This window comes from Shewanella sp. AC34-MNA-CIBAN-0136, from assembly GCF_040309945.1.
Classification (GTDB): Bacteria; Pseudomonadota; Gammaproteobacteria; order Enterobacterales; family Shewanellaceae; genus Shewanella.
The window spans coordinates 1-109,697 of the sequence record NZ_JBEOPJ010000017.1 but is presented as its reverse complement, the minus strand read 5'-3'; the positions used below and the strand labels follow the sequence as shown (position 1 = coordinate 109,697).

88 protein-coding genes, 1 tRNA gene and 3 pseudogenes are annotated in these 109,697 nt (G+C 42.3%); 32 read left to right on the top strand and 60 right to left on the bottom strand.

The features are described 5' to 3' along the window. The first annotated feature begins 107 nt into the window (after positions 1 to 107). Positions 108 to 192 (top strand) — tRNA-Tyr (locus AAEY94_RS16355). Between the two features lie 221 nt (positions 193 to 413). Continuing rightward, positions 414 to 1,475, top strand: a complete 1,062-nt coding sequence (locus AAEY94_RS16350) for a PLP-dependent cysteine synthase family protein (protein ID WP_350979264.1) — start codon at positions 414 to 416, stop codon at positions 1,473 to 1,475. 90 nt (positions 1,476 to 1,565) lie between these two features. Here the strand turns inward: AAEY94_RS16350 and queE are convergent, their stop codons facing one another. Next, positions 1,566 to 2,234 carry a 7-carboxy-7-deazaguanine synthase QueE gene (queE, locus tag AAEY94_RS16345; protein WP_350979263.1) on the bottom strand — a complete coding sequence of 223 codons (669 nt, stop codon included), beginning with the start codon at positions 2,232 to 2,234 and terminating at the stop codon, positions 1,566 to 1,568. Positions 2,235 to 2,444: 210 nt separating this feature from the next. Between queE and queC the strand changes: the two genes are divergently transcribed. Then, entirely contained in the window at positions 2,445 to 3,152 is a 708-nt protein-coding gene (gene queC, locus AAEY94_RS16340) for a 7-cyano-7-deazaguanine synthase QueC (protein ID WP_162023023.1), read from the top strand. A gap of 183 nt (positions 3,153 to 3,335) precedes the next feature. Continuing rightward, positions 3,336 to 3,965 carry a rhombosortase gene (gene rrtA, locus AAEY94_RS16335; RefSeq protein ID WP_101088405.1) on the top strand — a complete coding sequence of 210 codons (630 nt, stop codon included), beginning with the start codon at positions 3,336 to 3,338 and terminating at the stop codon, positions 3,963 to 3,965. Between the two features lie 77 nt (positions 3,966 to 4,042). Here the strand turns inward: rrtA and AAEY94_RS16330 are convergent, their stop codons facing one another. Further along, complete coding sequence (locus AAEY94_RS16330) at positions 4,043 to 4,699, bottom strand: hypothetical protein (protein WP_350979262.1); 657 nt, start codon at positions 4,697 to 4,699, stop codon at positions 4,043 to 4,045. Positions 4,700 to 4,954: 255 nt separating this feature from the next. On the opposite strand from AAEY94_RS16330, the gene trhA reads away from it, so the two are divergent. From trhA to AAEY94_RS16315, 3 genes are all read left to right on the top strand, one after another. Beyond that, the gene (gene trhA / locus AAEY94_RS16325) at positions 4,955 to 5,638 is read left to right on the top strand and encodes a PAQR family membrane homeostasis protein TrhA (protein ID WP_101088407.1); all 684 of its coding nucleotides are present in this window, start codon (positions 4,955 to 4,957) and stop codon (positions 5,636 to 5,638) included. Positions 5,639 to 5,754: 116 nt separating this feature from the next. Continuing rightward, a complete protein-coding gene (locus AAEY94_RS16320) occupies positions 5,755 to 6,099 on the top strand; it encodes an MGMT family protein (protein ID WP_101088408.1) in 345 nt (114 codons plus the stop codon). Between the two features lie 75 nt (positions 6,100 to 6,174). Further along, positions 6,175 to 7,134: a DUF3108 domain-containing protein gene (locus AAEY94_RS16315; RefSeq protein WP_182744338.1), complete on the top strand. Its 960-nt coding sequence runs from the start codon at positions 6,175 to 6,177 to the stop codon at positions 7,132 to 7,134. On the opposite strand, the gene AAEY94_RS16310 is transcribed toward AAEY94_RS16315, so the two are convergent. Beyond that, positions 7,120 to 7,896 carry a class II glutamine amidotransferase gene (locus AAEY94_RS16310; RefSeq protein WP_101088409.1) on the bottom strand — a complete coding sequence of 259 codons (777 nt, stop codon included), beginning with the start codon at positions 7,894 to 7,896 and terminating at the stop codon, positions 7,120 to 7,122. The two genes, AAEY94_RS16315 and AAEY94_RS16310, sit on opposite strands and share 15 nt — an antisense overlap. 248 nt (positions 7,897 to 8,144) lie before the next feature. Here AAEY94_RS16310 and fadE point away from each other — a divergent pair, with 248 nt between their 5' ends. Further along, a complete protein-coding gene (fadE, locus tag AAEY94_RS16305; RefSeq protein ID WP_101088410.1) occupies positions 8,145 to 10,592 on the top strand; it encodes an acyl-CoA dehydrogenase FadE in 2,448 nt (815 codons plus the stop codon). Between the two features lie 85 nt (positions 10,593 to 10,677). Beyond that, positions 10,678 to 11,112: a PaaI family thioesterase gene (locus AAEY94_RS16300; protein ID WP_350979266.1), complete on the top strand. Its 435-nt coding sequence runs from the start codon at positions 10,678 to 10,680 to the stop codon at positions 11,110 to 11,112. Between the two features lie 261 nt (positions 11,113 to 11,373). Here the strand turns inward: AAEY94_RS16300 and AAEY94_RS16295 are convergent, their stop codons facing one another. From AAEY94_RS16295 to dapA, 4 genes are all read right to left on the bottom strand, one after another. Next, a complete protein-coding gene (locus tag AAEY94_RS16295; protein ID WP_162023019.1) occupies positions 11,374 to 14,469 on the bottom strand; it encodes an efflux RND transporter permease subunit in 3,096 nt (1,031 codons plus the stop codon). Then, on the bottom strand, positions 14,466 to 15,548 hold the full coding sequence (locus AAEY94_RS16290) for an efflux RND transporter periplasmic adaptor subunit (protein WP_101088413.1): 1,083 nt from the start codon (positions 15,546 to 15,548) through the stop codon (positions 14,466 to 14,468). The genes AAEY94_RS16295 and AAEY94_RS16290 overlap by 4 nt, the downstream gene beginning before the upstream one ends. Positions 15,549 to 16,068: 520 nt before the next feature. Then, the gene (gene bamC, locus AAEY94_RS16285; RefSeq protein ID WP_101088414.1) at positions 16,069 to 17,166 is read right to left on the bottom strand and encodes an NlpB/DapX family lipoprotein; all 1,098 of its coding nucleotides are present in this window, start codon (positions 17,164 to 17,166) and stop codon (positions 16,069 to 16,071) included. A gap of 4 nt (positions 17,167 to 17,170) precedes the next feature. Next, positions 17,171 to 18,055 (bottom strand): 4-hydroxy-tetrahydrodipicolinate synthase, encoded by an 885-nt coding sequence (gene dapA / locus AAEY94_RS16280; protein ID WP_101088415.1) that lies wholly within the window; start codon positions 18,053 to 18,055, stop codon positions 17,171 to 17,173. A 284-nt stretch (positions 18,056 to 18,339) separates the two neighbouring features. Between dapA and AAEY94_RS16275 the strand changes: the two genes are divergently transcribed. Together AAEY94_RS16275 and bcp are read left to right on the top strand one after the other, a co-directional pair. Next, a complete protein-coding gene (locus AAEY94_RS16275; RefSeq protein WP_101088416.1) occupies positions 18,340 to 18,876 on the top strand; it encodes a glycine cleavage system transcriptional repressor in 537 nt (178 codons plus the stop codon). Positions 18,877 to 18,958: 82 nt separating this feature from the next. Then, the gene (gene bcp / locus AAEY94_RS16270) at positions 18,959 to 19,426 is read left to right on the top strand and encodes a thioredoxin-dependent thiol peroxidase (RefSeq protein ID WP_162023017.1); all 468 of its coding nucleotides are present in this window, start codon (positions 18,959 to 18,961) and stop codon (positions 19,424 to 19,426) included. Between the two features lie 141 nt (positions 19,427 to 19,567). Here bcp and AAEY94_RS16265 read toward each other — a convergent pair whose 3' ends face one another. The 6 genes from AAEY94_RS16265 to AAEY94_RS16240 all read right to left on the bottom strand — a co-directional run bounded on the left by AAEY94_RS16265 (position 19,568) and on the right by AAEY94_RS16240 (position 28,995). Beyond that, positions 19,568 to 21,727, bottom strand: a complete 2,160-nt coding sequence (locus AAEY94_RS16265; protein WP_350979261.1) for a cation:proton antiporter domain-containing protein — start codon at positions 21,725 to 21,727, stop codon at positions 19,568 to 19,570. A 482-nt stretch (positions 21,728 to 22,209) separates the two neighbouring features. Continuing rightward, positions 22,210 to 23,379: a 2-methylaconitate cis-trans isomerase PrpF gene (prpF, locus tag AAEY94_RS16260; protein WP_101088419.1), complete on the bottom strand. Its 1,170-nt coding sequence runs from the start codon at positions 23,377 to 23,379 to the stop codon at positions 22,210 to 22,212. Positions 23,380 to 23,507: 128 nt separating this feature from the next. Then, a complete protein-coding gene (gene acnD, locus AAEY94_RS16255) occupies positions 23,508 to 26,099 on the bottom strand; it encodes a Fe/S-dependent 2-methylisocitrate dehydratase AcnD (RefSeq protein WP_192114829.1) in 2,592 nt (863 codons plus the stop codon). Positions 26,100 to 26,186: 87 nt separating this feature from the next. Beyond that, positions 26,187 to 27,311 carry a bifunctional 2-methylcitrate synthase/citrate synthase gene (prpC, locus tag AAEY94_RS16250; RefSeq protein WP_101088421.1) on the bottom strand — a complete coding sequence of 375 codons (1,125 nt, stop codon included), beginning with the start codon at positions 27,309 to 27,311 and terminating at the stop codon, positions 26,187 to 26,189. Positions 27,312 to 27,415: 104 nt separating this feature from the next. Further along, positions 27,416 to 28,294: a methylisocitrate lyase gene (prpB, locus tag AAEY94_RS16245; RefSeq protein WP_011637321.1), complete on the bottom strand. Its 879-nt coding sequence runs from the start codon at positions 28,292 to 28,294 to the stop codon at positions 27,416 to 27,418. Positions 28,295 to 28,350: 56 nt separating this feature from the next. Further along, positions 28,351 to 28,995: a GntR family transcriptional regulator gene (locus tag AAEY94_RS16240; RefSeq protein ID WP_392342035.1), complete on the bottom strand. Its 645-nt coding sequence runs from the start codon at positions 28,993 to 28,995 to the stop codon at positions 28,351 to 28,353. Positions 28,996 to 29,348: 353 nt separating this feature from the next. On the opposite strand from AAEY94_RS16240, the gene AAEY94_RS16235 reads away from it, so the two are divergent. Next, complete coding sequence (locus AAEY94_RS16235; protein ID WP_162023012.1) at positions 29,349 to 30,248, top strand: LysR family transcriptional regulator; 900 nt, start codon at positions 29,349 to 29,351, stop codon at positions 30,246 to 30,248. 257 nt (positions 30,249 to 30,505) lie between these two features. Here AAEY94_RS16235 and AAEY94_RS16230 read toward each other — a convergent pair whose 3' ends face one another. From AAEY94_RS16230 to AAEY94_RS16205, 6 genes are all read right to left on the bottom strand, one after another. Next, on the bottom strand, positions 30,506 to 31,069 hold the full coding sequence (locus tag AAEY94_RS16230; protein WP_350979260.1) for a LutC/YkgG family protein: 564 nt from the start codon (positions 31,067 to 31,069) through the stop codon (positions 30,506 to 30,508). A gap of 1 nt (position 31,070) precedes the next feature. Beyond that, positions 31,071 to 32,459, bottom strand: a complete 1,389-nt coding sequence (locus tag AAEY94_RS16225; RefSeq protein WP_011637317.1) for a lactate utilization protein B — start codon at positions 32,457 to 32,459, stop codon at positions 31,071 to 31,073. Between the two features lie 8 nt (positions 32,460 to 32,467). Continuing rightward, positions 32,468 to 33,214, bottom strand: coding sequence for a (Fe-S)-binding protein (locus tag AAEY94_RS16220; protein WP_350979259.1), 747 nt, complete (start codon positions 33,212 to 33,214; stop codon positions 32,468 to 32,470). Between the two features lie 643 nt (positions 33,215 to 33,857). Further along, on the bottom strand, positions 33,858 to 34,676 hold the full coding sequence (locus AAEY94_RS16215) for a DUF3307 domain-containing protein (protein ID WP_350979258.1): 819 nt from the start codon (positions 34,674 to 34,676) through the stop codon (positions 33,858 to 33,860). After that, positions 34,669 to 35,319, bottom strand: coding sequence for a hypothetical protein (locus AAEY94_RS16210; RefSeq protein WP_350979257.1), 651 nt, complete (start codon positions 35,317 to 35,319; stop codon positions 34,669 to 34,671). Before AAEY94_RS16210 ends, AAEY94_RS16215 begins: the two co-directional genes overlap by 8 nt. A 261-nt stretch (positions 35,320 to 35,580) precedes the next feature. Continuing rightward, positions 35,581 to 37,341, bottom strand: a complete 1,761-nt coding sequence (locus tag AAEY94_RS16205) for a protein adenylyltransferase SelO (RefSeq protein ID WP_350979256.1) — start codon at positions 37,339 to 37,341, stop codon at positions 35,581 to 35,583. 1,107 nt (positions 37,342 to 38,448) lie between these two features. Between AAEY94_RS16205 and AAEY94_RS16200 the strand changes: the two genes are divergently transcribed. Then, complete coding sequence (locus AAEY94_RS16200; protein WP_182770863.1) at positions 38,449 to 38,853, top strand: DUF6088 family protein; 405 nt, start codon at positions 38,449 to 38,451, stop codon at positions 38,851 to 38,853. Next, positions 38,850 to 39,791 carry a nucleotidyl transferase AbiEii/AbiGii toxin family protein gene (locus tag AAEY94_RS16195; protein ID WP_335692127.1) on the top strand — a complete coding sequence of 314 codons (942 nt, stop codon included), beginning with the start codon at positions 38,850 to 38,852 and terminating at the stop codon, positions 39,789 to 39,791. The genes AAEY94_RS16200 and AAEY94_RS16195 overlap by 4 nt, the downstream gene beginning before the upstream one ends. Positions 39,792 to 39,963: 172 nt before the next feature. Here the strand turns inward: AAEY94_RS16195 and AAEY94_RS16190 are convergent, their stop codons facing one another. From AAEY94_RS16190 to AAEY94_RS16175, 4 genes are all read right to left on the bottom strand, one after another. Further along, positions 39,964 to 40,554: a hypothetical protein gene (locus tag AAEY94_RS16190; protein ID WP_182750841.1), complete on the bottom strand. Its 591-nt coding sequence runs from the start codon at positions 40,552 to 40,554 to the stop codon at positions 39,964 to 39,966. 893 nt (positions 40,555 to 41,447) lie between these two features. Beyond that, a complete protein-coding gene (locus tag AAEY94_RS16185; protein WP_350979255.1) occupies positions 41,448 to 41,987 on the bottom strand; it encodes a response regulator transcription factor in 540 nt (179 codons plus the stop codon). Between the two features lie 106 nt (positions 41,988 to 42,093). After that, the gene (locus AAEY94_RS16180; protein WP_350979254.1) at positions 42,094 to 43,434 is read right to left on the bottom strand and encodes a sensor histidine kinase; all 1,341 of its coding nucleotides are present in this window, start codon (positions 43,432 to 43,434) and stop codon (positions 42,094 to 42,096) included. A 93-nt stretch (positions 43,435 to 43,527) separates the two neighbouring features. Continuing rightward, entirely contained in the window at positions 43,528 to 43,980 is a 453-nt protein-coding gene (locus AAEY94_RS16175) for an Lrp/AsnC family transcriptional regulator (RefSeq protein WP_101088433.1), read from the bottom strand. A gap of 189 nt (positions 43,981 to 44,169) precedes the next feature. Between AAEY94_RS16175 and ocd the strand changes: the two genes are divergently transcribed. From ocd to AAEY94_RS16155, 4 genes are all read left to right on the top strand, one after another. After that, complete coding sequence (gene ocd, locus AAEY94_RS16170) at positions 44,170 to 45,246, top strand: ornithine cyclodeaminase (protein WP_162023003.1); 1,077 nt, start codon at positions 44,170 to 44,172, stop codon at positions 45,244 to 45,246. Then, positions 45,246 to 46,169 carry a citrulline utilization hydrolase CtlX gene (gene ctlX / locus AAEY94_RS16165; protein ID WP_162023002.1) on the top strand — a complete coding sequence of 308 codons (924 nt, stop codon included), beginning with the start codon at positions 45,246 to 45,248 and terminating at the stop codon, positions 46,167 to 46,169. The genes ocd and ctlX overlap by 1 nt, the downstream gene beginning before the upstream one ends. A gap of 84 nt (positions 46,170 to 46,253) precedes the next feature. Continuing rightward, positions 46,254 to 47,660: an alanine/glycine:cation symporter family protein gene (locus AAEY94_RS16160; RefSeq protein ID WP_350979253.1), complete on the top strand. Its 1,407-nt coding sequence runs from the start codon at positions 46,254 to 46,256 to the stop codon at positions 47,658 to 47,660. 484 nt (positions 47,661 to 48,144) lie between these two features. Beyond that, the gene (locus tag AAEY94_RS16155) at positions 48,145 to 48,732 is read left to right on the top strand and encodes a TetR/AcrR family transcriptional regulator (protein ID WP_350979252.1); all 588 of its coding nucleotides are present in this window, start codon (positions 48,145 to 48,147) and stop codon (positions 48,730 to 48,732) included. Between the two features lie 184 nt (positions 48,733 to 48,916). On the opposite strand, the gene AAEY94_RS16150 is transcribed toward AAEY94_RS16155, so the two are convergent. From AAEY94_RS16150 to AAEY94_RS16125, 6 genes are all read right to left on the bottom strand, one after another. Beyond that, complete coding sequence (locus AAEY94_RS16150) at positions 48,917 to 49,387, bottom strand: Dps family protein (RefSeq protein WP_101088438.1); 471 nt, start codon at positions 49,385 to 49,387, stop codon at positions 48,917 to 48,919. 446 nt (positions 49,388 to 49,833) lie between these two features. Next, the gene (locus AAEY94_RS16145; RefSeq protein WP_350979251.1) at positions 49,834 to 50,292 is read right to left on the bottom strand and encodes a DUF2127 domain-containing protein; all 459 of its coding nucleotides are present in this window, start codon (positions 50,290 to 50,292) and stop codon (positions 49,834 to 49,836) included. 126 nt (positions 50,293 to 50,418) lie between these two features. After that, positions 50,419 to 51,474, bottom strand: a complete 1,056-nt coding sequence (locus AAEY94_RS16140; protein ID WP_101088440.1) for a fatty acid desaturase family protein — start codon at positions 51,472 to 51,474, stop codon at positions 50,419 to 50,421. Positions 51,475 to 51,478: 4 nt separating this feature from the next. Next, complete coding sequence (locus AAEY94_RS16135; protein WP_350979250.1) at positions 51,479 to 52,600, bottom strand: flavin reductase family protein; 1,122 nt, start codon at positions 52,598 to 52,600, stop codon at positions 51,479 to 51,481. A gap of 618 nt (positions 52,601 to 53,218) precedes the next feature. Further along, positions 53,219 to 53,653 (bottom strand): hypothetical protein, encoded by a 435-nt coding sequence (locus tag AAEY94_RS16130; RefSeq protein WP_502959407.1) that lies wholly within the window; start codon positions 53,651 to 53,653, stop codon positions 53,219 to 53,221. Positions 53,654 to 53,798: 145 nt separating this feature from the next. Then, the gene (locus AAEY94_RS16125; RefSeq protein ID WP_162022997.1) at positions 53,799 to 54,224 is read right to left on the bottom strand and encodes a PACE efflux transporter; all 426 of its coding nucleotides are present in this window, start codon (positions 54,222 to 54,224) and stop codon (positions 53,799 to 53,801) included. 86 nt (positions 54,225 to 54,310) lie between these two features. Here AAEY94_RS16125 and AAEY94_RS16120 point away from each other — a divergent pair, with 86 nt between their 5' ends. The 3 genes from AAEY94_RS16120 (at position 54,311) to AAEY94_RS16110 (ending at position 57,633) form a co-directional block, all read left to right on the top strand. Further along, positions 54,311 to 55,201, top strand: a complete 891-nt coding sequence (locus AAEY94_RS16120) for a LysR family transcriptional regulator (protein ID WP_350979249.1) — start codon at positions 54,311 to 54,313, stop codon at positions 55,199 to 55,201. 74 nt (positions 55,202 to 55,275) lie between these two features. Further along, positions 55,276 to 56,061, top strand: a complete 786-nt coding sequence (locus tag AAEY94_RS16115; RefSeq protein WP_101088444.1) for a DODA-type extradiol aromatic ring-opening family dioxygenase — start codon at positions 55,276 to 55,278, stop codon at positions 56,059 to 56,061. Between the two features lie 354 nt (positions 56,062 to 56,415). Then, a complete protein-coding gene (locus AAEY94_RS16110) occupies positions 56,416 to 57,633 on the top strand; it encodes a cyclic di-GMP phosphodiesterase (protein WP_101088445.1) in 1,218 nt (405 codons plus the stop codon). Positions 57,634 to 57,794: 161 nt separating this feature from the next. On the opposite strand, the gene AAEY94_RS16105 is transcribed toward AAEY94_RS16110, so the two are convergent. Next, a complete protein-coding gene (locus AAEY94_RS16105; protein ID WP_350979248.1) occupies positions 57,795 to 58,925 on the bottom strand; it encodes an acyltransferase family protein in 1,131 nt (376 codons plus the stop codon). A 131-nt stretch (positions 58,926 to 59,056) separates the two neighbouring features. Further along, on the bottom strand, positions 59,057 to 59,965 hold the full coding sequence (locus AAEY94_RS16100; RefSeq protein ID WP_350979247.1) for a LysR family transcriptional regulator: 909 nt from the start codon (positions 59,963 to 59,965) through the stop codon (positions 59,057 to 59,059). A gap of 159 nt (positions 59,966 to 60,124) precedes the next feature. Here AAEY94_RS16100 and AAEY94_RS16095 point away from each other — a divergent pair, with 159 nt between their 5' ends. Further along, positions 60,125 to 60,775 (top strand): peroxiredoxin-like family protein, encoded by a 651-nt coding sequence (locus AAEY94_RS16095; RefSeq protein WP_350979246.1) that lies wholly within the window; start codon positions 60,125 to 60,127, stop codon positions 60,773 to 60,775. A 95-nt stretch (positions 60,776 to 60,870) separates the two neighbouring features. Beyond that, positions 60,871 to 62,040: an MFS transporter gene (locus tag AAEY94_RS16090; RefSeq protein ID WP_350979245.1), complete on the top strand. Its 1,170-nt coding sequence runs from the start codon at positions 60,871 to 60,873 to the stop codon at positions 62,038 to 62,040. Between the two features lie 62 nt (positions 62,041 to 62,102). On the opposite strand, the gene AAEY94_RS16085 is transcribed toward AAEY94_RS16090, so the two are convergent. Continuing rightward, on the bottom strand, positions 62,103 to 63,059 hold the full coding sequence (locus tag AAEY94_RS16085; protein ID WP_335692135.1) for a Gfo/Idh/MocA family protein: 957 nt from the start codon (positions 63,057 to 63,059) through the stop codon (positions 62,103 to 62,105). Between the two features lie 179 nt (positions 63,060 to 63,238). Here AAEY94_RS16085 and AAEY94_RS16080 point away from each other — a divergent pair, with 179 nt between their 5' ends. Then, entirely contained in the window at positions 63,239 to 64,369 is a 1,131-nt protein-coding gene (locus AAEY94_RS16080; protein WP_350979244.1) for an NAD(P)H-hydrate dehydratase, read from the top strand. A gap of 243 nt (positions 64,370 to 64,612) precedes the next feature. Here AAEY94_RS16080 and proX (AAEY94_RS16075) read toward each other — a convergent pair whose 3' ends face one another. The 6 genes from proX (AAEY94_RS16075) to AAEY94_RS16050 all read right to left on the bottom strand — a co-directional run bounded on the left by proX (AAEY94_RS16075) (position 64,613) and on the right by AAEY94_RS16050 (position 71,854). Further along, a complete protein-coding gene (proX, locus tag AAEY94_RS16075) occupies positions 64,613 to 65,647 on the bottom strand; it encodes a glycine betaine/L-proline ABC transporter substrate-binding protein ProX (RefSeq protein WP_350979243.1) in 1,035 nt (344 codons plus the stop codon). A 345-nt stretch (positions 65,648 to 65,992) separates the two neighbouring features. Continuing rightward, positions 65,993 to 67,027, bottom strand: coding sequence for a glycine betaine/L-proline ABC transporter substrate-binding protein ProX (proX, locus tag AAEY94_RS16070; RefSeq protein ID WP_162022988.1), 1,035 nt, complete (start codon positions 67,025 to 67,027; stop codon positions 65,993 to 65,995). After that, positions 67,024 to 67,875 (bottom strand): ABC transporter permease, encoded by an 852-nt coding sequence (locus tag AAEY94_RS16065; protein ID WP_192114804.1) that lies wholly within the window; start codon positions 67,873 to 67,875, stop codon positions 67,024 to 67,026. The genes proX (AAEY94_RS16070) and AAEY94_RS16065 overlap by 4 nt, the downstream gene beginning before the upstream one ends. Positions 67,876 to 67,901: 26 nt before the next feature. Further along, on the bottom strand, positions 67,902 to 69,128 hold the full coding sequence (gene proV / locus AAEY94_RS16060; RefSeq protein WP_350979242.1) for a glycine betaine/L-proline ABC transporter ATP-binding protein ProV: 1,227 nt from the start codon (positions 69,126 to 69,128) through the stop codon (positions 67,902 to 67,904). A 1,434-nt stretch (positions 69,129 to 70,562) separates the two neighbouring features. Beyond that, complete coding sequence (locus AAEY94_RS16055) at positions 70,563 to 70,880, bottom strand: chaperone modulator CbpM (RefSeq protein WP_101088456.1); 318 nt, start codon at positions 70,878 to 70,880, stop codon at positions 70,563 to 70,565. Positions 70,881 to 70,882: 2 nt separating this feature from the next. Beyond that, positions 70,883 to 71,854 carry a DnaJ C-terminal domain-containing protein gene (locus AAEY94_RS16050; RefSeq protein ID WP_101088457.1) on the bottom strand — a complete coding sequence of 324 codons (972 nt, stop codon included), beginning with the start codon at positions 71,852 to 71,854 and terminating at the stop codon, positions 70,883 to 70,885. Positions 71,855 to 72,910: 1,056 nt separating this feature from the next. On the opposite strand from AAEY94_RS16050, the gene AAEY94_RS16045 reads away from it, so the two are divergent. Both AAEY94_RS16045 and AAEY94_RS16040 read left to right on the top strand, forming a co-directional pair. Next, positions 72,911 to 74,788: a DUF294 nucleotidyltransferase-like domain-containing protein gene (locus tag AAEY94_RS16045; RefSeq protein WP_350979241.1), complete on the top strand. Its 1,878-nt coding sequence runs from the start codon at positions 72,911 to 72,913 to the stop codon at positions 74,786 to 74,788. 10 nt (positions 74,789 to 74,798) lie between these two features. Beyond that, a complete protein-coding gene (locus AAEY94_RS16040; protein ID WP_101088459.1) occupies positions 74,799 to 75,515 on the top strand; it encodes a 3'-5' exonuclease in 717 nt (238 codons plus the stop codon). Between the two features lie 78 nt (positions 75,516 to 75,593). Here the strand turns inward: AAEY94_RS16040 and AAEY94_RS16035 are convergent, their stop codons facing one another. The 5 genes from AAEY94_RS16035 to AAEY94_RS16015 all read right to left on the bottom strand — a co-directional run bounded on the left by AAEY94_RS16035 (position 75,594) and on the right by AAEY94_RS16015 (position 83,775). Next, positions 75,594 to 77,174: a BCCT family transporter gene (locus AAEY94_RS16035; protein ID WP_182744383.1), complete on the bottom strand. Its 1,581-nt coding sequence runs from the start codon at positions 77,172 to 77,174 to the stop codon at positions 75,594 to 75,596. Between the two features lie 550 nt (positions 77,175 to 77,724). Beyond that, positions 77,725 to 79,272: a methyl-accepting chemotaxis protein gene (locus tag AAEY94_RS16030; RefSeq protein WP_335692142.1), complete on the bottom strand. Its 1,548-nt coding sequence runs from the start codon at positions 79,270 to 79,272 to the stop codon at positions 77,725 to 77,727. 695 nt (positions 79,273 to 79,967) lie between these two features. After that, positions 79,968 to 81,650: an ABC1 kinase family protein gene (locus AAEY94_RS16025; RefSeq protein ID WP_350979240.1), complete on the bottom strand. Its 1,683-nt coding sequence runs from the start codon at positions 81,648 to 81,650 to the stop codon at positions 79,968 to 79,970. A gap of 10 nt (positions 81,651 to 81,660) precedes the next feature. Beyond that, positions 81,661 to 82,347, bottom strand: a complete 687-nt coding sequence (locus AAEY94_RS16020) for a DUF6781 family protein (protein WP_350979239.1) — start codon at positions 82,345 to 82,347, stop codon at positions 81,661 to 81,663. A 546-nt stretch (positions 82,348 to 82,893) separates the two neighbouring features. Further along, complete coding sequence (locus AAEY94_RS16015) at positions 82,894 to 83,775, bottom strand: LysR family transcriptional regulator (RefSeq protein ID WP_101088464.1); 882 nt, start codon at positions 83,773 to 83,775, stop codon at positions 82,894 to 82,896. A 157-nt stretch (positions 83,776 to 83,932) separates the two neighbouring features. Between AAEY94_RS16015 and AAEY94_RS16010 the strand changes: the two genes are divergently transcribed. Both AAEY94_RS16010 and AAEY94_RS16005 read left to right on the top strand, forming a co-directional pair. Then, positions 83,933 to 84,553 (top strand): glutathione S-transferase family protein, encoded by a 621-nt coding sequence (locus AAEY94_RS16010; RefSeq protein WP_182744387.1) that lies wholly within the window; start codon positions 83,933 to 83,935, stop codon positions 84,551 to 84,553. 131 nt (positions 84,554 to 84,684) lie between these two features. After that, the gene (locus AAEY94_RS16005) at positions 84,685 to 86,820 is read left to right on the top strand and encodes a pyridoxamine 5'-phosphate oxidase family protein (RefSeq protein WP_350979238.1); all 2,136 of its coding nucleotides are present in this window, start codon (positions 84,685 to 84,687) and stop codon (positions 86,818 to 86,820) included. A 277-nt stretch (positions 86,821 to 87,097) separates the two neighbouring features. Here the strand turns inward: AAEY94_RS16005 and AAEY94_RS16000 are convergent, their stop codons facing one another. Then, the gene (locus tag AAEY94_RS16000; protein WP_162022977.1) at positions 87,098 to 87,634 is read right to left on the bottom strand and encodes a peroxiredoxin-like family protein; all 537 of its coding nucleotides are present in this window, start codon (positions 87,632 to 87,634) and stop codon (positions 87,098 to 87,100) included. A 216-nt stretch (positions 87,635 to 87,850) separates the two neighbouring features. Here AAEY94_RS16000 and AAEY94_RS15995 point away from each other — a divergent pair, with 216 nt between their 5' ends. Continuing rightward, positions 87,851 to 88,459, top strand: a complete 609-nt coding sequence (locus AAEY94_RS15995; RefSeq protein WP_192114794.1) for a TetR/AcrR family transcriptional regulator — start codon at positions 87,851 to 87,853, stop codon at positions 88,457 to 88,459. 510 nt (positions 88,460 to 88,969) lie between these two features. Here the strand turns inward: AAEY94_RS15995 and AAEY94_RS15990 are convergent. After that, positions 88,970 to 89,755, bottom strand: a complete 786-nt coding sequence (locus tag AAEY94_RS15990) for a PRC-barrel domain-containing protein (RefSeq protein ID WP_182744389.1) — start codon at positions 89,753 to 89,755, stop codon at positions 88,970 to 88,972. 173 nt (positions 89,756 to 89,928) lie between these two features. Between AAEY94_RS15990 and AAEY94_RS15985 the strand changes: the two genes are divergently transcribed. Then, positions 89,929 to 90,114 carry a hypothetical protein gene (locus AAEY94_RS15985; protein WP_162022975.1) on the top strand — a complete coding sequence of 62 codons (186 nt, stop codon included), beginning with the start codon at positions 89,929 to 89,931 and terminating at the stop codon, positions 90,112 to 90,114. Positions 90,115 to 90,709: 595 nt separating this feature from the next. Beyond that, positions 90,710 to 91,408: a Crp/Fnr family transcriptional regulator gene (locus AAEY94_RS15980; protein WP_101088470.1), complete on the top strand. Its 699-nt coding sequence runs from the start codon at positions 90,710 to 90,712 to the stop codon at positions 91,406 to 91,408. Positions 91,409 to 91,847: 439 nt separating this feature from the next. Here the strand turns inward: AAEY94_RS15980 and AAEY94_RS15975 are convergent, their stop codons facing one another. Together AAEY94_RS15975 and AAEY94_RS15970 are read right to left on the bottom strand one after the other, a co-directional pair. Further along, entirely contained in the window at positions 91,848 to 93,230 is a 1,383-nt protein-coding gene (locus AAEY94_RS15975) for an NAD-dependent succinate-semialdehyde dehydrogenase (protein ID WP_350979237.1), read from the bottom strand. 81 nt (positions 93,231 to 93,311) lie between these two features. Further along, positions 93,312 to 94,400, bottom strand: a complete 1,089-nt coding sequence (locus AAEY94_RS15970) for an alkene reductase (protein WP_350979236.1) — start codon at positions 94,398 to 94,400, stop codon at positions 93,312 to 93,314. Positions 94,401 to 94,752: 352 nt separating this feature from the next. Between AAEY94_RS15970 and AAEY94_RS15965 the strand changes: the two genes are divergently transcribed. Continuing rightward, positions 94,753 to 95,319, top strand: coding sequence for a peroxiredoxin family protein (locus AAEY94_RS15965; RefSeq protein ID WP_162022972.1), 567 nt, complete (start codon positions 94,753 to 94,755; stop codon positions 95,317 to 95,319). A gap of 517 nt (positions 95,320 to 95,836) precedes the next feature. Here AAEY94_RS15965 and AAEY94_RS15955 read toward each other — a convergent pair. From AAEY94_RS15955 to AAEY94_RS15895, 13 genes and pseudogenes are all read right to left on the bottom strand, one after another. Then, complete coding sequence (locus tag AAEY94_RS15955) at positions 95,837 to 97,189, bottom strand: DUF2254 domain-containing protein (protein ID WP_350979235.1); 1,353 nt, start codon at positions 97,187 to 97,189, stop codon at positions 95,837 to 95,839. A 50-nt stretch (positions 97,190 to 97,239) separates the two neighbouring features. Then, positions 97,240 to 97,494 carry a GlsB/YeaQ/YmgE family stress response membrane protein gene (locus tag AAEY94_RS15950; protein ID WP_123777473.1) on the bottom strand — a complete coding sequence of 85 codons (255 nt, stop codon included), beginning with the start codon at positions 97,492 to 97,494 and terminating at the stop codon, positions 97,240 to 97,242. 55 nt (positions 97,495 to 97,549) lie between these two features. Further along, the gene (locus AAEY94_RS15945) at positions 97,550 to 97,837 is read right to left on the bottom strand and encodes a sll1863 family stress response protein (RefSeq protein ID WP_192114790.1); all 288 of its coding nucleotides are present in this window, start codon (positions 97,835 to 97,837) and stop codon (positions 97,550 to 97,552) included. 109 nt (positions 97,838 to 97,946) lie between these two features. Continuing rightward, positions 97,947 to 99,590, bottom strand: coding sequence for an FAD-dependent oxidoreductase (locus AAEY94_RS15940; protein ID WP_350979234.1), 1,644 nt, complete (start codon positions 99,588 to 99,590; stop codon positions 97,947 to 97,949). Positions 99,591 to 99,694: 104 nt separating this feature from the next. Then, the gene (locus AAEY94_RS15935; protein ID WP_350979233.1) at positions 99,695 to 101,044 is read right to left on the bottom strand and encodes an APC family permease; all 1,350 of its coding nucleotides are present in this window, start codon (positions 101,042 to 101,044) and stop codon (positions 99,695 to 99,697) included. Between the two features lie 45 nt (positions 101,045 to 101,089). After that, positions 101,090 to 101,230, bottom strand: coding sequence for a PRC-barrel domain-containing protein (locus tag AAEY94_RS15930; RefSeq protein WP_242445210.1), 141 nt, complete (start codon positions 101,228 to 101,230; stop codon positions 101,090 to 101,092). A 389-nt stretch (positions 101,231 to 101,619) separates the two neighbouring features. Continuing rightward, positions 101,620 to 102,054, bottom strand: a complete 435-nt coding sequence (locus AAEY94_RS15925) for an OsmC family peroxiredoxin (RefSeq protein WP_123777477.1) — start codon at positions 102,052 to 102,054, stop codon at positions 101,620 to 101,622. Positions 102,055 to 102,408: 354 nt separating this feature from the next. Beyond that, on the bottom strand, positions 102,409 to 103,068 hold the full coding sequence (locus tag AAEY94_RS15920; RefSeq protein WP_101088479.1) for a DsbA family oxidoreductase: 660 nt from the start codon (positions 103,066 to 103,068) through the stop codon (positions 102,409 to 102,411). A 1,044-nt stretch (positions 103,069 to 104,112) separates the two neighbouring features. Further along, a complete protein-coding gene (locus AAEY94_RS15915) occupies positions 104,113 to 106,671 on the bottom strand; it encodes an excinuclease ABC subunit UvrA (RefSeq protein ID WP_350979232.1) in 2,559 nt (852 codons plus the stop codon). A gap of 460 nt (positions 106,672 to 107,131) precedes the next feature. Beyond that, a pseudogene (locus AAEY94_RS15910) lies at positions 107,132 to 107,357 on the bottom strand (transposase); the annotation flags it as partial. A gap of 378 nt (positions 107,358 to 107,735) precedes the next feature. After that, a complete protein-coding gene (locus AAEY94_RS15905) occupies positions 107,736 to 108,158 on the bottom strand; it encodes a hypothetical protein (RefSeq protein ID WP_350979231.1) in 423 nt (140 codons plus the stop codon). 359 nt (positions 108,159 to 108,517) lie between these two features. Beyond that, positions 108,518 to 108,742 (bottom strand): annotated as a pseudogene (locus AAEY94_RS15900) (transposase); the annotation flags it as partial. 478 nt (positions 108,743 to 109,220) lie between these two features. Further along, positions 109,221 to 109,697, bottom strand: a pseudogene (locus AAEY94_RS15895) (transposase); the annotation flags it as partial.

Genomic DNA, 109,697 nt, shown 5'->3' with positions numbered 1-109,697 from the left:
TCCCGAGTGGCCAAAGGGATCAGACTGTAAATCTGACGGCTCAGCCTTCGAAGGTTCGAATCCTTCTCCCTCCACCATCTTTCTTTTATTCCTATTTATCTTGCTGTGGAGGGGTTCCCGAGTGGCCAAAGGGATCAGACTGTAAATCTGACGGCTCAGCCTTCGAAGGTTCGAATCCTTCTCCCTCCACCATTTTACATTTTGTGATTGTTAATTTATTTTAATCCAGATAACAATAAAAACACCATCAGTTCAAGTGCTAGAATCATTCCTCCTGTCATCTGTTGATTCTCCGGTACTGTCTTTCGTCTGCTATTTTTAATTAAATATGTTTGCTTATGTCGATAAACACTACTCTTAACTTTATATTTTAGTTATTATTTATTCCTTTTTGGAATAACGAGTATCATTGCATGTCATCTACTTGGGTCAATCAGGCCATCGCAAAAATAGAAGCCGATTTTCAACGGTCTGCAGACACCCATCTAATAAAATTAGATCTTCCACAACTTGTTGGAATAGACATTTATTTAAAAGATGAAAGTACTCATCCAACAGGTAGCTTGAAACATCGCTTAGCTCGATCACTGTTTCTATATGCGTTATGTAATGGCTGGATAAAAAAAGACACGCCCATTATTGAATCATCATCTGGCAGTACCGCTGTTTCTGAAGCCTATTTTGCAAGATTACTTGGATTACCGTTTATCGCTGTCATGCCAAAAACGACCGCGAAAAAGAAGATTCAACAAATAGAGTTTTACGGTGCACGATGTCACTTTGTCGATAATGGCAGTCAAATGTATGCTGAATCAGAAAGATTAGCCTCTGAGTTGCAAGGCCATTATATGGACCAATTCACTTATGCTGAACGCGCCACCGATTGGCGGGGTAATAACAATATTGCTGATTCAATCTTTAACCAAATGGAAAAAGAGCCTCATCCTATTCCAAGTTGGATTGTCATGAGCCCAGGTACCGGTGGCACTAGCGCAACTATTGGTCGCTATATTCGTTATCAACAGCAACAAACGCAACTGTGCGTAGTCGATCCGGAAAACTCGGTATTCTACGATTACTTTCACAGTGGTGATGCGAGCATTATTAGCGATAAGAGCAGTAAAATTGAAGGAATTGGCCGGCCACGTGTTGAACCGTCATTTATTGCTGGTGTTGTTGACTGCATGATTAAGATCCCTGATGCCGCCTCTATCGCAACGATTCAGTGGTTAGAACAACTCATAGGGCGTAAAACGGGTGCATCTACTGGCACCAACTTATATGGGGCGATGTTGCTGGCAACACAAATGCGTAATGAAGATCAAACAGGCTCCATTGTGACCTTAATTTGTGATGCGGGTGAGCGCTATCTCGATACCTATTACAACCCGCAATGGATAGAAGACAATATAGGCTGTTTCGAACACTACCGAGAAAAACTCATTGCGTTTAATGAATCTGGTTTACTTGGTTAACCTGTTGAAAAGAAAAAGCCGTTGAATATTGATTCAACGGCTTTTTCGTTTCACCACTGGATATAGTCTTAATTTTCACTAAGAAACACTTTAGTCTATATTCAAATACTTATGGGTTTGAATCGATAAACGCCAGTTACGGCTAATACACACCTTCATGGCAAGTTCTGTTGCGCGCGCCTTTTGGCTAATAGGTTGTAAGCAAATAGTTTTATCAGTGACATCAATATTCAGCAATAATTCATCTAACTCTTCAATATGGTGTTCGGTGGCGATCGGATGCTTAATTTCATTAGCACGATTTAATGCTTGTTCGAGTACCTTGTAGCCACCTTTCATATTGATTTTAGGTGATACAGTCACCCAAACATCTGTATGACATTTCACCTCAAAAGTACCACTGGTTTCTATTTGTACCTGATAACCAGCCTCAATAAAAATCGAGGTTAATTCTGTTAAATCGTACAAACACGGCTCACCACCGGTTAGCACAATGTGCTTAGCAGTAAAGCCTTTATCTTGGAATGCTTGCACTAATGTGTGACCAGTATGATCAGCCCATCTGCCGATAGTGCCATCAACTTGAATCACTTGCTCGGCAGTCACTTTATTTTCGGGTAACACATCCCACGTTTGCTTAGTATCACACCATGCACAACCTACAGGACAACCCTGCAAGCGAACGAACAGTGCAGGAACACCAGTATATGTGCCCTCACCTTGTATTGTTTCAAATACTTCGTTTACGGGATATTTCATTGTTTACCTTACTTCTGCTGACAAGTATTGGCTACCTGGCTTATAACGGGGCGGCATTTATAGAGTATTTTAGCGTTAGCTGCAAGTATTTACACCTACAGCTTTGCAGTTGGGTCTGGCTTAGGTAACATATCAGTTCTATTTACCTGAACCACTAGGCGTTGATCACACCGATCTTACGAGTCAGTTCAGTACGTTAAGAGTATATCCATGTCAGATGCAAAGCAAAACACCCCAACTAAAGCCCTTGTTGTTTTCAGTGGAGGTCAAGATTCAACTACTTGCCTTATCCAGGCTTTATCTCAATATGATGAAGTGCATGGGATCACATTTGATTATGGTCAACGCCATCGTCAAGAAATCGAAGTGGCAAAATCTTTAGCAACAGAGTTGAAACTAGCTAGCCATAAAGTCATGGACACCACCTTATTAAACGAGTTAGCCATTTCAGCATTAACACGTGATGCTATACCGGTATCACATGAGTTGATGAATAATGGCTTGCCGAATACTTTTGTGCCTGGACGTAATATTTTATTTTTAACCTTAGCAGGCATCTACGCTTATCAATTGGGTTGCGATGCTATTATTACAGGCGTGTGTGAGACCGACTTTTCTGGCTATCCAGATTGTCGTAATGAATTTGTTCAATCAATGCAAAACTCATTAGCGCTAGGAATGGATAAACCCCTCAAGATAATTACTCCATTAATGTGGCTTAATAAAGCTGAAACCTGGGCGCTGGCTGATAAATATCAGCAATTAGCTTTAGTGCAACATCAAACGTTAACTTGCTATAACGGCATTATTGGTAAAGGTTGTGGTGATTGCCCCGCTTGTGTCTTACGTCAACGTGGCCTAGATGATTACTTGCAAAATAGTCAATCAGTGATGGACTCATTAAACAGTAAGCTATAATAGTATCGATAACTTGCTGTCACTAACCGCAACGGATTAATGCAACTCGGCGGCAGCGCAATTTTGAGGACGACACCTACAGGCACACAGGTTAACGCCATGCGTTAATTTTGCGCTACAGTTAATTTAGTATCTTTAGATAAATTAAATTGGCTTGTTTTGACGGTGCGAAAAGAGGATATTTTGCTAAATCATAAATCAAACACTGTTGGACTTTATCACTTTGTCGTTGCCATCAGCCTTATTTGTATTGGGCTTTTTGCGGCAGATATACCAACGCCTGCATTTTTGCCCATTGATCAGTATTTAAGTTATCAATATGACGCCATTACTGATGGACAAATATGGCGATTAATCACCGGTAACCTGTTACATACTAATTTATGGCATTTACTGATGAATTTGGCAGGATTATGGGTAATTGTGTTTTTACATGAAGTCCATTACAAGCGTCATCCAGGCAAATTTACATTGCTGTTTATCAGTTTGTGTATCTTGGAAGGTATTGGTTTATATTTGTTTTATCCTAGTTTAAAAGCCTATGTTGGGTTAAGTGGTTTGTTGCATGGATTATTTGCTTTTGGTGCGGTAATGGATATCCACAAGGGTTACCGTTCAGGTTATTTACTGTTGCTTGGTGTGATCATTAAGGTTGGATACGAGCAGATATTTGGCGCGACAAACAGTATCACCCAGTTAATTAATGCCAGAGTTGCCACTGAATCACATCTGGTGGGTCTCATTTGTGGCATCTTGTGTGCGTTATGCTGGTCAACGATTGCCCACCGCTTTAAATACCACAATTTACCTTAACGCTACACGCAAACGGTGTTTATTTTAACGCTGATTGCGCATACTGATTGCACATACTGGACAAACAGTATATGCAATTAATTTATTATAGGCTCTGCTGACTCAGACTCAATCTCTGGCCCATCCATTTCCTTAGACATCCCTGATTCAGGAACTTTTTCTGATTCAGATTCAGTATCTTGGATTACTGCATTTGATTGAGCTCGTTCAACTAACTTATCGTATTCAGCTTGAGTAATAAGATAACTTTTTAACGGAGGTAATGGTTTTGTTGTCTGTTCATCAGTCACCGGGACTTCTGTCATACCACTAATATCAACTCGACCAAATATCAACGCGATAGTGATAACGAACACATGTATTAAAATCACGACCAATGTGGTGTAACGACTGTTACTCACTGAAGCCACAAAACGTTGCCAAGCATTGCCACTAATGATTGGTTGATTGGGCTGCAATAAAAATTCACTATTATCTGATACGGATCCCATCGCGCCAGTTAACTGCAACTGAATTTCATCAGCGACTTGTTGTTGATGATGTTGTAATTGTTTTTCATCTACCACTTCATCTTCTGTCTCAACAAAAGGTGTCACGCCTTTATCAAATTCAATACTCGCACTGTCAATACTCGCACTATCAACTTGCTGTGATAGTTTGTTATCCCAACGTGGATCAGCGCTATTGGTTATCGCAGATTGAAGCGAACTGGACTGTGGTTTTTTTTCAGACATAAAGACTAATTCACCAAGAATGATGGGCTAAGTATAACGTCAACAACGTCATTGAGTAGCACCTTATTTGTGCTGTTAATGTTTGAATTGGATTAATAAACGTTTACCCAATCAAACGTTAAAATAAAATTATCAGTAACCCAAATGTGGACAATATTTTCAGCTTACACGTGTTCACCTAAATATAGCTATTTGGTTTTGAGGCTGATAGACTAACCTTGCTCAAAATCCAATCAGCGTGATTTACAGGATATTATGAATTCATTATCAAACACTTTGGCATCTCAGCAAACAGTTGCGGTATCGAGCGGATCAGATTACTGCCAAGCAGAAGAAAAAGCTAATGCCCTTTCACATGCATTAGGTGTTATTGCTGGCATCATCGGCTTAATGTTAATGCTGATAAAAGCCCCCGATCATTTAACCTTAGTGCAAATTACTGGTGTGGCAATTTATGGCATTAGCATAATCGCATTGTTTCTTGCCTCTACATTATATCACTCAAGTAAAAGTGCACTGTGGCGTAAACGCTATAAAATGGCAGATCACTGTGCTATTTACACGTTAATTGCCGGCACCTACACGCCAATGATGCTAATCAGTTTACAAAGCACACAAGCCACGGTGGTACTTACTGCTATTTGGTCTTTAGCTTTGGGCGGGGTTATCTTTAAAACATTGTTTATCGGTCGCTTTAAAGCATTTAGCGTAGTGCTTTATTTAGTAATGGGTTGGTTATGCGTCACTGTAATGGGCGATTTAAAAACTCACATGAGCGATTTAGGCTTAAGCTTACTGCTTGCTGGCGGTTTATTTTATAGTCTAGGGGTGATTTTTTATGTTGGAAAACGCATTCCGTTTAATCATGCCATTTGGCATTTTTTTGTACTTGGTGGCGCATTCAGCCATTTTTTATGTATTTATCTCACCGTTTTATAACTGTTAAACGTAAAATCATATCTCATAAAATTACGGTTGTACTATGGCCGCAATTTTTCTATTATCTGTTGCTAATACACCACTAAACTCTGCTTGAAGACGTTATATGGGAGCACATGACTAAACTGACGCCAATGGAGCGAATATGGTTTATTGTAAATATTATCCCTCAAGGCACTGTGCTACCTTATGGAATTGTTGCTGATTTAGCAGGGTTACCTGGTCGAGCACGTTATGTCTCTAGAGCATTGAAATTAGCGCCTGAAACACTTGGGCTCCCATGGCATAGGGTTATCAATAGTCAAGGTAAGATTTCCTTTGCAAAAAATACCGAACCTTTTCAAACACAGCAAGAATTATTAAGATTAGAAGGTATCACAGTGAACATAGGCAAGGTTTCGTTGTCTCAATATCAATGGAAACCCGATCTAGCCACCCTGGTAATGACATTACCATTTTAATCTTAGCTTATTCAGAATTCTAAACTTTAAGGTAATTATACATTGGTCAATAAATTAACTCGCTTATTCACTCTGATGTTGTCCACCTGTCCGGTGTTTTTCGCACAGGCAACTGACATTCAACAACTCACTGCAGATACTGAGTCTACGGCTAAATTGGCTGTGTCAGAAACGGCTGTGATTGCAGAAAAACTCGAGCAAATTAATGTCCCGGCTTCATTAGATGCAATCCAACAAGCTGCTATCTTATCGCCATTAACAGCCCACAGTGCTAAATATAATGTGTTTTATGGCAGCTTCGAACTAGGTGAAGCAAATTATCGTTTACCCGCTACCGACAGCGGTTTTTACAGCTATCATTTCGACAGCGATGTCAGTTTATTAATGCTGTCTGATCAACGTCATCTTACCAGCGAATTCACCCTTGAAAATGGTAAATTAGTCCCATTTCGATACATACAAGAACGCACTGGTACTGGCAGTGATTACACTGAACAGACTGCTTTTGCTAAAGCACAGAAATTTATTCATACCATTTATAAGCAAGAAGCATTAAAGCTACCATATGAAGAAAAGGTGTTTGATCCGTTAATGGTTCAATTACAATTCAGAATGGATCTAGCAGCCAACATACGACCATTAGATTATAAAATGGTTAAAGAAAAAGAAGTCGATGACTATCAATTTAGAGTCATAGGCAAAGAAAAAGTCACCATAAAAAGTGGTACTTACGATACCGTCAAAGTTGAAGTGGTGCGTGACAGTACCAAAAGACAAACATTTTTCTGGATGGCGCCTGATTTAGCTTATCTACCCGTTCGTTTAAGCCACTTTTCAAAAGGCAGCAAACAGCTCGATATTCAGCTAGCCAGCTACCAATTCGAAAAACCATTGCCTCCCATGACGCCCGTCGTCATCGACGGTCCTAAGCCTGAAGCTTCAACTACTGTGGATGAACTAGTCTCTGAAGCTGAAAATCAAGCTGGCATTAGTGAGTCTGAATTAGATGAAATAAAACAGCTAGCTGTTGATTAACTCGCCTTTACGGAATAACTTCCACTCACCTGGTTGTAAAACAACCCAATTTTCATTATTGGTTAATGGTCTAGTCGCAATCACAGTCACCACGTCATTTGGCGTGGTTTCTTGACTAAAATCGATAACTACATTGGTATCAATCAAGGTAGCTTGTCCAAATGGAGCACGGCGAGTGATGTGACATAGGTTGTTAGTGCAATAGGTCATTAAGTCTATGCCATTGCTCAACAACATATTAAACACACCTAATTGTCTTATTTCATCTGCGAGCAGGCTTATATACTGAAACACTTCATTCATGTTTTCAGGTTCATACTCGCCAAACTTATTAACCACTGATTCCAATATCCAGCAAAAAGCCAGTTCACTGTCAGTATCGCCAACAGGCTGAAAACGTGACACTGAAAAAGTGGATTGATAATCGGTTAATTGGCCATTGTGCGCATAAGTCCAATAACGGCCCCATAGCTCACGACTAAATGGGTGAGTATTGACTAAGGAAACACAACCTCGATTAGCTTGGCGAATATGACTTATCACGATTTCACTTTTAATCGGATATGACTTAATAAGTTCGGCAATATGTGACTTACTGCTAGGACAAGCATCTTTAAAAGTACGGTTACCTTTACCTTCATAGAAAGTAATTCCCCAGCCATCAACATGAGGACCAGTAACGCCACCGCGTTCAGCTAAGCCGGTAAAACTAAAAACAATATCCGTTGGCACATTGGCACTCATCGCCAGTAATTCACACATTAGCCTTGCCTTTTATGTTGCTATATTGAGCTAAACACTTTTGAAGAACGTATTGTAACTACTAAGCTAATTGAGTGGAACATTTCAGACACACAAATATTTAAACAATTGTTTGAAAAACACTTGTATTCGAGGCCCCATAAGGTTAACTTTTACGTGACACAGGTCTGACCACGTTCATTCTTGTGAATGAGATCAATAATAAATAAGCTATTTTGTCTACATAAATAGCTTTAAGGAGAAGTACATTGACCACCCTACTTTGGATCATCGCGATGATCTTTGTGCTCGGCGCCATGGCATACCTGCGGGTATCGTTATTATCTACAACAATTGCTGCGGCGATTGTGTTAGTTGTCGGTAGCACTTTGGACATTATTAGTGTAATAACATGGATTGTTTTCCTTGTCATTGCACTGCCACTAAACATCAAATCATTCAGACAGAATTTTATCAGTCGTCCACTGATAAAAGTGTATCGCGGTATCATGCCAGAGATGTCTTCTACTGAAAAAGAAGCCATTGAAGCAGGTACAACGTGGTGGGAAGCAGATTTATTTGCAGGTAACCCTAACTGGAGCAAATTACACAACTATCCTAAAGCGCGTTTAACTGCTGATGAGCAAGCATTCATAGACGGACCGGTTGAAGAAGTATGTAAAATGCTCAATCAACACGAAGTGTCGCATGTGCTAGGTGACTTGCCACAAGATGTATGGCAATTCTTAAAAGATAACGGTTTCTTCGCGATGATCATTAAGAAGAAGTATGGCGGTTTAGAATATTCTGCTTATGCTCAATCTTGTGTATTACAGAAACTTGCTGGTGTGAGTAGCGAACTTGCCTCAACAGTGGGTGTTCCTAACTCGTTAGGCCCTGGTGAGTTATTACAGCACTATGGTACTAAAGAGCAGCAAGATCATTATCTACCTCGTTTAGCTCAAGGTTTAGAAGTGCCATGTTTTGCACTTACTAGCCCTGAAGCAGGCAGTGATGCTGGCTCAATCCCAGATTTCGGCGTGGTATGTAGAGGTGAATTCCAAGGCGAAGAAGTTCTTGGTATGAAGCTAACGTGGAACAAGCGCTACATTACTTTAGCACCTGTTGCTACTGTACTTGGTCTAGCGTTTAAACTACGCGACCCTGATCACTTATTAGGTGATAAAGAAGAACTAGGCATTACTTGTGCACTTATCCCTACTGACATTCCAGGTGTTGAAACCGGACGTCGTCATTTCCCATTGAACTGTATGTTCCAAAATGGTCCAACACGCGGTAACGAAGTGTTCGTACCACTAAGCTTCATTATTGGTGGCCCAGAAATGGCCGGCCAAGGTTGGAGAATGTTGGTTGAGTGTCTATCTGTAGGTCGTGGTATTACCTTACCGTCAAACTCAGCTGGTGGCGTGAAAACGGCCGCTATTGCTACGGGTGCTTATGCACGTATTCGTCGTCAATTTAAATTACCTATCGGTAAGTTAGAAGGCATCGAAGAGCCTATGGCACGTATAGGCGGTAATGCTTACCTTATGGATGCGGTGGCGACGTTAACCACTACTGCTATCGATTTAGGCGAAAAGCCATCGGTTGTTTCAGCTATCGTTAAATTCCATTTAACCGATAGAATGCAAAAATGTATCATTGATGCAATGGACATACACGGTGGTAAAGGTGTGTGTCTAGGGCCGAATAACTACTTAGGCCGTGGCTATCAAGCTGCACCGATTGCGATTACTGTAGAAGGTGCAAATATTCTAACTCGCTCAATGATCATTTATGGACAAGGCGCAATTCGCTGTCATCCGTATGTATTGGCCGAAATGGAGTCAGCTTTTGATACTGATGCAAATCGTGGTTTAGCTAACTTCGACGCGGCTATCTTTGGTCATATTGGCTTTGCAACGTCTAACTTCATTCGTAGCTTCTGGATGGGCATAACCTCATCTCGTTTCTCGAATAGCCCTTACTCAGATAAAACCAAGCGTTACTATCAACAGATGAACCGTTTCAGTGCTAACTTAGCATTATTATCTGACTTAGCGATGGCTACACTGGGTGGAAACCTAAAACGTAAAGAACGTATTTCTGCTCGTTTAGGTGATTTATTGAGCCAGCTATACCTGACTTCTGCAACGCTAAAACGTTATGAAGATGATGGTCGTTTAACTGAAGATTTACCTTTAGTTCAATGGGCTGTTGAAGATTCGTTGTACAAGTTACAAGATTCGTTAGATGACTTACTGAACAACTTCCCAATGGGTTTAGGCATTGCACTTCGCGCCGTTATCTTCCCATTCGGTCGTCCAATTAAGCGCCCTAGTGATGTATTAGATCACAAAGTGGCTAAGATAATGCAAACTCCTTGTGCTAGTCGTGACCGTTTAGGTAAAGGCCAGTTCTGGACTGCATCTGAGTTCAATGCTGTAGGTATCCAAGAACAAACGTTTAAAGATATCCTTGCCGCAGAGCCACTGTACGACAAAGTCTGTAAAGCTGCGGGTAAGCGTCTGCCATTTATGTGGTTAGATAAAGTTGCTGCTGAAGGTAAAGCGCTTGGTGTGTTAAGCGACAGCGAAATCGCTTTACTTGAACGAGCTGAAATTGGTCGCTTAAAATCAATTAACGTTGATGATTTCGATACCGATGAGCTTCGTGCGCAACTAGCACCTAAAGCTAAGCAAGAAAAAGCAGCCTAGCTGCTAGGTTAAAACCTAAAATAAAAAGGGTAAAGCGAAAGCTTTACCCTTTTTTATCGCTAAAAATTGATGCTATCGCTCAAGGATAATAATGAAACAACTCACCGGATTACAACTGATGCAAGCCATGCTTAATGGCGACATACCTGCCCCGTCAATAACGCAAACCATACCGATGAAAGCTATCGAGGTCAGTGAAGGCGCAGTAACGTTTGAAGCCCATGCAGATGATCGTCATTTAAACCCGATGGGCGGCGTACACGGTGGCTTTGCAGCGACAATCATGGACACAGTAACAGCCTGCGCGGTTCATTCATCACTCCCTGCAGGTGTCAGTTATTCAACCATTGATTTGAACATTAAAATGGTTCGGCCTGTGCCACAAAACCAGCGACTAATCGCAAAGGGAAGCTTAATGAACTTATCAAAATCGTTAGGCATATCTGAAGGCACTTTAACCACTGAAGCCGGTAAGTTACTCGCTACCGCTACAGCGACCTGCCTTATTCTGCGCCCTTAGGTAGTTGGCTAAACGGTACTTTACACTTTGAACTTTGCACTGCTAGATGAAACGGCATAATAATACTTATTCCATTAGTAATTAACTCCAGCGCTGCCATTCCGTTTTCAGTTTAAATGCCTCGATAAAGCCAAGTTTGCTCCTCGTAAATAATTGAAACAAAAAAGCCAGTCACTTCAATGACTGGCTTTTTTATATATCCTGATTTCAGGTTGTATCAGTGATTACGAATCAAGGATTACGAATCAATGTTAAACGTGATTAGCCTTCTTTTAACTCTATCTCTAACTGCTTAGCGACCGCTTCTGGTGAGCTACTATTACGAGCAAACAAGCTATAAGCAACAGGAATAACGATTAAGGTAAAGAAGGTTGCCAGTAAAATGCCTGATAACACCACGACTCCAATAACAAAACGAGTTTCAGCCCCTGCACCACTGGATAACACTAATGGAATAGCCCCTGCCGCAGTCGTAATACCGGTCATTAGAATAGGTCGTAATCGTTGAGTCGAAGCCTGCAAAATCGCTTGTTGAAATTCAACACCACGGTCTCGTAATTGATTGGCAAACTCAACGATTAAAATACCGTTTTTAGCCGCCAAACCAACCAGCATGATAATGCCAATTTGACTGTAAATATTAATACTCTGGCCGGTAAACCATAACCCAATTAACGCCCCTAACGTTGCTAACGGAACGGTTAACATGATCACCATAGGATGAATATAGCTTTCAAACTGAGCTGCAAGCACTAAAAATACAATACCTAATGCGAGTAAAAAGACAAAGTTCATCGAGTTACCCGACTCTTGGTAATCTAACGATGGCCCTTTATAACTTATCACCGCTTCTGCAGGCAAATAAGTTGTAGCAAGATCATTGAGATAATCTAACGCTTCACCCAGAGTATAATCATCGGCCAAATTGGCCTCTAAGGTAATAGCACGCATACGATTGTAACGATTTAACGAGCTGGCATCGGCAAACTCTTCAATCGAGACTAAGTTCGATAACGGGATCAGTTCTTGCGAACGATCCGAACGAACGTAAAGATTCTGCATATCCGTAGCAGTACTTTGATTGTCACGATTACCTTCGACAATCACATCATACTCTTCACCATCGCGCATAAAGGTTGTCACCAAGCGCGATCCAAGCATCGACTCTAATGTTCGGCCAATATGCGCAATTGATACCCCTAAATCTGCTGCACGTTCACGGTCAATCACCACTCTTAACTGAGGCTTGGTTTCTTGATAATCGTGATCTAAACCAATGAGTTTATGATTTTCTTTGGCTTTCTCGAGCATAATGTCACGCCAATCAGCCAGTTCTTCGTAGCTTGGGCCACCAATCACAAACTGCACAGGTTTACCCACACCGCGACCAAAGGCTTGGCGCATTATCGGGAATGCACGAATACCGGCTAAATCTGATAGACGATTACGGATATCGACAATAATTTCATTGGCACTGCGACGTTCAGCCCAATCTTCCAAAACGATAATAGCCATACCGTTAGAAAAGTCTGATGCGGTGCCAAAGCCGCGAGGAGCGCGGATCAATAAGCGCTTAATATCGCCACTTTCAACCAGAGGCATTAAGCGGCCTTCAACTTCATCCATGTATTTTTCAATGTATTCAAAGCTGGCACCTTGAGGTCCATTGACCATTAAAAACATCGAGCCACGGTCTTCTTGTGGAGCAAATTCTTGAGGGATTTTATTCAATAAAAAACCACTTAATGCAAACGAGATTAATACGATTAATGACACTAATACAGGTCGCTTAACCCCTGCTTGCAAGCTTATCAAATACCAGCCCGATATCTTGCTCATCATTTTATCGATTTGTTTAACCAGCCAAGGATCTTGTGTTGCAGGCTTTAATAACTTTGAGCACATCATCGGGCTTAATGTTAACGCCACAATACTGGAAAAAATCACAGCCGCACTCATGGTGACCGCAAATTCTTTAAACAGCTTGCCTAAATCGCCCTCTAAGAAGGTAATAGGCATAAATACAGCTACCAGTACCAAAGTCGTTGCCACGATGGCAAAACCCACTTCACGCGCACCTAGAAAGGCTGCTTTAAGCGGAGAATCACCTTCTTCAATCCGTCGATGAATATTCTCTAACATCACAATGGCATCATCAACCACCATACCAATCGCCAGGATCATCGCTAATAGGGTCAGTAAGTTGATGGTATACCCTAGTGCATATAGCACTATAAACGTCCCCATTAAGGATACGGGCACAGTGATGGCTGGAATTAACATCGCCCTCACCGAGCCTAAAAACAAGTAAATAACAATAATCACTAACACCATGGCGATAAACAGTGTTTGATAAACCTCATCAATAGAAGCTTCAATAAACACCGAGCTGTCGTATGAGCGTTTAATCTCCATGCCTGCTGGCAATGTGGGGTTAAGTTTGTCTACCAACGCATTAGCAGCGCGTGCCACTTCAAGGGTGTTAGCGGTAGATTGCTTACTGACCCCTAAACCAATCATTGCCTCTTTGTTACCTCGGAAAATAATCCGCTCTTCCTCGGAGCCGATTTCTACCTTGGCAACATCGCTTAATTTAACTAAATAACCATCATCGCCCTGCATGATCACCAAGTTAGAAAAATCTTCCGCCGTTTTAAATACCCTGTCCAGACGCACGGTAAAATGACGTTCTTTGGATTCAATAGAACCCGCTGGTAACTCAACGTTTTCAGAACGTAATGCAGCTTCGACATCAGATACCGTTAGGTTGCGCGATGCTAATGCTTGGCGATCGATCCAAATTCGCAGCGCATACACTTTGCCGCCACCTAAACGTAACGTTGACACGCCATCGATAACTGAAAATCTATCCACTAAATAACGATTTGCGTAATCAGTCAGCTGCAAGATATCCATTTGGTCGGACACCAAATTGAGCCACATAATGACTTCATCACTGCCGTTAGCTTTGTAAATTGAGGGAGCATCAGCTTCTTCAGGAAGCTGTTCTAATAAACCTGAAATACGATCACGAACATCATTGGTCGCGGCTTCGATATCTCGATTAATATCAAATTCAATGGTAACGCTTGAACGGCCATCACTGCTTGACGAACTTATATGACGAATGCCTTCAACACCACTTATCCTATCTTCGATAAGTTGAGTGATTCGACTTTCAACCACAGAAGCACTGGCGCCACGGTAACTAGTCTCGACCGACACAATTGGCGGATCGATATTTGGATATTCCCGCAAGGGTAATTTATCGAATGATACCAAGCCTAAAACAATCAATAAGATACTAATAACAGATGCAAAAACAGGCCGTTTAACCGATAAGTCAGTTAATATCATGCTGACGTCTCCATGCCTTCTACTTGCGCAAACTTAAAGTTTTCTGCTTGCTCAACTTGAACTTTATCTCCTGGTCGAACTTTTAAAATACCGCGAATAATCACTTGTTGATCAACCTTAAGCCCGTCGGTTATTTCAACCCAGCCACGAGTCCGGCTGCCTAAAGTTACCTGCTGCTGTTCAACAACATTTTCAGCATTTACTACATAAACAAAATGCTTATTTTGAATAGGAATAATTGCGGCTTCAGGTAATAGTAATGCTTCACGACTTTGCTTAATAAGGCGCACTTTCATCAACATGCCGGGCAGTATCTTAAAATCATCATTAGGCATTACCGCGCGTACCACTACCGCTCGAGTATCTGGGTTAACGCGGCTATCAATCGAAGTAACAACGCCTTTAAATATCTGGTCGGGATACGCAACCGCTTTGGCTTCAACGAGTTTGCCTGGTTGTAATTCTTGAATAAAACGCTCTGGCACAGAAAAATCTAATTTAATTTTACTCACATCGTCTAGGGTACTAATTTGCTCACCTGGGGTCACTAAGCTACCCACACTCACTTGGCGTAAACCTAATTTACCTGAAAATGGTGCTTTAATTGCGCGGTCTTCTAGCGCAGCTTTAGCCTGCGCAACTTCTGCACGAGTGGTATCAATTAAACTTTGTAAGCGGTCACGCTCTAATTCAGCAATCGTTTTGCTGGTGACCAATGTACGAATACGATCTAATTCACGTAGATTTTCAACTAACTTAATTTCGGTTACGGCTACTTTTGCTTTATGTTCATCATTTCTCAGTTGTACTAATAACGCCCCTTTTTCAACTAAATCGCCATCGTTGAAATTAATACTAGTGACAATTTCAGTGATTTTGGATGTAACGATAATAGACTCATAGGCTTTACCCGTACCCAATGCTTCGACTTCATCACGAATAGGCATAATCGCCACCTTGGCAACCACAACATTAGGTATGGGTCTTGGACGTTGAACTATCGCTTCTTTAGGAGACAGTAAATAGTAAGCCGACAGTGCAGCTAGCACTATGGCGATCAGTACGATTATCTTTTTCATTTCGAGTCCGTAACCATCAAAGGTTGCATGAATTATATATATGATTTTCTATTTAATGTGATTGTACTTAGCAATAAATCCACATCAAGTTGTTTTACTTTTGCTTACAAATTACGAACAGATTAAACAAATAGTTCACCCTTGGTAAATATGCATTTTATTCACATTTTTAGCGTGATTTATGCATGTTTGGTTATTTATACGCATTATTTGAATATTTAAACAATGAAAATCCAAACTGTTCGACACATACTGTGACAAATCGAGTTTGGCTTCAGATTCAATCGGGGCATATGTTGCCAGGGATAACGGCTATAAATTTGTACTGCCTAATATTGTTATTGCTCAACAATAAAGCCTGTATGTTAGGGATACTACTTGAAATGGATAATTCAAACTGGGTTGATAGGTGCTGAATAGCGTCCTATTGAATCGAATAAAAATGGTAACTTACAAATGAACAAAATAAAAAGAGACGCTCGATGCGTCTCTTTCCTGCTTAATTACCAAACCATAAACCTTAACGGACTTTACGGTCTTCTTGCATTAGATCAGAGATAATTTTGTACACTTCGGTAATAGACTCATCCGATAACGGTTTGTCTTCTACATCATGCAGTAATATTTTAGTCTGATTAGCATCATCAGTTTCTTTAAGCAGTAAACGATAATTGCCTTTTTTCAATGACAATTTTTCTTCGCTCCACAAAGAGCTCCAGAAACCACCGCTTTCTTCTAAATTAATATAAAACAGGCCTTTGCTGTTATCAGTATCAACAACATCAAAACCCATTTCCGGTAATACTAGGCGTAAACGATCCCATACCGACTTATAGTTTGCTTCGGCTAACCAATAAGCAGATTCAGTAGCGTTAGTGACTAAATCAACTTTAATACCAAGGCTTTGCTCAATTCGTGCAGCACGGATAGATTGATCACGTTTAATGCTCATATAAGCAATAGCATTATTTAGCATATCAGTGGTATAACGACGTTTGTCTTCACCGCTTAATAAAATTTTCTGATCTTTATCATCGTAAAACTCTTGATGCTCAACCAAATCAATCGACACAGAACCAGAACGGCCATGTGGTTTCACATCAACTTGGTAACGATAACGCTGACGCAGTTGATAAACCTTGTCACTGCCCCACCAATTAGATTCAATGATTTCATCATTTTCAATCCAATCTGTTTCAATAAAACCAGCGCTAAGGTCTTCGCTACGAACAGCGATGTTATTTTTGCTTAGATAACCATCAATGACATCAAAAATTTCTTGTTTTAAATCAGTAGTACTTTCAATCGATTCAATCACCACACGAATACTATCACTGCTTTCTTCGATGTGTGTGCCTTCAGCCATTGGCAATACTTGCAATGGCGCACGGATATCAAGATTCTTGCCTACAAGCTGCTTGTTAACGTTATTACCAACAGCAGGTATGTCATATTCTTTGCTATAAGTAGGCGTATTCAAGCCCTGTGGGATCGTCAATAATGGCGTAGTTTCAGCATTAACGAAATCATCATTACCATTGGCCTGACGGCGATCTAATGGCGTACTGCAAGCTGATACAGCTGCAACAAGGAGTAACGGAGTGACTTTCTTTAACATGAATTTATTTTACCTCAATATGAGCTTGTTTCATTGTTTCTATTAACAGACCATGAAACTGCTCAGAAAGTTCAGTTAAAGGTAAACGAATATGACCATTAGCTATCAAACCCATTCGATGAACAGCCCATTTCACTGGAATTGGGTTGGCTTCACAAAATAACGAGCGATAAATACCCGTTAATGGTTGATCGATTGATTCAGCTAATTGTGCATTTTTGGCTAATGCAGCATCACACATGGCTTTAAACGCATGTGGAACAATATTATTTGCCACTGAAATCACGCCATTACCGCCCAGCAATAAAAACTCACGTGCTGTGGCATCATCGCCGCTATAAAGTAAAAAGTCTTCACCACAAAGTTCACGTAAACGCGCAACACGGCTTAAATCACCGGTGGCTTCTTTTACACCAATAATATTACTGACACTTGATAATTCAGCCACAGTTTCTGGTTTCATATCAACAGCAGTACGGCCTGGTACATTATAAAGAATTTGAGGAATATCAGTACTTGCAGCAACCGCCGTATAATGGGCAATTAATCCCTTAGGCGACGGTTTATTGTAATAAGGAGTCACGCCAAGCATGGCAACAACACCCGATTTTTGCATTGATTTGGTTAACTCAATCGCTTCTGCAGTGGCATTGGCGCCATTACCACCAATCACAGGAATACGACCTGATGCAAACTTAACAGTTTGGCTGACAACAGCCGCATGCTCTGTCATAGGCAGAGTTGCAGACTCGCCTGTAGTACCGACCGCGACAATGGCATCAGTACCTTGTTCAATATGGAACTCAACAAGTCTTTCAAGACTTGCATAATCTACTGTGCCATCACTATTCATTGGTGTGATTAAGGCTACGATGCTTCCGTTTATCATCTATCTTCCCCACGGTTTCAGGATTCGCTATGTTACTGATGCCAACCACTAATGACAAGCTCTACGGTAACCATAATCTGAAATAAGTCATTTATGCTATTTAATGCAGCGTAACCTAGCATCTTTGAAGCCATAGCGCTAAAAAATAATCACATTTATGTGAGTGATATAGGTTACTATATTGAGGTGTTTTAGTGAAAAATGATAGCATTAACACCCGCACCAAAACTGACATGCTTCGGCATAAGTTTTCGCTCTAAGATATCAAAAAGTGAGGAAAATCCATGACCAATTATCTGGTCGTTACGGCAATGGGCGCAGACCGCCCAGGATTAGTGAGTCGTTTAGCGCGTTTAGCAAGTGATTGTGATTGCGATATAGTCGACAGTCGTATGGCATTATTTGGTAATGAATTTACCCTAATTATGATGATATCTGGCTCCTGGTCAGCTATAACAAAAATTGAAAGCTTATTGCCTGTGCTGAGTGTAGAACTTGAACTCATGACGGTCATGAAGCGAACGTCCAAACATACCCCAAAAAACTTTGTGTCTCGTATTGAAGTGATATTCAATGGTGAAGACCAACGCGGAACCATGAAGAGCATTACCCAGTTTTTGGCCGAAAGAGGCCTCGACTTAGCAGCTGTGCGCTCCCATGCGGATGACAATGATAGTCTTAAAACTCAGTCTATTTTATTAGCAATCAATATCCCTGATAAAATCAACCTATTGAAGCTTGAACAAGGTATTCATGAACTGGCCGAGTCTATGTCTCTAGAGTGCAGCATCAAGCGCATGCAGGGTATTGCCGCGCCATAACTACTCAGTTCACCTCTCGTTGATGTGAACCTTGTACGTGCTGATAACGTAATATCTGTATTTATCTGATAAAGGATCAATGATGAACACATTAAACGTTGGTGATACTGCACCAAATTTTACTCTGCAAAATCAAGCAGGTGAAGCGGTATCACTGCAAGACACCTTGTCTAAAGGTCCTGTGCTAGTGTATTTCTACCCTAAAGCATCAACTCCTGGTTGCACAGTGCAAGCACAAGGCCTGCGCGATATCAAAACACAACTTGATGGTTTGAAGGTGACAGTATTCGGCATTAGCCCAGATCCTGTGGCTAAACTGGCCAAATTTGCCGACAAACAACAACTCAACTTCACGTTACTCAGTGATGAAGACCATGCGGTTGCTGATGGTTTTGGCGTATGGGGAGAGAAAAAATTTATGGGTAAAATTTACGATGGCATTCATCGCTTAAGTTTTATCGTCGGTACTGATGGCAAAATCAGCCATGTGTTGAATAAATTCAAAACTAAAGATCACCATGAAGTGGTTCTGGCCACGTTAGCTGAATAATTTACTAGAGGTTTCTTCCTCAGATAAGTTTTACGCTTCATGAAGTAATAAAAAAGGGCTTAGCAATAAATTGCTAAGCCCTTTTTTATTACTGCTATTTCAAATATCGACACCAAACCGTTAACGCCTAAGCGCTAACATTTACACCGTTTTAGCATCGCTCGATTGCGGTGGCTTTTCTTCGTCGGTTGCAGTCTCTGCATCACTCGGCTCGGTTGCAGCGCTTGCAGCTTGTTTAGCCTTCTCTTGTGCGGCTAACTCTTTGGCTAGAATAGCTGTTTCTTGCTTCACTAATGCAGCCTCTTCATCAGCTAATAAGCGGGCTTTTTCTTGTTGTTCAAATAGCGCTAGCTCTTCTTCTTTACGGCGTGCTTTTTCAATAGTGCGTTGCTCGGCTTCTTGTGCTTCGCGAACAGCTCTTGCTTCAGCGGCCACTTTTGCTTCTGCTTCGGCGGCTATTTTAGCTTGGCGGTCGGCTTCGTCATCTAATGCTCGCTGAATAACAGCTTGGTCTTGCGCTTCTTGTGGCAATAAGCTTATTAACTCTATACCCACTGGTAACACTATCGTTTCAACACCAGATATGACTTTAACCTTGCCTTCTTTAGTTAAATAAACCAATGGCATAGCTGTATCACCATAACGTTTTTTGAAATGGTCATAGGTAAAGTTTTCAGTAATATTGGTAATTTTCAATACTGCGCCTTTAGCCATTAAACTGGCAATTTTGGCGTAAGATATATTCTCACCAAATAAACATAAGCGCTTGAGATAAGATTCAGACAACTGATGACGAGCACTGGCGCTGTCAGCGTTGTTTAAACCATAGACTTTTTCGGTGCCCATTAAATCTTGAAAGTGAAACGTCACCAACGGATTTAATTGACGGTATGGCGACATCACAAGCACTCGACCAATACCACTTAAGTCCATGAAATTAGATGCATGCTCTGACGCTGGGTTACCAAAATACACCGGAATATTGTCCATGCGCGCTTGGCGAATGCTATCCCAGTTGTTATCCGCTAGAATCACCTTAATATTTTTCGAAATTAAAATAGAAGCTAATTCACGCGAGAATTTAGACGCACCAAAGATTAACACTCCTTGATTAGAGCCCTCTTTCACGCCTAAAAACTTAGCCCAACGACCGGCAGTTAAGCTTTGAATCACCACCGTACCAATAATAATTAAGAATACTAACGGTACAATTGAACTGGCACCTTCTAAGCCAACTGTTTCAAGTTTTATGGCAAATAATGATGAAATAGCCGCTGCAACAATACCGCGAGGCGCAACCCAACTTAAAAACCACTTGTCATTAGACGACAAATTGGTGCCTAAGCCTGAAATCCAAATACTGAGTGGACGAGCAATAAACATCGCTACTAAAAGCACCCCGACACCACCAAGTCCTAGATCCAGCATGGCGCCAGAATCCAGACGTGCCGCCAACAAAATAAACAACGCAGAAATCAGTAGTACAGTTAGGGTTTCTTTAAATTCTAAAATGTCAGCAATATCAACGCCGCGCATGTTTGCTAACCAAATACCCATTACCGTTACCGTTAACAGGCCAGACTCTTCTTGTAAAATGTTCGAACCAACAAAAATACCCAGCATAATGGTTAATACTGCGGTGTTGCGTAAGTAATGCGGGAACAAGTTTTTACGGATAGCTAAACCCGTTAAGTAACCGCCTGCTGCACCTAAGCCAAAACCAAGCACTAAGGTTAAGCCTAATGCATTCAATACGTGTGTGGTTGGGTCGGCTGTAACGGCGATATATTCAAATACCAATACAGCAAGTAACGCACCGATAGGATCAATAACGATGCCTTCCCAGCGTAATATACTGGCTAAATTTGATTTAGGTTGCACCGTACGCAACATAGGCACAATAACGGTTGGACCTGTCACCACCACTAATGCGCCAAATAACATGGCAATTGCCCAGTCAAAGCCAAGCAAATAATGCGCCGCAGGTGCAATGCAAGCCCAGGTAATAAATGCGCCGATGGTGACAAGGTGGGTCACCATTCGTCCATGTTCTTTAATTTCTTTAAAGTTAAGTGTCAGCGCACCTTCAAACAGGATGACCGCAACACCTAACGAAATAATAGGAAACAATAAATCACCAAAGATTTCATCTGGGTCTAATATTCCTAATCCTGGCCCTAACAGTAAACCACATAATAAAAGTGGTAAAATTGCTGGCAGACGTAACTTCCAACCAACCCATTGACACAAAAGCGATAACACACCGATTAATGCCAGCATGCCTGTAATGTGTTCAACCATAATTGTTTCCTTTTGTATTGCTATCATTGCCAATGACTAACTTAAAATAAGCAATGCGACTCACGTTAATATCGTGCTCTAAATGCATTCAACTCGACTGTTTTATAACAACTTAATCAGCCAAATCATCAATTGATGATTAATCTATTGTGATTAATCAATCTTCTATTAATCGATAAAACCTACTGATATTTCCTTTTATTACATCATAATTACATGATGCTTATATGTCTGAACCCGTAAAAAGCAGCTGACAAAATTCAGCATATAACATACTAATTTAACAATAGGATCAAGGCTTTTTTTGACCAATATCACATTTTATATCTTTTGGGTATTTTTGGGATAAACATCTGATTTACATAAGCAAAAGACAATATAAGTTTAAACGCTAATCAATTGTTTTTTTTATCTATTAATCCCGTATAAACAAAAACCTCAGCAAAAGCTGAGGTTTTATTTATAACATATACATAACGTGATTATTGTGGAATGCTCACCTTACCTTCCATTAATACTCGCGCACTTCGGCTCATAATAGCCTTTTTAACTTGCCATTGACCTTGCACTAACACCGCTTGAGCACCCACGCGTAGCGTGCCAGATGGATGACCAAAACGAACCGCACTCAGCTCACCACCGCCAGCAGCCAAATTAACTAATGTGCCAGGAATCGCCGCGGCAGTGCCAATGGCCACTGCTGCTGTGCCCATCATCGCATGATGCAGTTTACCCATAGAAAGGGCCCGCACGACCAGATCGATATCGTCAGTATTAACCGCTTTGCCACTGGATGAAATATAACCCGCAGCAGGCGCAACAAAAGCCACTTTAGGGGTATGTTGACGAGCAGCCGCTTCATCAATATGGTTGATTAAGCCCATTTTTACTGCACCATAAGCCCGAATAGTTTCAAACATGGCTAAGGCTTTATCGTCATTATTAATGTCATCTTGCAACTCAGTACCTTGATACTGAATATCGGCTGCATTAATAAAAATGGTTGGAATGCCCGCATTAATCATGGTGGCGTTAAAGGTCCCGACGCCTGGTACGTCAAGTGCATCGACCACGTTACCTGTAGGAAACATAGCGCCATCACCGTCGGCAGGATCTAAAAACTCCACTTGCACTTCAGCTGCGGGAAACGTCACACCATCAAGTTCAAAATCACCGGTTTCTTGTACTTCACCGTTGGTAATAGGGACATGAGCAATAATGGTTTTATGAATATTGGCTTGCCAAATACGCACAATTGCGGTGCCATTTTCAGGCACTCGGCTTGGATCGATTAAACCATTACTAATGGCAAATGAACCGACCGCCGCGGTTAAATTACCGCAGTTTCCGCTCCAATCAACAAACGGCTTATCAATCGATACTTGACCAAATAAATAATCAACATCGTGATCAGCTTGAGTACTTTTGGATAAGATAACCGTTTTACTGGTACTTGACGTTGCTCCGCCCATACCATCGGTGTGTTTACCGTAAGGATCGGGACTGCCAATAACACGCAATAATATTGCATCACGAGCTGCACCAGCCACTTGAGCGGCTGCAGGCAAGTCAGTCAGGCTGAAAAACACCCCTTTACTGGTGCCGCCGCGCATATAAGTCGCTGGAATTTTCATTTGTGGTAAATGAGCCATCACATATTCCTAAAATAACAAAAGACCAAAGCGGCAGCCCATCAATAAGCTTATAAACTGCCGATTAAGTAAGGCACTAACACTAGGTTATTGCCAAACCAACACTCACTTATTACCCCGAATTATGGTTAATTAGTTTCGTTGGCTAAAAAGTCCTGAGCAAAACGTTGTAATACACCGCCCGCTTCATAAATTGACAACTCTTCGGCAGTGTCTACACGACACTTAACCGGAATGGTCACTTGCTCACCATTTTTGCGGGTCATGATCACATTTAACATTGCGCCCGGATTACGATCACCTACAACATCATAGGTTTCCGTGCCATCGATATGATAAGTATGTCGATTATGGCCTGCAGTGAACTCTAGCGGTAGCACGCCCATACCGACTAAGTTAGTACGGTGAATACGCTCAAAGCCTTCAGCAACAATCACTTCAACCCCAGCAAGACGCACACCTTTTGCCGCCCAGTCACGTGACGAACCTTGGCCATAGTCTGCACCAGCAATAATAATCAGTGGTTGCTTACGTTCCATATAGGTTTCAATCGCTTCCCACATGCGAGTGACTTGGCCTTCAGGCTCTATGCGCGCCAATGATCCTTGCTTAACCTTGCCGTTTTCCTGCACCATTTCGTTAAACAGTTTAGGGTTAGCAAAGGTGGCACGCTGCGCAGTTAAGTGATCGCCACGATGAGTGGCATAAGAGTTAAAATCAGCTTCTGGCAAGCCCATTTTATCTAGGTATGCCCCTGCCGCACTGTCGAGCATAATCGCATTTGACGGCGATAAATGATCGGTAGTGATATTGTCACCGAGTACGGCTAATGGACGCATACCTTTCATGGTGCGCTCACTCGCCAAAGCTCCGTCCCAATAAGGTGGTCGGCGAATATAAGTACTTTGTGGACGCCAATCATATTGCGGATTTACGTGGCTACCATACTCGACTTTAATGTCGAACATTGGCTCATAGACTTTACGGAATTGCTCAGGCTTAACGCTTGCTTTAACAACTGCATCGATTTCTTCATCGGTTGGCCAAATATCTTTTAACGTGACAGCTTGACCTTGGTTATCGATACCTAAGATATCTTTTTCAATATCAAAACGAATCGTACCGGCAATGGCATAAGCAATGACCAAAGGTGGTGATGCTAAAAAGGCTTGTTTCGCATAAGGATGAATACGGCCATCAAAGTTACGATTGCCCGACAACACTGCGGTAGCGTATAAGTCGCGATCAATCACTTCTTGTTGAATAACCGGATCAAGCGCGCCGCTCATGCCGTTACACGTGGTACAGGCAAAGCCGACAATGCCAAAGCCTAAGTTTTCAAGCTCAGGTAATAAGCCTGCTTCTTCTAAATACAATTGCACTGCTTTAGAGCCAGGCGCAAGCGATGATTTCACCCAAGGTTTACGTAATAATCCACGGGCATTGGCATTGCGAGCCAATAAACCGGCAGCAATCATGTTGCGCGGGTTACTGGTGTTAGTACAACTGGTAATAGCGGCAATAATCACTGCACCATCGGGCATTTTACCGGGTTCGTTTTCAACCACACCACTAATGCCACGCGCCGCTAATTCAGATGTCGGCACGCGACTGTGTGGATTAGACGGGCCTGCAATATTACGACCAACAGATGACAAGTCAAAGTGTAATACACGTTCATACACAGCATTAGTTAAGGTATCAGCCCATAAACCCGCTTGTTTGGCATAGGTTTCAACCAGTTTAACTTGTGCATCTTCACGACCGGTTAACGTTAGATAATCGATAGTTTGTTTATCGATATAAAACATCGCCGCGGTGGCGCCGTATTCAGGCGTCATGTTAGTAATAGTAGCGCGATCGCCAAGGGTTAAATGGGTGGTCCCTTCGCCATAAAACTCAAGATACGATGACACAACTTTTTGCGCTCGCAAGTATTCAGTTAACGCCAGAACAATATCGGTAGCAGTAATGCCAGGTTGTGGCTTACCCGTTACTTCAACACCAACAATTTCCGGTAAACGCATATAAGATGCACGGCCGAGCATGACGCTTTCAGCTTCTAAGCCGCCCACACCAATGGCTATAACGCCTAACGCATCAACATGAGGTGTATGACTGTCGGTGCCCACTAAGGTGTCAGGAAACGCCACACCATTTTGAGCATGCACCACTGGCGACATACGCTCTAAGTTAATTTGATGCATGATGCCGTTACCCGGTTGGATAACATCAACGTTTTTAAATGCCGTTTTGGTCCAATTGATGAAATGGAAACGGTCTTCATTACGGCGGTCTTCAATGGCGCGGTTTTTCTCAAACGCGTCTTTTTCAAAACCGGCATGCTCAACCGCCAGCGAGTGATCGACAATCAATTGAGTCGGTACTACTGGGTTCACTTTTGAGGGGTCACCGCCTTTTTCAGCAATCGCATCACGCAGACCCGCTAAGTCGACTAATGCGGTTTGGCCTAAAATATCATGACAAACCACACGGGCTGGATACCACGGAAAATCAAGGTCATTTTTACGTTCAATCAGCTGCTTTAACGAATCAGTAAGCATGTCAGGTGAGCAGCGACGGACTAAGTTCTCGGCAAACACACGAGAACAATAAGGTAGTTTGGCGTAGGCTCCAGCTTCAATCGCATCTACAGCCTCTTGGGTGTCAAAATAATCTAATTGGGTGCCAGGTAAGGCTTTACGGTATTGAGTATTCATAACTTCATCCACAATAAATATGAAAGGAATAAGCGCTAATCTATATCGAAAAAAGCCGAGTCATCATAACGAGACTCGGCATGCTGATTAACGTTGGCTAATAGGCGCCACTTTACGAGGCTCACTGCCCACATAATCTGCACTTGGACGAATAATGCGGTTGTTCGATCGCTGCTCCATTACATGTGCAGCCCAACCGGTTAAACGTGAACAAACGAAGATTGGCGTAAATAACTTAGTTGGAATGCCCATAAAATGATAAGCAGAGGCATGGAAGAAATCTGCATTGCAGAATAACTTTTTGGTGTCCCACATAAACTCTTCACACGCGACAGAAATGTCATATAAAGAGGTGTCACCGTTTTCATGGGCCAGCTTTTCAGACCACTTTTTGATAATCACATTACGAGGATCAGACTCGCTATAAATAGCATGACCAAAGCCCATGATTTTTTCTTTGCGTTCTAACATTAATGCCATTTGTACTTTAGCATCGGCTGGCGAGCTGAACTTTTGGATCATGTCCATCGCCGCTTCATTAGCACCACCGTGCAGTGGACCACGTAATGAACCAATCGCACCGGTAACACAAGAATACATATCCGATAAAGTTGAGGCACATACACGCGCGGTAAAGGTTGATGCGTTGAACTCATGCTCTGCATACAAAATCAACGACACATCCATTACACGGCGATGTTGCGCTGACGGCGTTTCACCGCGAAGCAGTTTAAGAAAATGTCCACCCAGAGAATCTTCATCTGTGGTGCAATCAATCTCAACACCGTCATGAGTGTAACGGTACCAATAACACATGATGGCCGGAAATGCGGCTAATAAGCGGTTCGACGCTTTGTGTTGCTGAGTGAAATCGACTTCTGGCTCAAGGTTACCTAAAAACGAGCAACCAGTACGCATCACATCCATTGGATGAGCATCAGCAGGAATTAATTTTAATACCGCTTTTAGTGCATCGGGTAAATCACGCTGCGCTTTCAATTCTGCTTTATATGCAGTTAGCTGAGCCTGGTTTGGTAACTCGCCGTTAAATAATAAATAAGCGACTTCTTCAAAGGTAGCGTTATCGGCTAAATCAGAGACATCGTAACCGCAGTACGTTAGGCCTGAACCTGATTTACCGACTGTACATAATTTTGTTTCGCCAGCACTCTGACCGCGTAATCCTGCGCCTGATAATTTCTTGTCTACCATGATATCTTCCTTCTTATGCTTTTCACGATTTAACCATGCTAAATCGCGATTGTAGGGTATTGTTATTTTAGTTGTAATCGAGTCTTGCTGTCGTACTGAGGCCGTTATTTATTTTTGCCTTCGGCAAACAAACTGTCTAATTTTTGTTCATAATCGTGATAACCCAAATAGTCGTATAAATCCATACGAGTTTGCATGGTATCTACCACTGCTTTTTGGTCGCCATCGGTTAAAATAGCACTGTAAACATTTTCAGCTGCTTTGTTCATCGCACGGAATGCACTCAATGGGTATAACACCATTGCCGCGCCCCACTCGCCTAATTGTTGCTTATTCCATAATTCAGTTTGGCCAAACTCAGTAATGTTAGCCAAAATAGGCACATCTAATGCTTCAGCAAAGGCGCGGTAATGCTCTTCAGTTTTAATTGCTTCAGCAAAAATACCGTCAGCACCCGCTGCCACGTACGCTTTAGCACGCTCGATAGCGGCTTCTAACCCTTCTTGAGCAAACGAGTCAGTACGCGCCATAATGAAAAAATCTGGGTCGGTACGGGCATCAACCGCCGCTTTAATGCGGTCGACCATTTCTTCTACTGGAACTATTTCTTTATTTGGACGATGACCACAACGCTTTTGCGCCACTTGGTCTTCCATGTGTACCGCTGCAGCGCCGGCCTTTTCCATATCACGAATGGTCTTGGCAATATTAAATGCCCCGCCCCAACCTGTATCAATATCCACCAACAAAGGTAAGTCACAGGCTGAAGTAATTCGTTGCACATCAACCAGTACATCATTGAGTGATGTCATGCCTAAGTCGGGTAAACCATAAGAGGCGTTAGCCACACCGCCACCAGACAAGTAAATGGCTTGATGACCAATTTGCTTTGCCATCATGGCGGCATAAGCATTAATGGTACCGACAATTTGCAGTGGTTTGTTGTTAGCTAATGCTTGACGAAATTTTTTACCTGCGCTCATGATATTTTCCTTATATGCAATTATGACCGTGGGCGTAACACGCCACACGCAAGACATTACGATAATTTGTGTTCGATATTATTTTTAGAATACATAATATGGCGACGCATCAGCATTTCAGCCAATTCTGCATCACGATTTAAAATGGCCTGAACAATGTGTTTGTGTTCATCATAAGCGGTGGTCACACGCGGACCCGCCATGCCAAGTTGTACGCGATACATGCGCACTAAATGATAAATGCCATCAAACAGCATTGAAATTAGGTGTTTGTTTTTACTGCCTAAAATAATCCGATAATGAAAATCAACATCACCGGCTTCTTGATAATAAGACTCGCCCCCTTTGACCTCGTCAAAGTGAGATTGTAATAAACGGTTTAAATCGGCAATTTCGTCATCGGTCATGTTCTTTGCCGCTAAACGTGCCGCCATGCCTTCAAGTGATTCACGCACTTGATACAGCTCTATCAAGCCTTGCGGAGATAACGCCACCACACGAGCGCCTACGTTGGCTTTACGCTCAACAATATGACACGACTCTAAACGGTTAATGGCTTCACGGATCACGGCTCTACTCACTGCATACTTTGTCGACAATTCAGTTTCGCTCAATTTAGAGCCGGCCTGAATACGACCTTCGACTATATCGTCTCTAAGGGCTACAAAGGTCTTATCTGCAGAAGTAATCGGCTGGATCATATTCATACCTTGGATAATAAAAACTGACATTAAAAAACAGCTACACAAAACAAGTTGTCGACAATATAGCACCTTTGAATCGTATAACAACCCCAAAAGGCACTTTTTGTCGACAATTAATCCAATTCATCATAAAGCGTTAGCTATTACCAATTTATGACACCACTCAATAAACCTTAAGTCAGCCCATGCTAATATTAGCCACCACGGTATAACTCATCACGCCTTTGTGGTTCGATGATTACTCAGCTATCTGTACACACTATGTTGGGTTACACTCCTCTTTATAAAGTGATTGAGACATCGATTAATCCAACAATAAATAGAGCAATAAATACAATAAGGGTCTCTTGATGAGCCAACATTTAGCCTGCCAACTTGAATTGATCCATTTGTTTGTCCATGTCGTTAATGCCGGTGGTTTTTCATCTGCAGCACAAGAGTTAAAGTTGCCCATTGCCACGGTTAGCCGCAAAATTAGCAAATTAGAACAAAGCCTCAATACTCAGTTGATAATGCGCAGCACCCGTAAACTTAGATTAACTGAAGAAGGTGGGGCGTTATTTGACCGTTACTATAATGTGGTGGCGCAATTTGATCGTATTTGTGGTCAAACTATTAATGAGCCGCAAAGTACCTTACGGATATCGACACCCGTTTCGATAACCTCGATGATATTAATTGAGGCCATCAATGACTTTTCCAAACAACATCCGCACATTCAACTGCACATCACCCAAAATAACAGCACCATTGATTTGATAGATGAAGGAGTCGATGTCGCCATTGTCGGTGGCGCACAACCAGACTCATCTTGGGTATCAACATCGTTGGGAGTATTAAATTACGGCCTGTATGCATCACCTGAGTATGCAAAGCAACTCATTGAGCTTCGCCACCCGCAGCAGCTAGTTGATTATCAGTTAATTAAAGTGTGGCCGCTATTTAACTGGACCTTAAAACATCACAGTGGTGAGCAGTATTATTACGATGGACCCGCTAAATTAACCCTAGGGGATTTACACGGCGCAATACGCGCCGCTGTCGGTGATGGCGGGATTTTATATGGACCAGAATTATTTGTTAAACCACAACTATTGAATCAAGAGCTAGTACCTGTGTTACCTGATTGGGCTGGTGAGCATCGACGTATCAGTATTTTGTATCATCAACGTCGTCAACAGCCATTAAAAGTAAAATTGTTTATTGAGTTTATTCAGCAACGTGCTGCCACTATCTTCGACTTGTTCTAACTCGATTCGATTTTCGATGCTTAGATGCTTAGATGCTTAGAGTTTGAAGTGAAAGATAAATCTACATGCGAAGTTGAATTTTAATTTAAATTTGAATTTGAATTTGAAACTGAACGTTTTGATTAATTGCAGGTTGTTCTAACCTAAGCGGTTCGATTAATATCGCTATAGTTTAGCGTGATGCCATCGACTGACACACTCAGTCAATGACATCACTTGCAACTAACAGATGGCGACTAATAACTAGTCACTAATGCCTAGTACAAGTACACATTTAAACTACAGGCACCATGAGCCCCCACCACTAATGCTTGCTCAATATCAGCGGTTTTAGACGGACCCGCAATAAATAATCCTAATTCGCCTGGCTGTAGTGCCACTTGTTTAACCGCTTGGTGCATGTTGGCGACAATATTGTCTTTGGCCAACGCCAATATCAGGTTTTCACAAATAAAAGGCGTTACTCGATGACTGGGTTGATTAACCCAAATAGCACCGTTTTCGGCCACACCAAGATCGCCTGGGATCACGGCAAAATCAATATCAGCCAGATCGTGAGCAGTCTCAGGCACTTGGCGATTACCTTTAATACCGTCCAATAACGAGATCACCTGCATATTTTGTTGGATCAATTCATCTACTGCCTGTTGTAACGATGCTAAACCACCTTCACTATGAAGCGTACCCGCTACTGTGTTCAAACTTGCATTAAATTGGCCAACAAGATCATCATTGTTAGCAATAACATCCATGGCTGGCATGGCATGTTGAGCTAATGCCGATTGCGATAGTGCAGATAAAATAGTGTGTTTATTCGACATATTAACGGCTCCGATTCTTGTTATACCAGCTGGCAAAGCTTGACTCTGGTGCGACAGGCAACTCACGGTATTTACCCCATGCACCACTAAACGGCTTGAGTAAACTCCCCGGTAATACCCGCAGTGCTAATCTTGCTGCGGACATAGAGGTATTCATTAAGGTTTCATTAGCCATAAAACGGCCCACTAACGGCATATAGCCACCTTTGCCATACGGCAACCTCTTAGCTTCTGCTTTCAACCGACGATGATGGGCAATAATTTTATCTAATGGCACCATCGTTGGGCACACATAAGTACAACTGCCGCATAACGTACAGGCCCAAGGAATTGAGTTGGTATCGTCATGCTTAGCACCTACCGCAATACCAATAGGACCAGGAATAGTATAGTTGTAGCTATAACCGCCTGAACGGCGATACACAGGACAGGTATTTAAACAGCCGCCGCAACGAATACACTTTAACGACTCAGCTAAAATTTTGTCTTTCATCATCTCAGTGCGACCATTATCAACAATGATCACATGCATCTCGCCGCCCTCTTGTGGGCCACGGTAAAACGATGAATAAGTGGTAATGGGTTGCCCTGTGGCATTACGGGCTAATGTACGCAACAACACCCCAACAGAATCCATATCAGGAACCACTTTATCGATACCCATTGAGTGCAATTGCAACTTAGGCAAGTTAGCGCCCATGTCTGCATTACCTTCGTTGGTACACACAACAATCGCACCTTGGTCGGCTATCGCCATATTGACACCGGTCATGGCAGCATCTGCAGTAAGGAATTTCTCTCTTAAATGCGCGCGAGCTGCACGGGTTAAATACAGCGGATCAGACTCACCCGCTTTAGTGCCTAACTGTTGATGAAATAACTCGCCTACTTCCTCTTTTTTCATATGTATAGCAGGCACCACAATATGCGATGGTGGCATATTGGCGAGCTGAATAATTCGTTCACCTAAATCGGTATCAACCACTTCAATACCGTGGCGTTCTAAATACGGATTCATGTGGCATTCTTCGGTTAACATCGATTTTGATTTAACCAGTTTTTTAACCTTATGTTTCGCTAAAATCCCATGAACAATTTCATTGTGTTGCTGGGCATCGCTAGCCCAATGCACCTTAATGCCATTACTCAAGCATTGTTGTTCAAATTGCTCAAGGTACTGGGCTAAATGGCTCAAAGTATGCAGTTTGAGTTGAGAGCCAAGCAGCCTTAGTTGTTCCCATTCAGGCAAACTGCCTGCAGCGCGATCACGTTTTTCACGTAATGCCCACAGGGCTTTAGAATGCCAATCAACTCGGGTTTCATCGCGACAAAAAATATCAGCTTTATGGGCATGCACCTTAGAACCCGATGCGGTATATAGTTCGGTCATAGTGGCTCCTATAAAGCATCATTAATGATTTGGGCAATGTGACGGGTTTCAATCGGTAATTTTTGACGACGGATCATGCCATCTAAATGCAGCAAGCATGAAGGGTCAAACCCCACGACATACTTAGCACCCGTTGCCGCATGAGCTTGGGCTTTATCTTTACCCATTTTGGCCGACACCGCGCCTTCATCAACCGCAAACGTGCCGCCAAAACCACAACATTCATCAATACGAGCAGGATAGACAATCTCGAGCCCGGCAATGTTACCCAATACCGCTTCCACTTTATTAAAGCGTTGTTTACCCATTTGCTCTGTCGGCGTCGCTAAATTAAGCATACGAATACCATGACAGCTCATTTGCATGCTTATTTTGGCCGCTACAGGGCGGGCAAAAGCTTTAATCGGGGCAATATCGTGCAAAAACTCCGTTAACTCATAAAGCTTACCGATGACCTCTTGGGCTTCTTGGCTGCCATCAAACTCATGGAAGTTTTCTTTAGCCGCCACCAGACAACTGGCAGCAGGACACACAATGGCATCACAATCGACACCTTTAAAAGCGTTGAGTAATTTAAGGGTGGTGTTTTTTGCTTCATCAAAGCAACCCGAGTTTGTCATCGGCTGACCACAACAGGTTTGCCCAGCAGGAAATATGACTTCATGGCCTAACTTTTCTAATAATGTCAGTGTTGCAATGGCCACATCTGGCATCATTTGATTCACTAGACACGGTATAAATAGTGCTATTTTCATAAATTGGTATTATCCCCAGGCGCGTTATTACACATCGTCTGAGTGAGTTTAAAATCAACTCAGCAATGGCTAACGACTCATTATCGAGCCATCAATGTATGCTTATACCCTTATAAAATGTAGTGCTAATTAAGCAAATATCGCGGCAGACTTTTTCACTTTTGATCTGAATACGCTTTCATCAGCACCAAAAACTCACATCAATAACAACAAAAGCCGCTGCCCACAAATGAATCAGCAATGAATAAGTGCAACACCATGGTATACATCGATAAATGCTAACCAGTAGTTAACAATCTTTATAAATTCAAGTCAGTAGCCTGCGACATTGTGTCGCAGTTTGGTGTTTTTATATTGTCAGAATGGTTGAGGTTAAGCACAATCATGTGATAGGTAACGTCGGAAACATCCCCCCGTTTTAATAACTTATATCTAACTGACGTTATCGATTTTTGGTACACACTTTGGCGTTGTTTGGTTGATGGCTTTGAGTCGCAATCAAATGTCTACTCAATGCTTGGTGACTTTACTCAGCCTCTATCTGCTATGGGAATGGGGATAAAGGCTGATTAAAGGTATCAGTTTAAATCTGAATAAGATTATTGGGCCTCTATTGATATAGAGGCCTTTTTTTATGGTTTTTTCACTTAAATTTTATACCTACACCCAATGAGACTAGCGCCCCAATTAAGGTTGTGATGACCACAGAGATCAGTGAGCCAATCAGTACATATTCAGTCATGCTTCGGTTGGCTGATTGATTTAACTCACCAAATCTGAATATCGACTTAGCGGCTAATACAAAACCCACTGCGGCATAGCTGCCCACCAACATAAACGTCAGTATTAATAATCGCTCTAGGTAACCAATCAACTCGCCACCCGCAACAAGGCCGCTCACATTTGCTGTCTTATCACTAACAAGTTCTGCAACACCATCGGTGTCGGTAACGGCGTCTGTGTCAGTATCCATTGCTGAGTTAACGATGGGATACTTATTCAACACAGCGCCAATCACAATTGAAGTTGGCTTTAGAATGAGTACATAAGCAAACACCACCAACACGCCATCAGAGAAACGTTCATGCTGTAACACTGCATCAATCGATGCGCCATCTGCAACATGAAAAGCAATCGCAGCCAGTACTGAAACATGCAAAGCCTGATCAATAACAAAGTAGGCTAACTTATCTCCCTTTGGTGTAGTGACCTTCCATAAATCGATAATAAAATGACTTACCGCGACAATAACGATTAAGCAAACCGTTGAACGCCAATCAATTCCTAGTGCCATTGCAGGCAGTAATAATGCAACACCCTGTAAAGTCGCGTGAAGGTACAACTCAGGTGAACGGTAAGTGCGAGCTTTTTTAGCTTCTACCCACCGATCGGTCTGAAGATAAAAGTCACAGATGGTGTGAATTAGTAAAAATGGAATGAGCACGCTGAAAAAATCAAACATACTTGAGCCCCGCGACTTTCTTTATAAACCGACAATTTAACTCATGGATCAATGGCCAACCAGACGCTTTAAGTGACTTGCTGACAGTGGCTGTAGCCACATCGAGCATGTTAGCTAACTCACTAATCGACAAATCCTCATTGGTTCGAAGCATTGGCAACATCACTTCACATTGGCGCGCAGTTAAGTCGTTAAGTTGCTTATCAAGATACTTAAACAGTAAGTCAAAATACTCAGTAAGAGCGATGCTATCGGAGCTAAACAATAATCGGTCATTCTTAAGGCCACTGAGTCCGCGGCCAGACAGCACAAATGCTTGCCCCATCGACTCCGACACCGACTCACGTAAATCAGCATTTGCAGCAATTGCAAAACTAATCCGGCTATCAAACTCTTTACCAAGCGCCTTAATGCCAATCCGGTATATAACGGTATATCTCAACGCATTTTCAATATCATGCACGACAGACTGAAACTCATCACCGCGCTCAATACTGTGCGCATTTTCGCTATGCCCCTCGCTAATCCATGTCTGGATAGATTTGATCCGTTTAAGTAGTTGCTCAAACTGCGCAGAAGTTAGCTTTGTTGAGTCAACAACATCGCCAACAATCACGGCTATAGGTTTATTGGTAGGCTCCACATAACGCTCCTTTGTTTGCAGACTTAGACCAATTTAGCCAAAAATGGCTAATAATGCAAGTTTAGCCATTTTTGGCTAATAACGACTAAGAGCATTGATAGCACACAGGCTGATTTAGCCGTTTATGGCTAAAAATAAACATTTAGCCACTTTAGGCTAATGATAATATACCAGCTTAATCGTCAGATACGTTGAGAAAACCATCCTGACGCAGGTGACATAAAGCATGAAACCAATCAAAGCTGATAGATTATCTCAACATTACGACGAGCAGCTTAAATGCGAGCATCCACCTACCCCAAAGAACTCAGATGCCTTGAGTCGATAGTATTTGTCTTCAATTTCTTGTGACTGCTCTGCGTATGGCTGGGTCATCACCTTCTGCAATTCTCGAACGAGTGCATAATTGCCAACACTGGCTTGCTGATAAGCAGGCACCAACAACCACTCGCGTAAAGTATATTTAGGGTTAACTCGTTGCATCTGCGCAATAATATCATCACGGCTACGTGGTTGTGCATCTGCATCTGCATCTGCAATAAGCATATTGCTATTGTCTTCGGTACCAAGCAATGATTGCCATTGTGTCAGCCAAGCAGACCAGCGTTGCTCCAATCCTTGTGGCCCTTGCGATAAATCTCGATAGAAACTGTTAGTCAGTGGACCAATATCATCAGGCAACGACGAAAGCTCACGGAAGAATATTGTGTAATCCACTGGGGTTTGCAGCATCAGCGTTTCAAGCTCATTAAATAACGCCGCATCAAAAGTGTTAAGCCCAAGCTTAGCCGTCCACATCTGCTCCATCTTTGTTTGCATCTCGGTGGCAAAACCATCGACCAACTGCTGGAGCTGTTCTAGATAATCTGGTGTAGACATCAATAATGGGCTTAATGCGGTGCAAAACATCAAGAAATTACGTTCTGCTGCCACGCCTTGATTCAAAAATGCAAAATGTTGCCCGCCACCCGTCCATGGTTGATATTGTGGATTGAACACATCGCAAAATCCAAACGGACCGTAATCGAGCGTAAAGCCACCAGCGGCACAGTTATCGCTATTAAAGTTACCCTGACAGTAACCAACACGGATCCAGTTCGCTATCAATGACGTCAAACGACTACGGAACTCGCGCGCCAATAAAAGCACTTTTTCTTCATTAGTGAGTTGTTGGTCGATAACATCAGCGTATTCACGGTCAACTAAATGCAACATCAACTGTTCAAGCTCTGCCATCGCTTGCGGATGTTCCTGCTTACGGGCGCGGCGACCGAATAGTTCAAGTTGACCAACCCGAATAAACGAAGGTGCGACACGTGTCGAGATAGCAACCGCCTCACTAATCATTTGGTCAGGGTCTTGTGCGTTAGAGCCCTCAGAATACCAAGGCCGCTGCACCGTCTCGGTTTTAGACACATACAAACTCAGCGATCGAGACGTTGGTACGCCAAGCGCGTGCATGTGTTCTTGCGCGAGAAACTCACGCACACTGGATCGCAGCACAGCGCGACCATCCGCACCGCGGCAATATGGCGTGCGGCCACCGCCTTTAAGCTGCATTTCCCAGCGTTTATCGTTAATCACAGCCTCAAGCACAGAAACAGCTCGACCATCGCCGTAGCCATTACCCGTTCTGAACGGACATTGTTGGATGTATTCGGTACCAAAAATGGACAATGCATATCCACACGCCCACCCAACCTTACTCATGGGTTCAGGAATGTTCGACAGGTCACCAGAGAACATGCTCATAAAATCGGCAGACTGCGCCATGCTGTCAGCAAAACCCAATTCAGCAAACAAGCTGCTGCTGTGTGCTACATATTCTGGGGTTTCAATCGGTGTTGGTTTAACAGGCACATAGTGGCCCGAAAACACTTGTCGTGGCGCATGGTCGACGCCGTTTGCTGTCGCGTCAGGATCGCTGTTGAGCGCATCCATCAATGAGTAGTTGACCAATTTAGCGAGATCGTCGACTGTCTCGACAGTAAGGGGAGTTTGCTGGGACAGTTGATTAGTCATTGGGATACCTTGTTGTTTGAGTCGAAGGGTTGTTCACAACTTGATGGTTCATCGTGTCGACGATGATTCGATTTGTTCGATTTCTGGAAGTGGATCTTTTCAACATATATGTCGAAGGCCTGCCCTGTGATATTAGAAAGAGCCTGAAAGAAATGGATGGAACCGACACCCATGGTAACGACTCGTTATAGTAATGGAAAGCTTAGCTTGCTGCATCTACAAAGTATCTATTTCATCATATGATATATGGTATCTGAATTATGGCCTGCGGCCACTAACGTCGTAGCGCTTCACCCACACCAGATTTATCAAACTTCGTTTGAATTAGATCGCAAGGTTCCACCCTGCACGGGCCAAAAGGGGATCAACAGCAATCCCCTCTTTATTCTTTATAAAAGAATTGGCCCAGCCGCCCCGCAACATTTTCGCTATTAACAAAACAACAGCTGCGAAAAGGTAGCCATGGAGTTAAATTTAACTTTGACCTGTATTTGCAGACTGCTTCGGCCCATCTTGTAATAAAGAGTAAAAATGCTAACGCTTCCGATGGTACATCTGATGTGAATGGATTCACGAATGTCGTGATGGCAGGACGCCAAGAAACGACCTGTACCGTGAAAGCTAAGCTCACATCTGATAGGCAGGATGCCTGAATGCCTTGTAGCACATAGATGTGCGAGAAAGACCATGTGAGCTTCACGCTATTTTCTTCAACATCCTCAAGTCTAGAGTTGAATTTGTACTTTTAAAGCCAAAAAATTAACTCATTTTTGCCCCGTTATGTGTTGGGCCTATGCTCGCAAATTCCCTGACGTTACTCTTTGACTTAATTTTTCTCATGTCTTTACTATATAGTAGCGCTTCACATCTCATATCGCCACGACGACAAATTTACGCTAAAAATGAATTTATTTTTAATTGGGTCGCCAACAAATAAAATAATATGTCGGAATGTAATAGTTGCCAGAAAAAGCTTTATAAACATGATAATGGTAAAATTAAATTGTGGTTTTATGTCGCATGTTTTTTGAGTAAATGCCGTAAATATTTCAAATAACGATGAGCTTCAAGTATACTAAGGTCAAGCACTATATAGGAGGGTGAATCATGACAGCAACTGACTTTATTAATCAAAAGTTAAAGCGCTCTCGCCGCTATGTGTTCGAGCGTAAAGATTTCGACAATTATGCCAGCTATGACCAAATTGGTCGTGTTTTGAAAAAACTCGTGGCTCAAGGCGAACTGATGAAAGTCGGGTATGGTTTATACACTAAGTCAACGATCAACAGCCTAACTAATAAACCTATGCCAAAGAACCCAGGTGGCACTGATGCAATAATGCGTGAAATCTTAAAATTGCGTGGTGTAGATTTTGAAATGGATGCCATATCAAAAAAAAGCATCAATGGAAAGTCCACTCAAATACCAGCTTCAATCCAGTACAAGTGGGATTCTAAGCAATTCAACCGCATCATTAAAGTTGGTAACAGGGTATTGAGTAATCGACAATGACCATATCAAAACTAAAAAAGCAGTTTCTCGAAATCTCTGATGCACTCGAATTAGGTAACCCATCCATCCCGGAAAAGGACTATTGGGTTGTGTCACTACTTGCTATGTTGGAAAATGTAAACAGTGAGCACCATCGACTTGTGTTTTCAGGTGGAACAGCTTTAGCTAAGTCAAACATTAAGATCATGCGTATGTCTGAAGACGTCGATATAAAATTGATTCCTACTTTGGAATTTCTCAACAAAGGTACAGAAGCGAAAAAAAGAGCTCGCAAAGTATTAGTTGAAGACCTCCTAGCGATGTTAGCTGAGCACCCTTACCTAAAATACTTTAAAAAAACGGTTTTAGATTCATATCGCTATGTAGAAATCGAAATAGAGTACCCTCAACAATACAATCAAGCACCGTGTCTACGACCTTACATCAAACTTGAGCTCATTGAGACCATTGAACTTCAAGGGGTTGAATCTCGCACTATTTCATCGCTAGTGGCACAAAGCTACAAGCAACCTGCCGAAGTAAGCGCTATGTCGTGTATTTCCATTGATTCGACTTTGGTTGAAAAAGTGCTTTCCATGTTACGCCGCACCATGTCAGTCAAGCGTGATCCAAAGCGTATGGATGACGAGACATTGGTTCGTCACATCTACGATGTGCACTGTATTAGCTTAGAACATATGATTGATATGGACGTGTTAAAGCCGATTTTTAATGCTGTCTTAGAAGAAGATAAGGCGCGATATGGAAATCAACATCAGGAGTTTGTCGACGATCCGCATAATGAGTTAAAGCTGGGATTAGAAGAGCTAGAAACCAACGAATTGTTTCATACGCGTTTTGACGAGTTTGTAGCTCCAATGGTGTACAACTCAGATCCACATAACTTTGATACCTGCTTTGCTTCGTTTAAAGGGATTTCAGAGCAGCTTATCGCCTGACCCTCGATGCTGCCATTGCAGCTCTTAGCTACATCTTAACTGGTGCATGTTTTCTTTAAACAGATTTTTGTCCAAAAATAAGCTAGATAACGTCTAAAGTAGTGCCCAACTTTCGTTAGCCAATACAGTTTCATCTTGGTCTGGTATGGACTAAGCGCCACAACGGTCATGGCTATGTGCAAGACCTAATAGGTTTAATATAACCCGATTTGTCTTCACCAATCTCTAACACGTTAACGTCTTCCATAAAGGTAAAAAACTCATCATTCTCATTAAGTTTTATAAACACGTTTAATTCATTATTTTTAACAGAAAACTGACTATTTTTACATACAGACTCGACACTAAGATTAAAGCTTCCTCCGCCATCGCTATTGTTCATTCTGTATTTCTTTACAAGCTCCTGCCCTCGAAGCATTTTTAACGTATCATCTTGACTCAATTGCAAAATATAAAATTTACTGTCCCGATTTATTTCTTGTGTTAACTCATTAGGTAATACGTATTGAGTATTCAATTTTACAAAATACTCGTCCTCAAAATTATAGTTTGGGTCATTCGTTGTAAATTCAAACTTAATCACTACGTCGTTATTACTAACCACGATTCCATTAGGGGCTTGAACCGCGACAACTATCTCACTTGGTTCAAGTTCTAGCGGATTGACACTCATCATTTTATACATTGTTGTTAGTGGAATACTGCTGCATCCAGAAACAGCACAAATCATCATTAAAAATATAAAAACAAATCTACGTTTCATAATCCGTTAATACCTTACTAAAAATTAATAGTACTGAAATCCATTTTATTAGTTTGATAAGCACAACTAAACCTCTAATAGTTATACTCATTTATTTATGTTGTGTCACGCTCAACAGCAATGTATATCACACCACAGTTCTAGTTCATAAATGCCTTATTCAACTCTGAACTTGAGGCCGTTGAAGAAAATAGCGTGAGCTGGCCATGGACGGCCAGCTCGCTTTCGAGGGGAAGGGACGCCCCATCGGAAGCGTTAGCATTTTCGAATAAAGCCGAAGCCATCTACAAATGCCGGTCAAAGTTAAATCTGACACCATGGCGACCTTTTCGCATCTATTGTCATTTCATTCATTGGAAAATGTTGCGGTGTGGCTGGGACCATTCTGAATTTAGTGGGGTCAGGGTAAACTTTTATAAAAACAGTTCAAAACTTGTCCCTTAAGTTAATTTCTGTCCAAAAACGAGCTAGTCACTGCTTTAAAATATCTAAACTCAGCTTTGAACTTGAGGCCGTTGAAGAAAATGACGTGAGACCAGACATGGATGTCTGGCTAGCTTTCGGGGTACAGGATGTACCATCGGAAGCGTTAGCATTTTCACTCTTTATTACAAGATGGGCTGAAGATGGTTACATTCGCTGTCAGAAGCTCGATAATTTCCGTCGCAATTTTTCGCTGCTGTTGTTTGGTTAAAAAGCAAAAATGTTGCCGGAACGGCAGGGGTGATCCAAGAGGGGATTGCTGTTGATCCCCTTTTGGCCCGTGCAGGGTGGAACCTTGCGATGTTAGTCTGGTGTGGGTGAAGCGCCACGACGTTAGTGGCCGCAGACCATGAAGCAATATCTAAAAACACCCTTTGTCCAAAGTAGGACAAACACCCAACTCCCCTATTCTACCGATTATCTGCCGTTGGCTTTTTCAGCAATTTGCGCTGCAAGGTTCTGCGGTGCATGCCCAGTTGGCGGGCAGTTTCTGATACGTTACCATTGTTGGTGGCGAGGACTTGTTGAATGTGTTCCCATTCGACCCGTTTGGGGTTAAGGGGTAGTTCTTCAATATCATCGTAAGTCGTTGTAGTGTCTGGTGTGACTAATAATGCATTTAATAAGGTTTGAGTGTCGACGGGTTTGGCGAGGTAATTGTCTGCTCCGAGGCGGATGGCTTCTACCGCAGTGGCGATACTGGCAAAGCCTGTGAGCAATACCATGTGGACGTTGGGTAATAATTGTCTTAACGGTTTAATTAACGACAAACCATTATGTTCAGCCAGTTTCATGTCTAACACGATATGCGTTGGCACAAATTGCCTTGCCATTAATAAACTGTCGCTGGCGTGATGACAGGTTTTACACTCAAAGCCATGCTTACCGAGGCGGCGGGCTAAAATGGCGGCTAGGGCTAAATCGTCTTCTATAATCAATAGCTTGTTCATGATGTTCTCAATTCAGCTTGTATTTATTTCAACGTCTATTTACTTCGATTCGCTTCTATTCGTTTAAAATAGCTTCTATTCGTTCAAAATAGCTTCAACTCGTTTTTTATACGCTTAACGGCAACGTCACGATGGCTTCTGTGCCGCATTCTGAATGTGGTTTAAGGTATAACTTACCGCCTAAACGCTCGAAGCTGGTGTGACTTAATAATACCGCAATGCCCATCCCTTTGGGACTTTTCACCATGTTACTGCCTAAAGTTTGCAATACATGAGTCGCAATGCCGACACCGTAATCACGTATAGTCATACTCAGCTGATTAGGTTGTGACAAGCCAATATTGATATCTACGCAAGTCTGGTGTTGATTATCTTCACTGGCCTGAATGCCATTTTGAATTAACGCCATTAATGCAGGTAACAAGCTCATGTCGGTCAACACGATACGTGACTCAACTTGTGGTGCTATGGCGATATTCAGTTGCGCTTCTGGCATCAATAAACTGATTTGCTCGGTTAAGGTTGCCACTAACTCATCGACCCGCTGTTGTGCTAGTTTTTGCTCCCGTATCGATTCGGTCGCTAAACGTAAGTCAGCTAAGGTGACTTCGCAGCGATTCAGCGCTTGCTGCATTTCGCTGATCAATTCCAGTTGTTCTGCATCATGATGGGTATCGACTAACTCATCGGTGAGTAAACGCAATGTGGCTAACGGCGTTGCCAATTGATGGGCCATTTGCGCTGATGCGGTGCCTAAGGCCAATATCTTTTCCTGGCGTAACTGGCCTTCTCGTAAATAGCGCAGCTCGGCATTTTTTTGTCTTATTCGTTTGGCAATAAAGCCCACCGTGACGGTTAACACTAATGCCGAAATAACAAAATTAAACCACATGCCTAAATAGTGCGAGCCCATGTCCATACTGTGGCTTGCAGGCATAACATGATTTGCAGCCATTGCCTGGTTTGCTTGCATAACGTGGTTAATTGGCATTTGGCTCATGTCATGATCCATTACCGAGCCACTATTTTGTTCGGTGATATCAACAATCATCAAAGTATAAAATATCGTCGATACGATGGTTAAGCACCACGGTGCCCATCTGGGTAAGGTAATCGCTGAAATCGCAATCGGTAATAGCAGTAATGAGACAAAGGCATTGGTTGCTCCACCGGTAAAATATAACCAGGTAGCCCAGAACAAGGTGTCTAATAATAAGGTTAAAAACAACAAACCATTGTTGTTCATGCTGAGTCGATGAAATCGGTAGCTAAAGCCAACATAACAGGCTTCAAAAATGAGCACGTAAGACAAGGTTACTGGAGGCGTGGTTAAGCCAAATAAGTCGGTGGCAAACAGAATAAGGCCAATTTTAAGGCCCCAATTGACTAATCGCAGTAAGGCTAATTGGTGTTGATTAGCACTTAAAGGCACGTTAACGTTCGTCATGTAACCGTTTCCTCGTTCGGTAAAGCATCATAGGCCACTTAGCATTGTCCGATCTGCGTGGCCAGATATTAGACGTCAGCTCAGTGGTGATGATTACACTGTACTCAATAAAATGCTGGTTTCACTATTGAGTACCCCTTCAATGGTGCGAACTTCCCTCAACACTTTATCAAATTCTTCTAAACTGGTGGCCCTAATATCGGCGACTAAATCCCAAGCGCCGTTAGTAGTATGCAATTTTTCGAGTTGCGGTATGCCCCGGAGTTTATTGATCACTTGGGTTGTTGAGCGCCCTACTACTTCAATCATCATAATGGCCCGCACCACATTAGATTCAATTTGTTCGTGTGCGCGAATGGTAAACCCTAAAATAGCGCCACTACTAACCAATCTGTCTAAACGGTTTTGCACCGTCCCGCGTGAAACTTGTAATACTTGCGCCAGCTTAGAAATTGATGCTCTGGCATCTTTACGCAGGATAGAAATAAGCTGTTTGTCGAGCGTATCATACAAATAAGGGTGGGCAGATTGATGTGGTGGTTGCATGGTGTTAAGACCTTATTTGGAGAATAATTGTCATTTTGTAATATACAGCCTAGCATTATGACAAATAATAGTTAAATTATTACAACATAATAGCATTTTGTTTAGCAAAGACACTCGATAAGCTTAATCACAGTCTTATTTAGCGTTTGGTCAACATGACCAAACGTGTCAACTAAAGTGATTAATATAATGAATATAGCCATCAATAAAAAGTCTTCAAATGTTGCCTTTGTCAGTGTCACAGCCATGTTAGCCTTACTCAAACACGTTGGCACTGAGGCGTTTCTATTAGGGTTAACAGACTATATTGAACAAGATTATCGTCGTTGGGAGTTATTTGATAAATCACCACGTTTTGCCAGCCACTCAACTGACGGCGTGATAGAGCTAATGCCAACCAGTGATCAACAACAATTTAGCTTTAAATACGTCAATGGCCACCCTAAAAATACCCATATCGGTTTGCAAACTGTCACCGCTTTTGGTGTGTTGTCTGATGTGGCCAGCGGTTATCCTGTTATGTTGTCTGAAATGACCATACTCACCGCACTTCGTACCGCTGCAACCTCCGCCATGATGGCTAAATACTTGGCCCCACGCGGCGCCACTACCTTAGCGATGATAGGTTGTGGAGCTCAATCTGAGTTCCAAATTTTGGCCTGTAAAGTGGTGTTAGGGATTACCAATGTCAGAATTTACGATATTGATCCAAGCGCAATGGCTAAATGCCAGCATAACCTGGCAGACCAGGGCATCACACTTACGTTATGTGATTCAGCTGAAAGTGTTATCGAAGGCGCTGATATGATCACTACTTGCACTGCCGATAAACGTAATGCGACTATTTTAACCAGCAAAATGGTGCGTGATGGAGTACACATCAATGCCATTGGCGGCGATTGCCCTGGTAAAACAGAACTTGAAGCAGACTTACTATTACGTGCCGATGTGTTTGTGGAATATGAACCACAAACCCGTATTGAAGGTGATATCCAGCAACTAGATGAAACGTTTGCCGTTACAGAGATGTATCACGTTATTCGCGGTGAGCAACAAGGTCGCACCCACGATTCACAACTGACTATTTTTGATGGTGTCGGCTTTGCAATTGAAGATTTTTCTGCATTACGATATGTACATGATTTAATTATGCAGCAACAAAGTCATCAGCAACTCGAGTTACTCACCAACCAAGAAAATCCACGGGATTTATTTGGTTTATTAACCCCAGCATCTCAAGCTAGTCGCTTGGCTGTAGGTGCATAATGGCCATTAACCCTCAAGCGCCATCTGCGGTGGTGATGATCCGTCCACATCATTTCAGTCCTAACCCTGAAACGTTGCCAGATAACAGCTATCAAAGCCATGAATTGGCCGAAGATGCTCTGCAGCTATCGCAACAAGCTTATGATCAAGTGACCCAAGCTCAGCAACTATTACAAACAGCAGGCATCACGGTGCACGTTTTTGAAGATACCACCACAGAAACACCAGACTCGGTATTTCCTAACAATTGGTTTTCAACCCATCTAGGTGGTCATGTTGCTATCTATCCTATGTATGCTAAAAATCGTCGTAAAGAACGCCGGACTGACATCATCGATATGCTCAAACAGCAATATCGAGTACAGGATGTTATTGATTATTCGGGCTTAGAATACGACAACATATATCTAGAAGGTACTGGTGCCATGGTTCTCGACCATGTTGAACGAGTGGCTTATGCGGTTCGATCCAAGCGTACCGATTCATTAGTGCTTGAGCGTTTTTGTACTCAATTTAATTACGAGCCAATGGTGTTTGATGCGCAAGATGAAGCTGGAGTACCGGTTTATCACACCAATGTATTGATGTGCATTGGCAGTGATTATGTCATGGCTGGGTTCGATATGATTAAAGACACTCAACGTCGTCAGCAAATTATTCAACGATTTGAAGACAGTGGCAGAGTGATTATTAACTTAACCGAAGATCAAATTCGTCATTTTTGTGGTAATGCACTTGAGTTACAATCAAAACAAGGCCGTTTTTTAGCATTATCACAACGTGCTTTTGATGCGTTAACACATGAGCAAATTGCGTTATTAACTCAAAGCGTGACTCTGCTACCATTAGATGTATCGGCTATAGAGATGGCTGGCGGTTCTGTTCGTTGTATGTTGGCAGGGATCCATTTATCGAAAAGATAAGCTTCAGCATCAACAAACTTTAAAAAGACTCTTAACAATAAACTCTAATAATAAAGAGAAGACTCAATAAAAGGAAGTTGCTAAATGATTAATGACATTATATCGCTCACCAACAATGTGCTGTGGGGCGAATACCAAGTGCTCATTTATATATTGGTATTTGCCGGTGTGTGGTTTTCATTGAAGTTAAGATTTATTCAACTTCGCCATTTTGGTTATATGTTTAAAGTAATGAAAGGCAGTACTCAAGGTGACAAATCGGGCATTAGCTCGTATCAAGCCTTGTGTACCGGCCTTTCTGCCCGTGTTGGTACTGGTAATTTAGCCGGTGTCGCCATGGCAATATCACTCGGTGGCAGCGGCGCAGTATTTTGGATGTGGGTTATCGCGCTACTGGGTATGGCGACCGGATTTGCCGAAAGCATTTTAGGTCAGCTATATAAAGTGCGAGACGATCATAAAGAATACCGCGGAGGACCCGCCTATTATATCCGCGCTGGGCTGAATAAACCTTGGTTAGCGGTATTATTCGCATTATGTTTATTCCTTGGTTACGGCATTAGTTTCAGTGCCATGCAAGCCAACACCATCACCGACGCACTCAACCACACCTTCGAAATTTCACCCGTTTATTCTGGAGCGGTCATTACTTTAATTGCTGGCATTATTGTTATGGGAGGCCTTCGCAGCATTGCTCGTTTTGCCGAGTTCGTGGTGCCTTTTATGGGCTTAGCATTTATTTTGGCAGCGGTAACCGTCACCATTATTAATATCCAACAAGTCCCTGGGGTATTGATGGATATTATTAACTCTGCTTTTGGGTTAAATGAAGCAGCAGCTGGTGCGCTCGGTGCGGCCATTAAAAATGGTATTCAACGCGGGTTATATTCTAACGAAGCCGGTGCCGGTAGTGTACCCCATGCGGCAGCGGGCGCCACTCCGGTGCCAAATCACCCGGTTGCGCAAGGTTACGTACAAATGCTTGGGGTGTTTATTGACACTATGGTGTTGTGTAGCTGTACCGCCATTGTGATTCTTCTGGCTCAAGGTAGTATTAGCAGTGAAATGGAAGGTATTCGTATCACTCAAAACGCCATGACCTACCATATGGGCATAAGCGGCGATATGTTTGTTGCCATCATTATTACGCTGTTCTCTTTTACTTCTGTAGTAGCAAACTACGCCTACGCCGAAAGTAACTTGCATCTGTTTAAACTCGATAACATCTATGGCCGCACCATTTACACACTATTGTATTTAGGCATGGTGTATTGGGGAGCCAACGCCTCATTAAAAGAAGTGTGGAACATGGCCGACATGGCGTTAGGATTAATGACGGTAGTGAACATCAGTGCCATTATGCTGTTAACCCCGACCATCGTAAATTTAACCCGTGATTATCAAGTTAAACTTAAAACCACTAACAAGCCTGAGTTCAAACTGGCCGATGTAGAAATACAAGGTAAAACCGAAAAAGGGGTTTGGTCTTAGCCTTTAATCAGCGCATTTTTACAATGGATTTAATTTGAGTGTAAATTGAGCGCTTAGTTTTGAAAGCGGAATTGAATACATTAGTTCAATTCCGCTTTATCGTTAATAACGGCTCATTATAGCCGTACTAATATAACGCCAATATCAAAATGCCACCATTACATCACTACTAGTACAACGCCAATATCAAAATGCCACCATTACATCATTACTAGTACAACGCTAATATCACAAAACCAATATCACAACACCACTCATGCTTATCCACTGCATTTACCCGTCAATTTTGTAATTCAAATAACCTCTCGTGAATGCAGTTTTGTTGTTTAATCGACATTATTTGCTCAATTAGGAATCGTTCATATCAAATCCATAATTAAGCATAATCAGCAACAATGGCCATTATGGTTAAAAAATTGCCAAAAGATACTGGCCTTATCTCATAGGGTTAACGTAAAATAGCCAACTAACCAAAGAGGATGTAATGGCTAATATTTCTAAATTTGATCGCGATGACGTACTTGAAAGAGCAAAAAATCTGTTTTGGCAGAAAGGTTTTTTGGCCACATCAACGCGAGAAATTCAAACAACTATGGACATGCGACCAGGCAGTATTTATGCCGCATTTGGTAGTAAAGCTGATTTATATCAAGCGACACTTATTCGTTATGCTCAAACGGGCGAACGTAATTTGAATAATATGTTACAACAACATGATCATGCATGGGTTGGATTAACACATTATCTACGTGGGCTGATTAAACCATGCTGTGAAGGTTCACCCAGTGAATTGTGCATGTTAGTAAGGACGTTATCTGAATTAGATGAATCTCATCTAGATACATTAAACGTTGCCCGTGAGCAGCTCAACAAATTTGAACAACGATTTGCCAGTATTATTGACCAAGCCAAACTTGAAGGCGACTTGCCTGCCCATTTAGACAGTCAACTCACGGCGAAGAAAATTCAAATCAACATTATTGGTTTGCGATCTTATTTAAAAGCAACCAATGACGTTGACACAGTGAGACAACAGCAAGAAGAGTTTTTTAAACAACTTGCTACTGCTTAAACACAAAAAAGCGCCTTATTGAGGCGCTTTTTTAATTCACGTTTTAACTCACATTTTAGTTAATGCCAGAATATCATGCTAACTATCGACTTCATGAGTAGATCGTCGCATCTCAAATTCAAATTCAAATAATAACAGCACTAACCATCGCAAATTGTATCAACACGGTTCAGTATCGTACAGATTACTTACGTGTCGCTCTTAACATCCACGCCGTTTTCTCGTGTATCCGCATACGGTCAGACACCAAGGCTACCGTTGACTCATCATCAGCAGCTTGTGCTAACTTAAGCACTTGTCGCGATGTTTTAACAACTTGCTCATGGCCTAGGGTAAGTAAGTCAACCATATCAGTAGAACTCGGCACACCTTCTACTTCTTTAATAGAACTCAGGCGCGCAAACTCTTTATACGTTCCCGGTGCGGCCACATCCAAGGTACGAATACGTTCGGCAATATCATCGACCGCTGTCGCAAGTTCAGTGTAATGTTCTTCAAACATTAAGTGTAATTCGCGAAAATGTACCCCGGTAACATTCCAATGGAAATTATGGGTTTGCAAATAAAGCGTGTAAGAGTCAGCCAATAAACTTTTTAAGCCTTCGGCAACTTTTAGTCGGTCATCTTTTTTTATACCAATATCGATGTCAGTCATTTTATTCCTCGTAAAGTAGAATTAATTAGTCATAACATTACAGCATTTGTATAAATGGTGATTACAAGCCAGCAAGATTAATAATAAACACCTCTACTATTAACATGTTGCTTACATTGTATCTCAGCGAGTATTTATCGTCGTTTTATTAAACCAATAAAAACACTCGCCGTTAAAACAAATATTACACCACTAATAAAACGGGTCTCAATTCAAATAAAGTGCATTTAGTAAAGCAAATGACTTAATTGAATGTCTACATAAATTAACGTCATAAACTCGCGTAAAATAAATCATTTCGAGTCAATCAATCGTGTTTTCGCTAACTCATCGTTAATGCTAGTGAGTATTTATACTAACATTACCACTTAATGGATCAACCGCTGGCCATTAAACTCTGTTAATAATTTTAGATTAATCTGCGTAACGAAACATTGAAGCGGATCTCATATGGCTGCTCTACGCGGAAACAACACAAAATACATATATATGACCACCACAAGATTAATTAGCAACACAATCACACTGAGCAGGCTAAAGTGGCTCATCATTTCGTAAAGCTCAAAAGGTAAATAGATTGCGCCACTAAAAAGTGCAAACCATTGAGTCCAACGCATGTTATGCCATAAACCATAGGCTTCAATGAAGCGCACCAAAGTATATGCCGCAGCTCCTAATGCTAATAACGTCAGACTTGATTGCGATACCGATCCTATCGCTGCAATAAAAATACTCGGGTAATGACTTGCAGGGTTTAGGTGTAAATGCGTCACCCATTGTGTTGCCAACACCGACAAATTTGCACCAGCATACGCATGTAAGCCTATTGCAACCAATAAAGCCAATACGCCTTTACTTGCTTCTAGCATCGCTATAGCTCGTACCCCTTTATCTGAAGGTATCATCTCTCGCGTTTCCAGTTTAAACAGATTGACCTATCTTAACGGCTGTTAATAACCACGCCTATGAATATTTTATCGATAAAAAAAAGCACTTCGGTTGAAGTGCTTAGTCAGCGAATGTCATCCAGTTTATGGTAGAGAATAACGTAAAATACGTTTAACCACTTGGCTATATTGACGTAAAAAAGGCCCTGTATGATAAGCAATCCCATGGCGGGCAAATATTGCCACCACTTGTGGCGCCACTTGCTGGTAGCGTGACGATGGTAAGTCTGGGAACAAATGATGCTCTATTTGAAAACTCAAGTGACCAGTAAATATATGAAACAATTTGCCACCGAGAATGTTTGACGACCCTAACGCCTGACGATAATACCATTGACCTTGAGTTTCATTTTCACACTCTGCTTGGCTAAAGGTATGTACATCGGTGGTAAAATGGCCACAAAAGATAATGGTAGACGTCCATAGATTGCGAATTAGATTAGCCATTAAGTTACCACATATCACCCACAAAAATAGTGGACCGGCCAGCAGAGGAAATAGCAGGTAATCTTTGATTAATTGCTTACCACCTTTACTAAAAAAGCGACGTTTGAGCTCACTAGCATCAACTTTTGATGATCGGTCTTGTTTCTTTTTACCCATAAAAACACGTTCTGCAGCGAGTTCATGGTAAGACACACCCCATTGAAATAGCATACTTAAATTAACGTAAGTGATAAATTGCCATAGGTTTTTAACCCGCCACGAAAAATCATTCGACAAACGCAGCAAACCATAACCAAAATCACGGTCCTTACCTATTACATTGGTGTAAGTGTGGTGTTCGTAATTATGGATCCGTTGCCAACTTTTACCATCACAGGCGATGTCCCAATCAAACTGACGCGAGTTAATATGAGGATCGTTCATCCAATCATATTGCCCATGCAGCACATTATGACCAATTTCCATATTGTCGAGAATTTTGGCGCTCGCTAAGCTCAACACCCCCACAACCCAGCATAGTGGATGGATAAACCCGAGCATCAATAACACACGACCGCCCCACTCTAAAGCGCGTTGCCACACAATCACTTTACGAATATAAGCAGCATCAGTGGCACCAACCTCGCTTAAAGTTTGGCGCTTTAAGTCATCTAACTCGTTAGCTAACAACTCAAAATTAATATTTTTATTCATCGATTTATAATTCCAACTCAAGTGGCGTCACTGCCTGAGAAATGCATAATTGGATCAATTGTTCACCTTGTTGCGATAGCTCACCGGTGCGTAAATTTCTAACCACGCCCGTTTTTTTCACACACTGGCATTGGTGACACACACCAATACGGCAGCCAAAATTGGCACTTATTCCCTGTAGTTCTAAACCATTTAGCAAAGTATCGTTCGTTGCTAATATAAGTTGGGTTTGTTTGCCTCGCTGCGTTAACTGAATATGCTGGTGGCCGTTATCTGTTTGGGGCAATACCGGTGCTTGAAAGTACTCGGCTCGACGGTGTTGTGGCGGGTGATTAATGGCATCTAATTGGCAGTCAACATCTTGCTTAAACTTGCCGGGACCGCAGATCAACACTTGGCTCGCTGCTGGGCACTCCTGTAATGCAGCAGCTAAACTGTCGCCATTTTTACGCACCAACATTTTCACAGAGAGCTGAGGGATCTGTTGCGCTAAAGCAGTAAGTTCATCAACATATAAGTGCTCGCCAGCTTTAGCAAAATAGATGAGCTGAATCGGGCTTGATGATTGCAATACTGATCGTTCTATAGACAATGCCAATTGATGCAGCATAGCCATAAACGGAGTAATACCACTGCCTGCAGCAACAAACCATAATGGGGTTTCAGGCAGGTCAACAACACTCTCACCTAGCACAAAATCACCTTGCGGCGCGCTTAAGTTAACATAACAACCAGCAGTTATATGCCGACTTAACCCTGAGGTAAAAGCGCCATCCGCGTTATGTTTAATGGTTAAGCGAATAACCCGTGTTTTGGGGTATTGAGCATGATGTTGTTCGGGCGACGACGAAATAGAGAAAGGCCGCGTCATTAACCGTCCATTTAGCTCAACCGTTAATAACACATGTTGGCCAGCTTTGGCTTGCGGCCAAGATTTTTGCGGAGCTAACTCAAGCTGTAATACATCATCGCGAAGCGGTTTAACCGACAAAACCTGGGCACGAAACCAGTGAGCTCGCCACGCAGGCTTAACACGTTGGATAAGCGGTTCGAAATAACTGCCTAATGATTCAGTATGAAATAAGGTTTTAGCAGTGACTTTGTTAAGTCGGGTCAATAAATTCATTTATAGCGTACACGTGTTAGCTCAATTTCAGCGCACGATTGTATGCTGAAATAACATCGAGGCGCAAGTGGCTGTTGACGCTATTTAACACATTATTAAAAAGGCGATTGAATGAGGCTTTAAATGACAACCCATTTCTAATAATAGAGATTATGACGATAAATAGTGGATATTGAGATGTTATCGAAATAGCAAATATAACGATTAAACACTCATGGGATAGCTTAACGGCGTGAGGTTTTAATTAAGCTTAACGGTTTTTGGCATCGAAATGACACTGGTGACATCGGTTTAATCGCCAGGACCAGATGATCTTTCAAGGTTGTTTTTGCAGCGAATTGTTGGTTATGACTTAAATAAAAGCAGATAACATAGTAGAAATGACCAACAAACCCTGTCCGAAGGGTTCGGCTAAAAAATTTTACTCTTTGTTGAGCTTAAAAATGAACGCGAATAAGACCAATAACCAACGGAACCACAAACATAAATGATATGGTAATCAGCCCACCAAAGTTATTTAGCGCTGGTATATCGCCAATATTGTTAACGATATGCCATATAACACGCCTAAAAGAGTGCCGATGTGTTGTGATGATTTTGTTGTCATATGATTAATGATTACTTTTGCTCTTGACCAAAGAGCCGTTCTACTTGTTTCTGCTCGTCTTCAGTTAACGAACCGTAATCTCTTGGGTATGACCAACCATAACCCCAGCGAAATTGGGTGGGTAAATATGGCGAGCCACCCACTCTTACACCGGCTAACATTAATAAAGCAATTTGCGGTTGGCCCACATTGGTAACACAGGCACGTAATGCTTTATCTGATGCAAGGCGTTCATCAAATGTGCCGCCCTTCCAATAGTCATAATCATGTTTTTGGCAACACGTTAACCATAATTCGCTTTGTTCAAACGTGCCATCTGGAAATGCGCTGCAACCATCACTAGTAAACGGTGCGAGTGTGTCCGCTGCGACAGGATTAATTAACATCAATGCACTGACGATAACGATGGCAGCATAATTTAGGCGGTAATTTTTCACGTTTTGCATCCAGCTTATCATTATTCAACTATCATGATGCCACAGCAACCATGACACTAATAGAATACAAACGTTGCTTCGTGGTTAAATCCTCTGTTACATCAATGGTTAACTAATAATGAACCTAGACGAAAAGCCACACTAATAAACCATATTAATGTACCAAATGAGCAAACCATTTTTGGTACGGTTGATACACGTCGTAAAGCCAATTAAAGACTGCGGTATACACTAAAATAAAGCCTAAAACCCCAGCTTCTAATATTAAGGTGTCAATCAGACTTAATGCCAAATACCATGACACTAACGGAATCGTCACCAATAACATACCGCCTTCAAAACCCAACGCATGCACAATTCTAATGCCAATTTTACGCTCAACTCTATTTGGGCCGATTAACTTATCAAACTGCAGGTTGTAAACATAATTCCAAAGCATTGCAAATAGCGTCAACCCTATGCTGACAAGTAACATATCTAATGGATTTTTTTCAATTAATAATGCACTTGCAGGAACAATAATGGCCATGGCAACGAGCTCAAAAGACACGGCGTGAAATACTCTTTCTCTTCTTTGCATGTTTATCTCTATTAAATGGTGACGTTTTCGCTATTTTCATCCAATATAAAGATACATTAAAGTTAGTCAGTATCGGTAAAAACGATATGTATAGTATTGAACAGCTTGAAGCGTTTGTGCAGACAGTTAACACAGGGTCTTTTTCATCGGCGGCTAGAAGCCTTAATAAAGCCCAGTCGGTTGTCAGTCAGCATGTGATAAACCTTGAAATAGACTGCAATAGCGAACTATTTGATCGCAGCGGACGTTACCCACAATTGACACCAGCAGGGAAAAAACTACTGCCCCATGCTCAAGTATTACTGAGCCAGCATCAACGCCTGCGTGATTGCGCCCAAAGCCTAGACCAACAAGCAGTATCAGAGCTAACGATTGGTTTAGATGAAGGCATCCCGCTGCAAAAACTGTCCAATATTATTAATGAACTCGAAACTCAATTTCCAACTATCACGCTTGAGTTTTTAACTGCATCAAGTATTGATATTATCGATATGATTGACACAGATCGGGCTGTGACCGGGATTATTTTCAGTGAGTTAACGATTCCGAATCACATTGATTTTGAATCAATCGGGTCAATTAAGTTTGATATGTATGTGGCAAGTTCTCACCCTTTAGCACAACAGGTGTGTGATAATTTAGCCAATTTAAAATTGCACCGCCAACTGTTGATCCGTTCGCGAAATACTAAATCCAGTAGCTTTCAGTCAGCCATTAGCCCAGATGCTTGGTACGCCGACAATTACTATATTTTGCTAGAACTGGCATTGCAGGGGCATGGTTGGTGTTTACTGCCCAATCATATTGCCAATAACTATGTTAATAGCGGTCAACTAGTTTTGTTACCGTCTGAATTTAAAGAGATTGGCTGGCAAGCGAATGTTGATGTTATACAGCACAATCGTTACAGTCACGAACCGGTATTTAAACAACTCAGGCATTCATTACGTCAATTATTGTCGTATTCAGCATGTTGATGAAACACTTTTAAAAATTGTTATTTGAATCCACAATAACCTCGTAGTTAATGACATTAAACGAGAAACCTAATATGCAACAGCATCAAAAACCTCTGTTTATTTCACACGGCTCTCCTATGATGGCTGTTGAAAACAGCAAAACATCTCGATTTTTACAACAATTAGGCCAGCAGCGGCCTGCACCTAAAGCTATTGTGGTGTTTTCTGCCCACCTCGATGTCGCTGACGATGTGGTGATCACCGCCGGGGCGCAACCAGAAACCGTTCATGATTTCTATCGTTTTCCTGATGAACTATATCAAATTCACTACCCTGCGCCAGGAGAGCCTGTACTGGCTCAGCAAATTGCCAACACGTTTACTAACGCTGGCATCAAGGTGAATTTAGACCCAACACATGGCTGGGATCATGGTGTATGGATCCCATTGAGATTAATGTATCCACAAGCAAACATTCCTATCGTACAAATATCCATTAACACCCGTGTTAGCGCTGAAAAAAATTATCAATATGGACAATTACTTGCGTCATTAAAACACGATAATATTCTCATATTAGGTTCGGGTGGAATAAGCCATAATTTAAGCGAGGTTTTTCGTCAGCCTAAAACACTAAATGGCGTTGATATGATGAATCAATTCACCAAATGGGTTGAAGAAAAGCTAGCAAATAATGATACCCAATCGTTATTAAACTACTTACAGCTCGCACCATTTGCTAAGTTTAATCATCCGACTCAGGAACATTTTTTACCGCTTATTGCTGTTTTAGGGGCGAGCGAAGCAAGTGTTGCTAAAAAAATACATCAAGACGTTGAGTATGAATTGTTAGCACTCGATGCTTATTCATTTAATTAAACACGATGTGTTAAGTAATAGGGATAGAGTAAAATATTTAAGCTCATGTATTAGTAGAATTAATCATAAGTTTTGAATAAAAAACGCGCAGTTACATGCCGATAATTCAAACACAATGGACGTCGTTGGTAATTCATCATAAACTGCGTTTATGTTTATATTTCATTGTCGTTACATTTATAAGCACTCGCTAAGTATTTTTTTTGGTAAAATATTGATCTTCATTAAGTTATCACGCTTATATTGCAGCACTATATACGCTATATTATTAAAAATGTCGTACTATAGCAGTACTATAACTGTACTTTGACTCGCATCGCTCATACGTTGAAAATAGCCCCAAGGAACCGATTTATGCTGATTGAACATGACATTACTGACGTTTGTGTTGGAATGTATGTAGTCGAAATAACCGAACCCAAAGATACTTTTTCGCTCACTAAACCTGGTGTGCTTAAAAGCGAAAAGGTTATTGAAGCATTAAAACGTAAATCAGTTACCAAACTACTCATTGATACCAGTAAAGCTGAAGTTGATGTCGCAACAATTGAGCAAAATATCAGTTGGCCTAAGCCTCAAGCGCCCCGAAAAGTGACGCCTGTACGCACCGATGTGAAAGCAAATTTCTTTAATCAAGAAATAGTTAGAGCGCGCCAAGTGTTCAATGAATCAAAAGACATTCAGAAAAAGCTGTTTCATAATGCGCAGCACGGTCTTCCGTTAGACATGGATCCGGTACAAAAGATCACCTCAGAATCCACCGATTTAATTTTTAATAATCCCAATGCCCTATCATGTGTGATAAATATTCGTAATAAAGATGAATATTTATTAGAACACTCTGTGTCTGTCTCTGTTTTGATGACCATGTTTGCCGTCTATAAAAAAATCGACAAAGACATAGTTAATCAACTGGCTATTGGCGCATTTTTACATGATGTTGGGAAAATCATGATCCCCGATCGGATTTTAAACAAACCAGACAAACTGACCGATGAAGAGTTTCATATTATGAAAACTCATGCCAGTTACTCGATTGAAATTATGAAGAATACCCCAGGCATCAGCCAACTAAGTTTAGAAGTGGCAAGCTTACATCATGAAAAACTCAATGGATTGGGTTATCCATTTGGCGTACCAGCAGAAAAAATTACCCTTTATGGGCGAATGATCAGCATATGCGATATTTTTGATGCGCTGACTTCGCACCGCTGTTACAAGCAGGGTTATGCCCAAGTTAAATCGTTCAGTATTTTGCGCGCGTTAGCTGAAAAAAATGAATTGGATAAAGACTTAGTCGACCAGTTTATTCGTTGTATGGGAGTTTACCCTATCGGTTCAGTGGTTCAACTTGAGTCAAATAGACTCGCTATTGTTGAAGGTCATAACCCAAAAGACCCTATCCGACCATTAGTCAGACCTTTCTATCATTTAAAACCAGACCGCTTTGAAGTAGGAAACAAAATTGATTTAGCGACTGTCACTGATGACTTAATTGTTAAGTGTGTACGTGCTGATGATTTTAATCTGAACATGGAACAAATTATTGAGTATTTAGCGCACGAAGGCTAATCCACTCCCGCTTTTTAATTGATTGTTTTATGTACTAAGCTAAGGCGAATATTAAGCGTGTTGCGCCTTTGGCGGACTTTTCACATCTGGGTGTTTCAATTTGATTAAATGTGAGCTATTACGGTTAAATTCCTTAATATCAAAAACTTAATCAATAGCTGTTATTTGGATTTAGACATAATTTTAAGTCCAAATAAATACCGCGTAACGTTAAATGGCCGTATCAACCAATAACATAGCAATGCACACACTATAAAAGCACTCAATAATAAACTTACCGATTTAATTGCGATTGAAGCTTGCCACTGCACAATATAAAACGCCAACATCACAATCACAGTTTGATGCAAAATATAAAACGGGCAGATCAATTCGTTGGTTTGATGCAGCCATGTTGGCGTATTTTTAATATGAGCAATCGCAAAACCTGCCATGGTTAATAACCCAGACCAAGACACTAGCGTACAAACTAACCACCATAATTGCCATCGTGTGGTAAGTGACAAATACGGGCTTAAATCAGGTGAGTAATAGTAGCCATAAAACAGGATTGAACTCACGAACAAACTGGCTAAATAAGTGTATCGATGTTCAGCTAACGCGCGCCAAATAAGCTCGCTTTTGACAAAGCACATGCCTGCAATGAAGAAAAACAAATAAAACACACTCAATGACAGGTTTTCGATATGGTGACTGTCTGATGGCGCAACATATTTAAGCGCACCACGTAATACGATTAACACTAAAACTAAACTGAGCAACCCAAAACGATGACGGCTTATTCGTTCAAGCCATTGTTGTAACTTAATACCGGTCTGGCGTGTTAACAAATACCTAAGTGGCACCGCAAGCAGCATAAAGATAACTAAAAATTCAATAAACCATAAATGATTACTATCAAACGACAACATCAACTCACCATACGCCGATGCTAAAGAGCTATATTCAGTAATGTTTTCATAATAATGTTGTGGCGGCACAATCAATATCATTCCCACCAGCAAAGGGATAAAAAGCCGATGAAACTTACTCGAGAGAAATTGGCGCACGGGCATTTTTTGCAGTAACAAAAAACTGGCTGCACCCGCGATAAAAAACAATGTTTGCAGTCTGAGTTGTTCAAAGTACACCATGATATCGTCAAGCACTTTGCTCGATTCATTATTCATCACATGCCAGTCGTCACCATTAAATGGCATCAATACATGGTGTAAAAAAACTGCAAAAATCAGTACCACCCGCAACCAATCAAGTTCTGAATAACGCCTGTTTTGTGGTAAAACCTCATCCATAGTCAATGCCTTCCTCTGGCCTGTTAGTATAAAATGTTGAGTATCTAGCTGGCTTAAGTGCAATGTTCCATCTCACTTAAACTTCATCACTTAGCTGCACTTCTTAAACTCTATCATTCAAGCTCTATTAATTAAGCCATACTTTTGGCAATTTTAGCTTTGTTGTGTAATGCCAACGCGACAAAAGCTTCTACAGTAGCACGATCATTAGCACGCTTTACATGTAGCTGAGTGGGTATAGCTTTATGTGCATCAGTGAAAGGTAAAAAATGACAACCTTGACTGTATAATTTACGAATACAATAAGGCGCAATAGCAACACCTAGACCAGCAGCCACCTCAGTTAACAAGGTCTGCATATGTTTAGGTTGGCTAATAATATTGGCCGAAAATCCTGCTTGTTTACACAGCATAATAGTATCGTCAAACAAACCTACTGCTTCGTCACGGTTAAAGATGATCAACTTTTGCTGTTGTAATTGACCCAATTCTATTTGGCTATATTCAGCCAGGGGATGGTGTTGTCCCACAACGGCCATCAACTTGTCGATGTAAATATCACTACTGTTAAATTCATCAATAATCCCGCTGGGTAATGGCCGCGAAAACCCAACATCTATGCGGTTATCTTTAAATGCTTCAATTTGTTCTGTCGCGGTCATTTCAAATAACGTGACATGCACATCAGGATATTGCTGCGAATAGCTGCGAACTAAATCTGCCATAAAAGTCAAACATGCTGAACTTAAATGAGCGATATTAAGCTCGCCTATCTGCCCCTGCTGTGCTCGTTTTACCTGACTTTTTGCGTTGTCTGCCAATGCAATAATCTGTTTCGCATCGTGCAGCAATTGCTCTCCCGCGTTAGTGATTTTTACCTGGCGCGAATTGCGGATAAACAGCATAACTCCTAGCTCTTCTTCCAACATGGCAATATGACGGCTAATCGCCGGCTGTACCGTATTGAGATCACGCGCCGCGCCAGAAAAGCTTTGGTGTGACGCTACGCTAATAAAGCTTTTCAATGTTTTTATATCCACAATCACCTCAAATACGCTTTTGCTATAGATTCAATAAAATAATAACATTTTTATTATAGACGCTAACACTTTACTCTTTAGCCTAGTTATATTTACAAAGTCCCAATCACAGAGTCGTCTGCCAAAGGCTAGCTAAATTAGTTGCTATCGAGGGAATATATGAAAAGTTTACAACAGCAAACCGACGCTAAAATGAATGAGGGACGACAAAAGAACCCTGATTTCATGAAAGTCGTTGACGATATTATTGAACAAGCAAAAGCATTTCAACAAGGTGATAGTGCAATTAATCTTGGCCAAAAAGCGCCCAACTTTTCGTTACCTCATTCGGATGGGAAATTAATATCCCTGGTAGATTTACTGCACCAAGGCCCTGTTGTAGTGACATTTTATCGTGGCAGTTGGTGCCCGTACTGCAACTTACAGCTGCGTGCTTTACAAGCACGGTTAGCCGATATTCATACCCTTGGAGCTCAATTGGTTGCCATCAGTCCGCAAGTGCCGGATGGCTCTATGACAAAAGATGAAATGCACGACCTAGAGTTCTTGGTATTGTCAGATCAAGATGCAAAAGTTGCATCACAATATGGGGTTGCATGGCAAGTGCCTGAATTTCTCGCTGAACATATGCGCCTTGATCGCAAGCTCGACCTTGAAACCATCAATAATCGCAATGGCAGTGTGTTACCGATCCCCGCGACATTCGTTATCGGTCAAGACGGCGTTGTCACCTGGCGTTATGTCAACGTAGATTACCGAACTCGTTCAGAGCCAGAAGACATCATACAAGCATTAAAGCTGCTGGCTTAACGTTCAATGCTGATACCAATGACTGAGTGGTTGAACAATCACTCTTTCGCCCTCTTTTCTTAATCATGGTTCTTCAGCAAATCACAGGTAAAACAATGACTCGTTTATCTAAACTTGGCAGCTTTTCGCTGCTGTGTATTGCCAGCCTCACCATTATGGTTGGCGCCCTTGTTGCTCCGGGATTACTAAGCATATCGAATGCATTGGGCATCAATGAATATGCGGTATGGCTGGTGACTTTTCCGGCATTAGGTGCAGTATTATTTGCCCCAATAGCGGGTAAATCAATTGATAAGTTTGGCGCTTATCGGGCGCTCATCGTCGGTTTAATACTCTATGGGGCCTTGGGCTTTGCGGTGTATTGGCTGAATGGCCCTTGGTTTGTATTGTCTAATCGTATTTTATTAGGCGGTATTACTGCGGTAGTTATGGCGAGCAGTACCGTACTTATTTCGCAATGGTACACCGGTAATGAGCGGCTCAGCATGATAGCTAAACAAGGTATGGCTATCGAATTAGGTGGGGTATTGTTTCTGTTTTTAGGCGGTACATTAGCCAGTATTAATTGGGCTTATCCGCTGAGTTTATACTTAATAGCTTGGTTATTTTTACTGATGCTGTTGTTATTTGTGCCGCGTAAACATCCATCCATCACGGTTGAGGCTGAATGTGATAACAACCAGACTCAACAAGGGCTATCACTTCATCAGGTTTATCTTTTTGCCACTATGGCAATGGTGATCTTTTTTACCGCTATTGTCGTGCTCCCAAAGAGCATGGTTCAACAAGGCTATAACGAAGCTCAAGTGGGTAATTTACTAGCGTTTATCTCATTGGTTGCAGTGGTTGCTGCGTACTTTATGCCAAAAGTTGCCAAACACATGAGCGCTACGTATTTGTTAGCTGTCGCATTTGTAGCATATGCCCTCGCGCATGTTGGTTTTGCAAACGCAAACGGTATGCCGATATTACTCATTGGAGCTGTCTTTGCGGGTATTGGTTTTGGTTTCAGTATTCCGTTACTTAACCATATGACGGTAGAAAAAAGTGCAGCCAACGTTAGAGGCAAAAATTTATCCTATTTTACGATGGCCGTATTTGGCGGTCAGTTTATCACTTCGTTTGTTGAATTTATTCCCGGTGGCACCACGGTGAGCTTTTCTACCGCCATGCTATTAGCCAGTATTATGGCTGTAATATTGGTCGCCATGCAGTTAAGCGACAATAAAAGTTTCAGCAAACCCGCTACCGAAAAAAAGAGTTAATCCGCTCAATGATTGGCGTCCGCTATATTGACTATATTGCCAGCATAGCGACTGAATCAATCTTAAATCAGTGCCTTTATTCTCGCTAGTTGCGACTGAAACAATAAGCTATGTTGATGTGTTACTACCCTACTTTCAAGATCGCCTTGTTCGATGAGTCGACATGCTTCATCCGCCTCAAAGTGATAGCCCAATGATGCTCTGCTATCAATAAAGCTATCGACCAACTCATCTAGATGATACAAACTGCATTCAGACGCTCTGAATGCATCAGGAATAACAATGTAACCTTTATCGCCAATAAGATAAGCGTTGTTACTTAATCGGCACTGAAACGACGAAGCTAAACTCACAGCGATATCACCACTTTTACCAATAATAATCACATCATCTTCAACACCGGTTTCACATACATGTGCTTGAACATACAGATTATCGATGTCAGCTTTAATAAAATAATCTGCAATCGCCAATGGGTAAATACCCATATCCAATAAACATCCACCCGCTAATTGCGGATTATATTCACGCCCATCAGGCGTAAATGGGATCGGATAGCCAAAATCGACTTTGACGTGTTTAAGCTGACCAATACGGCCTTCATCTAACCATTTTTTTGCTTGTTTAATTGCTGGCAAAAAATAAGTCCATAATGCTTCCATTAACAGCAAGCCTTTGTCTTTGGCTAACGTAACCAAAATATTGCATTCTTCAACCGACACTGTCATCGGTTTTTCGCACAACACGTGTTTACCTGCCATTAAAGCATCATAAGCTTGCTGAAAATGAAAATTATGTGGCGTGGCGACATACACAATATCAACGTCTGGATCATCAAATAATGCTTGGTAGCCTTGATAGGCCTTTTCGGCGCCGTATTGCTTTGCAAAAGCATCGGCATCCGTTTGTTGCCGCGCGGCAACGGCATATAAATGACTGTTAGCCGAAAAGACTAAATCTTGACAAAATAAAGCCGCTATTCTGCCAGTACTCACTATGCCCCAGTTTATTCTAGTCATTCATTTTCCTTAATATTATGTCTAAGCCAAAGGGTATTAATCTATTAACAATACCTCCAAGACTAATGAATTAATAGTAAGAGCTAAATATCATCATTTTTTTGTCGCAGTAGCCATTACGGTTTTCCTGTTTGTGCTACTTTATTGTATCGATATGCAAAATTAACTCGCGAGTGCCAATGAATACGTTAACCCTTGAATATATCAAAAGTATATTGCCTCCAAGGCCGGATAACAGCCATAAAATGACTTTTGGCCATGTATTGAATATTGCTGGTTCATTGCATTATCGGGGAGCGGCTTATTTGTCGAGTTTATCCGCATTACGAGTTGGTGCGGGTTACGTCACCTTAGCCAGTAGCCCATCGGTATGTGACAGTGTGAGTGCATTAACGCCAAATGTTGTTACCTTGCCACTACTCACTCATGTAACACAAAGGCATGATGATGCAGAGCAAGCAACAGACTTATTATCAACAAAGATGCAGCCATCGAATACTCAGTCGAGTGACCTACAAGCTATTGACGTACAGGCCATTGACGTACAGGCCATTGATAAAAGGGCTGTGTTACAACTTCGCGATAAACTCAACCAAGCCAGTGTCATTTCCATGGGCAGTGGATTAAGTATTGGCCACAGTACTGACCAACTCATTATTAGCCCTAACATTAGCACTAACATTAGTCCTCTCGCTAACCCTCCACTCAGTAACAAACATCTTAGCAACAGCCATTCACAGGGTTTATCTGTTCCTGATGGCAATAATGGATTTTTTTACGCCCTATTAACTGAGATACAAGCTAATCCTAATCCGGTCATCTTTGACGCTGACGCACTTAACTTTATGAGTCACTTACTTCATCCTAGCGGCCCATCGAAAACATCTATCAACTTGCCCAAAAACAGCATTATCACACCACACCCAAAGGAGTTATCAAGGTTACTCAATGTTGATGTCAGCGAAATTCAAGCCAAACGGGTGCACTATGCCAGTATTGCCGCTAAGCAATTAAACACAGTGGTGGTACTTAAAGGCAAACACAGTGTGATTAGTGATGGCGAGCGAGTATTTATCAACCCAACAGGTAACAGCGCGCTAGCCAAAGCCGGAACCGGCGATGTATTAACAGGTATGATTTCAGGGTTTTGCGCTCAAGGCGTTAGCCCAATAAATGCAGCGTGTTTGGGTGTCTATTTACACGGTTTGGCAGGCGACATTGCTGCAGAGGACTTAAGCCAATATGGCATGTTAGCCAGTGACCTACTTAACTATATTCCTAACGCTATTTTAAAAGTATTAGCCGTTTAGCCGATGCGAAATCAGCGCGTGATGGTGACCAATACCGAGATGGCTTACCAAAGGCTAGATCGTAATAATCTAGCTATAAATGTTTATTCATACTCTGTTTTCAAACACAAAAGTAAATGACCTCTTCATTGATAAGTAGTGGTTATATGTCAAATTGTCTTTATACACACCAGTCTTATCTTTAAAAAACCCGGAAACATGGTATGTGTACTCCGGGTTACCATTAGTTATTGCAGGTTGAGACTATTTAGCCGCGTTACGTGCTTCAGTCAGCCAACCGTTCCATTTATCCTGATTTTTGGTAATCCACTCATCCACGTGGCCTTGAATATCCTGGGTACTCTTTTCGCCTTCGTTCATCCGAGTGTTTTGTTCGTTGATATCGCCAAGCGGCAAGGTAAATACCTCAAAAAATTTCCTTGCTGCGGGATTCTGCTTGGTGAATTTTTTGTTGGCGACTATTTGGATGTCAGAAACAACAAAACCTAGTTTTACTGGGTCAGAAACCGCGCCTTCAATGTCACTCAACGTCATTCGTTCAACACCAGAACGTTGAGCTTCGGATGGCTTAATTTCAGGAACGTTTATCCACACAACGTCCTTGCCTGGTTTCAGTTTGAAAATGGTCCAGTTTGGTGCCCAGGTATAGAAAAATATTGGTCCACCATTTTTATAACCCGCCATCGCTGACGCCATTCCTGCTGCATATGAAGCGGTCACCGGATTAATAGCATCTTTGAGATCGTATACATCCATATGGTGGCTGATGACTTTTTCACATCCCCAACCTGGAGGGCAAGCGGTCAGATCGGCTTTGCCATCGCCATTGGTATCAAAGGCTTTTTTCACTTCAGGGCGTTTAAAATCTTCAAGGGAGGTAATATTATATTTATCGGCCTCTTTCTTAGACACCAAATAGCCCTGCAGCCCCCCGGCCTTAACCACAAAACCAACTTTCTCACCTTTGTCATAAAATCCTTTCGGCATCTGGCTGTCATGATTTGGAAACCAGCCATTGGTCCAATAATCAACATCACCGAGAGTCACGGTTTTGTAAAAGATCGGATTCGACAGATCTTTAGGTTTTTCTACATCATACCCCAGTGTTTCAAGACCTCGTCGTACAAGCGCTTCCTGAAAAAATCCCGTGTCCCACGTGGCCCGCGCAGGTTTAACGGTTACGCCTTCACCAGGCTGGTGATTATCGGCAAGAGCTGCAGACCCTGTCATGGTCATTGCAGCTAAAGCGACACCCATTATTACTTTCTTAATTATCATTTTCGTTCCTTATTTTTTGTTGCCATAGATGGGGTCATTATCTTTAAATAATTACCAATAATAGACCTGTACCTTTGGACTTAAATAAGCACATTCATTTTTTTTATGAATTATATTTTAAATAATATGTTGAATTCGAAATGTATTTTGAAAAATATGATAAGAACTTAGGCTTGTTCCTTTGAAAAGCATCATTGCCTCTTTAGGGGCTAAATCACTATCAGCTTAGTCCTCTTTTTTGAAAGCGCTGGCATACGTTTTACTAAACACTTGGGGTTGTATAAAAATAACCCGTAAGCACTGTATGTGTGCTCCGGGTTACCAATAAGCTATTGCAGGTTGAGACTATTTAGCAGCATTACGTGCTTCAGTCAGCCAACCGTTCCATTGATCTTGGTTTTTGGCAATCCACGCATCAACGTGGCGTTGAATGTCCTGTTCACTCTTTTCGCCATCGTTCATCCGAGTATTCTGTTCGTTGACGTCGGCAAGCTGCAGGGTAAATACTTCAAAAAATTTCCTAGCTGCTGGATTTTGCTTGGTGAATTTTTTGTTGGCGACGACCTGGATGTCAGAAGCAACAAAACCAAGTTTTACCGGGTCAGAAACTGCGCCTTCAAGTCCCTTTATCGTCATTCGTTCAACAGCAGAACTTTGTGCTTTGGTCGGATTGATTTCAGGCACGTTGATCCACACAACGTCCTTGCCTGGCTTCAGTTTAAAAATGGTCCAATTTGGTGCCCAAGTATAGAAGAAGATTGGTCCACCATTTTTATAACCCGCCATCGCCGATGCCATTCCTGCTGCATATGCCGCTTTCACTGGATTGATAGCATCTTTGAGACCATATACGTCCATATGATGGGTGATTATTTTTTCACATCCCCAGCCTGGAGGGCAGGCAGTCAGATCGGCCTTGCCATCACCATTGGTATCAAAGGCTTTCTTCACCTCAGGGCGTTTAAAATCTTCAAGGGAGGTAATATTATATTTATCGGCCTCTTTTTTAGACACTAAATAGCCACCCAGTCCACCGGCTTTCATGACATAACCAATCTTTTCAGCTTTTTTATCGAAATTTTTCGGTAGTTGATCGTTATGCATTGGAAACCAACCATTGGTCCAATAATCAATATCACCGAGAGTGACCGTTTTGTAAAAAATTGGATTCACCAGCGTTTTGGGCTTTTCCACATCATACCCCAGAGTCTCAAGACCTCGTCGTACAAGCGCTTCCTGAAAAAAACCGGTGTCCCATGTCGCTCGAGCTGGTTTAACGGTTATGCCTTCTCCTGGCTTGAGAGTATCAGCAAGAGCTGCAGACCCTGTCATTGTGATTGCAGCTAAAGCTGCGCCCAGTATTACTTTTTTAAGTATCATTTTACGTCCTTATTTTTTGGGGTTGCCAATGATTGGGTGATTCTATCTAGAATGATTGCTAATAAAACAATCGCAAGACCGCCAACCGTGGCCAAACCAATATCAAGTGTATTTAAGCCCAGAACGACAGGTGCCCCGAGGCCTCCTGCGCCAATCATTGCGGCGATAACCACCATGGAGAGCGACATCATAATGGTCTGATTAAGACCAGCCATGATGGTCGGAAGAGCAAGTGGTATCTGAACTTTAAGTAAAACCTGCGAGCTTGTTGCCCCAAAGGCGAGCGCAGCCTCGACTAACTCTGGGTGTACCTGCCTGATACCGAGACTGGTTAATCTAACCAACGGTGGCAGGGCAAAAATGATGGTTGCAAGAACACCCGCAGTGTTGCCAATAGAAAAAAGCATCACTATAGGTACCAAATAGACAAAGGCTGGCGTTGTCTGCATCGCATCCAAAATGGGTCGTAGAATGTTATTAACACGATCACTGCGTCCAGCCCATATACCAAATGGCACGCCAACAACGGTGCAGAACACAACAGATGAAAATACCATGGCGAGGGTTATCATGGTTTCAGACCAGAAACCAAGCAGACCAATGAGAATCAACGATGCAAGCGTAAAACCAGCAAGTTTGAAACCTGACACCCGCCAAGCAATGACGCCAAACAGTGCAATAACAAGCAGAGGTGAAGTTGCCAGAAGTCCATCTGACACACTCGATAAAATGAAATCTACGGGCCATTTTATCATCTGGAAAAACCATCGATACCCTTCTACCAACCAGTCAACAAGGCTTGTGATCCATGCATCTAAGGGAATAACTCTTTCATTAAAACTGAACATGATATAACACTCCTGAAGCTAGTATTCTAAGATGCTGACTGCTCAAAATAAGTCCCCTTCTCTGCACGGTTTAAGGTACGAAGAAACAGATTTTTAGAAACAACTCCGCGATATCTATTTTCTGAGTTTACAACTGGAATAGGCCAAGAATGAGATGCTACCAAAGATAAAATGTCTTGAAGACTATCGGTTTCCTGAACAGATTTAGCTTCTGCAAGAAAGGCATGCTCAAGTTTGCTGGTACCATTTCCTTGGTCAATAGCGTCGCGCAGGGAATCTGAAGAGACAACACCTAAAAACCGGTGTTCTGAATCTAATACATAGGCAAATTCGCGATCTTTCATACTCAACATTTCTAATGTGGCTCGTGGGCTACCTGCTTTAGTATGCCAAACGACCGTTGGCTGGCTATCGCGGGCAATGTCCCCTGCGGAGATAACACCGGTTGGATCAACACCGCGGAAAAAAGCGCGTACATAATCGTCAGCGGGATTTTGCAAAATCTCTTCTGGCGTCCCGACTTGGATAACTTGGCCGCCCTGCATAATGGCAATTCGGTCACCAATACGTAGTGCTTCGTCTAAATCATGGGAGATAAAAATGATGGTGCGCTCATGACGATCTTGCAGTTTAAGCAGTTCATCTTGCATCTCTGTCTTAATAAGAGGATCAAGCGCCGAAAATGCCTCATCCATGAGCAAGATATCAGGATCAACCGCTAAACCTCGCGCCAATCCAACTCGCTGCTGCATACCACCACTTAACTCTTTGGGATATGCATTCTCCAAGCCTTCGAGTCCGACTTGTTTTAAAGCATCTAGAGCTCGCTCTTCACGTTGTTTCTTATCCATACCATCAAGCTCGAGTCCAAATGCAGCATTTTCTAACACTGTTTGGTGAGGCATAAGAGCGAAAGACTGAAAGACCATACTGGTTTTACTTCTGCGAAACTTTACCAGCTCATCCTTATTCATTTTGAGGATATTTTGACCATCAACTAACACCTCTCCAGACGTTGGTTCAATAAGCCTGTTTAGCATTCTTACTAGAGTTGATTTTCCTGAGCCGGACAGACCCATCACGACAAAAATTTCACCTTTGTTCACAGTAAAGCTTGCACCTTGAACTGCAACAGTTAGTCCTGTCTGTTCGTAAATTTCTTCTTTACTTTTCCCTTGTTCAAGTAATTTTACCCCCTTGCGAGGTTCAGAACCAAAAACCTTATAGAGATTTTTTATTACTATTTTTTCCATAATATTTTCCATGACGCTCTTTTACGCCGTTCTGCTTTTTTGTACTAACGCTACATAAAAAGCACGTGAATAAATTTTGCGCTGTTAAATATTTACCACACACTTTCGCGATATATTTTATACAGTAGTCCCTAAACGCTAATCATGTCAATGTTAGTGTTTTCAGAAATAGACATAAATCATTGAATTTAATTGTAAAAATAAAACCGAAATTACCCTTATATTTGTCAGGGGTAATTTATTGATTTAGTTGTCTACATCATCCTCGTTAACTAAGCACTATGTGGTTAATCATTTAGGCTTATCGTTAATTGGCTAGTTAGTAAATTTATAGGCTTCAGAAACTGAATTAATTTGCTGTTTTTTAATTCACATGAATCAAGTGTTTTATGCAGTGATGACTTATCTTTTCATGGCTAGATTATGAATATTTATCGTACGACTACACTACTACTTTGACTCACTAAGGTTATTGTTGGCTTATACTTTTGTTAAGAAGTATTACATGAGTTTTTCTGGTTTCTCTTGTCACATTAATTACGTTGATGCTCCTCGCCAAGCAAGTCACATCACGCGCCCTCTGTTTGATGGGTTATTTATGAGTGTTACCCCTGTCATCGCGGGTTGTAAGCGATGACAGCAAATTACAACCTTCGCCTATAGCCATTTAGAATGATTACAAAAACAGGATGATTATAGAGTCGGGATCGGATCACATTTAACATGATAGTGAAAATTCTATAACCGCAAATAATGATATTTGGTGATGCTGATAATAGCGATATTCGCCATGTGCCTAGCTTACTTGCGGTGATCCTAACAATGACGATGTTTATGTTTGTATCAGTGGCAATTATTCGTGAGAAAGAACTAGATAATACGGCGTTTTTAATTGTAACTCCGATGTCGCTATTGGATATTTTTAGCACCGCTACGCGCTGGTTTAGATTCGTTATTATTGGTATCTTTCTCGTCTATCTGTGTCTGTTTACCATTGACCTTGTTTATTAATACCATTGCAAAAAACCAACTTCAAACGCTGTAATTATCCATTATTATATTGATGTCATCGATTTGGTTGTCTGAATTTGTGTTCCTTTATTAAACGATGCCTATATGCGGCACAATCGGTAGAAGAAGCATTGCCTACAGCCCATTTATGGCCAGAGGCATTGTACTTAAATGAGCACAAGTAATGTCATTAGGCCACAATCAACAGTCATTATTCGGCTTTATGTATTTTAGCTGTATTGGTTTTTTAGCGGCAAAGAACGTTAATAAACCTTTATAAACAGCTTAAATAACGATAGTTAGGTAGCATTGATTAAATGACAGTCCTAAATCGCGGTACTTATATAATCAGGCTGCCGCTTAATCGCTACTGCCAATGAGAAGTGTAACGAGCCTTAACATCCAATAGTCAGCGATATGCCATTATATTTTAAACCGACTTAGTTGCTGTTTTAGCATATGGACTTCATGATCTAATCGGTCTCTTTCATCGAGTAATTGTAAAATTAAACCAATGCCACCCCAGTCGAGTGCCAGATCACGTTGAATGCGTGTGGCTTTTTTAACTTGATGTAAATTCTCGACACTAAATTGCCATGTTTCTATCACCTCGCCCTGCAATGGAATCGCAATACTGTGCTCCACAAGTTCAAGTAGTAAGGCTGAGCTGATATCACTGCACTCACACAGTTCATCACTACTCAACCAACAATCTTGTTCGCTTATATTAATCTGCAGCATCGTTATTTACTCCAACTGGCACGTGGGTCGAATTTATTTTTCTCTGCTAATTCAGTCCACAATTGTGTGCTTGTTTCGTCTGGTGATGTCGGGACGACTATTTTGAGTACAGCAAATAAGTCCCCATGTACTTTTTTACTGAGTAAGCCTTTTCCTTTTATACGTAATCGCTGTCCTGACTGACTATTAGCAGGGATAGTGAGCTGAATATGACCGGTTAACGTGGGCAGTTTAAGCTTGGTACCCAGCACGGCTTCCCATGGCGCTATTGGCACAACAATGCTCAAATCTCGGCCATCAACATCAAACATGGGATGAGGCACAAACCGAATTTGTAAATAGAGATCGCCATTGTCGGCCTTGGTCGGTCCCGGACCGCCCTGTCCTTTCAAGCGAATACGTTCGCCATTAACAACGCCAGCAGGAATTTTAACTTTTAACGATTTAGGTTGCTCAACGATACGACCGCTAGGTTCTCGTTGTTGTAAGGTAAACTCGACTGGCTTAAGAGTATCGACCAATGTTTCTTCGAGAAACATCGGAAACTCAATTTCAATATCTTGGCCTTTTGGGGGCTGGGTTTGGCGTTGCCTATGTTGGCCACCTTGTTCAAAACCACCGTGGCTTGAACCAAAAATTGAACTAAAAAAGTCTGAAAATTCTTGATCGGTTTGAGGATCGCTTTGCTGTTGTCCCCAATTTTGACTGGCGCCATTCGCTCCACCTTGATTGGCATAGCTATTTTGGGTTCTATTAAGATGATGATGACGTAACTCGTCATATTCGGCTCGCTTTTTAGTGTTATGCAACACCTCATAGGCTTCACCAATTTCTTTGAATTTTTCTTCTGCATCTGGATGTTTACTCACATCGGGATGATACTGCACGGCGAGTTTTTTATAAGCGACCTTTACCGCTTTATCATTCGCTTTAGGGTCTATGCCTAATACAGTGTAATAGTCTTTAAAATTCATTTTATCCCCTCACAGAGAGCAAGTTTGCAACGGATCAATAAACAGCTTTTAACCCATCTACAGTAATCAGTTTAGGCCCACAGACAAACTATACGCTTGATCTTGATCAACTCTATTACAGTATGGTCAGGTTAGATAATGAGCATTAATTGATTAAAAAACATCTCTCCTTTAAATAACACTACATCAGCATAGCCCTATGAAATGGATTTATATCCTAAACACTATGCCTTAACTTCATTCACAAAAGTGCCAAGCTTAGTTAACAATATAAAGCTAACTCAATGACACAATAGCAGTACTATCATCCATTTTTGAACACGATGACACCTTACACAACGGCATGAAAGCATAGTGTCAGCAGCATAAATTTGATCTGTAAAATATTCAGCCAAAATGGATAACACGCCCATCATCTCGGGCTATATATGTTGATAAATATCAATAAATTGACTTAGATTGTGCTGCTTAGTCTTGCTTAGTCTTGCTTAGTCTTGCTTAGTCTTGCTTAGTCTTGCTTAGTCTTGCACTTAAATTAACTGGCACCTCGAGTGCTGCGTTTGCTATCGAGTTGCATTACGTTCTACAACCTTATATCGATGTTCACATAACAAGAGACACTGCGTCATAAATAGTCTTTATCCTCAGAGAAAATTTTTATTTTTAACTTCTATGGTGTTAATTACGCACGAATAAGTGCGGATAGATTAACCACTTAGGCTGGAATTTATAAAATTGCCTTATTAAATCGAACAGTAAATGTCATCATTGATGACAATATTCAGCAATGTCACTTGTTTCACCAAATTAACTCAATATCTAACCACACAAAAATGCTTTGGGTACAATATCAGAACAGCAGTGCTACTATGGCTAATAACATAAGTAGATTATCGTTCGTCTTGGCTAGGCCACCATCATTACTGCTTAACACGTAAAGGTAACTAATGGCCTCAGCAACCGCTATATATTCGAACACAATAGCAATTTTCACTCGTATAATAGCTAAATAGATATTAATAATTCTCCAGTCATCACCAACTAGCAGGTCTATTCATGACAGCCGAAGTACTCGAAATTCAGAGCTTTATTGCTCAGTACGCCCCATTTGATCAGCTTCCAGAACAAGTGTTAATTGACGTTGCTAAAAGTGTTGAGATTTCTTATTACCGCACAGATAGCATGATTGTTAACTTTAATGACAACGTTAAAGAGCTATATATGATCCGCAGCGGAGTCGTAGAGTTATATCGCCGTAAAGGTGAACTTTATAATCGTTTAGACCAGGGTCAGTTATTTGGACAAATGGGCTTGTTAACCAATAATAAAGTGCGCTTCCCAGCCAAAGCGGTAAAAGATACGCTGGTATACTGTATTCCTGAGTCGGTATTCAATGATTTGTGCGAGAATTATGATGATTTTGCTGATTTTGTTGAAGCTGAGGATTCCACCCGTTTAAAACAAGCGGTAAAAGGAAAAACCGATGATGCTAATGCACTGACCACTTCCAAAGTAAAAACCTTAGTCACCAGAGAGCCTGTGGTTCTGACCTGTAATAGCAGCATACAAGCTGTGGCCAAAATCATGGCCGAAGAGAATATATCTGCGGTATTAATTAATGACCCAGATATAGATGATCAACAAGATAGCAGTTTCGTTGGTATTATTACCGAACATGATCTCTGCGCTAAGGTCATTGCAGCCGGGGTAAGTGTTGATAATCCTATTTCACAAGTCATGTCGACCGATTTAATTTCGCTGGATCACAACGCGTATATTTTTGAAGCGATGTTGCTTATGCTGCGCAACAATATTGATCATCTGCCCATTCTAAAAAATAAGAAACCGATTGGTCTGATTGAAGTTGCGGATATCATTCGCTACGAATCGCAAAATAGTTTGTTATTTGTAAGCAGTATCTTCCAGCAAAAAAGTAGCGAAGATTTAGTGCTGCTTTCTGCGGAGTTAAAAAACTGTTTTGTACGCATGGTTAACGAAGACGCTAATTCACACATGGTCGGACGGGCAATGTCTGAAATCGGTCGTAACTTTAAACAGCGTTTATTAGAACTTGCAGAAGAAAAGTTCGGCCCGCCACCTGTTCCATATTGCTTCTTAGCTCTGGGTTCGATGGCTCGAGATGAACAGCTAATGGTGACCGATCAGGATAATGCTATTATCCTGGATAATAGCTATAACGTTGCGTTGCATGGAGCATATTTTGAAAAATTAGCAGATTTTGTTTGTGATGGTTTAGCTGCCTGCGGGTACAGTTACTGCACCGGTGATATTATGGCAAGTAACCCTGAATACCGTAAAACACGCGAACAATGGGAAGAATGTTTCGGTGACTGGATAGAAAACCCCAACCCTCAAGCCTTATTAAACTGCTCTATTTTCTTTGATCTTACGGGGGTTTATGGTCGCATAAAATGGGCCGAACAACTCAATGCCTTTATCTTAAGTAAAGCCAAGAAAAACAACCGCTTTTTAGCCTGTTTAGCACACAATGCCCTCAACCGAAAACCACCTCTGGGATTCTTTAAAGATTTTGTGATGGAAAAAGATGGGCGTCATAATAACTCTATCAATTTAAAACGTCGTGGTACTGCGCCATTGGCCGATTTGATCCGAGTGCATGCCCTTGCCATCGGCTCACAATCACAAAACTCATTTGAACGTTTAGAAGACATTATCGATTCGGGTATTCTGCCCACATCCAAGGGCGAAGATTTACAACATGCCATGGAGCTTATTTCTTTGGTTCGTTTGCGTCATCAGTCAACAGACATAGAGTCTGGGATTGAGCCTGATAATAATATTGAACCCGAAAGTATGTCTGATTTTGAAAGACGCAACCTTAAAGATGCTTTTTTAGTGTTAAGCAATGCGCAAAACTTTTTAAAATATCGCTACAGTTCTAACAAACTTTAAAGGTTAACTCATGACTAATTTCAGCGACCAGGAGATTTTAAACTGGCAAGCCTTTCTAGAATTAAAAGCCAATAACAGTAAAGATAAACGCCTGCATGATTTTTATCATGCAGGTACTTATCATAATGAAACACCATTAAGTGATATTGAGTTTGTCGCATTGGATTTTGAAACTACCGGTTTAGATTCACAGCAAAACAGCATCATTAGTATTGGGCTAGTACCATTTAATTTACAGCGAATTTTTTGTAGTAAAGCAAAAAAATGGTATCTCAACCCTATCGATAAATTACAAGAAAACTCAATTATTATTCACGGTATTACCCACTCAGATTTACAAGGTGCACCAGATTTGTTGTTGATTTTGGAGCAGCTTTTAAATGAATTGGCTGGAAAAGTTGTGGTGGTGCATTATCGGCATATTGAGCGTGATTTTCTTGACCACACTTTACGCATGTTGATTAATGAAGGTATTGTGTTTCCGGTTATCGATACCATGCAGATTGAGGCTAATGTGCAACGGGCGAAGTCACAAGGGTTGCTTAATTTATTTAAAAGAAAGCGCACAGAATCAATTCGGCTTGCCAATAGCCGTGAACGTTATCACTTACCTGCTTATGCACCCCATGATGCGTTAACCGATGCAATTGCCACCGCAGAGTTACTGCAGGCTCAAATTAAATATCATTTTAGTCCAGACACTGCGATTGACAAATTATGGTTGTAATGTGCTTTGATTGATCAAAAATTATGCTTAAAAAAAAGCCGATGAATCAATCATCGGCTTTTTTGTAGCAAATAAAAACTAGTTTTTATTATGTTTTTCAGTGCGCATACCCATCAACAAACTGACACACATTACCAATAAAATAATGGTAAAGGGTAAGGCCGTCGAAATGGCACCTGCTTGTAATGCCTCAATCGCCTGAGTGCCACCAACCCAGAGTAATACCGCTGCGATAGCACCCTCAATTGTAGCCCAAAAAATACGTTGTGGGATCGGCGCATCAATTTTACCACCGGCAGTAATACTGTCTATCACCAACGACCCGGAATCGGAAGAGGTAATAAAGAAAACCAGTACCAGTAGCACAGCTATCATTGATAAAATATTGCCTAATGGCAGTGCATCAAACATCTGGAACATAGCAAGCGGAACGTCCGTTAGTCCTTCACTGCCTAATATGCCGACCTCATTGACAACTTGGTCAATAGCGACACCACCAAATACTGACATCCATAAGATAGTCACTGATGTTGGTATAATTAATACTGCAGTAAGAAATTCACGTACCGTACGGCCACGAGAAATACGAGCAATAAACATACCCACAAATGGAGACCATGAAATCCACCATGCCCAATAAAACACGGTCCAGCCGTGCATCCAAGCTTCATCTTCACGACCAATTGGATTACTCAAGGGAATGATATTCTTAACATAACCCATTACTGTGGTAGGAATAGTGCCCATAGAAACAGCAGCGGTCACAAGCGCAACAAAGACAACTAAAACAACAGCAAGTAACATATTGACGTTACTGATTACTTTAACACCACCTTCAAGCCCGCGTACCACAGAGACAATAGCCAGCATGGTCACTACAACAATAATAGTGATTTGCAAGGATAGGTCACCTTCAATACCAAACACGTGCTGGAAACCACCCGCAGCTTGTTGAGCACCTAAACCGAGTGATGTTGCCAAACCAAATAATGTGGCGATTACAGCTAAAACATCAATCACATGTCCGGGCCAACCCCAGGTACGGTCGCCTAATATAGGATAAAAAGCAGAACGTATGGAAAGCGGTAAGCCTTTGTTGTACGCAAAGAAAGATAACGATAAGGCGACTACGCCATAAACCGCCCAAGGGTGTAATCCCCAATGGAACATAGTTGCACCCAGTGCAAGCTCTGCTGCTGCCGGGGTATTGGCGACCACATTCAGTGGTGTTTCATACCAGCCGGTGTAATACGCTAACGGTTCTGCAACGCCCCAAAACATCAAACCAATACCCATACCTGCAGCAAAAAGCATCGCTATCCAGGAAAGTCTTGAATGATCGGCTTTTGCGCCGTCACCACCTAGGCGAATTTTACCATAAGGTGAAACAATTAATGCCAGACAGAAGATCACAAATAGATTCATAGACCACATAAAGAGGCCGTCAAATGCACTTATTATCTGCCATTTCATACCATCTAAAAATTCTTTTGATGTTGCCGGGTCGATAATTAAAATGGCAATTAAAAAAATAGCGATTAAGCCTGCACTCGTTCCAAATACAGGGTTATGTATATCAAAACCCCATTTTTGAATGTTATCTTGCCCGACAGTATAATCGGAGTTATCTATACTGTATTTGTCCTTATTTATCTTCATAAAACCTCAATTAGAGCCGCCTTGCCCTATTAAATTGATACTCGATTGCATCTTCAGGCAAAGATTTTAACAAAATCGGCTCGTGATTTCAGGCTTATTTCAAAATCAGGTTAATTTAAAAATAAAAAACATATAAATAATCATATATTTATATATCACATTCTGTATTTTCGCTTCACCAAACACGAAAATAAATAACAGCTATTAACAGGCTAATTTTGCGATCACTTTTGTTGCAGGTTTTAGCCTTAAACAGAAAAGCCTAAATATTTAACTTATTAGCCTTTAAAGACTAATAAGTTAAAGATAATGTTTTTACCGATATGAATAAACGGTATGTTTATGGGCGGTTTCTACAAGGTAATAATTTTAGCTTACTTGATTTTTTTACGCTGCTAATGTTGATTGTTAATAACGCACAACAATTAAATTTAGATTGCTGTTCATGTTGGAACTTAGTCAATGAATGAAAAACATGATTCCCCTGTGTTAAGTTTCGTTGGCAACATACTCATAAAATCATAAAAATTAGCCGGATAGAGCTAATTATTTATGACTCTTCGGCCTTATAACCAATTCTAAATCCTCCCCAATGTTTGCCGTTAACGTAAATTGGTGCAGAGAGATCATGCATCACCTCACCGGTATCACGCTTATATGTTTGCAGTAAAAAACTTTCAGTATTGTTGCCGCATCGCTTTCCTGTAGGGTCATTAAAGATGCGTTTGGTGCGATTACCAGCAAGATCTTGCTCCCGGTTTCCGCTTAAAGGCTGAGAAAATTTGATATTGTGGGTAGGAAAATACCCTCTTACATCTACAGCTCCGGCATAAATAATATCGGTGTTATTTTTTAAAATGGCCTCTTGAATGCTAGGTAAATTGGAGTCTGTAAAACGGTCAAAACCAGTGGTAAATTTTTGAGGGTCGGTTTTAGGGATTGGCTGGTAATTTGAGTCAAATAATTGGGCTTGTGTGAGTGAACCTTTTAACAGAGCATTTTCAAAAATCGCTCCGACATCAGCCGCAGCATTGAGTGCGACATTAGCGATAATTGCGTGTTTATCCGATAAATCGAAACTTTGTAAATGACGAAATATCTGCTCTGCAAAGCCACTAAGCTCAAGAACTCGATCTGAAGCTTCTATTAAGTCGGTATCAACTTTGAGTATAGAGGCCCCTATTCCTTCAATATTGGCACCTATGCCATTGGTGTTATCAACGGTAAAACCTACAGTTTGATCCATTTGCAGCATTTCGCTTGCTGCATCGGCCATGCTTTCTTGGCTTGCCTTTGTAAGAATATAAATCTCATTCATACGCTGAGAGAGTTTTCCCCCCATGTCACTGACTCGTTGCATTGCTTGTACAGATTGAATGCTATTTTCACCAATTTCTGACAGCAATGATTCTATACCTTGCGTTGCTTCAGCCGTTTTATGTGCCAGATTACGAACTTCATCGGCAACCACGGCAAATCCTCTGCCTTGTTCACCAGCTCTAGCCGCTTCAATTGCAGCATTGAGTGCCAACATATTGGTTTGATCAGATAGTTTATTAATAGTGTCGGTGATACTGCTTATAGCGTTTGCTTTGTTGTTAAGTTCTATTAATAACACTGCTGTTGATTCAATTTCAGTAGACAAGCTGCGTTGTTGTTCATCAACTTGTTTTATTTCTTTGGCGTAGCTTGAAGCTTGGGTATTTGCCTCTTCAACCAGTAAACGTACTTTGGCTGATTGGCCTAACAGTTGTTGAGCACCTTGCTCTAAATTACCCGCACGCTCTGATATTTCTTGAACATGCTTAACTTGCAAACCCATTGCATGTGCTAGGTTTTCAATAAAAAATGACACTTCAGCCCCACCAATAGCAATTCGAGTGGCGGCTTTACTGATACCACTCGCAACATGCTCATCTTTTTGAGATGACTCAAGGATTTCTGGGCTTATTTGTTTTTTGTGGGTAAGCAGTAGCGTGGCTACAGACGCGAGTGCGATCAATAATGCATACAGCCAAGGAGGTAAGGTTAAATAACTCAGCAGTACAGTGATGGCAAATACCACTAAACCATTAATCAAAATCATTCTATTTAGCATGAATACTCCAATCCATTTTTACTCAGGTTAGCACTCTCTATGTCATTGTTGGCTATCGACTTTGGTCTAAGCGTTAATCGTCATCTCAACCGATGCGTTTAAAGCGTATCAATGACGTAATAGTGACATTGCATGATCTTGTTATTGCACATTATTTTCATAGATTGTTTTTCAACAAGCATTGCGTGACCGATTCAAGTATTTGAGTGAAGTTTACCGATGCAACAATTTGACATAACAGTCAGTACTAATACCTAAAGCAGCACTAATGAAACGTTTTTTGTTATCAATAGAGCACATAAATAACATGTCGATTTACCGCAAAAAACCAACGATTAGTTAAGAAAAAGTCTCTTCACATTTGAATTAGATAAAGCGTTAGTGACTACATCAATTAAGTACAAATGTAGTTTATAGATTTTAAACGTCAGATTTTACACGTTAGGCGTTAGGCAACATTGAGTGTTTGCAACTTCTTGTCACCTTTTAGACTAAATGGTCTGATCATTCAGCTTGTTTTTGGAAGGAATGGTTATGTTTTACACTGAATCAATGGAGCAGTTACTCATATCGTACAAAACAGCAAAGGTAATATGATTTACTCTTATCGAGGTCTATTTTTAATACTTTGGCACTGCAAAGCTGCATAAAATTTAATGCAGCCTCATGTTTATTATTGATGTAGTGATAATTTGCTACTTCCAGCGCCCACTTGACCAAATAGAGAATAACAACCAAATCCCACCGACGGCAGCACTCAGAAATCCAAGTATGCCAAATAACGGCAAACCAAATAAAGTTGGTCCTCCATCAACTGTCATCACAATAGAAGATCCAATAATCATGGCCGCTACCACATTACCAATGGCGACTCGACTAGCAGCACGATCAAGTTGATTGCCAAAGGCTTTTAGTCTTGTGACATCAATATGCAGCTGAAATCTACCACTACGGGCTGAACGTAAAAGTTGTTGTAAGTCTTGCGGTAATCCACTTAACAATTCACCGGTATCGACAATGGCTTGCCAACCTCTTTTGGCCAATGCGTCTGGTGCGTATCGTTCTAACATTAACTGGTGTAATAATGGTTTTGCTTCAGACACCATATTAAAGTCAGGATCTAATTGCAGGGCAACACCTTCAAGCGCAATTAATGCTTTGATCAATATAATAATATCAGGAGGTAAGCTGAGGCCATATTCTCTAAGCAGTGATATCAGTTCAGTCAACATCATGCTCAAATGGAAACTTTTTAACGAAATGCCATGATACTTATCAACAAATTCTTCTACTTCAAAAGTAAGATTCTCACTATTGAGCGGAGGATCGCCAGCCCAAGTCAGTAATACATCAACAACACGAGAAGCATCCAATTCAACCATGCTATGTAAAAGTTGCACCACTTGATGGCGGCGTTGGGAAGACAATCGTCCCACCATGCCAAAGTCAATAAATGCGATTCGATTTTCAGGCAGATAAAAAATATTACCTTGATGGGGATCCGCATGATAAAAACCATCAATTAAAATCATTTTCAACGCAGCTTGACCACCATACTTAGCTAACAGCTTCCTATCTAATCCAGCCTGCTCCACTGCTGCTATATTCCGTCCAGAAATACCATCAATAAACTGTTGAACATTGACGCGTTCACTGCACCACGACCAATACACTTTTGGAATAACGATGTTAGGGTTACTTTTGAAATTGTTTGCCACCCTTTCAGCATTACGACACTCGGCCAATAAATCCAGTTCCCGCCTTAGAGAATGGGTAAATTGACGGACCACCTCACGAGGCCTAAAACGGCGTAGTGTCGGTGACTCTGACTCCATCACCTCTGCAATACGGGCAAGTAAACGTAGATCAGCTTCCATAACAGGTCTTATGCCTGGCCTGCGAACCTTAATAATGACTTCAGCACCATCGTGTAGGCGAGCCCGATGAACTTGGGCAATCGATGCGGCAGCAAAAGGGGTTGGATTAAATTCGGCAAAAGCCTGTTGCGGACTACAACCTAAGTCTTCCTGTAACTGTTTACAGATTAATTCAAATGATACCGGCGGCGCATGATTCTGCAATTTTTCAAATTCAGCAGTCCACTCTGGTGGAAATAGGTCTGAACGCGTAGCAAGGATCTGTCCTAGTTTGATAAAGGTTGGTCCCATTTCTGCCAGTGCATGGCAAAACCTAACCGGTGATTCTAACTGGGTTATTTCAGCTGCATGCTTCCAATGCAGAGCCTTACCGGCGACATTAAACACATTAGCAAGGCCAAGCCTGCGCAACACATCGCCGAAGCCATAACGAATTAAAACCGAAGCAAGCTCATTCAGTCGGCCAATATCTCGCGCGGTACCTAACGTTTCCCAAAGCATGCTTCACCCATTATTGACTCTTATTTGAGTTGGAATTAGATGTTGATTTCTCATTCAATTTTTGTGCAAAAGCATCAAGAAAACCTGCTGCCGCATAAGCGAGGTTACGGGTTACTTTAGCTGCAGAATCGACTCCAGCTGCCACCGTGTCGCTTAACCGCTCAGTTAATTGTTGGTTTAATAATGTAGAAACTTCAGTTACTTTCTGGCCGACGGCGGTGCCGCTTACTCGACCATGACGAGCCAAATCATTTAAAGTAACGGATACCGCCTCATTAGCCTCTTTTGCCACGTCTTTTAACGTCTCTAAATACATAGCTTCAAGTTCACTAAGGTCATTAATGGTGCGCTGTAAATCTTGTTTACTAAAGGTGTTAACATGCGAACTGGCTTCTTCAACAGCTAATTTGGATGCCTCTACGGCAGAACATAAGGCATCCTCAAGCCCAGCAACCGCCTTAGTGAGCTGGTGGGTTTGACCATCACGACTATGAATAACTGCACCTAAACCGGCACCTTTAATCACGCAGCGTGCAATCTGTGAGAGCTCATTGAGGTCTAATTTTCCTTCACTCAATGCTTTAAGAGTAATGCACCGAACGGTGTCCCGAATATCCTTATCTGCCTCAACCGCCTCTTTAATGTCTCCTTCGAGATTGTCACGATGTTTATTGGTATCACTTTTAGCTTTACTCATATTGATTCACCTATAAAACGTCAGGCTGCTAGGACAATCCAAACATTATCGGTCTATTAATGCTGCTATTTTACCTTTTTGCTAACCCACCTTGGCTAAGTAGAGCTGAAAGAATCTGATACATAACAGCAAATAAAAATAACACTTACCTAATAAATTTAAGTCAAATGTGTCGATGAAACCTTGATGCACCTCAAAGATGTCGTAAATAACGGACAATAATCACACAGCCCTGAAACCTCACTTTTTTAAATGTTTATATTTATGTGAATGTTAAAAATCTAAATCCACTAAATGTCCGAAGCGGTCGAGAAGACGAACTGGAGTATTTTAAACTCAGCAACAATTCAAACATTTACTATTGCGTTGAGCGGCCGTTAAGTAATTGGATTGTAAGATATTTTTAATAGCGTCAATTATGATACTCAGTTGAATTAAACTAAGTTCTAAGTGTATCAATGACCTCATCGACATATCGAATAGCATCATCAATGCAGGTTTAATGGTCAATAGCCCTAAGCTGATACGATATTATTTTAGATAAAATTATCCTAACGCCGTTACTAAGTGATCTATCAATTTTCTAATCCGAGCTGTTAAATGACGTGCAGAAGGATATACAGCGTATAAGTTAAATACGCTAACCATCTTATCGTCAAACAACAATACCAACTCACCACTTTTAAGAAAGGGTTCAACGGTGTACAGCGGACAACGACCAATACCTAAACCTCCAACGGCCATATGCGCGACCGCCCGAGGCGAATTTGCCGTAAAAGACCCATTTACCCGATATTTTTGTTCTGTGCCAGCAACCGTAAAGGCCCAATGCTCCGGATCTGCTGACGATGATTGTAATAAACAATTATGTGTTGATAAATCGCTAGGATGTAATGGTTCACCATGTGTATTGATATATTCCGGTGATGCAAACACCACTAATCGCATAGTAAGCAACTTACGAGCAATAAGCGTAGAATTTTGCAGTGGACCAAAACGAATGGCGAGATCAAAACCTTCGTCAAGTATATCGACATGCTGATCGGACAGATGCAGATTGATAGACACTTTAGGGTGTGCAATTTGAAAAGGTCGAATCGCTTCTACCAATTCCCTTGACCCAAATCCTGTTGGCGCAGTAATACGAATAGGCCCCGCAAGTTCGGATTGACGCTCTTGAACTAAACCTTCTAACTCATCAAATTGATCAATTATAAACACGCAGCGTTCAAAATACGCGAGTCCTGTATCACTCAAAGTGACACGTCTAGTTGTCCGATGAATAAGTTGCGCACCTAAACGGGCCTCTAACTGTCGCACATGCTTGCTGGCCAAATTAGTACTAATACCTAGCTGTTTTGCCCCCGCCGTAAACGATTTTTGCCCCGCGACCGCAACAAAAATACGCATACTATCAATTGTATCCATAGATGATCCTCACATGAGTAATGACCATTAATAACAGCCATTAATATTATATCCATAATAGAGATAATGTTTCAATAAAACAGGTCATTGTATTTATGCCGTGTGAACTTTATTCTTTTCTCACGCACAAATCATTCAACCCTTAAAGGAACACATCATGTCTAATGCCATTAAAATTCACAGTTTCCCACTTTCAGGTCATGCTCATCGCGTGCAGCTATTTGCGAGTGTCGCGGGGATTGCGCACAACATTATCCACGTAGATCTTCCTGCTGGGGAGCATAAACAAGCACCGTTTCTTACCCTTAACCCTTTGGGTTTGGTCCCTGTTATTGAAGACGGTGATGCAGTTGTTCACGACTCAATTTCAATCCTCATTTATCTGGCGCGTAAATATGCGCCTTCGTTTATCCCTCAAGATCTGCAACATGAAGCAGAAATGCATCGTTTTCTTGCGATGTCAGCGGGCGAAATCTCTTATGGCGTAGGCGCAGCGAGATTAATTAATGTTTTCAATTCACCATCAGATCCGGTGTTTGCTAAAGCCACAGCAGAAAAAGCGTTAACAAAATTAGAAGCACAACTTATCGACCAAGATTATTTGGTCGCAAATAAAATCAGCTTAGCTGACTTTGCTATATACAGTTACGTTGCTCATGCACCTGAAGGCGATGTGTCATTAGCACCTTACCCAAATGTACGTCGCTGGTTAACAAACATTGAAGGGTTGAGAGGATTTGTTGCTATGCCAGCAACCAAAGCTGGATTAGTAGCATAAGACGACTAGCTCTGCACAGCTCGCACATCCACTGCGGATTTTTGGTACCGATGAATTTGTGAGCCAGTCGTAGGGCATGTTGATTTATTCAATATCCAGTGCCACCGAAATCCCGCTAAGAGATGCCTATTATGCAAAACCAAACTCGCGATAAGACCCATCAAAAATCAGCTTTATCGCCATTTCATCCTGGTGAACAGAACATTCAGGATCGTGTTGGTAAACGCGCTGTGATGGAGAGTTTTGGACAACGCGCAATACGTCCATACATTCCAGAACAACATCGTGAGTTTTATCAACAACTGCCGTTTATTGTTGCTGGCAGTGTTGACCAACAAGGTTGGCCTTGGGCATCGATACTTTCGGGATATCCAGGATTTATAACATCACCAGACTCAACAACATTAACGATTAACGCATCGGCAATAGCTGGAGACCCTATCGCACCACAACTAAGAAATGATGGTAGTCCTTTAGGTTTACTTGGTATTGAAATGCACTCTCGTCGTCGTAATCGTGTAAATGGCCGGGTTAATAAAATCAGTCCTACTCATTTTTCAATATCTGTCGATCAATCTTTTGGCAATTGTCCGCAATATATACAAAGCCGCAGTATTCAATTTAATAAACAATCTCACGTCACTAATCCGGCCTCTAACATAGAAGAATTTACGGTATTGAGTCATGATGTTAGTAAGATAATCCGTGATGCTGATACCTTTTTTGTGTCCAGTTATGTGCCAGCTAAAGAACACCCTGAACATGAAGGTGTCGACATTTCACACCGTGGAGGACGGCCTGGTTTTGTGAAAGTAGACGGCAATACACTGACTATTCCTGATTATTCAGGCAACAATTTTTTTAACACTCTCGGTAACTTTTTGGTTAACCCTAAAGCAGGCTTGATATTTATCGACTTTTCGACTGGTGACTTATTTATGTTAACCGGCACTGTCGAATTATTATGGGAAGACACTCCAGAAGTCAGCGCTTTTAAAGGTGCTGAACGAGCATGGCGTTTCACTCTCAGCCACGGAGTGACATTAAGGAATGCACTACCCTTTCGCGCATCGTTTACTGCGTATTCACCAAATACTTTAATGGCTGGTGATTGGGAACAAGCACATGCTTCACTGGCAGCTGAAGCCACAAGAGAATCGTGGTTATCTTATACAGTCAAACGTATTGAAGATGAGAGTAGTGTTATTCGTTCATTTTATGTAGAACCAAAAGACAACACCCCGTTAGTGTCTTCAAAAGCGGGGCAGTTTTTAACGGTGCGTCTTACCCCACCCAATGCAAACACAGCCGTGATAAGAACTTATACCGTATCATCAACACCAGACGACATGTATTACCGCATTTCAGTTAAACGAGAAGCTAATGGCACTATTTCGCAATGCTTACACGATAATGTGCGCATCGGCGATGTTATTGAAGCTAAAGCTCCTTCGGGTAATTTTTATATTGATGCAGCAGAAAAGCGCCCGGCCGTATTAATCGGCGCAGGCGTAGGGATTACGCCAATGATTGCGATGACCTCGCATATCCTAAATGAAGCTGAGCGTACCCGTCATTTAAGACCATTGACCATATTACACGCCGCCAAAACGACCCAACAACGCGCTTTTACACAAAACTTCCGTGATGCTGAAATAAAATCTAATGGTAAAATTCGATACTATTCAATTATCACTCAGCCTAATGAGCAGGAAAAAATAGGCATTGATTTTAATGCAATCGACCACATTACCGCCGATACACTTCGGCAAATATTAGCACTAGACGATTATGATTTTTACTTATGTGGTCCACCTGCGTTTATGCAAGCACTCTATGATGAAATACGCAGTTTAGGAGTAAGTGATGCACGTATTTTTGCCGAAGCGTTTGGGCCTGCGGCACTTATTCGCCAAATCGATAATGAATCAATGTTACTTGAAGAAAAAAAGTCACTTGCAGCAGAAAACGAAGCCGATGAAGCCGTCATCAAATTTGTTAAGTCTGGTTTTGAACAAAGATGGAACGCAAATGATGCGACACTTTTAGAAACAGCAGAAAACCATGGGCTCACGCCTAACTTCAGTTGCCGTAACGGAACTTGCGGCACGTGCGCAGTAAGACTGCTAAAAGGATCAATCACTTATCGAACTAAGCCAGTGGTCACTCCAACCGAAGGTGAGGTATTGCTTTGTTGTGCGGTTCCTAAAAAACAATCATCACACAGCAATTTAACTGAAATAAGCATCGTCGAAATCGATTTATAAGCGTTGTAACACATAACGATACCGCCATTGATGAATGAACGTTATGAAAATAAAACCACAACGGCCTGCTTTCACCGCAGTATCCACTTGCCAAAAGATAGCACGCCATAATATACCGCTACAGCAACGGTATTATGGTGTGCTTCTGGTATTTGATTTCATTTGCTCACCTAAAGTCATGTACGAGGCAATAATATTACCTCTATTTAGGTGGCTAAAATACCATGTCACTACACAATTAGTTGCCGTACTTCTTCATGTAGAGGGCCATGATTTTTTATTTGTAGGTTCCTCTTATTGGGTAATTGTTTTGTGGATTACGGATAAAACCTAAACCCATAATCATTGACTTCAGCTCTGGGCGAGAGAAAGGAACATTCGATATATCAATAATTTGTGCCTGTTTTTTATCATTAATAATAAACAATCCGGGTTCGGCAAAAGGTCGGTCAGTTTCTTCCGGCGAGCGAGGATTTGAAATATACACCCCGATTTTTTGCATTTGTTCAATACTTAAGCCGTACGCCACATCAAATAAAGGCTTAACCAGCTCCATTTGAGCCATCGCTTTTTCTATGGGATCGGCGGATACAGCTACAACATCAACACCTAACTTCTTGAATTCAGGCAACAGCTCGTTCAACGTCGATAGATATTGAGTACAAATGGGACAGTGCTTACCCCGATAAACAACCACCATACGCCAATCGCAGCCCTCTGCCGGAACAGCCGTAAGATTAATTTCACCACCACCAAGCAGCGCTAGAGTGATGTCTGGAAAGGTTTGTCCTGCTACTAATTTAGATGAGTTCATGTTTATTCCAATGTTTTGTAGTGAATATTATAAAAACAAAATAAGGCCAAGGTGTCAATATTTCATAGTGATCGTTACAAAATTATATTGCCAATATAGACAACTTCCTAGAGCATAATCATTACCTTACCGAGGTTAATGGGTTTTAATTAATTGAATTATGTATCAATTGATACTAAAATAAATCATTAAATCCACAGCGTTGAGGTATCCGATATGATTCAAAATAAGGCTGGTAGGCCACGCGCTTTTGATCGTAGCGAAGCACTTTTGTCCGCCATGCATGTTTTCTGGAAACAAGGATATGATGCCGCCTCCATTAAAGATTTAACCCAAGCAATGGGTATTAACAGCCCTAGCCTTTACTCGGTTTTTGGTGACAAACGTAAACTCTATTTAGAAGCTATAAACTGCTACGCCACAATTGATGCATGCGCACCATTAGTAGCCTTTGAAACAGAACCCGATATTAACCAAGCTGTCCGCTCGTTCATGATTGCAGTGATTGATTACAGTACTGCAAATGGTAGCGGCGCAAAAGGCTGCTTTCTCAGTTCCAGCGTTGCTACAAGTGCTGGCGAGGTCGAGGGAGCACAAGAACTATTACAAAGAGCAGTATTAGATACCGATGCGCGATTATCGCGACGCTTTGAGCTAGAAAAAGCAAGAGGTGTTTTACCTGCCAATTTTCCATCATTAGCACGTGCAAAGCTTATGTTTGATATTCGACAGGGCTATGTATTTCGTGCCCGCGCGGGATTCGAATCAGAAAGTATGAAACAAGATGTCGAGTATAGAGTGCACATGATATTAGCAAGCTCTTGACTGTATCAAAACAAAATTGCCAGCCAATTTGAAGCAACAACCTAATCCAAAGCGCCTGCATGAATGTTTATCTTTCATTCATTAAAGTAAATCCAGCCACCATTTAAGCTTCATCGAAACGCTTAATTTAGTCGACACCTTTGAAGAGTATTTAAAGGTCTGTGTGTCTCAGGCCCGCGAGGTTCTTGTGTAATGGTCTAATGAATCTGATGGGAGTCTTTCATCAACACAAAAAAGCTTCATCATGTCTGATAAAGCTTTATCGTTAAATGTTGAAAACAGATAGCTTGTTTTTATAAAGGGTACCCCTTGGGTTCAAAGTCATCGTCTTAAATATTAAATTAGTCTAATATTTTCAATTGATTGCAGCAATTTCAAGAAGAAAAAACTGCAATGACTAACTGATATTGACTATATTTTCATATTGAAATAGATAACTTACTCCAAGAACACTTTTTAAACAAACAACCTAAACACGACAGCCAAACACCTCATAGAGAGGTAATAATGTTATCTATCATTATGGCCATAATGAGTATGCAGATTTTGCTCATGTTCAAGATCGAAAGGCACTGATGGATCGTACGTGGGAGCATCTTTCACTTGCTGCTGCGTCATATCAACATAAATTTTAGAGGTAGGCCAACTCACCTCTTTAATCGATTTGGGCGCAATCAAAACCAGATGACCCAACCACCAATTACTGGTGTTAATAATCAAATAACGAATAGCCCAAGTGTCGATATCTATTAACATACCTTGCAAATGACCCAATTCACCGTCTATGGCATCAAGGTGATAACCCGCCACGGCATGACTGCTGCGTAGATGATGATCATTATCCCGTGATAGTGCTGCCTCAACATCTGCGGACATCTCTGGGTTATCTAAGTTATCTGGCTTTGGCGCGACACTATAATAACCAGTTGCCATCATGTTTGGACTGGGCTCACTTCCCCAAATACCAGTGTTACCCCAGTATTGTGAGTAACCATAATATTCCATATGATCGACCTCATGCTGCCTAGAGACTGGTTTCTCGCTATCGATGTCAGGGCTGTTTTTTACCTGCTCTCTTGAGATTGTGACAGCAAGCGTCTTTTGTTCCTGATTAAATTCTTTGATTGATATGGGTGAAAGCAATATTTTTTTGCTTGATAACCAAGAACCCGTTTCGACTACCAAATATCTAATCACCCAATGCTTGTCATCAAAATAAAAATCTTTGGTTAATCCAATATCGCCATCAGAGGCGTGAATAGATAAATTTTGTAAATCATTCAATGTATGTAACATGATGTATTTGCTCCAGATTAAAGATGGCAAACAATAAATCATTGCTTTCCTAATAGAGTGGATGTCTATCAGCTTGCACCAAATTTTCTATTCAATCTGTTCGGTGTCGCACCGATGGAGCATGAATAATAGTTTAATCTGGAGTTATCTATAAACTTTTAAGGTGAACGAGCATGACTGACATAGAAAAATTAGAGTTAGCGGCCCATCGCAGCGATATCATCGAAGATGTCAACAATTTGATTGAGAAATATCGCGCTATTTTTGGATGGGATGTACCCGATATTGATGAAAAAGTGGCAAACAGATTAATTTTGGATGAAGTTCGTCAGGCGCTTGATGATATTCAAAATGATTAAATTGTAAATATCAGTCAAAGCGCTTCAACATGTGAGTTTAGGTCGACGAAAAATCAGATGTTAAATGCATCTTGCATCAGACTGCACATAAACTTAAAGCACATAAACTTAACTAACTCCGGCGGCAAAAGCCGAATGTATAGCCACTAGAAAAATGGCTTTTGCAATCACTTTGCTGCTCAGCCCTTTTATGCCATTCATCTTCACAAAACAGCAGCCTTAGCAGCTGACTTGCTGCCTAAACGTAATCGCTGTAGGCCGTTGTTTAGTCTCTTTCCTATGAGCGAAACGCAGCTTTGCAAAGGTCTTTTTTACTATCTCCCCCCCAACTAAATATCCTGTCGATGAGTATAAACACAACTCATAAATACAACTCAACATGCAATGCCTTTTGAACGAAAAATAATGGTTCCACTCGCCTGCTGTGATCGCAAATCACGCTAAACAAGGCATTTTAACCCTCTCGATTCAACAAACTCTGTTATATTGATAACAAGATTACTTAAGTATTATGTAATATTGAATAAAATCAATATCATAAGAAAGGTCATAGCAAGTAGTGAATGTCTCACTTTAATATATTGAAAGGTTATCAATGATTGACCCAAATGAGAACGCATTACTTAAAGCATTACCTGAAGCGACAAAACAGCGCTTATTTCCACAGTTAAAGATAATAAAACTGCCCTTAGGTAAAGTTATTTATGAAGCTGGTCAAAACCTTGAAAATGTCTATTTTCCCATTGATAGTATTGTCTCTTTACTGAATGTTCTCGAAGATGGCGCATCGGCAGAAATATCTGTTGTCGGCAATGAAGGTTTAGTGGGCATTGCCGTGTTTATGGGGGGAGAAAGCACCATAAATCGCGCCATAGTTCAAAGCGCAGGCCGAGCCTATAAATTGTCCGCATCGATATTGTTCGATGAATTTAACGACAATCAAAACCTTCGCGAACTGTTGTTACGTTACACTCAAGCACTGATGGCACAAATGGCGCAGACGGCAATATGTAACAGGCACCATTCTATCGACCAGCAACTTTGTCGTTGGCTGCTGCTATCACTTGATAGACTGGCTAGCAACAATCTCACAATGACCCAAGAGTTGATCGCCAACATGTTAGGCGTCAGACGAGAAGGCGTAACTGAAGCCGCCGGTAAACTGCAAAAACTTGGGGTAATCAACTATAAGCGCGGTCAAATTACCGTGACCAACAGACAAAAACTCGAAACGCTGTGCTGCGAATGTTATGCCGTAGTAAAAACAGAAACCGATAGACTAGAAACCTATTAACTAATCATCTATTAACTAATCATCTATGCCAAGCTACCCCTCATTGGTGGCTTGACATGGTATATTTGGCTATCTTGTCGTTTATAACAAATCATTCCAAACATTAAAAACAATGACGTCATGCCCTTTCTATATCCTCCCAAGCAAGATTAATCGGCTTCACAGCTAGACGCTTAAAGTGCTATGAATTAATTTCATTCAAACTCAGCGCTGTGAAACTATAGCATTGTTAAACCATAGCATTGTGAAACCATAGCATCGTCAAACCATAGCATTGTCAAACCACAGCCACCTAACCCATCGATTTAGTTAAACTCTCGATAACTATGCCGCTATCTTAGGTGACTATACTCGTTCGCCATGTTATGCCGTTGCCATATAGGGTATTGCTTGTGAAATATTAATATTTTCAGTTTGCTAGCCCCTAGCTGTGCAACCGTTACACCGGTGCTGACATCGAGATGGTGCGAACCAGCTTCTTATTAACGAACTGCTGAATGCCCATTTCGCCGAGTTCGCGGCCATAACCGGAATCTTTAACCCCGCCGAACGGAAGCGCGGCATCGGTCCAATCAATATTGTTGATGAACATCATACCGGTATCAATCTGACTGGCGACGCGTTTGCCACGAGCGGCATCTTCGGTAAACACAGATCCACCAAGTCCGAAGTCAGAATCGTTGGCAAGCGCTATGGCCGCGGCTTCGTCCTTGACCCGAAAAATCAACGCAACTGGGCCGAAGAACTCAGTGCGATAAGCAGGGTTGCCTGGCGCAATGTTGGTCAGTATCGTGGTCTGCATGAAAGAGCCCGGGCAGTCGATACGCTTGCCGCCCATTAACACCTTAGCACCATGGGCTACAGCATCATCGACCTGCTTCAAAATATTAACCAGAGCGGCTTCTTGCGACATCGGTCCCTTGGTCGTTGTTTCGTCCATCGGATCGCCAGGTTGCTGAAGTTCAAGCGCGGTTTGAAACTTTTCGATGAATTTGTCAGCAATCGAATCGAGCACAATAAAGCGTTTAGCAGCACAGCAGGTTTGTCCCTGATTGTACATACGCCCCCAAACAGCCCAGGGAATAGTGTTGTCGAGATCAGCGTCATCAAGCACGATAAAGGCATCACTGCCACCGAGATCCATCGACGAGGGTTTGAGGTTTTGCCCTGCTCGGGCGGCAACGCTTCTGCCAGCGGCAAAACCACCTGTCAGTGCCACGCCCTTGACGCGCGGGTCGTCGATAATCTGGTTAGACTGTTGGTGCGAAACCAGCAGATTTGTGTACAACCCCTCAGGTGCGCCCGCATCAATCAACAACTGCTCAAAGGCAATAGCACATTGGGGTACATTGCTGGCATGTTTCACCACCAAAACATTGCCCGCCATCAGTTGCGGGCCTGCGACACGAGCAAGTTGATAAAAGGGAAAGTTCCACGGCTCGACGCAGAAAATCACGCCTATCGGGCTGCTTTCCATATGGGCTTCGCCATGTTCTGGGTCAAGTTGCTCTGGAGCTAAAAACGCTTCTGCGTGGTCTGCATAATAGCTGAGGATTTTACCACTGAAATTGACTTCGCCACGGGCTTCATCAATTCGCTTGCCCATCTCCAGTGTTGCCAGCTTGGCATAGTCATCAGTATGCGCATGCAGAAGTTCCGCAGCCTTGGCCATAATAGCGGCGCGTTGCTTATAGCTGGTGTTTTTCCATGTCTGGTAACAGGCATGCGCAGTGGCAAGCTTGATCTCAAGCTGTGCATCACTGATTTCATCAAAGGTCTTCAATATTGTTCCGTTATTGGGATTAATGCTTTTGTAAGTCATAGTGAAATCCTGTTTCAATTTGGTCTTATGGACGCCGCAAGCTTCTACTGAATTGTGCTACCTCGGCGATAACTTTTGGCGTTAACGCTCTGGAGAAGTCGCGAGAGTTGGATAGTCGGTATAACCCTTGGCGCCAGGTACGTAAAAAGTCGCTTCGTCTGGCGTGTTGAGCGTTGCATCTTGGCGCATCCGAGCGACGAGATCAGGGTTAGCCAAAAACGGACGGCCAAAGGCTACCAGGTCGCCATGTTTATCGCGTAACGCCTGTTCAGCGCTTTGATGATCAAACCCTCCAGACAGAATGAACAGACCATCGAAACCAGCGCGCAGCTTAAGCTTAAAGTCGGCGGGTACCGTTGGTGCCCCCATGGAGGAATGATCAACCAAGTGGATGTAGAGAAGCCCCTGTGAGGAAAGTGCCTTAGTCAATGCCAGGTACTGCGTCTCTATGTCGGGGAATGCGCCGGTGCCATTGAACACACCGTAAGGAGAGAGCCGGATACCAACCCGATCGCTGCCGATGGCTGCCACTGTCGCACGCACAATCTCCAGCGCGAGTCGGTTGCGGCCTTCAATGCTGCCGCCGTAACCGTCAGTGCGTAGGTTGATCAGCGGATTCAAAAACTGCTCGATTAAGTAGCCGTTGGCGCCGTGTATTTCGACACCGTCGAAACCTGCCTCCAGCGCGAGCTTCGCTGACGTCACATACTCTTTTACCACATGAGCGATGTCGGCCTCGGTCATTTTACGGGGCGTACTGTGGGGCTGCATGCCTAGGGTGTCGGTATACATCTCGCCGGGACATGCCGCGGCATCTGGCCCGAGTATTTCGGCACCTGTTGGCAAGTTGTCGACATGCGCGACTCGACCGCAGTGCATCAACTGTAAGAAGATTTTACCGCCTTTGGCGTGTACCGCTGATGTGCTTGCCTTCCATGCATTCATCTGCGTGCTATCGAAAAGACCGGGGATGCGTGGGTAGCCCAGTCCGTTGGGGCTGGGCGAAGTGCCCTCGGTAATAATCAGTCCAGCCGTCGCACGTTGGCCGTAGTACGTTGCCATCAGCGCGTTAGGCGTGTGCTCAGGCGTAGCCCGACTGCGTGTTAACGGCGCCATTACCATGCGATTGGATAGCTGCAGCGAGCGGTTAGAAAATGTTTCGAAAAGCATAAGCTAGATATCCTGTTATGTATGATGAGGATGAATCCTGCCGAACCCGAGGAAAAGATCATTGCGGCAAGTCCTGAGAAATACAGCTTGCGCGCTGGCTTTTAGCTGGTCTGTTCGTTAGAACACATATCCACAAATGACGCCTGCAGATCTAATAGGGTCATTGGCTGGCAGAAAGTTCGCTAGCGAACAGATGAAATGTCGTCAATCGCATATTGTATGTGTGATGCTTACTCGTCAGACATGAGAGCCAAGATGATTTATGAAGGAGTTTCACTGAATGCTGCGACTTCTGTATTTGGATCTGGCTGGCCTGCTTGTTCGCACCCCTACTACTGAGCGGAGGAATACTATGCTAACCAGACCAATGATACCGACAACACTTTGGGGCTCAACATCCCGACGCGTTACTGAACTGACCCTACTTGCGATACTAACCCTATGTGGGCCGTCTGCTATCGCAGGCGATGGACCATGGCCGTCATTTACAGCGACGGCGCTTAGCGGCGAAAAAGTTGACAGTAACAAACTGATAGGTCAACCGACACTGCTCATACTTACGCCGTCTCGCAATGCCGCAATATCCACTCGGGAGTGGGTTAACACATTGCGCTCAGAGATAGATCATAGTAAATATCGGGTTCGCGACGTACTGGCTGTCAATTTACCCTTCTTTATGTCGGAAGAAGATGTCATTGGCCGAGCCAAAGAACAAGTGCCGCAGCGCTATCACGATCAAACCTGGATTCTCAACTCACAGATCATGGAAAGCGCGTTGGGTGTGCCCTCCGATAGCGAAGAGGCGGTCATTGTTGTTTTGGATAAGAACGGTAATCTGATATCGCAGGTTCATGGTAAAGTCACGGCGGCGCGGATGAGTGAAATCACCAATGCCTTGCAGAGCCTGACTAGTGACTAACCGCCTCCGTCGCCGTCCATTATCACTGTAATATCGCTTTGCCAATATCATATTGGTCGGGCTTCTATGTATCGTTATCGAGTTTTGAAAGAATGTTTTGCGATTGCGGATAGCAAAATTATACGAGTTATAGTGAACGATGAGATTGTAAATAGAGTGCGTTGAATGTACACCCAGGAAAAGCTAGCGAATTGGTCAACAAAAAAATGAATCTTGTATGCTAGGGTCTGTTGATCTTTGCTGGTTAAATTTTGTTCGAGATAAAAGCGTTTTAAACGAGGCGAGTGGATTGCTGCCTAGCAATCTAAGCACTACTCGCTTAATGAAGATTTTCTCAACAAAGAGTAAAACGTTTTTAGCCGAACCCTTCGGGCAGCGTTTGTTGCTCATTTTTACTGCGTTATCGACTTTTTATGTAGAATAAAAAGTCTCTGCCTTGTACAAATGAGCAACAATTCGCTGCAAAACCAACCTTGAAAGATCAACAGCCCCTAGTATCCGTCTAATTTACATAAAACTAATCTTTCCCAACTAATGCGCTCAATGCAAACTGACCGTCCAACGATTCACGCACCTTGGACAGTCGCATTTCGAGCCGCGCGCGATCATAACTGGATTCAAAGCAGCGAGCGGTCAACTCTGCAATCAACTGCAACTGTTGGTCAAGTGCTCTCAAGCGGCTCGGACAGATCGTTAAACTTCCGATGGTCTCGAAGGCACCGAGCATGCGTACCAGTATCGCAAGATTCTTTTCAGCGCTACTTCGAATCTGGTCGAAAGCATCGGCCAATAGACTATCAAAGCTCGGAACCATCGCCACCATTCGCAGAGTGTCTCCCTCATAATGGTACAATGGCGGAAATTGCCGACTGGCCAATCGAGCCATAATCGAGGTGAGATAATCCACGCACATCACTGCCGTTGAAGTGTCGTTAACCCCGGGGGACAGCGCTTTTATGGCCATATCCACAATCTGTCGAATACCGAAAGTAGGATCCTGATCCACTGTGCGATGGCTACCAATACTGTAAGCTGTATTCAAAGCATCAATGAGTTTCTGCTCTGGCGGGTAAGTAAGAGCTAGCGACACCAGAGACGTATCTTGGACAATGAACGAGCCGATGCCTTGTTCCATACGCACTATGGTTCTGTTGTCACTCGCCAAGCAAATTAATGTATTGTTGTTCACGCCTAAAACGTAACCACTGCGAGCTGCCGGCACGGGATACCAGACCCGCTCATCCAGAGACTTTAGTATCGGGTGTCGCATTTCATCTTCATCAAGTTCCTCATCCGGTTTTATCGGCAGCAACTTATCTATGGCAGCATTGGTTTCCTGAGCGACCGAAGCAATGATGCTTGATGCCTGGATAGACAAGGCAATATGATGAATAAAATAGATAAGGACCCCCACACCACCAAGCGACATCACAAAGGCAAAAAACACCGCAAGACTGGGCACAAATTCATCACCACCACCACTGCCACGAATGGTGCGTAAGACTATAAGACAATAAGCGAAAATGCTCGCAAAAACCCCCAGTGTTGCTTGCGTGACACTGTTACGCATGAAGTTCCTCAAAATGCGAGAGGTGTACTGGCCCGACGCAAGCACTAGGGCCAGCAGTGTCATGGAGAAGGTGATCCCCATTACAGTCATCATCGAACCAGCCAAGGTGGACAACATCTGGCGAGCGCCTTCTGCACCGACCCCAAACAGTCGTGGCCACTGAATTAGCCATTGGTTTAAACCGGCAGACTCTACTTCGATCAACACAACCGCTAAGGTCATACTGACAGCGACCATCAGTGAAGGCATGAACCAAAAGCTCGATTGCAGATTCCCCCAAAACTGTCTTAACTTAATCATGTGGCCACTCCTAATTTGAATTTTCAACATGTATCGTCGTGCTTAAGGAACTAGGCTTTCTTCTTAACCAAACTAATTATGAATAACAAAATAACAGCGCCTATAGTAGCCATAATGATAGAGCCTAATAAACCGCCTGTTGATATGCCGAGTAAGCTAAATATAAAACCACCTACTACAGCACCAACAACTCCTACAATAATATTGCCTATGACACCAAATCCTCCGCCCTTTATTATGTTGCCTGCAAGCCACCCTGCCAAAGCACCTATTCCCAAAAATATGAGTAAACTAATAATGTCCATGTTGCACTCCTGTGCTAATTTATAGTGCGCCTATTTGGCGCAATGACCATGCTGTTTATTTGAATCTGGAGGTAGCCGACTTCAGCGAATTGCCAAGCGAGTTCCACGCACCATCCATACCTGCCTTGAGCTCCTCCCATGCACCGTCACTCGATTCCTTAAGTTCGGTAAGTTTGCTGTTGGCCGATTTTTGCATCGTTCGCAGTTCCTCGATTTGTTTGTAGTACTCAATTTGTGCATCGGCCTGCGCGTTATCAGCTTTGGCCTTGAGCTTATCGATCTCTGCACTCCACTGGTCTAATTGTGCCTGTAGTTTTTTTTGGTAAGCTTCTTTCTTGTTCATGGTTAAACTCCTTTGTCGTTGTGAGACCTATTAGGGCCGATATTGATGTTATGGCACTTTTAATGTCGCTCATCCCTTCTGGATAGCGCTAAGATCAATCAAGATATGATCAGATCAAAAACCACAAAATAAGCAATAAAACGATACATAAAACCACAGAATCTAGAAGCTGCGGTGCTTTAATTAGATACAAGATGTCATCGATTTTCGATAACAATTTAATCCATCTGGGTCGATATTGATCCAATACGTTAACTCGTTTATCTATCGCTTTGGCCGCTCTTCTGCCACTTTCAACAGCACCTTCAATACTCCAGACTTGAGCCTGAGTCTTAGTGTGGGCTCCGGCCAAGAATAGATTAAACACTGGCGTTTTTTGAGATGGCATAAATGTTTGAGTGTTGGTGGTGTTTACCCACTTTGGCTGTAGCGGCGTTATTCCATCACGGGAAAAGTGCCATTCATGCCACACTTCAACTTTTTCAATTGTAAAATCTTTCAACTCTTTGCCGTCATTCGCTTGTTTAATCAATTGATTTAGTGCACCGCAACTCAAGATTTGAGCCTTCACTTCTTCGATAAATTCTTCTTTGGTGCAGAGATTGACGGGCTTATGGAATATCCTCCCAGGGAAGCCGCCAATACAAGACGTGCCAGTCCAAAGAGATTTGATGTTTTGCCCCAAATCCACGTCCTTGTCCCAAACTTGTTCTTCGGCGAACACGGTCAAATTAAATTCTGAATCACTGATCACCGCTGCAGTCCGCTTTCGAGGAAGTTTGATTTCGTCTGAAAATGCTAACCGAAAAGAGACTTGAGTGTGTGGGCCGTCTTGAACAAGCGGTGTAAACAATTTTAATTCTTCTTGCCGCTCAAGCGCGGGAGTTTTACTTAAAATATCAACCATCAAGTAAGGATTGATGGCCACAACATAAATATCGCCTTTGATCTCCTCATCACCGACAAAAGCGGAGACTATTTTGCTGCCGTCGAACACTAATTTGGTGAGCGGTTTCTGCCAATAGAATTTCACGCCCTTGTGTTCAAGGTATTTAACCCAGGGATTGAACCAGTATTCACTACTGGGCCCTTTTAGGAGTAGCCAACCGTCTCCGGCACCTTGCTGCCATGCGGGTCCATCTTGATCAGATTTATGCTGGTGCGCGGGCTTTGTCGTAAATTGCTTTCTAAAAAAATCCCCTGCGGTGTGCAGTGACACGTTGGACCAATCAGAGCCAATCCAAGGACCGAAACAAGAACGCCACGCGTTATAACTTTGCACGCTAAGCATAGGTTTCCAAGCTTGAGCCGCATTCACCTTGGCATATACCACATGGCTTCGATGATTTGAGGTCCAAGTCTTTAACATTAAATAGCACGCTCTGGTAAACTCCCAATTGCTCATGCCAAACATCTTGTTAATACTTTTAAATCCCTCATCGTAAAATTGCGCCTGACCAGCATCAGGGAATATGCCAAAATCAATGGGCCGAGACAGGGCCAAATCATAAACGCTGCCCTCTTCATTGAATGGAATTTTTTTCATCAAATCAAAAACATTATGGTACCAAGGTCCCATGCCATGCCAAGAATACTCGGTCGGTATATTGTCGTGACTAAGGCGTGAACTTCTAAAGAATCCCCCCGGCTCATCAGCCGTTTCATAAACTGAAACAAGATACCCCAGTTCGGCCAGCTCATGTGCGGCGCTTAATCCGGCAATGCCAGCCCCAAATATAACGACAGATTTCATTATTTATCTCCATGATTAAAGTTCGTCCTAGGGAGTGAGCCCCTACACAGCTGCATTCAGGCTGTCTCGGGCAGTTAGCACTAGAAGGTAGTATTGGGTTATTTTCATCCGTGGTTGTGGTTTTTTGGCTCGATAGGGTTATGTCGTAAAAATAGGATCTCAACAAGCAGAATAACCAACATGACAACACCAGCGACACCTAACACCAATGGATCGCTGTTTATCTTGATCCAGACAAAACCGGCTAGAACGATCAAGTCAAGGATAATCGCGACCATAGGGAATGCGCGTTTAGCACCGACTTCGTCTCGCAGGTGACGTAAAACACCCCAGTGGATCGCCATGTCCATAATCAAATAAAAGATGATACCCATGGCCGCAATCCGCGTCAGGTCAAAAAATATGGTCAACAGCAAACCTAAAATGACGGTATAAACCAGGGTGTGCTTTTGGATGCTACCGGGCATGCCAAAATGGCTGTGGGGAACGAGTTTCATATCAGTCAGCATTGCCAACATCCGCGAAACCGCAAATATACTGGCAATAACACCGCCTGCTGTTGCTATCATGGCCAAAACAACCGTAAACCAGACCGCGTATTCGCCCAGTGCAGGCTTTGCGGCTGCAGCCAACGAGTAATTTCTTGTTTCGATGATTTGCACTAGTGATAAGTTACTTGCGACGCCAAAACCGACGAGCGTATAAATTACCACACAAAGACCGATGGAGATCATGATAGCTCGGCCCACATTTCTGTGAGGGTCAGTAAGCTCTGAACCACTATTGGTAATGGTGGTAAAACCCTTAAAGGCCAAAATACCCAGCGCGGTTGCACCAATAAAACCAGCTATTGTTGCACCAGAAGTTGAGGCGTCTGGACTGACTGTTGAGAAATCGACTTCAACCGTGCCAGCAACCATTACGCCAACGATACCGAACAAAACGATACCGCCAATCTTAATAAAGCCGAGCACCGACGCGACACCTTCGATCATCTTGTTGGCGGATAAATTGATCAGAAACGCCACCAGCAATAATCCAGCACCCAGTGTTGGCACTAACACGCTGCTATCATCGATACCAAACAGCTGTAATGTATAAGTCCCAAAGGTACGCGCCAGAAAACTCTGGGCAATCACCATAGAAAAATACATCAACAGGGAATGAAAGGCGGTTGTCACCGTGCTGCCATAGGCTTTTTTTAGGTACATGGCAATCCCACCGGCGGAAGGATAAGCATTGGACAATTTTACGTAAGAGTATGCGCTGAATAACACAACCACCGCAGCCGAAAGAAAAGCCAGCGGGAAAAGACTTCCGGTCATCTGGGCCATCTGCCCTGTCAAAGCAAATATGCCAGCACCAATCATAACGCCGGTGCCAAGCGCAACCGCACCAACTAATGTCAGACTATCTTTTTTATAATGTGACTTTTTATCTTCATGGTCATGCATACGCCCTCCGTGATTTGTCTTTTATATAAGCAACTTTTTATTCTGCTATCCTAAAGTGCCTGTTTCAACAACGAGAAAGCGAACACACCAAGTTTCATCATCGAAATAAACGTCTTTGATATGACCAATGTTGCCATCTGTAGCACTGATGACATAGTCCTCTATATTGTTAACGGTACGTAACATAGGTATCGTCTCCTTCGAATGTTAAATGTACCAACATGAGAGCGATACAGAACTATTAAAAGGTAAAAGCGGCAACGCTGTCTGTACGCTATCAAACGTTGGTGTCATTTTCATGCGATTGACGAACCGCTCTGTGTCTATGTATCCGAGTTAGTTGCCAAATCAGGACTATTGATGAATGTGTTAACGCACGGACACCAGACCGAACGTTATTCACCGTAGAAGAACCGTCGGCAATCTTGCCGACGGTTAGAAAAATGCTGGAACAGGATATGAATACAGTCATTAAACCTTCGTTTTAGCGTTCGGTCTGACTTTGGCGTTGCTGCCGTGTAGTTGCTGCTGTGTAGTTGCATGGCGCGGGCTGACAGCGTGTCTCAGGAGATGACCTATTTCAGTGTCGCTTGCAGGGTAATATCCTCAACACCGGCAAGAGCCTTCGATACCGGGCAGTCACACTTTGCCGCAGCCGCAATCTCCTGAAATTTCGCCTCGTCGATGCCCGCAACCTCTGCGCTCATCGTCAACGCGATACGGTCTATAACAAAACCTTCGCCTTGTTTAGCGAGACGAACGCTGGCCTTAGTGTCGATATTGGCGGTGGCAAACCCTGCCTTATCACAGGCGAATGAAAACGCCATCGTAAAACACGCGGCATGGGCTGCGGCTAGTATCTCTTCAGGGTTAGTGCCACTTCGGTCATCCTCGAAGCGACTACCGAAGCCGTAAGGATATTGCTTCAGTGCACCGGTCTCGGTACTTATTTTACCTTGGCCTTTCTTACCTTGACCTTGCCACTGGATAGTTGCTATTTTTTCAATCATGGTCTGTCTCCTAAATATCACATTTCTCAATAAGGGTTTCACTTTTTGACAGTAATGGTAATTATTCCCTTGTTATTAAAGCATTTATAGCTTATCTGATTACCATAAGCCGGTTGTCACAAACAGATGTAATCTGGTCAGTTTCGGCGCTAAGGATTGGGTAAACTGAGACGACTTATACTTTCAATGTATGTCAGTCTGGACTTGACCATAGGTATTCGTCTGTGCGATATCCAACAGATGTGACGGCTCGAAGCCGCTAATCTGATTACGTAGAATAACGCTGGGGCGTTGCAGAACCTCATGTTCCAATCGAAGACATGCTTCTCAACTTCACCTCTGTACACTTTCGTTTTAGCACCAACTTGCCTCATCTGTTGGATGCTTCAAAAGCTCTTCAATATTAGCAAGAATTACGCCGAAACCTATGTTGCCATACAATGTTTGACGCCCACCATCAAGGACATATGAAGGACTACCGTTAATGCCTTGACTCTTTGATTTTTGATAATCACCCATTAAAGATGCCATAGCAGAACCATCACCAATACTGGTATTGATGGTGTTTAGGTCTAGTCCATTGGCGTTAACTAAATCACAGAGGACTTCTAGGTTGCCAATATCCAAGCCATCAACAAAAAATGCGGTTCGAAATGTTAGCGCCATATCGATACTTTTCTTTTTATCATAAGTAATCTCTACCGCTTTAAGCATCAAATGCGCATTGGCTGAAGTGGTGGGTCTAACTTGCGTCCATACTTTTGGGTTTATATAGGCATATTCAAAGGCAGATGCTGACTGTTGTATGTGTTCGGCAAAGCCAATAAACCCGCCTTTTGATTGCCATTGAGTGTTTATTTTTGTCGGTACATCACCAAAAACGTCAACGTAGTAACATTTAAGTTCGATTTTGTGTCCCAATTTTTTATTAAGTTCATCAACACGTTTCTGAGCAATCCAAGCCCAGACACAAAGAATGTCAGTGTAATAATCTATGATTAAGGTTTTATCCATTTGGCATGTCACTCCTTCATCTGAGGATCTTTAATCGCACGGTACGATAACGTCAGAACTTCAAATCATGTCATCAGCCAATCTGACTGTCTGTGCGACTGCGTACATACACTTATTTACAGACATTTCTACGCCATTGTATGTACACAAGCGTGTAGATAAACGGCACAACTTTGTCATCTATTGAGCAATACTCAATAGATGACATAGTGCTGAAAAAGGAAGTGTTTTTGTCGCAACTGTCGATAAACTTGTTAGCAAGTTCAACCAAACAAATACGACTATGTTTGTCCTTATAGGCATCAATACTCGAAGTATCAACCGGCGTAAAACCAATGAGGCGGTAAACAGCGAACAAAGTGAGCGATGCCCTCGATGAGTGCGATGAGTGCGATGAGTGCGATGAGTGCGATGAGTGCGATGAGTGCGATGAGTGCGATGAGTGCGATGAGCAACGAAGTTAACGGGCGGAGAGCATAAAAAAGCCATTCAATGGCTTAATAAATCAGCGATTTCCCTAGCGGTAAAACGCCATTTTATTGGTGTTTTCATAGCGATATAGGCTGCCGTAATCATAATTAATAGGTTGTGCCATGTTATCGTGATGTTATTACACCCAACCGTTCATGTAGATGCATACAAGCTATGGTAAATTTACACTCACATTGCAATTGCTAGTATCTTTTTGTTTTAATTGGGTAAACCTATCACGACCTATGACAGAGAAAAACTAAAATTGAAACCAAGGCATCATCTATGCGAAAGCAAATCGCACTCAGATAGCACGTGAACAGACCAATTTAAACTGCGTTTCCTGCGGATCTACAGTCGGTGTCTATTTTTATGTACGGATCGCCTGGGGCCGGCAAAAAAAAGCTTCAAAAACGTTTATTGACATGTTTGATGATACGGGAACTATTAGGCTGGCCCCAAATCAGCTAAGAGTCTTTTTTCAAAAGTACACAGGTGAAAATTCATGCCTATTTCAGAAAGCTGTCAGCTTTATTATTGCGCGACCCCTAGTTTGCCACGACAGGCAGTCGCTCAGGTGGTAGAGATGCACTGGGCCAAGTAAGGCGCCGTTCGGCTCTCCGGGTGGGCGGCCACAGCATGGGGCGTGCCAGCGACCACTATAGCGCCTCCCTTGTCACCGCCTTCAGGGCCGATATCAATAACCCAGTCTGCGGCGGCAACCACGTCCATGTCGTGTTCGACCACGATCACGGTATTGCCGGCATCGACAAGCCGGTTGAGCTGGGCGAGCAGCAATAGCACGTCGGCAGGATGCAGCCCTGTTGTGGGCTCGTCGAGAATGTACAACGTATGGCCGCGGCGTGCCCGCTGTAGCTCGGTCGCGAGCTTGATGCGTTGCGCCTCTCCTCCGGAAAGCTCGGTGGCGGGTTGGCCGAGTCGTAGGTAGCCGAGCCCCACCTCACTAAGGGTTTTAAGGCTGCGCAATGCCGAGGGTACATCGGCGAGAAACACCATTGCCGCATCCACTGTAAGCCCAAGCACCTCGGCTATATTCTTGTTACAGTATGTCACCTCGAGGGTCTCAGGGTTGTACCGCGTGCCACCGCAGTCGGGACAGGGCGAGTAACTGCCAGGTAAAAAAAGCAGACCGACCGCCACAAATCCCTCGCCAAGGCAGGTCTCGCAGCGGCCACCCGGCACGTTGAACGAGAACCGGCTAGCGCCGAACTTTCGGCTCCGAGCCTCGGGGGTCGCGGCGAATGTGGTGCGCACGGCATCGAACAGGCCTGTATAGGTGGCGAGGTTGGACCGCGGTGTGCGACCGATTGGTTTCTGGTCAACGCGCACCAGTCGATCGATCAGATCCGCGCCGTTGATCGCTTCAACCGTGGTGATTTCGACGGGTTTAGGCTCGGGTTGTTCATCCTTATCCCCGGCCACCGAGGCTGTGGATGCGTTCCCGTCACTGGGATCCAGATCAGGATGAAGGTGCAGGCCAACAGTCTCGGCAAGCACCTGGCTCACTAGAGTGGACTTGCCTGAGCCCGATACACCCGTGACCGCGGTCAGTATGCCGAGCGGAAACTCAGCGTCGAGTCCGCGTAGGTTATGGCGGGTGATACCCGTCAGGCCAAGCCAACCGAGCGGTTGTCGCAGCTCGCGTGCAGCCGGGACTGGACGCTCGCTTGCAAAGAGAAATTTTCGCGTGATCGAGGCAGGTACATCTTTGAGTCCAGCCGTCGGTCCACTGTAGAGGACCACTCCGCCCTGCTCTCCCGCATGCGGGCCGACGTCGATGACCCAGTCGGCGCGGCGTACCACGTCCATATTGTGTTCCACGATAAAAACTGAGTTACCACTAGATTTGAGCTCGTCGAGTACGGCTAGGAGCGGCTCGGCATCGGCCGGGTGAAGCCCAGCGGAAGGCTCGTCGAGTACGTAGATTACGCCAAAAAGCCCAGAGCGCAGCTGGGTGGCTATGCGCAGCCGCTGCATTTCACCAGGAGAGAGCGTGGGTGTTGCGCGGCCTAGACTTAGGTATCCGAGGCCGAGATCGAGCAGCACGTCGAGGCGGCGAGTGAGATCCTTGGTGATAGTCGCACCCGGGGTATTGGCGGCCGCCGGACGGTCAAGCACGTGGCGGAGCTCGGTGAGCGACAAGCTGTTGAGCTCGGCTATGGTGCGGCCGTTAAAGGTAACGGCGAGTGCTTCGCTGCGCAGTCCGCTGCCCGCGCATATTAAGCATGGTCCAGATTCAACATATTTCAGTACACGGTTACGCACCGAAGCGCTTTTTGAATCGGCGAGCGTGTGCATCACATAACTCTGCGCGCTCCAGAACTTCCCCTTGTAAGGCCGGGGCCGTTCTCGCTCCGGCATGATGTCGACCACGGGTTGTTCCTCGGTGAACAAGATCCAATCGCGATCGGCGCGGGACAGCTGTTCCCAAGGTATGTCCACATCATGGCCGAGCGCAGTGAGGATGTCGCGCAAGTTCTTACCCTGCCACGCCCCAGGCCAAGCCGTAACGGCGCCTTCGCGAATGCTCAGTGAAGGGTCGAGCACCAGCGATGCCTCGGTGACTGTGTGCGCGGTTCCGAGTCCCTGGCATTTAGGGCAAGCGCCCATGGCGGTGTTGGGTGAAAAGGAGTCCGACTCGAGACGCAAAGCTCCATCAGGGTAAATACCTGTACGGGAATAAAGCATCCGCAGAGAATTCGAGAGAGTGGTGACTGTGCCTACACTTGAGCGTGAGTTGGGTGTACCTCGGCGCTGCTGGAGAGCGACGGCTGGCGGCAATCCAGTAATTTCGTCCACCTGAGGCGTATGGCCTTGCTGGATCAGACGCCGGGCGTACGGCGCGACGGATTCGAAGAAACGTCGCTGGGCCTCAGCGAAAATGGTGCCAAAAGCGAGCGAGGATTTGCCAGAGCCGGACACCCCTGTGAAAGCAACTATCGAGTCCCGGGGTAGATCCACGTCAACGTTCTGCAGGTTATTTTCTCGGGCGCCGCGCACGCGCACAAACCCCGCGGGTATGGAGTGCGAAACTGATGTTGGTGTTGGGGTGTGACTACTGAAAGTGTCAACTGGCAAATCAAGGCTGCCACTATTCTTTGCTTTATTCATGCTAAAAGACCCCTTAGGTTAATTCTTGTCTAGATGTGCAGGATATGATGGGACGTGCAGAATATGATTGCTTCTACTGGCATTAATGCGCAATTCTCAGCCTATGTTGGCATTTATTTCATGGCACAAAAATAACAATAATCAAGCCATAAATGGCCTAGCTTACTCAGTCAGGGTAAACAGAGTTCATGGTATGTTCTTAACCAAGAGCTTAAGATCACTATCTCCATCAAAATATTCCAATTAAAATATGCCACCCGTTTTTAAGGTAACACATAACGCCTTTCGTTTTTGAGTTGCCAACACTTGCTATGATTTTCTTAACGTACAGATTCAACCGAGTGATTTGAAAAATGTTTACTCAATAGCCACAAAATGACTCATTAGTTAAAACCAAGGCAACAGAAAAGCTTGATATCAATCAAGTAGAAAATAGTTTGTGGGATTCAGAAGTGATTGTTTACGCACACAACCCGCGCTGGCAATTTTACAGCGCCTTGTCGTCGTTTTCGGTCTAAATGCTCACAATATTCGGTTAAGGCAGGTAATACTCCAACTGCACCTTTAAATAATGCACCAAATTCAGTGGTGATTTTAAGCCAATTCTCTGCGGGGATGTTTCGTCTATTCAGTATGTCCAGGCTGCTTGAACTAATGGATCCACGCTTATCTTCTCGAATCAGTTGAAGTGGATGACCATGTTTTAATTATGTTTTAATTTCGAAGACTTAAGTCTTGAATTTTGTGGAGGGATAGCTTAGCTTTTAATAAAGAGGAACCCGTGGGTTCAAAGTCCTATCTTTCGCCCAAATAATACGTGGTCGATACCACACTACCGTTTTGCTGCTTAACCTGTTTATAGCGGTTACCATTCGCATCGTAACTGAATATACTTTTTACATTATTGCGGTCTACCGTTAACGGCTTGTTTTGGTCGTTATAGGTTAACGTTACACCATCACCCGTGAGACGGTTACCGTTATTGTCATAGGTGAAGGTTTTTGTACCACCACGAATAAACTGCGTAATGGCGTTAGGGCCTGCATTACCGCCAGTTGGTCGTCTTAATTATTTTCAGTTAATGGATTAACCCTTAATCTTGATAATTTACTTATATTACCGAAAACCCCACTCTTTGAAGGTTTTTTTTGGCTATAAATACCAATTACTTGAACAGCCTTTAGATTAAGACTTTCTTTAGCAAAGTCAAATGCTTCTTTATCTACAACAACCTTTATTCTATCAAAAGAATTCTTATTCCCTCGGCTAATATCAACTGGATATAAATAGACTGAGTATTTACCACCATCAAAGTCACCCCAAACTTCTAACCATCCTTGAATCTGTATTTTTTTGCCATCCAAAACAGCCTCATTCGCAGCCAAAGTGTAGAAATTGACATCTTCATAATCAATTTCCTTTGTTGCTAACGTGTTGTTTGAAAAAATAATAAAATATACACATATTGAAAAAGATAACAATTTCATTATTAGCATTTTGTTCCACATATATTGACCTCAGCACCCTTAGAATATTTTTATAAAACATATGATTTGAGTAAATAATTGTTTGCTTTAGACAAATACGCTGCTCTTGAATCACTCTGGTCTGCCCAGTCTGTATCAGTAAAACCAAGCCACCCATTATTTGAACAAGTAACATAGCTCGTTTTCATTTCTTTGGCGATAGCTCTGCTCGATGTACTCAACTAATCAATTTCAATCAACATGGTTAAAAAAATAGCGTTATATGATCGATTTATCAGTCATCTACGCAATTCAGCACAGCAGAAAATCTCGATATCAATCAAGGATAAGGAGAATTGTGGTTTTTGAGGAATTAATGCTTAAGCACACAGCCAACGCTGAAAATTTGCAGCGCCTTGTCGTCGTTTTCGATCTAAATGCTCGCAGTATTCAGTTAATGCGGGTAATGCTCCGACAGCGCCTTTAAATAATGCACCAAACTCTGTAGTGATTTTAAGCCAATTCTCTGCGGGGATGTTTAGCCTATTAAGTATCTCATGGTTGCTTGAGCTAATGGCTCCACGCTTATCTTCTCGAATCAGTTGAAGTGGATGACCATGTTTTAATTTCGAAGACTTAAGTCTTGAATCTTGTGGAGGGATAGGGATTTGAACCCAAGAAATCAGCCACAAAATAAAACTAAAATTCATTATAATCAATTACTAATCGAAAAATTACATCTCAGATAGTGAACATTCGTAGTCGATATATGACATTTAAATATTTATTGAGTATTTGTCAATATCAACACGTTACTGCCAAAAAACATAGCAAAAACATAGCAGCAAAAACATAGCCACCCATTCTTAAGAAAATAACATAACTCGTTTTGATTTCTTTTACGACAGTTCTTTTCTAGGTGCTCAATCCAATTATTGAAATCGATATGATTGAAAAATTAGCACGAAATTAGTCGTTGATTAGTCATCTAGTGAATTCCACCCAGCAGAAAATCTTGATATCAATCAAGTATGAGTTGAAAAGCTATTTGGAGGAAAGCTAACGTTTATGAACGGTTAACGGTTAAGCACACAACCAGCGTTGGCAATTTGAAGAGCCTTGTCGTCGTTTTCTATCTAAATGCTCACAGTGGTAATGCCCCTACTGCACCTTTAAATAGTGCGCCAAATTCAGTGGTGATTTTTAACCAGTTGTCTTCGGGAATGTTTAATCGATTAAGTATATCCTGACTGCTTGAGCTAATAGCACCGCGTTTATCCTGTCGAATAATCCTGCCGGTATCTTCAACCAGTACGATGTAGTCTTTTACACTGAACATTAACCCGTTAGGCATGTTTAAGCGCTCATTACCTACAAAAGGTAATAACTCTGATGGTTGCTCTCCTTTTACTGCTGAGTGAATACGGCGCTGAATACTGGTGTAATCTGAGGTTTCGGGGATTGCGGCCATATTGGCTCTGACAGGGTTTAAATCGACATAGGCCATACAGGCTAATACTGCAGCTTCATCAAGCAATGCCTGTGATTTGAATCTACCCT

Excerpts from the sequence above, each read along its gene's own strand:
- proV (WP_350979242.1), bottom strand. The coding sequence starts at position 69,128 with ATGGAAAAAATAGTAATAAAAAATCTCTATAAGGTTTTTGGTTCTGAA.
- AAEY94_RS16140 (WP_101088440.1), bottom strand. The coding sequence starts at position 51,474 with ATGAATAAAAATATTAATTTTGAGTTGTTAGCTAACGAGTTAGATGAC.
- AAEY94_RS16200 (WP_182770863.1), top strand. The coding sequence starts at position 38,449 with ATGACAGCAACTGACTTTATTAATCAAAAGTTAAAGCGCTCTCGCCGC.
- AAEY94_RS15905 (WP_350979231.1), bottom strand. The coding sequence starts at position 108,158 with ATGAAATTGTTATCTTTTTCAATATGTGTATATTTTATTATTTTTTCA.
- AAEY94_RS16230 (WP_350979260.1), bottom strand. The coding sequence starts at position 31,069 with ATGTCGAATAAACACACTATTTTATCTGCACTATCGCAATCGGCATTA.
- AAEY94_RS16150 (WP_101088438.1), bottom strand. The coding sequence starts at position 49,387 with ATGACTGACATCGATATTGGTATAAAAAAAGATGACCGACTAAAAGTT.
- AAEY94_RS16030 (WP_335692142.1), bottom strand. The coding sequence starts at position 79,272 with ATGCTAAATAGAATGATTTTGATTAATGGTTTAGTGGTATTTGCCATC.
- AAEY94_RS15925 (WP_123777477.1), bottom strand. The coding sequence starts at position 102,054 with ATGATTGAAAAAATAGCAACTATCCAGTGGCAAGGTCAAGGTAAGAAA.
- AAEY94_RS15995 (WP_192114794.1), top strand. The coding sequence starts at position 87,851 with ATGATTCAAAATAAGGCTGGTAGGCCACGCGCTTTTGATCGTAGCGAA.
- AAEY94_RS15970 (WP_350979236.1), bottom strand. The coding sequence starts at position 94,400 with ATGCTTTTCGAAACATTTTCTAACCGCTCGCTGCAGCTATCCAATCGC.
- AAEY94_RS15935 (WP_350979233.1), bottom strand. The coding sequence starts at position 101,044 with ATGCATGACCATGAAGATAAAAAGTCACATTATAAAAAAGATAGTCTG.
- AAEY94_RS16315 (WP_182744338.1), top strand. The coding sequence starts at position 6,175 with ATGTTGTCCACCTGTCCGGTGTTTTTCGCACAGGCAACTGACATTCAA.
- bcp (WP_162023017.1), top strand. The coding sequence starts at position 18,959 with ATGAACACATTAAACGTTGGTGATACTGCACCAAATTTTACTCTGCAA.
- AAEY94_RS16175 (WP_101088433.1), bottom strand. The coding sequence starts at position 43,980 with ATGCAACCACCACATCAATCTGCCCACCCTTATTTGTATGATACGCTC.
- bamC (WP_101088414.1), bottom strand. The coding sequence starts at position 17,166 with ATGTTAAAGAAAGTCACTCCGTTACTCCTTGTTGCAGCTGTATCAGCT.
- AAEY94_RS16035 (WP_182744383.1), bottom strand. The coding sequence starts at position 77,174 with ATGAAGATAAATAAGGACAAATACAGTATAGATAACTCCGATTATACT.
- queE (WP_350979263.1), bottom strand. The coding sequence starts at position 2,234 with ATGAAATATCCCGTAAACGAAGTATTTGAAACAATACAAGGTGAGGGC.
- AAEY94_RS16295 (WP_162023019.1), bottom strand. The coding sequence starts at position 14,469 with ATGATATTAACTGACTTATCGGTTAAACGGCCTGTTTTTGCATCTGTT.
- proX (WP_162022988.1), bottom strand. The coding sequence starts at position 67,027 with ATGATACTTAAAAAAGTAATACTGGGCGCAGCTTTAGCTGCAATCACA.
- AAEY94_RS16005 (WP_350979238.1), top strand. The coding sequence starts at position 84,685 with ATGCAAAACCAAACTCGCGATAAGACCCATCAAAAATCAGCTTTATCG.
- AAEY94_RS16020 (WP_350979239.1), bottom strand. The coding sequence starts at position 82,347 with ATGAGTAAAGCTAAAAGTGATACCAATAAACATCGTGACAATCTCGAA.
- AAEY94_RS16240 (WP_392342035.1), bottom strand. The coding sequence starts at position 28,995 with ATGATCCAGCCGATTACTTCTGCAGATAAGACCTTTGTAGCCCTTAGA.
- prpB (WP_011637321.1), bottom strand. The coding sequence starts at position 28,294 with ATGAGCGCAGGTAAAAAATTTCGTCAAGCATTAGCTAACAACAAACCA.
- AAEY94_RS15980 (WP_101088470.1), top strand. The coding sequence starts at position 90,710 with ATGATTGACCCAAATGAGAACGCATTACTTAAAGCATTACCTGAAGCG.
- AAEY94_RS16090 (WP_350979245.1), top strand. The coding sequence starts at position 60,871 with ATGACTCGTTTATCTAAACTTGGCAGCTTTTCGCTGCTGTGTATTGCC.
- AAEY94_RS15975 (WP_350979237.1), bottom strand. The coding sequence starts at position 93,230 with ATGACTTACAAAAGCATTAATCCCAATAACGGAACAATATTGAAGACC.
- AAEY94_RS16185 (WP_350979255.1), bottom strand. The coding sequence starts at position 41,987 with ATGAACAAGCTATTGATTATAGAAGACGATTTAGCCCTAGCCGCCATT.
- AAEY94_RS16040 (WP_101088459.1), top strand. The coding sequence starts at position 74,799 with ATGACTAATTTCAGCGACCAGGAGATTTTAAACTGGCAAGCCTTTCTA.
- AAEY94_RS15945 (WP_192114790.1), bottom strand. The coding sequence starts at position 97,837 with ATGAACAAGAAAGAAGCTTACCAAAAAAAACTACAGGCACAATTAGAC.
- AAEY94_RS16275 (WP_101088416.1), top strand. The coding sequence starts at position 18,340 with ATGACCAATTATCTGGTCGTTACGGCAATGGGCGCAGACCGCCCAGGA.
- ocd (WP_162023003.1), top strand. The coding sequence starts at position 44,170 with ATGAATATAGCCATCAATAAAAAGTCTTCAAATGTTGCCTTTGTCAGT.
- AAEY94_RS16135 (WP_350979250.1), bottom strand. The coding sequence starts at position 52,600 with ATGAATTTATTGACCCGACTTAACAAAGTCACTGCTAAAACCTTATTT.
- dapA (WP_101088415.1), bottom strand. The coding sequence starts at position 18,055 with ATGATAAACGGAAGCATCGTAGCCTTAATCACACCAATGAATAGTGAT.
- AAEY94_RS16015 (WP_101088464.1), bottom strand. The coding sequence starts at position 83,775 with ATGGATACAATTGATAGTATGCGTATTTTTGTTGCGGTCGCGGGGCAA.
- AAEY94_RS16195 (WP_335692127.1), top strand. The coding sequence starts at position 38,850 with ATGACCATATCAAAACTAAAAAAGCAGTTTCTCGAAATCTCTGATGCA.
- AAEY94_RS16045 (WP_350979241.1), top strand. The coding sequence starts at position 72,911 with ATGACAGCCGAAGTACTCGAAATTCAGAGCTTTATTGCTCAGTACGCC.
- trhA (WP_101088407.1), top strand. The coding sequence starts at position 4,955 with ATGAATTCATTATCAAACACTTTGGCATCTCAGCAAACAGTTGCGGTA.
- queC (WP_162023023.1), top strand. The coding sequence starts at position 2,445 with ATGTCAGATGCAAAGCAAAACACCCCAACTAAAGCCCTTGTTGTTTTC.
- AAEY94_RS16220 (WP_350979259.1), bottom strand. The coding sequence starts at position 33,214 with ATGAAAATAGCACTATTTATACCGTGTCTAGTGAATCAAATGATGCCA.
- AAEY94_RS15950 (WP_123777473.1), bottom strand. The coding sequence starts at position 97,494 with ATGGACATTATTAGTTTACTCATATTTTTGGGAATAGGTGCTTTGGCA.
- AAEY94_RS16010 (WP_182744387.1), top strand. The coding sequence starts at position 83,933 with ATGTCTAATGCCATTAAAATTCACAGTTTCCCACTTTCAGGTCATGCT.
- AAEY94_RS16145 (WP_350979251.1), bottom strand. The coding sequence starts at position 50,292 with ATGATACCTTCAGATAAAGGGGTACGAGCTATAGCGATGCTAGAAGCA.
- AAEY94_RS16120 (WP_350979249.1), top strand. The coding sequence starts at position 54,311 with ATGTATAGTATTGAACAGCTTGAAGCGTTTGTGCAGACAGTTAACACA.
- proX (WP_350979243.1), bottom strand. The coding sequence starts at position 65,647 with ATGATAATTAAGAAAGTAATAATGGGTGTCGCTTTAGCTGCAATGACC.
- AAEY94_RS16205 (WP_350979256.1), bottom strand. The coding sequence starts at position 37,341 with ATGACTAATCAACTGTCCCAGCAAACTCCCCTTACTGTCGAGACAGTC.
- AAEY94_RS16000 (WP_162022977.1), bottom strand. The coding sequence starts at position 87,634 with ATGAACTCATCTAAATTAGTAGCAGGACAAACCTTTCCAGACATCACT.
- AAEY94_RS16155 (WP_350979252.1), top strand. The coding sequence starts at position 48,145 with ATGGCTAATATTTCTAAATTTGATCGCGATGACGTACTTGAAAGAGCA.
- AAEY94_RS16025 (WP_350979240.1), bottom strand. The coding sequence starts at position 81,650 with ATGCTTTGGGAAACGTTAGGTACCGCGCGAGATATTGGCCGACTGAAT.
- AAEY94_RS16110 (WP_101088445.1), top strand. The coding sequence starts at position 56,416 with ATGCTGATTGAACATGACATTACTGACGTTTGTGTTGGAATGTATGTA.
- AAEY94_RS15965 (WP_162022972.1), top strand. The coding sequence starts at position 94,753 with ATGCTAACCAGACCAATGATACCGACAACACTTTGGGGCTCAACATCC.
- AAEY94_RS15940 (WP_350979234.1), bottom strand. The coding sequence starts at position 99,590 with ATGAAATCTGTCGTTATATTTGGGGCTGGCATTGCCGGATTAAGCGCC.
- AAEY94_RS16320 (WP_101088408.1), top strand. The coding sequence starts at position 5,755 with ATGACTAAACTGACGCCAATGGAGCGAATATGGTTTATTGTAAATATT.
- AAEY94_RS15990 (WP_182744389.1), bottom strand. The coding sequence starts at position 89,755 with ATGTTACATACATTGAATGATTTACAAAATTTATCTATTCACGCCTCT.
- AAEY94_RS16130 (WP_502959407.1), bottom strand. The coding sequence starts at position 53,653 with ATGCAAAACGTGAAAAATTACCGCCTAAATTATGCTGCCATCGTTATC.
- AAEY94_RS16330 (WP_350979262.1), bottom strand. The coding sequence starts at position 4,699 with ATGTCTGAAAAAAAACCACAGTCCAGTTCGCTTCAATCTGCGATAACC.
- ctlX (WP_162023002.1), top strand. The coding sequence starts at position 45,246 with ATGGCCATTAACCCTCAAGCGCCATCTGCGGTGGTGATGATCCGTCCA.
- AAEY94_RS15955 (WP_350979235.1), bottom strand. The coding sequence starts at position 97,189 with ATGATTAAGTTAAGACAGTTTTGGGGGAATCTGCAATCGAGCTTTTGG.
- AAEY94_RS16310 (WP_101088409.1), bottom strand. The coding sequence starts at position 7,896 with ATGTGTGAATTACTGGCGATGAGTGCCAATGTGCCAACGGATATTGTT.
- AAEY94_RS16235 (WP_162023012.1), top strand. The coding sequence starts at position 29,349 with ATGAGCCAACATTTAGCCTGCCAACTTGAATTGATCCATTTGTTTGTC.
- AAEY94_RS16065 (WP_192114804.1), bottom strand. The coding sequence starts at position 67,875 with ATGTTCAGTTTTAATGAAAGAGTTATTCCCTTAGATGCATGGATCACA.
- AAEY94_RS16125 (WP_162022997.1), bottom strand. The coding sequence starts at position 54,224 with ATGCAAAGAAGAGAAAGAGTATTTCACGCCGTGTCTTTTGAGCTCGTT.
- AAEY94_RS15920 (WP_101088479.1), bottom strand. The coding sequence starts at position 103,068 with ATGGATAAAACCTTAATCATAGATTATTACACTGACATTCTTTGTGTC.
- acnD (WP_192114829.1), bottom strand. The coding sequence starts at position 26,099 with ATGAATACTCAATACCGTAAAGCCTTACCTGGCACCCAATTAGATTAT.
- AAEY94_RS15985 (WP_162022975.1), top strand. The coding sequence starts at position 89,929 with ATGACTGACATAGAAAAATTAGAGTTAGCGGCCCATCGCAGCGATATC.
- AAEY94_RS16115 (WP_101088444.1), top strand. The coding sequence starts at position 55,276 with ATGCAACAGCATCAAAAACCTCTGTTTATTTCACACGGCTCTCCTATG.
- prpF (WP_101088419.1), bottom strand. The coding sequence starts at position 23,379 with ATGGCTCATTTACCACAAATGAAAATTCCAGCGACTTATATGCGCGGC.
- AAEY94_RS15915 (WP_350979232.1), bottom strand. The coding sequence starts at position 106,671 with ATGAATAAAGCAAAGAATAGTGGCAGCCTTGATTTGCCAGTTGACACT.
- AAEY94_RS16085 (WP_335692135.1), bottom strand. The coding sequence starts at position 63,059 with ATGACTAGAATAAACTGGGGCATAGTGAGTACTGGCAGAATAGCGGCT.
- AAEY94_RS16290 (WP_101088413.1), bottom strand. The coding sequence starts at position 15,548 with ATGAAAAAGATAATCGTACTGATCGCCATAGTGCTAGCTGCACTGTCG.
- AAEY94_RS16095 (WP_350979246.1), top strand. The coding sequence starts at position 60,125 with ATGAAAAGTTTACAACAGCAAACCGACGCTAAAATGAATGAGGGACGA.
- AAEY94_RS16265 (WP_350979261.1), bottom strand. The coding sequence starts at position 21,727 with ATGGTTGAACACATTACAGGCATGCTGGCATTAATCGGTGTGTTATCG.
- AAEY94_RS16105 (WP_350979248.1), bottom strand. The coding sequence starts at position 58,925 with ATGGATGAGGTTTTACCACAAAACAGGCGTTATTCAGAACTTGATTGG.
- AAEY94_RS16190 (WP_182750841.1), bottom strand. The coding sequence starts at position 40,554 with ATGAAACGTAGATTTGTTTTTATATTTTTAATGATGATTTGTGCTGTT.
- AAEY94_RS16225 (WP_011637317.1), bottom strand. The coding sequence starts at position 32,459 with ATGACCGAACTATATACCGCATCGGGTTCTAAGGTGCATGCCCATAAA.
- AAEY94_RS16215 (WP_350979258.1), bottom strand. The coding sequence starts at position 34,676 with ATGTTTGATTTTTTCAGCGTGCTCATTCCATTTTTACTAATTCACACC.
- AAEY94_RS16160 (WP_350979253.1), top strand. The coding sequence starts at position 46,254 with ATGATTAATGACATTATATCGCTCACCAACAATGTGCTGTGGGGCGAA.
- AAEY94_RS16055 (WP_101088456.1), bottom strand. The coding sequence starts at position 70,880 with ATGCTGCAGATTAATATAAGCGAACAAGATTGTTGGTTGAGTAGTGAT.
- prpC (WP_101088421.1), bottom strand. The coding sequence starts at position 27,311 with ATGGTAGACAAGAAATTATCAGGCGCAGGATTACGCGGTCAGAGTGCT.
- AAEY94_RS16080 (WP_350979244.1), top strand. The coding sequence starts at position 63,239 with ATGAATACGTTAACCCTTGAATATATCAAAAGTATATTGCCTCCAAGG.
- AAEY94_RS16050 (WP_101088457.1), bottom strand. The coding sequence starts at position 71,854 with ATGAATTTTAAAGACTATTACACTGTATTAGGCATAGACCCTAAAGCG.
- AAEY94_RS16350 (WP_350979264.1), top strand. The coding sequence starts at position 414 with ATGTCATCTACTTGGGTCAATCAGGCCATCGCAAAAATAGAAGCCGAT.
- AAEY94_RS15930 (WP_242445210.1), bottom strand. The coding sequence starts at position 101,230 with ATGTTACGTACCGTTAACAATATAGAGGACTATGTCATCAGTGCTACA.
- AAEY94_RS16180 (WP_350979254.1), bottom strand. The coding sequence starts at position 43,434 with ATGACGAACGTTAACGTGCCTTTAAGTGCTAATCAACACCAATTAGCC.